Source organism: Pantoea phyllosphaerae (genome assembly GCF_051025595.1).
Taxonomy (GTDB): Bacteria; Pseudomonadota; Gammaproteobacteria; order Enterobacterales; family Enterobacteriaceae; genus Pantoea.
On sequence record NZ_JBPFDE010000003.1, the window covers coordinates 56721 to 168240 of the forward strand.

Sequence of the window (111520 nt, forward strand, 5' to 3'; positions counted from 1 at the left end):
CAACATCACACATCTGCGCAGTTTATATTCTGCGCGACATCTCTTGAAGGAGTTGGACCATGCAGATTCGCAAAGTGGCACTATCGCTTTTGCTGGCAGGCGTTGCGGCAGCGGGCGCAGCTCAGGCGGAAGACCTCAGCGGCACCCTGAAGAAAATCAGCGATAATGGCGTTATCGTCGTGGGGCATCGCGAGTCATCTGTTCCTTTTTCTTATTACGACAATCAGCAAAAAGTCGTGGGCTATTCGCAGGCTTACTCCAACGCCATCGTCGAGGCGATTAAAGCGAAGCTGAACAAGCCGGATCTGCAGGTCAAAATGATCCCGATCACCTCGCAGAACCGTATTCCGCTGCTGCAGAACGGCACCTACGACTTTGAGTGCGGCTCGACCACCAATAACCTCGAGCGCCAGAAGCAGGCGGCGTTCTCCGATACCATTTTCGTTATCGGCACGCGTCTGCTGGTGAAAAAAGGCGGCGACATTAAAGATTTCGCCGATCTGAAAGGCAAAACCGTGGTCGTGACCTCCGGTACCACCTCGGAAGTGCTGCTGCATAAGCTGAACGACGAGAAGAAAATGGATATGCGCATCATCAGCGCGAAAGACCATGGCGACTCGTTCCGCACGCTGGAAACCGGTCGCGCCGTCGCCTTTATGATGGATGACGCCCTGCTGGCCGGCGAACGCGCCAAGGCGAAGAAGCCGGATAACTGGGAGATTGTCGGCACGCCGCAGTCGAAAGAGGCCTATGGCTGTATGCTGCGTAAAGATGACGCCCCGTTCAAAACGCTGGTGGACGATACCATCGCCAAAGCGCAGACCTCGGGCGAAGCCGCGAAGTGGTTCGACACCTGGTTCAAGCAGCCGATTCCGCCGAAGAACCTGAACCTGAACTTCGATCTCTCGGCAGATATGCAGGCGCTGTTCAAAACGCCGAACGACAAAGCACTGAACTAACAACGACAACAAGGGCGGCCTCGCTGCCCTCTCGATTGCTGAAAACCCGGCGCGGACAGACAAGCTGCTCAGGTCGTTCCCCTGAAGCAGGCAATACAGACGCCGTTCATCAATCTTCAGGGTAGCTTAGCTACCCTTTTTTACCGGAGCTCGTTATGGGTATCGACTGGAACTGGGGCATCTTTCTCGAACAGGCCCCGTTCGGCAACACGACCTACCTTGGCTGGCTGTGGTCCGGATTTCAGGTGACCATTGCGGTCTCCTGCTGCGCCTGGATTATCGCCTTTCTTGTAGGATCCTTATTCGGCATTCTGCGCACCGTGCCTAACCGCCTGCTTTCGGCGATCGGCACCTGCTACGTAGAGCTGTTCCGCAACATTCCGCTGATCGTGCAGTTCTTCTTCTGGTATCTGGTGGCGCCGGAGCTGGTGGGCGAGAAGCTCGGCATGTGGTTTAAATCGGAGCTGGACCCCAATATCCAGTTTTTCACCGCGTCGGTCATCTGCCTCGGCCTGTTTACCGCCGCACGCGTCTGCGAGCAGGTGCGTGCCGCCATTCAGTCGCTGCCGCGCGGGCAAAAGAACGCCGGTCTGGCGATGGGCCTCACCCTGCCGCAGACCTATCGCTATGTGCTGCTGCCCAACGCCTACCGTGTGATTGTGCCACCGATGACGTCGGAAATGCTCAACCTGGTAAAGAACTCCGCTATCGCCTCGACCATTGGGCTGGTGGACATGGCGGCGCAGGCGGGCAAACTGCTCGACTACTCGGCGCACGCCTACGAATCCTTTACTGCGATTACGCTGGCCTATATCGCCATAAACCTGGTGATTATGCTGATCATGAGTCTGGTGGAGCGCAAGGTGCGCCTGCCGGGTAATCTGGGAGGAAAATAATGTACGAGTTTGACTGGAGTTCCATTCCTCCCAGCCTGCCCTACCTGCTTAACGGTATGGTGATTACGCTGAAGATTACCGTGACTGCGGTGGTGTTCGGCATTATCTGGGGCACGCTGCTGGCGGTAATGCGGCTGTCGAGCTTTAAGCCCATCAGCTGGTTCGCCAAAATTTATGTCAACCTGTTCCGCTCGGTGCCGCTGGTGATGGTGCTGCTGTGGTTTTATCTGGTGGTGCCGAGCTTTCTGCAGCAGGTGCTGGGGCTGTCGCCCAAAACCGATATCCGCCTGATTTCCGCCATGGTCGCGTTTTCGCTGTTCGAAGCGGCCTATTACTCAGAAATTATTCGTGCCGGCATTATCAGTATCTCACGTGGGCAGGGTAACGCCGCGCTGGCGCTGGGCATGACGCAATGGCAGGCGATGCAGCTGATTATTCTGCCGCAGGCGTTTCGCGCTATGGTGCCGCTGCTGCTGACGCAGGGCATCGTGCTGTTCCAGGATACCTCGCTGGTCTATGTCTTGAGCCTGGCGGACTTTTTCCGCACCGCATCGACGATTGGCGAGCGTGACGGCACCCAGGTGGAAATGGTTCTCTTCGCCGGTCTGGTCTACTTCGTTATCAGCCTGAGCGCATCGATGCTGGTCAGCTATCTAAAAAGAAAAAGGACGGTTTAAATGATTAACCTGAAAAATGTTTCTAAGTGGTATGGTCACTTTCAGGTGCTGACCGACTGCACGACCGAAGTCCAGAAAGGGGAAGTGGTGGTCGTATGCGGGCCGTCAGGCTCGGGCAAATCGACCCTGATCAAAACCGTTAACGGCCTGGAGCCGATTCAGCAGGGCACCATTCTGGTGAATGGCACCGAAGTGAACAACAAGAAAACCAATCTGGCGCAGCTGCGCAGCAAGGTTGGCATGGTGTTCCAGCACTTCGAGCTGTTTCCCCATCTCAGCATCATCGATAACCTGGTGCTGGCGCAGGTGAAGGTGCTGAAGCGCGACAAGAGTGCCGCGCGGGACAAAGGCCTGAAGCTGCTGGATCGCGTCGGGCTGACCGCGCATGCACAGAAGTTTCCCGGCCAGCTGTCGGGCGGCCAGCAGCAGCGCGTGGCGATTGCGCGCGCGCTCTGCATGGATCCTATCGCCATGCTGTTCGACGAGCCGACCTCGGCGCTCGATCCGGAAATGATCAACGAAGTGCTCGATGTGATGGTAGAGCTGGCGCAGGAAGGCATGACGATGATGGTGGTGACGCACGAAATGGGCTTCGCCCGCAAAGTGGCGAACCGCGTCATTTTTATGGATGAAGGCAAGATTATCGAAGACACGCGTAAAGACGACTTCTTTAATAATCCACAGTCAGATCGCGCGAAAGATTTCCTGGCGAAAATTCTGCACTGATTATCCTGACGCACGTCATCAACCACTGAACGACGACGCATTTGCCAGGCAAGCGGATGGGATGGCGCGAAGTACAAAGCGTGCCGCGCGTTTTAAACACCCCAACACCTTGGCCCGTGCCGGGCGCACCTCATGGATGAGGGGCATATCCACACGGGCCACACGAGCAGGGAGGCGCAAAACGCCTTTACGATCGGGCTATCTCCTCCGCATTAGCCCAATCGCCCCGCTCGCCTCTTTTTACGGCTCAAACGGCTGGCGCTGGAACTGATCGTGCCCGCACTCCGGGCAGCGCGTTAATGTCTCTGGGGTATAAATCGCGCGCGTGAAGTGACATTTCTCGCACACCAGATTGCCCAGCCCCACCACCTCGCCGCTCTGATACACGCCGTGATGATGGAGATCCTGAAACACCTCGCGCCACTCCAGCTGGCTTTTATCGGTAATATCCGCCAGCTCCTTCCACAGGCTCTCACGTATAATGCGCATAAACAGCGAATCATTCGCCTTCTCTGGCTGATGGATCTCCTGATAGCTGCGTGCAAACTCCTCTAAATCGCGTCGAACCGCCGCCAGCGCCTGGTCGATCTCGCCCGGCGTCGCGGAGTCGCTGGCCATGAGCTGCTGACGTCGCGACGTCACCAGCGCGTCGATATCCCGATCGCCCTGGCGCAGTCGCTCCGTCAGCGCGGCCAGGGATTCACGGTAAATGTGCGCCACTTTGTTCATTTTATTCTCCTTTCTGCGCGGGTAAGCCAGCTTTAAGTTTAGCCGCTTTGCGCCGTTTGCCGCGTTGTTTAGCAAAGCGAATCGCAATATGAGAGCAGGATGCGGCCTTCCGCGAGAAATCGCCGCAACAGGGCGGTGAAGTGTTGTTGACCGGCAGCCATATGGGTATGCTATGCGGATCTTAAAGTAAGCTAAGCGTTATTCATTAAGGACCACAGGCTGCCATGCAAGAGCAATACCGCCCGGAAGAGATAGAATCCCGCGTCCAGCAACACTGGGACGAAAACCAAACGTTCAAAGTGACCGAAGATGAGAGCAAAGAGAAATATTACTGCCTCTCCATGCTGCCCTATCCTTCCGGCCGCCTACATATGGGCCACGTGCGTAACTACACCATTGGCGACGTGATCGCCCGTTACCAGCGTATGCTCGGCAAAAACGTGCTGCAGCCGATCGGCTGGGACGCGTTCGGCCTGCCAGCGGAAGGCGCGGCGGTAAAAAACAACACCGCGCCCGCGCCATGGACCTATGACAACATTGACTATATGAAGAACCAGCTGAAACTGCTGGGCTTCGGCTATGACTGGAGCCGCGAGCTGGCCACCTGCAAGCCGGAATATTATCGCTGGGAGCAGTGGTTCTTCACCAAACTCTATGAAAAAGGCCTGGTTTATAAAAAAACGTCTGCGGTGAACTGGTGCCCGAACGATCAGACGGTGCTGGCTAACGAACAGGTTATCGACGGCTGCTGCTGGCGCTGCGACACCAAAGTCGAGCGCAAAGAGATCCCACAGTGGTTCGTTAAAATCACCGACTATGCCGACGAGCTGCTTAACGACCTCGATACGCTGGAAGAGTGGCCGGAGCAGGTCAAAACCATGCAGCGCAACTGGATTGGCCGTTCCGAAGGGGTCGAGATCACCTTTGACGTCGCCGACAGCGAAGAGAAAGTGACCGTTTACACCACGCGTCCGGACACTTTCCTTGGCGCCACCTACGTCGCGGTCGCCGCTGGCCATCCGCTGGCAGTGCAGGCGTCGATGGGCAACCCGGTGCTGGCTGACTTTATCGCCGAATGCCGCAATACCAAAGTTGCTGAAGCAGACATGGCGACGATGGAGAAAAAAGGCATGGCGACCGGCCTGTTCGCCATCCATCCGCTGACCGGCGACAAAGTGCCGGTCTGGGTCGCCAACTTCGTGCTGATGGAGTACGGCACCGGCGCCGTCATGGCGGTTCCGGCGCACGACCAGCGCGACTGGGAGTTCGCCACCAAATACGATCTGCCGATTAAACCGGTGGTGCTGAGCCAGGACGGCGGCGAGCCGGACGTCAGCGCCGCCGCAATGACGGAAAAAGGCACCCTGTTCAACTCCGGCGAATTCAGCGGCCTGAGCCATGAAGCGGGCTTCAACGCTATCGCCGACGCGCTGGCCGCAAAAGGCGTCGGCGTGCGCAAGGTCAACTACCGTCTGCGCGACTGGGGCGTCTCCCGTCAGCGCTACTGGGGCGCGCCGATTCCGATGGTGACGCTGGAAGATGGCACCGTGATGCCGACGCCGGAAGATCAGCTGCCGGTGATCCTGCCGGAAGATGTGGTGATGGACGGCATTACCAGCCCGATAAAAGCGGACCCGGAGTGGGCGAAAACCACCGTCAACGGCCAGCCAGCGCTGCGTGAAACCGACACCTTCGATACCTTTATGGAGTCCTCCTGGTACTACGCGCGCTACACCTGCACCAACTATGATGAAGGCATGCTGGATCCAGCTGCGGCAAACTACTGGCTGCCGGTCGATCAGTATGTCGGCGGAATCGAACACGCCATCATGCACCTGCTCTACTTCCGCTTCTATCACAAGCTGCTGCGCGATGCGGGCCTGGTCACCTCAAACGAGCCAGCGAAGCGTCTGCTGTGTCAGGGTATGGTGCTGGCGGACGCCTTCTACTACCTCGGCGTCAACGGCGAGCGCAACTGGGTCTCTCCGGTCGACGTCACCGTCGAGCGCGATGAGAAAGGCCGCATCGTGAAAGCGACCGACAGCCAGGGCCGCGAGGTGATCTACGCTGGCATGAGCAAAATGTCGAAGTCGAAAAACAACGGCATTGACCCGCAGCTGATGGTCGAGCGCTACGGCGCAGATACGGTTCGCCTGTTTATGATGTTCGCTTCGCCAGCGGAAATGACGCTGGAGTGGCAGGAGTCAGGCGTCGAAGGCGCAAACCGCTTCCTCAAGCGCGTGTGGAAGCTGGCCTACGAGCATACGGCGAAAGGCGCAACGGTTGCGCTGGATATCAGCAGCCTTAACGACGATCAGAAAGCGCTGCGTCGCGATCTGCACAAAACCATCGCCAAAGTTTCCGACGACATCGGCCGTCGTCAGACCTTCAACACCGCCATCGCGGCGATCATGGAGCTGATGAACAAGCTGGCGCGCGCGCCGCAGGAGAGCGAGCAGGATCGCGCGCTGATGCAGGAAGCGCTGCTGGCCGTCGTTCGCATGCTCTACCCGTTTACTCCGCACGCCAGCTATGTGCTGTGGCAGGAGCTGGGCGGCGAAGGCAGCGTAGATAACGCCGACTGGCCGGTAGCGGACGAGGCGGCGATGGTGGAAGAGTCGCTGCTGGTGGTTGTGCAGGTAAATGGTAAAGTGCGTGGTAAAATTACCGTGGCCGCCGACGCGACGCAGGAGCAGGTTCAGGCTCGCGCCGCCCAGGAACACCTGGTAGCGAAGTACCTTGAGGGCGTCACCATCCGCAAAGTGATTTATGTACCCGGCAAACTGCTTAACCTGGTCGTAGGTTAAGTTCAGGAGGAACTGTGCGACATCTGATTATCAGGCTGTTTGTCCTGTTGGCGGTGATGATCACCGCCGGCTGTGGTTTTCATCCGCGCGGCACCACCCAGGTGCCGAGCGAGCTGAAAACGCTGATCTTGAACAGCGGCGATCCGTACGGCCCGCTGGCGCGCACGGTGCGCCAGCAGCTGCGTATCAACAACGTCACTATCGTTGAAGATACCAGGCAGAATCGTACCGATATCCCGACGCTGCGCCTGGGCGCTGAAACGCAGGGCCGCGACACCGCCTCGGTGTTTATCAGCGGTACGACGGCGGAATACTCGCTGATGATGAACGTGACGGCGCAGGTTCTGCTGCCTGGCAAAGGCATCTATCCGATCAGCACCACGGTGTATCGTTCGTTCTTCGATAACCCGAACGCGGCGCTGGCGAAAGATGCCGAGCAGGATATGATCGTGCAGGAGATGCGTCAGCGCGCCGCAGAGCAGCTGGTGCGTAAGCTGCTGACCGTGCATGCCGCGCAGGTGAACCAGAAAGAGACGCTGCCGGCGTCGGCCAGCGAACCTGCGGTGCCCGCGCCAGCCTCCTCCTCTTCCGCTACCCGTACGCAATGATCAGGATCTATCCTGAGCAACTCGGCGCGCAGCTCCGTGAGGGGCTGCGCGCTTGCTATTTGTTAGCCGGAAACGAGCCGCTGCTGCTGCAGGAGAGCGCTGACGCGGTTCGCGCCGCTGCCGTCGCGCAGGGGTTCGAGGAGCATCTCAGCTTTACGCTTGATGCCCAGACCGACTGGGAAAGCCTCTTTGCCAGCTGTCAGGCGCTCAGCCTGTTCGCTCAGCGCCAGACGATGACGCTGCTCTTCCCGGAAAACGGCCCCAACGCCGCGATGGCCGAACAGCTGAATAAGCTGGCGGGCCTGCTGCATGCCGATATTTTGCTGATTTGCCGCCTGGCGAAGCTGACTAAAGCCCAGGAGAACAGCGCCTGGTTTAAAGCGCTCTCCGCCCATGGCGTGCTGGTGCCGTGCCAGACGCCGGAGCAGGCGCAGCTGCCGCGCTGGGTGGCGACGCGCGCCAAAAGCATGAAGCTCTCGGTAGACGACGCGGCGATCCAGCTGCTCTGCTACTGCTATGAGGGCAATCTTCTGGCGCTGGCGCAGGCGCTGGAGCGCCTGTCGCTGCTCTGGCCCGACGGCAAGCTGACGCTGCCGCGCGTGGAAGAGGCGGTCAGCGATGCGGCGCACTTTACCCCATTTCACTGGGTGGACGCGCTGCTGGCGGGCAAAAGCAAACGCGCGCTGCACATTCTGCATCAGCTGGAAAAAGAGGAGAGCGAGCCGGTTATTCTGCTGCGCACCCTGCAGCGCGATTTGATGACGCTGCTCCACCTGCAGCGCCATCAGGCGCAGCAGCCGCTGCGCGCATTGATGGATCAGCAGCGCATCTGGCAGAATCGCCGCGCGCTGTTTACTGAGGCGCTGCAGCGCGTAGATGGCGTGCGCCTGCAGCGCGCAATTCGCCTGCTGACGCAAATTGAACTTACCCTGAAGCAGGATTACGGGCAGCGTATCTGGCCGCAGCTGGAGACGCTCTCTCTGCTGCTCTGTCATCGACATTTTCCTGCGAGCTTCGCCAGTGTCTGAACTTCACGCCCTGTTCGGCGGCACCTTCGATCCCATCCACTTTGGTCATCTACGGCCGGTAGAGGCGCTGGCGCAGCAAACCGGCCTGGCGCGCGTGCTGCTGCTGCCCAACAACGTACCGCCGCACCGCCCGCAGCCGGAAGCGAGCGCGGCGCAGCGCGTTGAGATGCTGCGCTGCGCCATTCAGGACCGGCCGCTGTTCGATATCGATACCCGCGAGCTGCTGCGCGAAACGCCGTCGTGGACGGTGGCGACGCTGGAGGCGCTGCGCGCCGAACGCGGGCCAGAGCAGCCGCTGGGATTTATCATTGGCCAGGACTCGCTGCTCAACCTGTCGGGCTGGCACCGCTGGCACGATTTGCTGTCGCTTTGTCATCTGCTGGTGTGCAAACGTCCCGGCTATCCGACCGAGATGGCCTCGCCGGAGATGCAGCGCTGGCTGGAGGAGCATCTGGCCGTTAATACCGCGCAGCTGCATCAGCAGCCCGCCGGTTTTATCTGGCTAGCCGATACCCCGCTGGTGAACATTTCTGCCACGGAAATCCGGCAGCGCCGTCACGCCGGCCTGTCGTGCGAAAAGCTGTTGCCGCCAGCCGTTATTGACTATATCGACCGCGCCGGCCTCTATCTCAAATAAGCGCGCGCCGGGCGTATATCGCACGGGCAAAGGCGTGCTATACTGCGCGGCTTAATTTTTTGGCTGCCTTATCGGGGCCAGCAGCCGGCCCGCTACTATCCGTATTAAAGGGGAACCTTTTGCAAGGTAAAGCACTCCAAGAGTTCGTTATTGATAAGATTGATGATCTTAAAGGTCAGGATATCGTCGCGATCGACGTTCAGGGTAAATCCAGCATCACCGACTGCATGATCATCTGCACCGGCACCTCGACGCGCCACGTCTCCTCTATCGCCGATCACGTCGTGCAGGAGTCGCGCGCCGCCGGTTTGATCCCACTCGGCGTGGAAGGCAAAACTGCTGCTGACTGGGTGGTGGTCGATCTGGGCGACGTCATCGTGCACGTCATGCAGGAAGAGAGCCGCCAGCTTTATGAGCTGGAAAAACTCTGGAGCTGACGCGTGAAACTGCAGCTTGTGGCCGTGGGCACGAAGATGCCCGACTGGGTGCAAACCGGTTTCACTGAGTATCTGCGTCGTTTTCCCAAAGATATGCCGCTGGAGCTGGTGGAAGTGAGCGCCGGAAAACGCGGCAAAAACGCCGATATCAAGCGTATCCTGGAAAAAGAAGGCGAGGCGATGCTGGCCGCAACCGGCAAGGGCAACCGTATCGTAACGCTCGATATTCCCGGCCAGCCGTGGGAAACGCCCCAGCTTGCACAGCAGCTGGAGCGCTGGAAACAGGACGGCCGCGACGTCAGCCTGTTGATTGGCGGCCCGGAGGGGTTATCGCCCGCCTGCAAAGCCGCCGCCGAGCAGAGCTGGTCGCTTTCCGCGTTGACGCTGCCTCATCCGCTGGTGCGCGTGCTGGTCGCTGAAAGCCTCTATCGCGCCTGGAGCATCACCGCCAATCATCCTTATCATCGTGAATAACCGGTAAGGCTAACCCCGACATTTTAAGTAGCGGATGAAATTACAAAGCAACGCCTTTCGCGATTACAGTGCCGAGCAAAAACTCTTTGTCCGTCGGGCGTTAATTGCGTTCTTCGGAATTCTGGTGCTCTCCAGTGTGCTGGTGGTCAATCTTTACCACCTGCAAATCCTGCGCTTTGAAGATTACAGTACCCGCTCTAACGAAAACCGCATCAAGCTGGTGCCGGTGGCGCCAAGCCGCGGCATTATCTACGACCGCAACGGCACCGCGCTGGCGCTTAACCGTACCATCTATCAGGCGGAGCTGGTGCCGGAAAAAGTCGACAACCTCAGGCAGACGCTGGAAGATTTGCGCCCGGTACTGGATATCACCGACGAGGACATCGAGGCTTTCGACAAAGAGCGTAAGCGCTCGCGTCGCTTTACCTCGATTCCCGTTAAGGTCGGCCTTAACGACGTGCAGGTGGCGCGTTTCGCCGTCAATCAGTACCGTTTTCCCGGCGTTGAGGTGAAAGGCTATCAGCGTCGCTACTACCCCTACGGCCCGACGCTGACGCACGTCGTCGGCTACGTCTCCAAAATCAACGATCGCGACGTGGCGCGCCTCGATAAAGAGGGCAAGTGGCCGAACTACGCCGCGACGCACGATATCGGCAAGCTGGGCATCGAAAGCTACTACGAAGATGTGCTGCACGGCATTACCGGCTATGAAGAGGTCGAGGTGAATAACCGCGGCCGCGTGATCCGCCAGCTGCACGAGCAGTCGCCACAGGCGGGGCGCGACATCTGGCTGACCATCGATCTCAAGCTACAGCAATACATCGAAACGCTGCTGGCCGGCAGCCGTGCAGCGGTGGTGGTCAGCGATCCGCGCACCGGCGAAATTCTGGCGATGGTCTCCACGCCCAGTTACGATCCCAATCTTTTCGTTGACGGTATTTCGAGTAAAGATTACCGCGGCCTGCTCAATGACGAAAACCGCCCGCTCTATAACCGCGCCATTCAGGCTTCCTATCCGCCCGCCTCGACGGTGAAGCCCTATGTGGCGGTCTCCGCGCTGAGCGCTGGCGTCATCAACCGCAATACCAGCCTGTTCGATCCGGGCTGGTGGCAGTTGCCTGGCTCGGAAAAGCGTTACCGCGACTGGAAAAAGTGGGGCCACGGCCGCCTTAACGTGACCAAATCGCTGGAGGAGTCGGCGGATACCTTCTTCTACCAGGTGGCGTATGACATGGGTATCGATCGCCTGTCGGAGTGGATGAACAAATTCGGCTACGGCCACCGCACCGGCATCGATCTGCCGCAGGAGAGCGCAGGCAACATGCCCACACGCGACTGGAAGATGAAGCGCTTTAAAAAGCCATGGTATCAGGGCGACACCATTCCGGTCGGCATCGGCCAGGGTTACTGGACCGCCACGCCGCTGCAGATGAACAAGGCGCTGATGATCCTGATTAACGACGGCGTGGTCAAAGTGCCGCACCTGCTGCGCGCCACCCGCGAGGGACGCACCATGGTGCCCTGGCGTCAGCCACCAGGCGAACCCATTGGTGACATTCACTCCGGCTACTGGGAGATCGCCAAAGACGGCATGTACGGCGTAGCGAACCGCGCAAACGGCACGGCGCATAAGAGCTTCGCCGATGCGCCCTATAAGATCGCCGCCAAATCGGGTACCGCGCAGGTCTTTGGCCTGAAAGAGAACGAAACCTACAACGCGCACAAGATCGCCGAGCGTCTACGTGACCATAAACTGATGACCGCGTTTGCCCCCTATGACAAACCGCGCGTCGCCGTCACCATGATTCTGGAGAACGGCGGCGCAGGCCCGGCCGTCGGCACGGTGATGAGACAGATTCTCGACCACATTATGCTGGGCGACAACAATACGGCTCTGCCGGACGCAGCCCCTACCCCGCCCGGCTACGAAGGTGAATAACGATGTCGATGAATGACAGCCCGCAGAAAAGATCGATCTGGATGCGAATCCATATTGACCCGCTATTTATGCTGGTCATCCTGGCGCTGCTCGCCTATAGCGCCATCGTAATCTGGAGCGCCAGCGGCCAGGATCCAGGCATGATGGAGCGTAAAATCGGCCAGATTGCGATGGGCCTGGTGATGATGCTGGTGCTGGCACAGGTGCCGCCGCGCGTCTATGAGGGCTGGGCGCCCTATCTCTATATCGTCTGCGTCATCTTGCTGATCGCGGTGGACGCTTTCGGCCATATCAGTAAAGGGGCGCAGCGCTGGCTCGACCTCGGCGTGGTGCGCTTCCAGCCCTCAGAAATCGCCAAAATCGCCGTACCGCTGATGGTGGCGCGCTTTATCAACCGCGATGTCTGCCCGCCGACCTTGAAGAATACCGGCATCGCGCTGATCCTGATCTTTATGCCGACGCTGCTGGTCGCGGCGCAGCCCGACCTCGGCACCTCTATCCTGATTGCCGCCTCCGGACTGTTCGTGCTGTTTCTTTCCGGCATGAGCTGGAAGCTGATTGGTGTGGCGGTGCTGCTGGTGGCGGCCTTTGTTCCGGTGCTCTGGTTCTTCCTGATGCACGACTACCAGCGCGACCGCGTGATGATGCTGCTCGATCCGGAAAGCGATCCGCTCGGCGCGGGCTACCATATTATTCAGTCTAAAATCGCGATTGGCTCCGGCGGATTGCGCGGCAAGGGCTGGCTGCACGGCACCCAGTCGCAGCTGGAGTTTTTGCCGGAGCGTCACACCGACTTTATCTTTGCCGTGCTGGCGGAAGAGCTGGGTCTGGTGGGCGTGCTCATCCTGCTGGTGCTCTACCTGCTGCTGATCCTGCGCGGGCTGGTAATCGCCGCGCGCGCCCAGACCACCTTCGGCCGCGTGATGGCGGGCGGATTAATGCTGATTTTGTTCGTCTATGTTTTCGTTAATATTGGCATGGTAAGTGGTATCTTACCGGTGGTGGGCGTCCCTCTGCCGCTGGTCAGCTATGGCGGCTCGGCGCTTATCGTCCTTATGGCGGGATTCGGCATCGTTATGTCGATCCATACTCACAGAAAAATGTTATCTAAAAGCGTTTAAGAGGCTGCACATGCGTAAGGAATGGCCTGCTGTTGCTCTGGCACTACTGGTTTTGACTGCCTGTACCACCACTCAGGAACCGCAAAACACCGCGCCGCCGCAACCGGCCTATAGTGGCCCGGTGGTGGAAATCCCGGGCGTCGAGCCAAAATATGAGCCCGTTAATCCCGGCACCAGCCAGGATTACAGCGCGAACGGCAAGTCTTACCGTATCGTGAAGGATCCCTCTAACTTCAGCGAAGTGGGTTTAGCCGGCTGGTACGGCGAGGAAGCGCAGGGCAAGCGCACCGCTATCGGCGAAAGCTACGATCCCGATGCGCTGAGCGCGGCGCACCCTACGCTGCCGCTGCCCAGCTACGTGCGCGTGACCAACCTCGCCAACGGTCGCCAGATCGTGGTGCGCGTCAACGATCGCGGTCCTTATACGCCGGGACGCATTATCGATCTGTCGCGTGCGGCGGGCGATCGCCTCAATATCTCTAACAATAGCCGCGTGCGCGTCGACTACATCAAGGTTGCGCCGGATGGAACCCTCTCTGGCCCCGGCACTATTGGCACCGTAGTGGCGAAGCAGAGCTACGCCCTGCCCGCCCGCCCCGATCTCGGCGGCAACGGCGTGATGAACGGCAGCAGCGCACCTGCCGCCGCGCCGGTGCCGGCGCAGGATATTCGCGCCGTTGATAACCGTACCCTGCAGAGCAACGGCGAGATGGGCGCACCTGTCAGCAGCAGTGGCTTCCTCGGCGCCCCGCAGCCGCTGGCAAATGGCGTGCTGGAGGGCAGCGAGCCTGCGCCACAGCCAGTCGCCGCGCCTGTGGCCGTACCCGCGCCGGTCGCCAGCAGCGCGACCGCGCAGCCGTCCGGCAGTTTCGTGGTGCAGGTGGGCGCTATTAACGACGCCGCGCGCGCGCAGCAGATGGCGCAGAGCCTCGGCGCAAAATATGGCGTGCCCGGCTCGGTGGAGAATGCGGGCAACAACGTCTATCGCATTCAGCTCGGCGGTTTTAAAAACCGCGCCGACGCCGCTGCCCTGCAGCAGCGCCTGAACGCCAACGGCCAGGCTTCATTTATCACCAGCGCGCGTCGTTAAACACACGGCTTGCCGCGCCGGACATCTCTGCTAACAACAGAATGCCAAAGCCAGATGCCTGTAAAACAGGCATTTGCTATGATGAGCCACTTTTTTTAACCTTAACTCACGGATGTTGTAGTCCATAACATGAACACGCTGAAACCCTCTCGTTTTCTGAAACGCCTGACAGTGGGATCACTGGTCGCCTTTTCACTCAGCCACGTAGCATTTGCTGATGACGTTAACCTTAAAACAATGATCCCGGGCGTGCCGGATATCGATGCCGAAGCCTATGTGCTGATCGACTACAACTCGGGCAAAGTGCTGGCCGAGAAGAACGCCGATGCCCGTCGCGATCCCGCCAGCCTGACCAAAATGATGACCAGCTATGTAATTGGTCAGGCGGTCAAAGCAGGCAAGATTCACCAGGATGATATCGTGACCGTCGGCAAAGACGCCTGGGCGACCGGCAATCCGGTGTTCAAAGGCTCGTCGCTGATGTTCCTGAAGCCGGGCGATCGCGTGCCGGTTTCCCAGCTGACGCGCGGTATCGTGCTGCAGTCGGGCAACGACGCCTGCGTGGCGATGGCGGACTACGTCGCCGGCAGCCAGGATGCCTTCGTCGGCCTGATGAACAACTACGTGAAGGCGCTGGGCCTGCAGAATACCCACTTCCAGACGGTGCACGGCCTGGACGCGGACGGCCAGTACAGCTCGGCGCGCGATATGGCGCTGATCGGCCAGGCGCTGATTCGCGACGTGCCGGATGAGTATTCGGTTTATAAAGAGAAAGAGTTCACCTTTAACAATATCCGCCAGACCAACCGCAATGGCCTGCTGTGGGATACCAGCCTCAATGTTGACGGCATTAAAACCGGCCACACCGAAGCGGCAGGCTACAACATCGTCTCTTCCGCTACCGAAGGCCAGATGCGTCTGATCTCGGCAGTGCTGGGTGGCCGCACCTTCAAAGGACGCGAAGTCGAGAGCAAAAAGCTGCTCACCTGGGGCTTCCGCTTCTTTGAAACCGTGGCGCCGCTGAAGGCGGGCAAAGAGTTCGCCTCTGAGCCGGTCTGGTTCGGCAACAGCGATCGCGTACAGCTGGGCGTGGAAAAAGACGCTTACCTGACCATTCCGCGCGGCCGTATGAAAGATTTGAAAGCCAGCTATGTGCTGACCAACAGTGAACTGCACGCCCCGCTGCAGAAAAACCAGGTGGTAGGCAGCATCAACTTCCAGCTTGACGGCAAGACCGTAGAACAGCGCCCGCTGGTGGTGCTGAACGAAGTGCAGGAAGGCGGATTCTTCAGCCGCATCATCGATTACATCAAGCTGATGTTCCATCACTGGTTCGGCTAAATGGCCTGGCGGTTGAAAAGTCGCCACGTCGTCGCCATAACTACGCTATGATAATGCTCCCGCTTCGGCGGGAGCCTGTTTTTTATGCACCGGAGTCAATATGAAAACCAAACTGAATGAACTGCTCGAATTCCCTACCCCTTTTACCTATAAAGTGATGGGACTGGCGCAGCCGGAGCTGGTTGATCAAGTGGTTGAAGTGGTGCAACGCCATGCGCCAGGCGACTACTCGCCCGACGTCAAGCCAAGCAGCAAAGGCAACTACCACTCGGTATCGATCACCATCAACGCCACGCATATCGAACAGGTGGAAACCCTGTATGAAGAGCTGGGCAATATCGATATCGTGCGCATGGTGCTGTAAGTGCCGGCGTCGGCGAAGGGTCTTGGTCTTGCCCTTTGCCGACGTTATACTCAGCCTTTCCTCCTTAACCGGACCGCCGTTTTGTCAGCAGATACGCTTCTTATTCGTCAGCTCGGCCAGCGCGACTGGCAACCCGTCTCCGATGCCATGCATCAGTTCACCGATCGCCGTAACGGCGACAGCCGCGACGAAGTCTGGCTGGTGGAGCATCACGCCGTTTTCACCCAGGGACAGGCCGGCAAGGCCGAACATCTGCTGATGCCGGGCGATATTCCGGTGGTCCAGAGCGATCGCGGCGGTCAGGTCACCTATCACGGCCCGGGCCAGCAGGTGATGTACGTGCTGATTGACGTTAAGCGCCGCAAAATCGGCGTGCGCCAGCTGGTGACCGCGCTGGAAGAGACGGTGATCGGCACGCTGGCACACTTCGGCGTCGCGGCGCGCGCGCGTCCCGACGCGCCGGGCGTCTATGTCGGCGAGGAGAAAATCTGCTCGCTCGGCCTGCGCATCCGTAAAGGCTGCTCGTTTCACGGTCTGGCGCTTAACGTCGCGATGGATTTAACCCCCTTTCTGCGCATCAACCCCTGCGGCTACGCCGGGATGCGCATGACGCAGCTCAGCGCTTTTCAGCCCGGCGTCAGCCTGGCAGACGTGCAGCCGCTGCTGGTGGCCGCCTTCGCACGCCAGCTGGGCTTTACCCAGGTTGAGTGGCTGGCGGCTGAAACTGCGCCGCTGCCTTAACCGTGCATGCGACTTTACAAAATTGTAACTTTTCCCGCCGCCGGACGGCTGCTTCTGCCAGGCGGAACTGATATAATTTTTGAAATTTTATCAAATAAAGTTGAAAGCTTTACCACTGACCTGAAGGCGAAAGCTCTCACTACGCAATCCGACCGGAACCTGCAGACTTATGAGTAAACCAATTCAGATGGAACGCGGCGTCAAATATCGTGACGCAGATAAAATGGCGCTGATCCCGGTGAAAACCGTGGTGACAGAACGTCAGGAGCTGTTACGCAAGCCCGAATGGATGAAAATCAAGCTGCCTGCGGATTCCAGTCGAATCCAGGGCATCAAGGCGGCGATGCGCAAAAACGGCCTGCACTCGGTGTGCGAAGAGGCCTCCTGCCCTAACCTGGCCGAATGCTTTAACCACGGCACCGCGACCTTTATGATCCTCGGCGCCATCTGCACCCGCCGCTGCCCCTTCTGCGACGTGGCGCACGGCCGCCCTAACGCGCCAGACGCCGGCGAGCCGCTGAAGCTGGCGCAGACTATCGCCGATATGGCGCTGCGCTATGTGGTCATTACCTCGGTGGACCGCGACGATCTGCGAGACGGCGGCGCGCAGCACTTCGCCGACTGCATCAGCGCGATTCGCGAAAAGAGCCCGACCATCAAAATAGAAACCCTGGTACCTGACTTCCGTGGGCGTATGGATCGCGCGCTGGAGATCCTCACTGCCACTCCGCCGGACGTCTTCAACCACAATCTTGAGAACGTGCCGCGCGTCTACCGCCAGGTGCGTCCGGGAGCCAATTACGAGTGGTCGCTGAAGCTGCTGGAACGCTTTAAAGAAGCGCACCCGTCGATCCCGACGAAATCGGGTCTGATGGTGGGCCTGGGTGAAACCAATGCGGAAATCATCGAAGTGATGCGCGATCTGCGCCGTCACGGCGTCACCATGCTGACGCTGGGCCAGTACCTGCAGCCGAGCCGTCACCATCTGCCGGTTCAACGCTACGTCAGCCCGGCCGAGTTCGACGAGATGAAAGAGGAAGCGCTGGCGATGGGCTTTACCCATGCCGCATGTGGTCCTTTTGTACGCTCCTCCTATCATGCGGATATGCAGGCGAAAGGTCTGGAAGTGAAATAAGCTCCGCCCTGTCGCAGGCAATAAAAAACCAGACGCTGTAAGGTCTGGTTTTTTTATGTCCGTGAGAAATAAATATTTACATCTATTCTCTGGCGGTCATGCATCACTCTTTATGGGTGACGCGCTCTGCCGGAACATCTTCAGCCGTTGTCTTGGTTGCGGTGGGTTCTTCATCTTTCATGGCTTTTTTAAAGCCTTTGATCGCGGAGCCCAGATCGCCACCCAGTGAACGTAACTTGTTGGTGCCAAAAAGCAGTACGATGAGCGCACCGATGATCAGCAGTTTGGCAATACTGATACCTTCCATACTTTACCTTTCAACCTAAGCGAAAATGAACAGTGCTATTTACGCGCAGATCGCCGCCAACCTCAACTAGATTCTGTAACAGAGTAAGATTGTTGATGCAGCGTTAAATAAAACGGCTCAGAAACGCCTGGGTGCGCGGATGCTGCGGCTGGGCGATCACCTGCTCGGGCGGCCCCTGCTCCACTACCACGCCGCCATCCATAAACACCACCCGATCGGCCGCTTCGCGGGCGAAACCAATTTCGTGGGTCACGACGATCATGGTCAGTCCCTGATCCGCCAGCGTGCGCATGGTGGCCAGCACTTCCCCGACCAGCTCCGGATCAAGCGCCGAGGTCGGCTCGTCAAACAGCATCAGCGTCGGCTTAATCGCCAGCGCGCGAGCGATCGCCACACGCTGCTGCTGACCGCCGGAAAGATGCCGCGGCCAGGCGTCCGCCTTGTCGCTCAATCCTACCGTCGCCAGCAGCGATCGCGCATAGGCGATGGCTTCGTGACGCGGAAATTTATGCACGCCGATCGGCGCTTCGATAATGTTCTGCAGCACCGTCAGGTGGGGATAGAGATTGAACTGCTGAAACACCATACCGATCTTCTGCCGCTGGTGGGCAATCTTACGTGGCGAGAGACGATGCAGAATGCCCTTTTTCAGCTCGTAGCCAATCTGCTCATCTCCCACCATGATCGAACCGCCGTTCATATCTTCCAGATGGTTGATGCAGCGCAGAAAGGTCGATTTTCCCGAGCCGGACGGCCCGAGTATCACCACCACCTCGCCGGGAAAAACGTCGAGATCGATCCCTTTCAGTACCTGGTTATGGCCGTAACTTTTATGAACGTTACGCGCGCTGACCAGGGGTGCAAGCGTACTCATATATCCTCCTTTTGCATCAGGCGCGCGCCGGAGAGCGGCGTGGATGCCTGCGGTTTCGCCGCCTCGACCGTGCGGCGGGTGCCGCGCGCATAGTAGCGCTCTATCGCCGACTGGCCGACGTTCAGGATCGAGGTAATCAGCAGATACCAGATTACCGCTACCATCAGCATCGGGATAATTTCAAAGGTGCGGTTATAAATAGCCTGCACCGAATAGAGCAGGTCGCCCATTGCGATGACGCTGACCAGCGAGGTCGCCTTAATCATGCTGATCAGCTGGTTGCCGCTGGGCGGAATAATGGCGCGCATCGCCTGCGGAATAATGATGCGTCGCAGCGCGCGGCTGCGGCTCATGCCGAAGGCCTGGGTGGTTTCAACCTGGCCGTTGTCCACCGACAGCAGGCCGGCGCGGATAATCTCCGCCATATAGGCCGCCTCGTTCAGCGCCAGCCCGGCGATGGCCGCCGTCAGCGGCGTGATCAGGTCGTTGGTGTTCCAGCTCGCCCAGGTCACGGATGTCCAGGGCAGCGTCAACGAAAGCGTGGGAAACAGCGTCGACAGGTTGTACCAGAATATCAGCTGCACCAGCAGCGGCGTGCCGCGAAAGAACCAGATATAGAGGCTAGCGATGCCGCTCAGCAGCCGGTTCTCCGACAGACGCCACACCGCCAGCAGCAGTCCCAGCCCGGTGCCGAGGATCATTGAGACGACGGTCAGGCCGAGCGTGATTTCCAGCCCCTTCAGCACCGATTCCTCGGTAAACCACTGCAGCACCACCTGCCATTCGAAGTTAGGATTGGTCGCCACCAGCCAGAGAAAGTTGGAGCCGAGGATCAGCGCCACAATCCAGGAGACCCAGCGTCCCCAGGCGGGCGCGCTGCGGGCGAAAGCCACGTCGCGCTGCTGCACGTCGGGCCTGTCCGTGGCTCGTGTATTGTGGATGTCTGAACTCATTTTACCGCCCCTTTCGCCAGGTTGAGACCCGGCGCGCTAATCATATTGCCGTCCAGCTTCCACTTTTTCATGATGGCGGCGTAGGTGCCGTTTTGGTAAAGCACCTTATAGCCATCCAGCACCACCTGGCCTAACGGCGATCCTTTCGGCACCACCGTGCCCTGGAAAATATCGCCGAAGCCGTTTTTCTGCCCTTTGCCCGCCAGCTCAAGCTGACCGCTCGCCTGCTCAATAAAATATGTCAGCGGCGCCTGCGAGGAGAAGAAGGCGTCAGATCGCTTCGAGCGTACCGCCAGAATCGACGAAGGCTGATCGGTAAAGGATTGCACCACCACGGCCGGTTTACCTGCCGCCACGCACGCTTCCGACTGTTTGCGGATCACCTGCTCTGCCGATCCGGCCGCCATCACCGCGATGCGTTTGCCGCAGGTATCCTCCAGCCCGTTAATCTTTTGCGGATTGCCTTTTTGTACCCCGAACACCACGAACTCCTGCACGAAGTCGATAAAGTCCACTTTCTGCTGACGATCCGGGTAGTCCCCAATCGGGCCGATCGCCAGCTGATAGCGCCCCGAGTTAATGCCGGAGAGCACGCCAGAAAGACCGCTGACCGTGGCGTGTTCGATTTTCACCCCCAGCAGCTGGCTCAGCGCGCTGCTGAGGTCGGCGGAAGCGCCGTCCATAGCATGCGGGCCGTTGACGATTTCATAGGGCGGAAAGGATCCGTTGTTAACCGAGATCATCTTGCCCGCCTGCTTAATGGCGTCGGGCAGGCGGTCATGCAGTCCCTGGTCAACCTGCTGCGTTGGAATAGCCTCGGCGGCGTGGGCCAGCGAGGCGCTCAGGCCAAGCGCCAGCAAAATGGCGGTTGCACTCTTTTTCACGGTGATTTCTCCCAGACGTGCTTATTCTGTTTTAAGTTCTGGACGGACGAAGCGACGATTTTCCAGTACCGGCAGCACGCTGCGCGCATAGGCGATACGCTGCGGATCGAGCTCTGCAAACACCAGCGCGGTCGACTCCGGCGCTTTGGCGATGGCGACGCCCAACGGATCGACGACCAGGCTGTTGCCGATATTGCGCGGGCCGCACTCGCCCACCGCTACCATATAACAGGTGTTTTCCAGCGCGCGCGCCGTGGTGAGCAGTTCCCAGTGCATCTCTTTCAGCGGACCTTTCACCCAGGCGGCGGGCAGCACCAGCACCTCGGCGCCGTCCAGCGCCAGACGCCGCGCCAGCTCAGGAAAACGCACGTCGTAGCAGGTCATCAACCCCACCTTCATGCCGGCGACCTCAACCAGCGGCGGGATAGCGGCACCGGGATTAACGCGCTGTGATTCCTGCATGGCGAAGGCGTCGTAAAGGTGCAGTTTTTCATAGGCGGCGATGATTTCGCCGTTGCGCAGCGCAACCAGCACGTTCAGCGCTTTGTCGCCCTCAGTCGGCACATGAATGCTCATCATGGTGGTCAGCGCGCTGTCACGGCTTTTTGCCAGCAGCTGCGTCAGAAACGGGCCGTCCAGCGGCTGGGCCGCTTTCAGCACCAGATCGGGATCGGCGATATCACGCGCCAGCACCCCTTCCGGCAGCACCAGCAGATCGGCGCCGCCTGCTTCGGCGCGCGCCATCAGATCGAGGCAGATAGCCGCGTTTTCCTGCCACTCGCGGCTGACCGCGAACTGCCCCATCGCTACTTTCATCATATGTCCCCCTTGCTGGCCGCCGGGAAGAGCGCTTCCGGCGTCAGGCGCGTTTTCGTTAAACCCTGCAGATAAAGCTCATCGGCGAAGTCGGCAATCATCTTCTTGTTAACCTCAAACCCGTTCTGATTCCAGCTGGCGGGCAATTCCTGCGCGGTGCGTCGCAAATCGTCCAGCAGCCAGGGCGTGGTGTCGGCGTACTTCTCCCGCTTTTGCATCCACAGCCGCCATGAGCGATCGATAATCTCGCTGAGCGCCTGCGGCAGCCAGGGGTGCGCCTCGGCCAGCGCCGGCTTGAGCGCCAGGATATGAATACCCGGCACATAGCCGACGCGGCGGAAATAGTCGCGCTCCGCCTGCTGGAAATCGACCTGTAGCTGACGCAATCCGGAGTCTGGCAGGAAAAAGCCTTCCGGCATAAAAGGCGTAAACAGCGCGTCCAGCTCCCCTGCCCGCAGCAGATCGAGCAGCGGACGCTCGCCCGGCGCCGCCTCGATGCGGCCTGGACGGCCAAAGCCTGCCAGGCGATCGACAACAGGATGCGCCTCCGTCAGGCGACCGGCATACCAGTAAGCATCGTCGATCTCTATGCCCGCCTCGCGCAGCACGGCACGCGTCCAGGTGTTGCCGGAGTCCTGCCAGCCGGTGACGCCGATACGCTTGCCTTTCAGCTGCGCTGGCGTCGTGAGCGGGCTGTCGACGGTGGTGATAATGCAGCGCTGACGAAAGCCGCGCATCAGAAAGTGCGGCAGCCCGAGCAGGCCGGTTTCGCCGCGCGCGCGTCCCTGGGCATAGCGGCTGAAAGAGACTTCACCGCCCTCATAGTCGGAACTCACTGCCAGGTTATCGACCAGCGTGCCGACGCGGTCAATCACCAGCTCAAAGCCCTCCGGCCGCAGGTCGCCCAGCGCCAGCGGCGTAAAGTAATCCCAGTCGCGCACGGCCAGTCTGACGGTTAATCTGCTCATGTTTGCCCCGTTAGCAGGCAGCGCCCTGCGGCGCCGCTTTTTTATTCATCAAATAGTGCTTGAAATTGATACTAGTTCGGGAATACTAATCTGAACAATCATTAATTTGTTACTGAACAAAGTATTTTCTTATGACGCAAACGGTGGATATCGACTGGCTGAGCGAGCAGATAAGCGACGCTTCAGTAAAAGGCATTGCGCTGGCCGCTTCCACGCTGATCCGCGAGGGCAAGATTACGGTAGGTATGCAGATGCCTGCAGTGCGCGAGCTGGCGGAGAAGCTGGGGGTCAGTCCGGCAACGGTGTCGGCGGCCTGGGGGCAGCTTAAAAAACATAAGGTGCTGGCGGGTAAAGGACGCAGCGGCGTCTGGGTGTCGGGCAATACCGTGATGCCGCGCCCAATTCGCTTTGAAAAGATCGGCAACTACGGCGACAGCATCCGCGCCGATCTGGCGATGGCCTCGCCCGATCCCGCGCTGCTGCCCGATCTGCAGCCGGCCCTACAGGCCGCGCTGCAGTCGCCGCATCTGAACAGCTATGTACGCGAAGCCATTTCGCCGGTGCTGTTGTCCGCTATTAAGCCGCGCTGGCCTTATGCGGCCGAAGCTTTTCTGGCGACGGACGGCGGCTTTGACGCGATGAATCTGGTGGTGCAGACGCTGGTATCGCCGGGCGATCGCGTGGTGATTGAGGATCCCACCGCCACGCGACTGCTGGATATGCTCGATAACGTCGGTGCGGAAATCCTGCCGTTAGCCTGCGACGATGAGGGACCGCTGCCGGAGATGCTTGCCGCGCTGCTGCAGAAGTCGCCGGTAATGGTGATTTACCAGCCGCGTACCCATTCCGCGACCGGCAACAGCGTCAGCGAAGCGCGCCAGGCCGCGCTGGCGCAGACGCTGGCGCACAGCACGACGCTGATTGTCGAAGATGACGGGCTGGGCGATCTCTCCGCGACCCCCGCCTGGAGCCTCGGCAATATTTTCCCTGACCGCACGCTGCACGTCCGCTCCTTTTCCAAAGCGTACGGCCCCGATCTGCGGCTGGCGGTGCTCTCCGCGACGGCGGAGATGGTGAGGCGCATTCAGGCGTGGCGTAACTTCGGCGTCAGCTGGACCAGCCGAATTTTGCAGGATAGCGTCGCCTGGCTGCTGCAGGACGCCGCCACGCAGGCGACCATCGCTGACGCGCGCGCGATCTATCGCCAGCGTCGCGAGCACATGCTGGCGGCGCTGGCGGCGCAGGGGCTGCGGCTGCCGATGCGCGACGGCCTGAGCATCTGCATACCGGTGGCGTCGGAGCAATATGCGATGATCACTCTGGCGGCGCGCGGCATCGCCGTGCTGCCCGGCGAACGCTGTCGGCTGGGGCCGACGCAGTTTATCCGCGTCAGCATCGCCTGTTTGCAGGAGAGGCAGCTGGAGATGCTGGCCAGTGCGCTGGCGATTGCCGCCGGACGCGAGACGCGGCTTAGCTCAGACCTTTGATATGGTAGCGCGGCGACTCTTCATAGCCTTCGCGCAGGTAAAACTGGTTCGCTTTGAGCCGCGAGGCGTGGCAGTGTACTTCCATACGGTCGCAGCCGCGCTGCATCGCTATCGCTTCGGCGTGCTGGAGCAGCTGCTGACCAACCCCCTTGCTGCGCTCCCCTTCTGCGATGCAAAAATAGCTGATGCGCGCAAAGTCGCCCGCCAGCGCCAGCTGAGGAATAAAATGCATCGACAGGAATCCCAGCACCTGGGTGCCGTGCTCCGCCACCAGCAGCATCTCATCGGGATCGCTGCGCAGCTGGGCAAGACGTTTGTCGATAAAGCTCTCGGTGCCGCCATAGCCTAATTCGGCCAGCAGTGCACCGAGCGCAAAGCTGTCTTTCGCCTGTGCCTGACGTATATTCATCCTGCCTCCTGAAGAAGATAATGCTGCCGCTCTGTTATATAGCGTCGGCAACAAAAAAGCTGTAAATAAGGATTGTTATAATAATGTTATGAGGATTTTATGTGACTGGCGCCGCAGTTCGTGCGGCGTCAGGCATGCATCGTGCACGAATCAGGTGAGGCGAATGCTGGTCAGCAGGTGGGGCAGGTTTTGCGCCTTTTTAAGGCATAAAAAAACCCGCCATAGGGCGGGTTTTTGAAATTCTGACTGTTAACTTACAGGCTGATAACGTTAGCAGCAGATGGGCCTTTGGCGCCTTCGGTGATTTCAAACTCTACGCGCTGACCTTCAGCCAGAGTTTTGAAGCCGTTGCTCTGGATAGCAGAGAAGTGTACGAACACGTCTTTGCTGCCATCTTCCGGAGTAATGAAACCGAATCCTTTGGATTCATTAAACCACTTAACGTTACCTTTAATCTTGGACATCTATATTACCTTTACATGAAAAATGGACACTAAACTGTGTCGCCATCTAGTACAGCAATTGCCGTGACATTTGTCCAGTGAGAATTGATGAAAAAGTGATAAATATCGCCTTTTTTTCACTTCTCCCCCGCCTGGCCGATGCCCCGAAAAGTTAAAACTGAAACCGCAGCCAGGCGAAGTAAACGTTGCCGTTATTGTAAGTGCCCGGAATATAGGTCATCTGAAAATTCAGCGGTCCATAACCTACCGACGCCAGCGGCAGCAGCGCGGGCACCGGAATATAGTGCCAGTTATCGCGCGCCGTGACGCCAGCGGTATAGCCCGCGCCGATATGGAAACGGCTCCCGTCGATGGGATGCCACGTCGCCTCCCAGCCGTAGCCGGTGAACGGCTCCCACTTGTTATAGGAGTCCTTGAAGGCCATCAGGTAGAGGCCGTGCCAGTTGCCCTTGTCGTCATAGCGCGAGATGCCGCCGCCCGCGCCCCAGGGGCGCTCATTGTAGCGCCGGATATGCTCGTCGTCGTAGGTCCAGCGATTATGCCAGGTGATGGCAGGCAGATAAAAATCGCTGTTCTGCGGCTGATGCCAAGTCTGCTGCACGTTGCTGGTAAAGGTATTCCAGCCGTTCTGTGCAGGCGAAAGCGCCGCAGCCTGAAGGGAAGATGAAAAAATAAGCGCGGAGCAGGTGCCGACTATGGCGCCTGAAGAAAACCGGTTCACAACTCTTTTCCTGTATAAATCGGCGGCGCATCGATCGGCTTGCTCCTGTCCGATCGCTTACGTCCTGGTTGAATACAATCCTGCGTCAGGGGCGCGATTATATCTGACTGAAACCAAACCGAAACCAAACTGAAACCAAACCGAAAAAAGTGACGTTTTTAGACGCCTGTACAGGGCGGCTTGCGCCCTTTCAATGCTTTGTCAGGTCGCTTCTGGTATGCCACTCCGCGTCAACGTCACCCAAAGCAACAGTAACAACATGCAATTATCAAATAATTAAACATAAATTCAAAAAGATAACGCGCATTAATTGTTTAGGATTTTTGATAAATAAACTGGAGGGATTTGTTAGAATGTCGCCTGTTCGATTGAGGCAAGGAGAGCAGTAGTATGGTAATGAAGATTCGCTGCACCGCCTGTGGCAGTGCGAAGTTTACTTTTACCCACAATCTTTCAGCCGATCCGGCCTTTCATGGTGCACGCTGCGCCAGCTGCAATAAGCGCCTGACGGCACGTGATCTGCTGCCGAACACGTTCGGCGATCCTATCGCGCGCTGTCTGGTTGCGCAGGCATCAAAGAAAAGCAGAAGCAAGGGCACCTGAGCGGTGCCCGCGTTGATTCAGAAAATTAACTTAAATACGCCGGTCAGCGTCAGTAATCCAACAATGAAAATGATGGCGATAATCCACAAAATTATTTTCATATCCATGTTCCTTTGCCAGTAAAAAACCTTTCCAGATAAGAGTATAGACTGTCACTGCGTTTTTGCTGGGCTCCTTTCCACGCAGGCCTGCGCGCCTGCTCTCCAGATAAGCCTGAACTATTTTTGCGACGCCGGTCGCAGCAGCTCTTTTTTTAACCGCCTTACGCTTCGTTTCCCTCTTTTGCATCCGCTAAACTTTTAGCGGCAAAGGCAGGCCTCTGCGACGATCACCGTTAGATGAGCAAGAAGGAGACACCATGAGCATGATAAACACCAGTATGGGTCGCTACAGCCTCAAGGCGAAAAATGCTGGCGACCATATTAAAGGGTCTTTCGCTATCAATGATGAAGGCGGCACGCAGCTCAGCATGCAAGAGTTCAATGAGCACTATATTGATGATGTTATCAACAATGTCATCTACCCCGTGACCGGCGGTAATCGCGAAATTTCGCGCGCACTACGCGAGCAAATGGTCAAAGCCGGCTTTGAACAGCCGCATTAACCGCCTCTTTGGGCCACGCATTGTGGCCCATCTCCTCTCCTGAATTCTCAATGCTGAATGAAGCAGAAGCCTTTCTCGACTGGGTGAGACGATCGCCGCAGAGCGGCAGCGAGCCGATTCAGGTGCCGGGAGAGTGGGAAGAGGCGAGTCGCGCGCAGCGCGAGGGAAACCTGCTGGGCGCCAGCAGCTGGAGGCAAATTTGCCTGGCGGCGACCCAGATGGGAATATCTGACGAGAAGCTGGCCGCGTTTCGCGCGCTGGCCAGCTAACACGCATCGCCGGGCGACGCCCGGCGGTGAAGCTTAAATCACCATCGACAGCAGCATACAGCCCACCAGACCGCACACCGAAATAATGGTTTCCAGCGCCGACCAGGAGCGGATGGTCTCGCCAATCGTCAGGTTGAAATACTCCTTAAACAGCCAGAAGCCGGGATCGTTGACGTGGGAGAAGATGACGCTGCCTGAACCTACCGCAATCACCATGAGCTCCGGGCTGGCACCGCTGCTGGCGATCAGCGGCGCGACGATGCCGCCCGCGGTAATCGCCGCCACGGTGGCGGAGCCGAGCGCAATACGCAGCACTGCGGCAATCGACCAGGCCATAAAGATCGGCGAAACGTTGCTCTCCTGCATCATCGCGGCGATATATTTATCGACGCCGCTGTCTACCAGGACCTGTTTGAACGCCCCGCCGCCACCGATGATCAGCAGCATCATGGCGATAATTTTAATCGAATCGGTAATGGTGCCCATCACCTCATCCATGCTGCGTCCGCGATTGAGGCCAAAAGTAAAGATGGCGATCAGCACCGCGATCAGCGTCGCCATTACCGGGTCGCCGAAAAACTCCGCATAGGGCAGCAGCACATGCCCTTTCGGCAGCACCATTTCCGCCAGCGCGCGCAGCGCCATCAGCACCACCGGCACCAGCGCGGTCCAGACGCTGACGCCAAAGCCCGGCATCTCTTCTTCGCTAAAAGTTTTCGGGTTATAGAGCCCTTCCGGGATCGGTTTATCGATGCTTTTCAGGAAGCGGGCGTAAACCGGACCGGCGAGGATCACCGTCGGGATGCCGAGCAGCGTGCCCCACAGCAGGGTTTTGCCCATATCGGCGTTAAACAGCGTCGCGATCGCCGTCGGACCGGGATGCGGCGGCAAAAAGCCGTGCGTCACCGACAGCGCAGCCGCCATCGGCACGCCGACGTAGAGCAGCGGCACGCGCGCCGACGCGGCGATGCTGAACACCAGCGGCAGCATCAGCACGAAGCCAACCTCATAAAAGAGCGCGAAGCCGACGGTAAAACCGGTCAGCACCAGCGCCCACTGAATATGCTGCTTGCCAAACTTCTCAATCAGCGTGGTGGCGATGCGCTGCGCGCCGCCGCAGTCGGCCAGCAGTTTGCCGAGCATGGCGCCGAAGCCCATAATCAGCGCCAGACTGCCGAGCGTGCCGCCGACGCCGTTTTTAATCGAAAGGATCACTTTGTTGACCGGCATGCCCTGCATCATGCCGACCACCAGCGCCACCAGAATGAGCGCGATAAATCCATTAAGTTTGAAGCGGATCATCAGCAGCAGCAGTAACGCCACGCCGAGCGCCACAATAAGTAAGGGCATAGGTTTTCTCCACCTTACTGACCGGCCAGCGCCAGCAGCATATTGTTATCATGAGTCCAAAACGGACATTGGGTACGGCATCGAAAAAAGGGCGTAACAGCCAGATACAACCTGTTACCAGTAACATGTTAAGGGTAACATCCTGATGAAAGCACCTCCCCGCACGGGCTGAATTTCTGTTTTGCGAAGGTGATCAACTTTTCATCGCCGTGTTATCAGAAAGTTTGCCGCTGCCGCCGTTCGGCTTTTGGTTACACTCTCTCTTTTCCTGATGACATAAGGATGTAGCGGTGAGTGAGAACCTGATCGAGCTGTACAGTAATCAACGAACCCTCTCTGGACGCGGCAGCATCAGTAAGCTGGTGCCGCTGCTGAGCGCCGATCCTCAGCCTACACTGCTGTTCTGCGGGCGCTCTTTTCTTAACGGCCCCGTCTATGCGCGGCTGAAAAGCGAACTGAACGATCTCATTATTGGTTATGAAATCGTGGCGCATGAAGCGTCACCGGCTGAGATTGACGCCTGGGTCACACGCTGGCGCGGCCACGTGGATCGCGTAGTGGCGATTGGCGGCGGCAGCGTGCTCGACGGCGCCAAGGCGTTCAGCGCCATGGTGCAGCATCCGCTTCCCACCGCGCGCTATCTGGAAAAGGTCGGCGATACGCCGGTGCAGGCGGTCACGCTGCCGCTGATCGCGGTGCCGACCACGGCTGGCACCGGCAGCGAGGCGACGCAGAACGCCGTGGTGACCGATCAGCATGACATCAAGATTAAGGCGTCGCTGCGCCATCCGGTATTTGTGCCGCAGGTGGCGATTCTGGATGCGGATCTGCTTAAAGGCGCGCCCGATCAGGTGCTGGCGACCTGCGGTATCGACGCCTTTACCCATCTGTTCGAGGCCTATCTCTCCAGCAAGGGGAACCTGTTCACCCGCCAGCTGGCGCTGACCGGGCTGCGCCAGTTTATTCAGGCCTGGCCCGCGCTGAACCGCGATGATGCGCAGGGCGACGCGGCGCGCGAAGCGATGATGATGGCCTCCTGGCTGGGCGGCGTCTGCCTCAGCAGCGCCGGACTGGGCGTAATCCACGGCATCGCTGGCGAGCTGGGTGCCATCAAGCCTTATCATCACGGCGAAGTCTGCGGTCGGCTGCTCTTTCCGTTTCTCGATCTGCTGGCGGAAAGCGACGATACGCAGCAGCAGCAGCTGATGCAGGATCTGCAGCAGCAGCTTTTCGCCACGCCGGAGGCGCAGCCCGCGCGCTTTTTGAAAAACTGGCTGCAGCAGCAGGCGATTGCGCCCTTCTGGCAGGCAGAACAGACGCTGAGCAGCGAAGAGGTGGAGTGGATTCTGGCGCGCGCCAACAGTAAAAATTCGCTGGTGAACTACAGCCAGCAGGCGATGCGCGCAATGCTAACGCAGGCGTGGCGCGCGATGCCCGCGCAGGCATAACGGGCAGCGCCGCCGCCGCCCGCGCAGCCTTCAGGCGAACGGCGGCGCGCCCGCCAGCATCGTCTCAATCACCTGCAGTACGCCCGCCTCGTTATTGCCGGGCGCAGCGTAGCGCGCCGCCTCTTTCACCCGCTGCGGCGCGTTGGCCATGGCGAAGCTGTATCCGGACTGCCTGAGCATCTCCAGATCGTTGCCGCCGTCGCCAAACGCCAGCACCTGCTGATGATCGATGCCCCAGCGCTGCGCCAGAATATTCAGGCCGTTGGCCTTGTGGTGGCCCGGCACGATAAGATCCACCGAGCCGTGACCGCTTGAGGTCGCCGCCGCCGCGCCCGCGTGCAGCCGCTGAATATCCGCCATCAGCGGCTCCACATAGTCGTCGGAGAGGTTAAGCGCGAACTTGAACAGCCGATCGTCGCCGGTCTCTTCCAGCGAGTCGATCGCCTTCAGCCGATGGCAGTAGTGGCGCATTTTCGCCAGCCACTGCTCTTCCACCACGCCACTGAAGTAGTAGGCGCTTTCGCGCCCGCACAGGATATAACGCAGCCCGGGATAGTTGCCGTTTTGCAGCGTATCCAGCACCGCGTGCACGTCCGGGCGAGAAAATGCGCCACAGAACAGCTCTTCTTCGCCATCCAGAATCCAGGCGCCGTTTTCCGCCACAAAGGCGATCTCGCTGGCGATAGCAGGAAAGAAAGATTTCAGCTGGTAGTACTGATTGCCGCTGGCGACGACAAACTTAATGCCGCGCGCTTTCATCTCTTCATAGCAGCGCATAAAGCGCGGGCGATCGTACTGCTTCTGGTTATCAAGGAAGGTGCCGTCCATATCGACCGCCACCATTTTTACCGCTGTCATCTCGACTCCTTATCCGGCGAAAGGGAACAGTGTGGAAGCAAAGCATAGCCTGGGGAGCGTGAAAAAAAGAGGAAAAGGCGTGGGCGCAGGCAGCCGGTTTTCAGACGAGCGAGGCGGGAACCAGGGAGAACGGGCGGCCCGGGGCCGCCCGAATGGCAGGCTTAGTTAAAGGCGTTGCCGAGGATCAGCGAGGTGATAATGCCGGTCGCGGCGGCAATCAGCACATAGTTGCCGTCGATATAGGACCAGTACTCGCCGCGCGGCGGCTCCGGCAGGCGGCGTGCGCGCCAGTCATCTACCCGATAGTGCGGGCCGCGATATTCGTGCGGCATTGGGTGGCCGCGGCGAAAATCGTGTCCGTTCCAGGCGAAATGATCGCGATCGCGGTCGCGATAGTCCTGTCGGTCACCATGCGGGTTGCCGGCAAAACGGTCGCGATCCGGGCCATGCCCCTGCGGACCACGGCCGCGATCGTCGTGGCGGTCGCCATCGCGACGATCGCCGTCATGCTGCCAGGGCTGGCCATGATGGTCGCCTGGACCATCAGCCCAGGAAACGGTAGAAATCAGTGAGCTGCATGCAATAAAAGTCGCGATAACGCGTAACGTTGTTTTTTTCATCGTAAACCTCCAGTGGCAACAGCGAATGTCGCGCCGTTGAGCGCTACTATCGGCGATCTGGATGGCGTTTTCATCTCCAAAACTCTTAAAAATCTGCAACTTACAGAATATTACGCCGTTTAGCGCTTCCTTAACACTCGGCAGAAATTATGGAGAGCGCGGGAGCGGCGGGCGGCGTGATAAACAGAATGGAGGCGTAACGCGTAAAATAGCGGTTGAAGAGTGAGGAAAAGAGACTCAGGCAGAAATGAAAACCCGACCGAAATCGACCGGGGGAATCGAAATTCCTGAATACCGAAAACCGGCTAATCCTTGCCAAATCAAGGAAAAAACTAGAGGAGACAACACCACATCACTAGTGTTGAGCAAAGAGATTAACACTGTCGCTATTATTTTGGCAGCGTTAACTCTCCTGATTAGGATATTTCCTGATATATGCCCCACCGCACCCACTTATATTTCGGCGTGAATCAGAAGCGACGTTAAATATCCGCCTCGCAACATTTTAATCAGGCAAAACAGGTATGGGGTCTGACCAGAGAGCGGAATTAATTATTTGCCCTATTAATTTGGCTGCTAAATATTGCCCTGTGGAATTTTTTGCACGCGGCCTGGCGGTTTGCCCGGCTACCGCGTCAACACGGCGCGTAACGAAGTCCAGCGCGAACGTAAAAACAACCTTATTTTCGTTTTATTTACGTTTTACCCGCCCTGCTTAGCCAGGCTCATTCATTGCGCGCTTTTAACGAAAGCGATAGCGCGCGCAATAAAAAGCGTCAACCGAAAAGCTGTGGTAAATCCTCTATCTCCAGCGCGCTAAAATAGTGTCCCTGCAGACCGTAAAGCGGAATATCTTCCAGCGTCGCCAGATCCTCTTTATTCTCGACGCCCTCTACGATGATCTGCGGACAATAACGCTGAATATTGGCCATCAATACCGAAAAGATCGATTTATCCTTCTGCTCCCAGAAAAAGCGCTTGTCGATTTTTACCGCCTCAAACAGGCCGGTATAAAGTGCTGCCAGATTGGCGAAGCCGGTGCCGAGATCGTCGAGAAAGAAACGAATGCCGCGCGCCTTTAGTCGATGCAGCGTGTCGCGCGCCTCGCGATCCTGATGAAAGTCGATCGCTTCAGAAACCTCTAACCGTACGACGCTGGCGGTGCTGAGCAGCCAGCCCAGCCGCACATCCTCCTCCAGCATGGTCACCATGTCGCGGTCTACATTGATACTGACGAACAGGTTGCGCGCCTCAAGCAGCGCCACGACCGGCGACAAATCGCTCAACTGCTCATAGAGCAGATCGCGCTTTTCGCTGCGCGGCATATTTTCAATCACCATAAAGGGATTGCGCGATTTCCCCGCCAGCGAGGTATAGCGCGTCAGCAGTTCAAACCCGACAAAGCGGCCGCACTGCGACATAACCGGCTCAAGAATAAATTTTTTACTCAGCGTTGAGGCCAGGGAGTGTGAATTCATAAATACCTCGGGCAGAGCCTGAACGGCAGCGTTCTGTGCAGAAAGCCCGCTGGCTAACCTGACGGCGACGCTACCTCATTGATCGTCAGTTTTGCACTCCCTGCTGCAGGGTTTATTGCGTCCGCGCGAAATAAACGCGCGCATTTCACCACGTTTTTTTTGGCAATCTTTTTCAACTGGCGGCACAAAAGGTGCATGAAAATAGCGGAAACAAAAGTAAACGGCGGTATGTTTAAGCGTAGCGAAAGTTCGCGCGGCAGGAAGGTAAATTAACCGCGCGTTTTGTCAACGCGCGGTGGGCGGCTCAGGGCGCGCTTAAGGTGATCGGCGCGTCCGGCAGGTGGGTAAAGTGGGTCACGATATAGTGGAAGTCGGCCGTGGGATCGAGCTGTGCAAACGTCTGTGGATAGAGATCTTTCGCCAGAATCTCCATGCCGATGATGTTGTAAGGATGGTTATAGAAGTGGTGATAAACCCCATAAACACGGCCATTCTTGACCGGGGCGATCTGCTTCAGGCCGGTGCGGTTCAGCAGGCCGCTAAAGGTGGCGGAAACCTCCTGCGGCGGCGTGTTATAGCCAAACGGCAGCACGCCAGAATTAGGACGCTTTGAGCCGGTCATAATATAAACGTCCGGCTTCATGGCGATAATCTTTTCCAGTGAAACGAAGCCAGCGTTGCCCGGCAGCAGCGCGGAGCCGATATTCTTACCGCCTACCGCCTCTACCAGTCCGCCCCAGCCGTTATGGCCGTGCGTGAAACAGCAGTTGTCGCTGTTGCCAGCGATCGGCTCGATAAACACCGTCGGCTTCTGCGGCACTGTTGCGATAGCCGCGTCGAGCTGCTGTAAACGCTGCTGATAAAAGGCGGTATAGTCGGCCGCCTCTTTCTCCCGGTTAAGCACCTTACCGAGCAGCGTCACGCTGCGCGCAGTGTTCTCTTTCGGGTGCAGCTCATAGTCGATAAACAGCACCGGAATGTTGAGCCCTTTTAGCGTATTCAGCACGCCTGACTGCTGCAGCGCCGATTTCGCGCGCAGCTGGGCGATCATCAGGTCCGGCTTCTGCGCCAGCACGCTTTCGAGATTAACCTGCCCCTGATCGTTGAAGCCCATATCAACAATGCTGCTCGCCTGCGGCCAGCGCTGCTTCAGCAGATCCCAGGTCTGGGTATCCTGCTTTTTCGGCAGGTTATTCCAGGCCACCACGCGCCTGAAAGGATTGTCGCGGTCGAGCAGCGCCAGCGCCAGCACGTCGCGGCCATCCTGCAGGATCACATGCTGCGGCTCATGGTCGAGCCGAATGGCGTTGCCGTCGAGATCGGTGATCTGCAGCGGGTATGTGGTGGCGCCGCACGCCGCCGACGTCAGCAGCCCAGCCAGCAGAAGTCCCTTTTTCATCGTTCACTACCTCAGTAACTAATAACTATTCTCAACAAAGTTAGCATGGCGCGCGACGGGAAAGCTATACCGCCGCTAAAACGGCCCGCGGGTAGCGGGCGCTTTCTCGTTAGCTGAGCAGCGAGTAGAAGATGGCGGAGATCGCCACCAGCCCAACCAGCACCACGAACAGATTGCTGAGATGCCCGCTGTATTTGCGCATCGCGGGAACGTGGCGGATGGCATACATCGGCATCAGGAACAGGATTATCGCGATCACCGGCCCGCCGAGGGTTTCGATCATGTTGAGAATGCTCGGGTTCCAGCTCGCCACCAGCCAGGTGCTGAGCAGCATAAACAGCGCCGTTACCCGGTTCAGCTTCGCAGGCGCCAGGCTTTTGCCACGGCTGTGCAGCATTTTATTGACCAGACCGTTAAAGCCTTCGCGCGCGCCGAGATAGTGGCCGAGAAAAGATTTGGTAATGGCGACGATGGCGATCAGCGGGCCGAGCCAGGCGATCACCGGGACGTTAAAGTGATTAGCGAGATAGGAGAGAATCGAAATATTTTGCGCCTTTGCCGCGGCGAGATCCTGCGGCGACAGGCTGAGCACGCAGCTAAACACGAAAAACATCACCGTCGCCACCATCAGCAGATGGGAACAGGCGAGAATACGCGAGCATTTGCGCTCCGCGTCTTCGCCATACTCCGCGCGCTTCGCCACGGCAAACGAAGAGATGATCGGCGAATGGTTAAAAGAGAAGACCATCACCGGGATCGCCAGCCACAGCGTCATCGCGATGTTTTTGCCGCCGCCGCTGTGGTGCAGCGACAGGGTCTGCAGCGCCGCGCCGTGCCAGTGCGGGATCAGATAAACCGCCAGCAGCATCAGCACCGCGACAAAGGGGAAAACCAGAATGCTCATCGCTTTGACGATCATCTGCTCGCCGAAGCGCACCACCGTCATCAGGCCGATAATCAGGATCAGCGACAGCAGCACGCGCGGCGGCGACACCAGCCCTAACTGATGTTCGATAAAGCTCTCTACCGTATTGGTGATCGCCACGCTGTACATCAGCAGAATGGGGAAGATGGCGAAGAAGTAGAGCAGCGTAATGATTTTGCCCGCGCCGGCGCCAAAGTGCTCCTCCACCACGTCGGTAATATCTTCACCCGCGTGTTTGCCGGAGAGCACAAAGCGGGTCAGCGCGCGGTGAGCGTAAAAGGTCAGAGGAAAGGCGAGGATCGCCATAATGATCAGCGGCAGCAGCCCGCCGACGCCCGCGTTGATCGGCAAAAAGAGTACCCCTGCGCCGATTGCGGTGCCGTAGAGCCCCAGCATCCAGGTGGTGTCGGTTTTGCGCCAGCCGCGTTCAGCGGGCGCCTCTGCGGCTGCGGTCAGCGCGCCGGTTTGCGTGGTTTTCATCTGCCTGTCCTGTCTTTATGACGTTAACGCCGTCGACGGTGAGTGGACATCGACGGCTACATTGCCGCCTCGCCCTGCTTTGCCGCTTTGCGGCGGCACGACGATGCGCGCAAAAAATCTCTCTCCACGGCGGGAGTAAACGATTGCGCAGGATTCTTACACACCTTGACGACCGGCTTCAACCACGATGCGCTAATCGTGCATGGCCAGGCTGATTATCCGTTAACGCGGCGATGCGGACGCGTCGCCGCGCCCGATTTAAATTTTTAAACGAAACCACAGATTGGCATTACAAAGCGCGCCAGGCGTTCTATAGTTCACCCGCAACACTTAACCCTGAGGTTTATGCATGCGTGTTAAAGGACTCAATATCGGTTTCTTTATCGTCATTCTGGCGATAGTGACCGCCGCGTTTTTTGATGTACTGGCGCCCTACTTTTCCCCGATTCTCTGGGCCGCCATTCTGGCGGTGATCTTCGCCCCGCTAAAGACCTGGCTGCGGCATAAGATGGGCGATCGCAACGGCCTGGCGTCGCTGGTGACGCTGCTGATTATCTGTCTGATCGTCTTTACGCCGCTGGCGATTATCGCCTCTTCGCTGGTGGTGGAGGTCAACGCCGTCTATCTCAAGCTGCAGAGCAACTCGGCGCAGTTTCCGACGGTATTCGCCGATCTTCTGCATCACCTGCCCGACTGGCTGCGTAACTTTCTCTCTGAGCATCAGATGAATAACGCGGCGCAGATCCAGCAGAAGCTGTCGTCCTTCGCGCTGAAAGGCGGCCAGTATATGGCGGGCAGCGTGTTCCTGATCGGCAAAGGCACCTTCACCTTTACCGTCGGCTTCGGCGTGATGCTCTATCTGCTCTTCTTCCTGCTGAAGGACGGCTCCTATCTGGTGCATCTGATTCTGGAGGCGCTGCCGCTCTCAACCTACGTGAAGCATCACCTGTTTATGAAGTTCGCCGCCGTTTCGCGCGCCACGGTCAAAGGCACGGTCGTGGTCGGCATCGTGCAGGGGATTCTGGGCGGGCTGGCGTTCTGGTTTGTAGATATCGATGGCAGCCTGCTGTGGGGCGCGCTGATGGCGTTCCTGTCGCTGATCCCCGCCGTGGGCTCGGCGATTATCTGGGTGCCCGCGGCGATATTCTTCTTCGCGACCGGCGCGCTGTGGAAGGGATTGTTCCTGGTCGGTTTCTTTGTGGTGGTCGTCGGACTGGTGGACAATATTCTGCGTCCGCTGCTGGTGGGCAAAGATACCAAAATGCCTGATTACCTGATCCTGATCGCCACCTTAGGCGGCATGGAGATTTACGGCATTAACGGTTTTGTGATTGGCCCGCTGATCGCCGCGCTGTTTATCGCCTGCTGGAACCTGCTGTCGGGCAAGGATAACCGCGATAACGTCGAAGAGATTGACGAAGAGTTTATTGAGGAGGGGAAAAAGCTGTCGGACGAGGCCGCTCTCGGGGGTGACGCGGGGAGTGGCGTGTAAACGGCATCCCTGCCGGCGCGGCCTGAGCAAAAAGGCACCGCATCCCTGAGGCGCAGCCGTTGCCGGGCCAGCGCCCCTTTTACAGGCTTCAGCAGCCGTCTGGGTGGGAGGCACGCAGACGGCGCTGGCGCTTAGTGAATGGCGTCGGTTTTGCCACGCCAGTGGTTATAGAGCCGCAGCGCCGCTGGCTGAATAGCGTCGGTGCTCTGCAGATATGCGATCTCATCCATACCGTCGAGTTTCTCGACCTCATTGATGTCGCCATGCAGCGCAATCGCCTGCAGCGACGGCTGCAGCTCGGCAGGCAGCGCTGGCCACTCCGCCAGCGCCACGCCGGTCATATAGCCAAAACACCACTCTTCCACCACCAGCAGTTCGCGGCCGTCCATTTCACGGTAGCCGAACAGCGGCTCAAACTGCTCCGGGTAGAGGCTGAGGCGCTCGGCAATATCATTCATCATCCGCGCCGCCAGGGTATTGAAGCGCTGCTCATCGGCAGGATCGTCCCAGTCAGGCGCGCTTTCGCCCCAGATAACCGGCTTCATCGCATCGAGCGCCAGCGGCGACGGGCTGGAGAGCGCCGCGGTGAAAAGACCGTCCAGCTCGCTGATATCAATCAAGCCATCTTCGCTGTCGTGCTCCATCAACACATCTTCCATCCACTCGATTTCGTCTGCGTTCAGTGGGCCTGTAGCCATGGTAATTCCTCTTGAGGGGTGTCGAAGGTGTGGGCGGCGCGCGCTGGCAGGCAGCCCGGTGGAAAGTCGGGTGAGAGAACTGCCTCTCAGCAGGAAATCTGTTTCGCTGCGGGTAGTGTGCCTGAGAGCAGGCACGAAGCCAACCAGAGAGACCGGCGGCGAGCGGATGTCGTACCGCGCCGATATGAAGCTGGTCACGAAATTGATAAGGCAAAAAAGAGCGGTCAGAGGCGGCGAGCGGCGGCTTATGCGCGCTATCGCCAGTCGCTGCCGGAGGTCGTCTTCAGCGCGCCCCAAATTAATGCGCCTTACGCATTAATCGATACGCAAAATGCACTTATTAACGCCGCCTTCCTGTTCCAGTCTTGAGTCACAACAAAGTAATGAATCATTAACATTACGTAAACGCTGGAGCATTTAATGGAAACATCCTCTGCATCAATCAACACGGTTCGCGCCCGGGCAGGCGCAATCTTGCGCGTCACCTCGGGAAACTTTCTCGAGCAGTTCGACTTTTTCCTGTTCGGCTTTTACGCCACCTATATCGCCCACACCTTCTTTCCGGCGAGCAGCGAATTCGCCTCGCTGATGATGACCTTCGCCGTCTTCGGCGCTGGCTTCCTGATGCGTCCCATCGGCGCGGTGGTGCTGGGCGCCTGGATCGATAAAGTGGGCAGACGCAAGGGGCTTATCGTCACGCTCTCGATTATGGCGACGGGCACCTTCCTGATCGTGTTGATTCCTTCCTATGCGGCGATCGGCTACTGGGCGCCGCTGATTGTGCTGACGGGACGGCTGCTGCAGGGCTTTTCCGCCGGGGCAGAGCTGGGCGGCGTCTCGGTTTATCTCTCTGAAATCGCCACCCCGGGCAAAAAAGGCTTCTATACCAGCTGGCAATCCGGCAGCCAGCAGGTCGCGATTATGGTGGCGGCGGCGATGGGGTTCGCCCTCAATGCCCTGATGGAGGAGAGCGCGATTCGCGACTGGGGATGGCGCATTCCTTTTCTGTTCGGCTGCCTGATCGTGCCGTTTATCTTCTTTCTGCGTCGCAATCTTGAAGAGACGGCGGAATTCAGCGCGCGCCGTCAGCATCCTGAAATGCGCCAGGTCTTTAGCACGCTCCTCGGCAACTGGAAAACCGTGATGGCGGGCATGCTGATGGTGGCGATGACCACCACCGCCTTCTATCTGATCACCGTTTATGCGCCCACCTTCGGCAAAAAAGTGTTGATGCTCAGCGCATCGGACAGCCTGCTGGTGACCCTGCTGGTGGCGGTCTCAAACTTCATCTGGCTGCCGATTGGCGGGACGATCTCGGATCGCTACGGACGTAAGCCGGTGCTGATCGCCATGGCGCTGATCGCCATCGCCACCGCCTACCCTGCCCTTAAATATCTTGCGGCCGATCCGAGCTTCTATTCGATGCTGGGCGTGCTGCTGTGGCTCTCGTTTATTTACGGGCTCTATAACGGCGCCATGATCCCGGCGTTAACGGAGATCATGCCGGCCTCGGTCCGGGTCGCGGGCTTCTCGCTGGCCTATAGTCTCGCCACCGCGCTGTTCGGCGGCTTTACGCCCGCCATCTCCACCGCGCTAATTGAAGTGACCGGCGACAAAGCCGCGCCAGGCCTATGGATGAGCTTCGCCGCCGCGTGCGCGCTGCTGGCAACCCTGTTCCTCTATAAACAAGAAGCGGTCCATCATCACGCTGCTAAAAAAACGTTCGGTTAAGGAAAAACAGATGAAATCATGGTTACCCCGCCTGCTGCTTCTCGCGCCCCTCTGCCTCGTGAGCTGGGAGGCGTCGGCAAAAGAGATCACGGTAATGATTTCCGGCGGCTTCAAGGCCGCCTGGGAAAAGCTCAGCCCCGCCTTCGCCGCTGAAAAAGGCTATACCATCAAGACGGTGCCTGGGCCGTCGATGGGGCAGTCGCCGGAGGCGATCCCCAACCGGTTAGCCGCGGGCGAAAAAGCGGACGTTATTATTATGGTCGGCTATGCGCTGGATAAGCTCGATAAAGAGGGACGCCTGCTGCCCGGCACGCGCACCGAGCTCGCCGACTCAAAAATTGGCGCGGTAGTGAAACAAGGTAGCGCCGTGCCCGATATCACGACGGCGACGGCGCTCAGAGCGACCTTGCTAAAGGCGCACTCGGTCGCCTATTCAGACAGCGCCAGCGGAAAATATGTCGAGACGACGCTGTTCAACAAACTGGGCATCGCTGATCAGCTAAAACCTAAGGCGAAGATGGTTGAGAAAACCCCTGTGGCGCAAAGCGTCGCCAGCGGCCGCTACGAGATCGGCTTCCAGCAGGTCAGCGAACTGCTGCCGGTGGCCGGGGTGACCTTCATCGGCAAGCTACCGGAGGATATGCAGTATGTCACCCGCTTCGCCGGCGCGGTCTCCAGCCATTCAGCCCAGCCGGAAGAGGCGAAGGCTCTGCTGGCGTACCTCTCCTCTCCCGGGGTGCAGCAGCAAATTCAGGCAACCGGTCTCGATTCCGTTAGCGGACGTTAACCTGCTCCTCAGACGCGTTTATCGCAATAATCATCGCCTCCAGCTCACCGGCAAGATGCGGCAGCTCTTGACCGGTGCGCTTCACGATGCCGACCGTGCGGCGCACCGTCGGCTCATGCAAAGGAATGGTGGCTAAAAACGGGTGGCCCGCTTTCGGCATCGCCATCCCCGGCACCGCGGCGATCCCCAGTCCGGCCTCCACCATGCCCAGCAGCGTCGTAACGTGACGCGTTTCGCAGACGCTCGGTTTTTCCGGCACGATGCCCGTCAGCGCCTGATCGAGCAGGTTGCGGTTGCCCGAGGTTTTATCCAGCCAGACATAGGGCCAGCTATAAAACTCCCGCCAGCCCAGACTCTTGCGGCCGGCGAGCGGATGGTCGCGTGGGCAGACGGCGACGTAGGCCTCATCCACCAGCGGCAGGAATCTGACATCCGGCTGCGGCGCGCCGGTAAAGCTCAGGCCGAAATCAGCCTGCCCGGCGATCACCGCGTCGTAGACGTCGCCAGCGCTGGAATCGATCAGCTTAATACGTACGCGCGGGTAGTGAAGCTGAAACTGCGCGATGACTTTAGGCATAAAATAGTAGGCGGCCGACGGCACGCAGGCGACGGTCACCAGGCCCGTTCGGTGCGGATTGACATCCCCGACGTCGGCGATGGCGCACTCTAAATCCTTCAGGATCTGCTGCGCGCGCGGCGCGAAACTGCGGCCCGCCATAGTCAGGCTAACGCGCCGCGTGGTTCTTTCGAACAGCCTGACGCCAAGCGACGTCTCCAGCTTATCGATGCGTCGGCTCAGCGCCGGTTGAGAAAGATGAATCGCCTCCGCGGCGGCTTTAAAGCTTCTGAATGTCACCAGAGCCTGAAAAGCGTAGAGATCGTTAAGGTCGACGTTTAACGTCATCGGCTTCATATCGCAGTGGGTTCCAGGTTGACGGCGGTAAGCGCCCTATTCTACAGGGATGCGCCGCCGTTGCGGGCATCTTTGCTACAGCGCCGGTTCTACCCCGTCACTTTCATTCCCTCAGCAGGCTCCCAGGCGTTCCACATCCGCCAGAAAACGTCGGCCACCACCTCTTTAAGGTTTTCCGGCTGAAACTGGACGCTGCTGCAGGCAGGTCCGAGCGCGGCCTCGATGCGCGCCTCGCACTCGCTGCGGCCGAGATGCAGCGCGAAGCGATCGCAGTGCTGGCTTAGCCAGATGATTCTGCCGCAGGTGCAGGATGAAGGGTTATGCAGGGTCACTGCCGTTGAGGTTTCTGTCATGTTCATATAAAGCCCATTAAGCGAATAGAGGCCGCGTTGCAGGCCGGTTATCTGCTGGCCTGGCGGCAATGGCTGCCTTGTCGGCAGCCGGTAACAGCGCGTGGCGCGCTCCTTCAGCGGCTAAGCGGCGTCCGCCCGTTTAATTTCCTTCAGCAGGCTGAACGCCATTTTCAGGCGATCTTCACTGGCGACAAACGCCCTGAAGAGGCCGTGCTGGTCATAGCCTTTGGCGACGAGGCCGGTCTGAAGCCGGGGCTGATAGCGAGGATATCGGCCGCCACAGGTTTAGCCCTCATAAGGAGTGAACACGGATTTACCCAGCGCGCAGCCGGGGCATAAGAAACCGTCCGGCACCGCCTCCCACGGCGTGCCGGGCGCGACTGACTGACCGGGTTCGCCTTCCGCCGGGTCGTAAACCCACTGACACAGGGTACACATCATTTTGCGACCGGCAGCGATCGCTACGGCGCCGCTGTCGACGGCAGGCGCGGCCGTGGGGATCGGCGAGAGCGCCCAGGCGCGCGCGAGGCTGCGGCCATGTTCGCGACACGCTTCCAGCGCAGAGAGGTCGGGACGCCATTTGATTTTCAGGGCGATGCTCATATCGAAACCGGCATCCTGCAGACGGGTCGCCACGCGGTCGACGGCGCCGCCCGTCCAGCCATAAGAGCCGAACGCGGAGGCGCGTTTATTGCGAAACTTCAGCCCTGCAATCTCTTCCAGCATGCCCGCCACCTTCGGCATCATCACGTTGTTCATGGTGGAGGAGCCAACCAGAATGCCTTTGGAGCGGAAGCAGGAGGTGATGATCTCGTTTTTGTCGTGGGTCGAGACGTTGTAGACCTTCACCGCGACGCGCGGATCGGTTTCGCGAATGCCCTGGGCGATGGCGTCCGCCATCATGCGGGTATTATTCGACATGGCGTCATAAAAGATCGTGATGCGATCTTCCTGGTAATCGGCGGCCCACTTCTGGTAGCGCTCGACAATCTGCGCCGGGTTGTCGCGCCACACCACGCCGTGAGAGGTGGCGATCATGCTGAGCGGCAGATTGAAGCTGAGGATCTCAGCGATCTTCGCCGTTACCAGACGCGCAAAGGGAGTCAGGATATTGGAGAAGTAGCGCAGGCACTGATCAAACAGCTCCTGCTGCTCAACCTCATCGTTGAACAGGTGCTCATCGCAGTAGTGCTGGCCGAAGGCGTCGTTGCTGAACAGCACCCCCTCTTCCGTCATATAGGTCATCATGCTGTCCGGCCAGTGCAGCATCGGCGTTTCCACAAAGATCAGCTTTTTGCCGTTGCCGATGTCGAGCGAGTCGCCGGTTTTCACCACCCTGAAGTTCCACTCGGGATGGTGGTGGTGACCGTTAATCGACTCCACGCCGTTGGCGGTGCAGTAGATCGGCGTGCCGGGGATCAGCGCCATCAGCTCCCCCAGGGCGCCGGCGTGATCGTCCTCCGCATGGTTGATCACGATGGCGTCGATCTGTTGCAGATCGATCTCTTCGCTGAGATTTTTAACGAAATCGCTGCGAAATCTGAAATCCACGGTATCGATTAATACACTCTTTTCTTCGCGGATCAGGTAGCTGTTGTAGCTGGTGCCGCGCTGCATCTTGTACTCTTTGCCGTGAAAATGCTCAACTTCCCAGTCCCGTTTACCGACCCAAAAAATCGTGTTTTTTACGTGAATATTCATCAGATGCCCAGTTAGCTTAAGGTGGATTTCCTTGCTCTTGTGCATCTGGCGTGCCAGCTTTTAACGTATTGATGTGTATACTTATTACCTGGATGCATTGTTTAAAAGACATTAAATAAGCCTGTCTTATTCACATACCCTTGTCTTAAACACAATGTGGCAGAGACACCAGGCCCGCCGAAGCGGACTACCGACGTAACTTTGCTTCGCATCCAGCAACCTGCACCGCGTGCGTAAAGCTTAAGCTGTTGATTCAGATCAAAAGTGCACAGCAGCATGGTATTTATAACAAGTCTTCTTGTTGTTCTCAGGACACTCCCTGTACAGGTCATCCTATGGCTCTTTCTGTCGATACCCTGGCGGCGCTGGCCGTGACTATTCAGAACGGCGTGGGCGAGCGCGACCGTTTTATGCAGATGGTGCAAGGCATCCACCAGGCGTTGAACTGCGATGCAACCGCCCTGCTACGCTATGAAAACCAGCAGTTCAGACCACTGGCTACCGCCGGGCTGGCGCCTGACGTGATGGGCCGCCGCTTCACTCTTGATGCGCATCCGCGGCTGGAGGCGATCGCGCGCGCGGGGGACGTGGTGCGCTTTCCTGCCGATAACGACCTGCCCGATCCCTACGACGGCTTGATCCCTGAACAGGGCGAACTGCATGTGCACGCCTGCGTCGGCATGCCGCTGTTTGCGGGCCAGACGCTGATCGGCGCCCTTACCCTGGACGGTATGAACGCGCGGCAGTTCGATAATTACAGCGACGAGGAGCTGCGCGTGCTGGCCAGCCTGACCGCCGGCGCGCTGAACAACGCCCTGCTGGTGGAGCAGCTCGAGCAGCCCGCCTTTTCGTTTATCCCGCCGCACAGACGCCCGGAAGCGCGCGAGGAGATGCCGATCGTCGGCGAGTCTGCCCCGCTCACCCTTCTGAAAAAAGAGATCGCCGCGGTCGCCCCTTCTGACCTGAGCGTCCTGATTATGGGCGAGACCGGCACCGGCAAGGAGCTGGTCGCCCAGGCGGTGCATCGCCTCTCCCATCGCGCCACCCAGCCTCTGATCTACCTCAACTGCGCCGCGCTGCCGGAAACCGTGGCGGAAAGCGAGCTGTTCGGCCACGTCAAAGGCGCATTTACCGGGGCGATTCACGACAGGCCAGGCAAGTTCGAGCTGGCAGATAAGGGCACGCTGTTTCTGGATGAGATTGGCGAACTGCCGCTCTCGCTGCAGGCCAAACTGCTACGCGTGCTGCAGTACGGCGATCTGCAGCGCGTGGGCGAAGATAGCGCCCTGACCGTCGATGTACGCATTATCGCGGCAACCAACAGGGATATGCGCAAAGCGGTCACGGAGGGGACATTCCGCGCGGATCTGTATCACCGGCTCAGCGTCTTCCCGCTGTTCGTGCCGTCGCTGCAGGCGCGTCGCGACGATATCGTGCTGCTGGCCGGCTATTTCTGTGAAAAGTGCCGAATAAAGTTCGGCCTGAGCACGCTTGCCCTTAGCCCGGCCGCCCGCGCCCGGCTTGAAACGGCAAGCTGGCCGGGGAACGTGCGCGAGCTGGAGCATGCCATCTACCGCGCAGTGATTATTGCGCAGGCGGAGTCACGCAGCGGCGAAATCGTGTTGCTGCCGCAGCACTTCAGCCTTAAAGGCGAAACCCCGGCGGACGCCGCGCCGACTGCGTCGCTGACCTCGCAGCCGATGAGCAGTCTGGCGGAGGCGACGCGGCAGTTTCAATATGACTACATAAGCTATGTTTACGAAAGCTGCGGCAAAGTCTGGGCCAAAACCGCGCGACAGCTGGCGATCGATCCCGGCAACCTGCACCGCCTGGCCCGCAAGCTCGGCCTGAAATAAACCGGCGCGGCAGCCTCTGGCAACAGCGCCGCTTACGGCAGCGTGCGGGCCACATCGAGCCCCCTGGCTGCTGCTGGCGTAGCCCGACAGCCGGTGCGTTGCCCACGCTCCTGCTGTATAAAAGAGTAAGGCGCATTCCTGCATACTGAGGCGGTGACGTAATGACAGATGAAAAGAGAGGCATTACCAGCGAAGCGGAACTGGAACAGATCTACGGCGCGGTCGCCAGACCCTCGCTGACCAAGGAGATCGACTATATCCATTCCGCCTATCGCCCTTTTATCGAGGCGGCCCCCTTTGTGGCGCTGGCAACCTCAGGGCCGGGCGGGCTGGACGTCTCGCCGCGCGGCGATCCGGCTGGCTTTGTCGTTATTGAAGATGCGAAGACGCTCTTGCTGCCTGACCGACGCGGCAATAACCGTATCGATAGCCTGCGCAATATTCTGCACGATAACCGCGTGGCGCTGCTTTTTCTCATCCCCGGCATCGGCGAAACGCTGCGGGTGAACGGCACCGCAGAAATCTGCAGCGATCCCGATCTCCTTACCCGCTTCGCCGTCAACAACCAGCCGCCGAAAACGGTGCTGCGCATCAGGGTGGAGAGCCTCTTTTTTCAGTGCAGCCGGGCGATTATCCGCTCAAAGCTCTGGGATCCCGCCGCGCAGATCGCGCGTGACAGGCTGCCCAGTCCGGGAGCGATCCTGCATCAGCTTTCGCAGGCGGAAATAGACGGCGAGGCCTATGACCAGGCGCTGCCGGAGCGCTTAAAGAACACCCTTTACTGAGCCTGGCTGCAGCACAGGGCGCGCCAGGATTACTCTTTACGCCCGCTTAAGGAGATCCGCGAAGGAAAAAGCATGAATAACGACATCAATCACGAGATTACCTTCCGCAAGCTCAGCGTTTTTATGATGTTTATGACCAAAGGCAATATCGCGCGCACGGCGGAGGCGCTCGATCTGAGCAGCGTCAGCGTGCACCGCGCGCTGCACACGCTGGAAGAGGGGATCAACTGCCCGCTGTTTATCCATAAAGGGCGCAATCTGGTGCCGCTGCCCGCCGCCTGGACGCTGCTGGAGTATTGCCAGGACGTTACCGCGCTGATGAGCAAAGGCATCGAAGAGGCAAGGCAGGTGGCAGGCGTAGGCTGCGGTCGGTTAAGGCTCGGCACGCTCTACTCGCTCACCCTGGAGACCATTCCCCGCCTGATTATGGGCATGAAGCTGCGACGCCCCGCGCTTGAGCTCGATCTGACCATGGGCTCTAACCAGATGCTGCTCAATATGCTTGAGGATGACGCGCTCGACGCGATTTTAATCGCCACCGACAGCGGCGAACTCAGCAACCCCAATTTTGATGTGATCCCGCTGTTTCACGACCATATTTTTCTCGCCGCCCCAGCGGGCGAAAAGCTCGATACCTCGCGCGACGCGGATCTGCGCGACTACGCCGATCGCGATTTTGTCTCGCTGGCGGAGGGCTTCGCCACCTATGCCGGCTTTCAGGAGGCGTTTCAGGTGGCCGGATTCGAGCCGCGCATCGTTACCAAAGTCAACGACATCTTCTCGCTGGTCAGTCTGGTGCAGGCGGGGATGGGCTTCTCGCTGATCCCTGGCCGCATGAAAAAGGTTTATGAAAACAGCGTGCAGCTGGTCAGGCTGGCAGAGCCTTACCAGATGCGCCAGCGGGTTTCTATCGTCTACTCGCACCATCGCGAGCGCGATCAGGATCTGCTGGCGCTCGCCGCGGAAGGCCGCATGTACGCGCGCAGCCTTACTGACTCAGCCGTTTAGCCAGGTGGCGCGCGACCTCGACGCTGTTACGCTCCATGCAGATCGCCTCTCCCTGCCAGCCCGCCTGGTGGGTCAGCCCGGTCAGCACATTGCCCGGCGGCATCTCAATCGCCAGCCGGGCGTCGCGCTGATTGGCCGCGATCACCGCGTCGCTCCACTGTACGGTGCGCGCCATATTAAAGGCCAGATCGTCGGCGATTTTGGCGGGCTCCCAGATCACGCGGCCGGTCGAGCCGCTCAGATAAGCGCATGAGGGCCGCGACAGCGAGACCGAGGCGAAGGCGCTGGCCAGCTCCGCCGCTGGCTTATCCAGCAGCGCGCAGTGGGACGGCACGCTGACTGCCAGCCGCGTCGCCTTGCTGGCCCCGGCGTCGAGCGCTTTTTGCGCTACCCCCGCCATATCCTCGTCGCGTCCGGCGATCACCGTCTGGGTGTCCGCGTTGATATTGGCGATATAGGTATTGCTGCCCGCCATCAGCTTTTCCAGCCGACTGAGCGTCAGCCCGACGATAGCAGTCAGGCCGTAGCCGTGGGGATAAGCGCTCTCCATCAAATCGCCGCGCAGCGCGACCAGCCGCAGCGCGTCGCCTAAATCGAGCGCGCCCGCCACCACGGCGGCAGGAAAGGCGCCGATAGATAAGCCGCTGACGATGTCCGGCTTCACGCCGTTTCTGATCAGCTCCCGCGCCCAGGCAACGCCAGCAATCAGCAAAGAGAGCTGCACGGCGCGCGTGTGGCGCAGCGCCTCCGGCGTGTCGAGCGCGTCGGTCTCATCGCCCAGCACGGCGCGCACGCTGCTCAGCAGCGCCTCTCCGTCTGGCAGATTGCGCAGCATGCCGGGACGCTGCGTGCCCTGGCCAGGAAAGGTAAAGAGGATTTTCATAAAGTCTCCCTGCTCCAGGGCGACGCGGTCAGCACCGGGCCAGCGGCGGTCTTCACCAGCGCCCGCCCGTCGCGCAGCCACTCGCTGAGCGCGAATGCGCCTGACGGCGTTTCAACCTGGGTGTCGACGCGGCACGGCAGACTCTCTGTCTGCGCCTGCCACTGCTGTAAAAGGTCACGCGCCAGCGGCTGCGGCGCGCGGATGGTTAAATCGAGATCGCTGCCGGGGTGCAGCACCGGTATCGCCGTTGCCAGCGCATAGCCGAGGCTGCCGGTAATCCCCCAGCGCCAGGGCCAGCGCTGCTCGCTGAGCGCAAGCGCCGCCTGAACCGGACGGGCAGCGACAAAGGGCGACGCCAGCAGGCAGGCACGATCGGCGAGCATTTCCGGCGTAGCGACGCGCAGGATATCCGCCGCCTGCACCCACGCTGCGGCGCGCTGCTCCCGTCGCGCGCCGCGCACGCCGACCGGGATGCGATCCGCCGTAGCGACGTCGCGCCGCACCACCACCGGCAAGCCGAGGTGCCAGTGCTGGCTGACCCACGCCTCTTTCACCGACATCAGCGCGCTGTCGGCGCGAAGCCAGAGCAGGTCGTGAGGGCGCGGGATCGTCGTCATATCAAATTCCTGAAGTCAGCGTAATAAACAGCGGCAGCGACAGAATACAGAGCACCGAGCTAAGCAGCAGCACCGCTTCCGCATCGGGCGACTGCACGCCGAAGCGGTTGCCGAACACCACGCCGAAGAAACCGGCGGAGAGCGCAATCATCAGAATCGCGGTAATCGCCACCGGGCCGCTCAGGCCGAGCGCGGCGACGATGCCCCAGGCGATAAAGGGCTGGATCAGCAGCTTCGCGACGGTGCCGACGCCGACCACGGCGTTAAGTTTCAGCTTACGCGCAGAGAGGATGACCCCGGTCAGGAACAGCGCCGCCGCCGTCGCCGCCAGGCCGAGCGGTTTAATCGCCGCCAGCACCAGATCCGGCATTTTAATGCCGATGGCCGACAGTATCACCCCCACCAGCGGGCCAAGCACGATCGGTTTTTTCACCGAACGCCACATCAGCACCGGCAGCATCGCGAAGGTGGAGCCGTGATCTTCACCCGCGGCGCGCGCTTTTTCGCGCTCCAGAATCAGCAGGCAGAGCGGCGTCAGCAGCACCGAGCCGCAGGCGATCGACACCGCCACGGAGAGCGATGTCGTGGCGTTTTCCCCCAGTACGCTGCCAAGGATCGGCAGACCCAGCGCGGCGTAGTTTGGCAGCGCCACGGTGAGCGTCAGCACCGCCGCATCCTGCGGGGATTTTTTAAATATTTTGGTGGCGAGGAAATAGATAGCCGCATAGGTTATCCACATGGCGCCGGTGAGCACCACAATCAGCGGCCACTGCGCCACGATGCCAGGCCAGGCGGTTTGCACCGTGGCGCTAAACAGCGCGGCGGGCAGCGCAAAGTCCATAACAAAAATATTCAGCAGCGAGACGTTTTTATTGTCGACCATACCGGCTTTACCGGCCCAGAAACCCAGCAGCATAATCACAAAGATTGGCGCAAGGGCATGAACAATGATGTAAATCATAAATCACCTGTAGTTAAGAAATAAGATTCCAGTCACGCGATGTTTATAATTTCTAAAAGCGGCCCTCACTCCGGGGCGCGGCGGTGCGCCCCGAACAGGCCGGTTCCGGCAGGTCTGTTTTTATCTGTTTCTGTTTTTACCAGGCGGCGCGCATACGCTCGCGCACCAGGGAGGAGCTGCGGCGGTTTTCCGCGCCGAGCCGGGTTTTCAGCGATGGATCCTGGCGGGCGTCGGCGATCGCCTTTTGCAGCGCGATTTCTACCTGTGCCAGATCGGCGTCGGAAGGCGCGTCCGGGTTGCTGATGGTGAGCAGATCGGCCAGCAGACCAAGGGTAGCGAAGTTGCTGACGTCATAGGCCATCGGCGGAATGGTCGCCGCCAGTTTTTCCAGCGCCTCGACCGTGCGCAGCGTAATGCGCGCGGCGGACGCTTTGCCCATCGCATGCACCAGCACGCCCTGATCGTTGATGGCGATCAGACGGTTCGCCTGATAGCCGTGCGCCAGAAACGCGCCCGACATCGCCTTGCCGACGATCAGGCCAATCACCGGATGTCCCGCCAGACGCGCGTTGGCATAGGCGCCAGCGGCGCCGGCAAGCGCCTGATGGATGCCGAACGCCTCTTCGCGTCGGCCGTAGGCCTGGCTCGGCACGTCGATGACCGCGATAATCGGGCGCTTCACCTCGCTGTTTTTATCTGCGTCGATGGTTTCGTGAACCACCTTCGCCAGCGTCCAGCCCTCCAGCAGCCCGACTTCGCCGCGCGCGGCGCGCGGGTAGTGGTTGTTTGCATCGGGCACGACGGCGATCAGACGTACGCGCTCGCCGTTGAGTTCGCCGTCAGCCACCTGAACCGAGTCGCACAGGCCGCTCAGGCGCTGCGCATTGGGTGCCAGTTTTTCCAGCCAGGTCGCACCGCGGCTGATAGTCTGGGTCATTATTTATCCTCCCGGGCAAAAAGCTGTTTAATCTGCGCCGTGTCCGCCTGCTGACGCGTATCAAAATTCGTCAGGCGCGGCAGGAAGTGGGCATAGTTGTCGCTGCGGTGCTGCGCCGGCACCCCTTTTTCAATAAAGGTATTCATCGCGGTTTTCACGGCGCTGATGCCGTCGTCGACCAGCGCGTCGGCCAGCCCGCTCGCGTAGCGAATTTCGCCGCCGGTCATGCTCCAGATAAAGGGGCGGTCGCGCGAGTCATACTCTTCGATGCCCGCTTCCTGCTCGATAACCTGCGGGCCGTTAAGCCCCAGCCGCGCCTCGCGCGTGACGATCAGATAGCTGCAGAGCGCGGCGGCGATCGACATGCCGCCGAAGCAGCCGACGGTACCGGCGATAATGCCGATCACCGGCGTATAGCGGCGCAGATCGACGATGGCGGCGTGGATATCGGCAATTGCCGCCAGCCCCAGATTCGCCTCCTGTAGCCGCACGCCGCCGGTTTCCAGGCAGAGCACCGCCTGGGTCGGAATACCGTTGCGGTTGTCTTCCGCCGCCAGCTCTAACGCCGCCGCCATTTTCGCGCCGGAGACTTCGCCCATGCTGCCACCCTGGAAGGTCCCCTCGATGGCGATGACCACCGCGGACTGGCCGTTGATGGTGCCGCGCGCGACCACCATGCCGTCATCGGACTGCGGCACGACGCCCTGCGGCGCCAGCCAGGGCGACATAATGCCCTCAAAGGGATCGAGCAGTTCGCGATAGCTGCCCTCGTCCAGCAGCGCATGGGCGCGCTCGCGGGCGCGCAGCTCGATAAAACTCGGATCGTTACGCATGGCTCACCTCTTCAAAAACCTGTTCGATACGGATACGCGCAACGCCCGGCGTCGCGCCGAAATCGTGGATCACCAGCTGCCCGGCAGGCAGGCCATTGATCAGGCTGAGACGATCGAACAGCGCCTTCCAGCGGGCGTCGCTGTTGTCGAGAGAGGTGGTGATATCAATACTCAGCGTTTGCCCTTCGGCTGCGGTGAACAGCACTTCCATATCACCGGAGCCAACGACCCCTGCAAGGGCTCTGCCGCTGAAGGTGCGGTTAGCAGGGAAAGATAGTGTGATGTGTTCCATAACGTCCTCTAAAGAAAAGCGTGATGGGCAGTAACGGCTACCCTGTCAATAAACAGCGTGGCGGCCAGCAGATCGGCGGCGCCGCCCGGCGAGGCGTTCAGGGCCAGCATATCGGCATCCAGCTGCGCCAGCGCGCGCTGGCCCTGCGGCGTCATGCAGCCGCCAGCCAGCAGCACCGCGCGGGCGCCCGCCTGCATGGTCTGCAGGCCCTCGAGACCGGCGCGCGAGAGCACGCAGGTGTCGCTGAGGGAGGTCATGATCGCCATCAGGGCGTCAAGCCGCGCTTCGCTTTCACTCGCGCCCGCCGCCCGGCTGCGCAGCAGCTGCGGCAGCGCCAGCCTGACAACGTGCGGAAAGGCCTGCTGCGCCTCTTCCCGCGCGCCAGGCACGCGATAGCGATGCGTCGCCTTCAGCCCTTTGCTGAACAGCTTCGGCGCGGCGCGATCGGGCAGGCTGGCCAGCGACGCCGCACTACAAGCAAGCCGCTCCGCGTCGGCGCAGCCGCCGTTCATCGCCGCGGCGCTGACCAGCAGGCCCAGCGCCCAAATCGCGCCCCGATGGGTGTTGACGCCGCCGGTGGCCGCCATCATCTGCCGCTCCCCTTCCCGCCCGAGACGGCCGACCGCTTCCCGCAGGGCGACGTCGGCCGGACGCTGCCAGCACTGACACGCCAGCTGCAGAAAAGTCGGCTGCAGGCTGCAGGCCGAGCGCTCCATCAGCGCCAGCGTCAGATCCTGATGCGCCCCGCTGCCGCGGCTGTCCACCAGACCCGGCTTCGGACTGAGGCGCGCCTCATCGATCAGGCAGTCGCGCGCGATGGCCGCCAGCTGACTCACCTGCATCTCGGCTTGCGTCTGTGACAGGCGTTTCATTACCAGCTCCGGAATTTTGCCGGCGGGTTGTAGAGGCCGCCTGACCATTCGACCAGATCCGCGACGCTGCCTGCGGCGAGCAGAGAGCGCGTGGCGTCTGAGCGGCGAATGCCCATATCTTCCGGATAGACAACCTTGCCGCTTTTACGCAGCGCGGCCACGCGCGCGGCGTCGACACCCAGACCGATATCGGTGATGCCCGCGACAGCGGCCACCATGGCGCGGCGCTCCTCAAGGCTGTCGGCGCGATAGAGATAGGCGATGCCCTCTTCGGTCAGCACGTGGGTCACGTCATCGCCGTAAATCATCACCGGCGCCAGCGGCATACCGGACGATTTCGCCACTTCCACGGCGTCGAGCTGCTCGACGAAGGTCGGCTTCGCGCCCGCCTGGAAGGTTTCCACCATCTGCACCACCAGCTTTTTACCGCGCTGCATCGGGTCGGGCTCGGTCATCATATTGAGCCAGGCGGGCGTCGCATGGCGGCGACCGTGGGGATCGTGGCCCATGTTTGGCGCGCCGCCGAAGCCGGACAGGCGACCGCGCGTCACGGTAGAGGAGTTCGCCAGCCCGTCGACCTGCAGGGTCGCGCCGATAAACATATCGACCGCGTACTGACCGGCCAGCTGGCAGAACGCACGGTTAGAGCGCATCGAGCCGTCGCTGCCGGTGAAGAAAATGTCTGGACGGGCGCGGATATACTCTTCCATTCCCAGCTCGCCGCCGAAACAGTGCACGCTCTCTACCCAGCCGCTCTCAATCGCCGGAATCAGCGTCGGATGCGGGTTCAGCGTCCAGTGCTTACAGATTTTGCCTTTCAGCCCGAGCTGCTCGCCGTAGGTCGGCAGCAGCAGTTCGATGGCGGCGGTGTTGAAGCCGATGCCGTGGTTGAGCGACTGCACCTGGTGTTCGGCGTAGATGCCCTTGATCGCCATCATCGCCATCAGGATATGCTCCTGCTTGATCAGACGAGGATCGCGCGTGAACAGCGGTTCAATGAAAAAAGGTTTGTCGGCGACGACGATGTAATCAATCCAGGAGGCGGGAATATCGACGCGCGGCAGGTCGCTTTCATCATCCACCAGCTCGTTGACCTGGGCGATAACGATGCCGTCGCGGAACGCGGCGGCTTCTACCAGCGCTGGCGTATCTTCGGTGCTGGGGCCGGTGTAGAGATTGCCTTTGCGGTCAGCTTTATAACCGGCAATCAGCGCCACGTTCGGGCTGAGATCGACGTAGAGTCGGGAATAGAGTTCGATGTAGGTGTGGATGGCGCCAATTTCCAGCTGGCCATCCTGCAGAAGCTGGGAAATACGTAAACTCTGCGGGCCGGAAAATGAAAAATCGAGTTTGCGGGCGATGCCCTTTTCAAAAATATCGAGATGTTCACTACGGCCTACGCTGGGCATAATCATATGCAGGTCATGGACTTTTGCCGGATCCACTTCAGCCAGCGTACGCGATAAAAAATCGGCCTGCTTCTGGTTATTTCCCTCAAGGACAACGCGGTCGCCAGGGGCAATTAACTTCTCCAGCGCGTCTACCGCTCTTTCAGTCGGGATGACTTTACCGTCTACGGGAAAGGATGCCAGACGACGCGCTTTTTCGCTGCGGCGCGTATTCCATTCCCGTACCGGCGCTTGGCCAGTGTGCATTATAACCTCCTGATTGAGATAATCATTTTATCGTTCATGCCAGCGAAGTCTGCGCGTTCTGCATAGGTGATTCAATTAAGCCCAGGATAAGATCCTTAGCTTTAGAGTAATGATTCAGGGTGAGCTGGGAATAAACGAAGCATGAAGGAAAAGTGTAGACCTCATCCCAATAAGAAAAAGGCCATCACGAAATATTATTATTTTTGAAATAATTTACCGATGAAAATTCTTTCTTTTTAGTAAGATAAAAAACTGGCTGGAACAGGGAGCGGGCAGCGTTATTTTCATCACTGGCGGGCGCTAAATAGCGACTGCGTATTTTTAATAAACCGCAGCACGTCCTGACTGCGCGTGCCCTCTTTCCAGCAAAGATACAAAGAGGTGGTCACGGCGGTGTCGATAATATCTAACGCCATCACATCCTGGCGCAGAAAATGACGCTGCGAAGCGGGAATACAGGTTATTCCCACTCCCATCGCCGTCAGGTTAATGGCGGTATTAACGTCCCGCGCCCGCACTATTTTCGCTGGCACCAGGCCCGCTTCCGTATACATACGCAACACGGCGCCGCCCAGCCCGACGCCGTCGGGATCCTGCTGAACGATCAGGGTTTCGCCCGCCAGATCGCGCAGGCTGACCGGCTTATCTCCGGTACGAGGATGGTCGTCGGGTATCACCGCGCAGAGCGCCGTCTGATGGATTTCCCGGCAGGCGAGAAAGCGAAAATCGGGCAGCGGCCCGCGCAGAATGCCTGCATCCAGCTCGCCGCTCTGCAGCAGGCCGATCTGCTGATTGACGTTATATTCCATCGGCTCAAGGCGGATCGCCGGGAACTGGCTTCTGAAACTTCGCAGCGCCCTGACCAGCAGCGGCTCCAGCACCGCCGTGCCGACATAGCCGAGCCGCAACAACCCCCGGCTGCCGGCGGCGACCTCTTTGACGGTTGCGCGCAGGTTGTCGATCCTCTGCACCGTGCGCTCCGCCTCCTCAAGCAGCAGTTGCCCTTCGACCGTCAGGCTGACCTGACGTTTGTTACGCTCGAACAGCCTGACGCCCCAGCTCTGCTCCAGCGACTGAATATGCTGGCTCAGCGCAGGTTGCGTCAGGCCAACCTCCGCCGCCGCGCGGGCAAAATGCAGGGTGCGCGCCAGGGTAATGAAGGAGCGCAGCTTAGGGTATTCCATGACTCACCTGATAAAGGCTACTTATTAATAAAAGCATAATACCAATTAGACCCTTATCAGTCTCAGCGTTATCTTCCTCCCATACCGCTATCCGGCCCGTTCGGGCTCGGTACCTTTCCACCTGACTCAGGAGGCTGCATGAGAATTATTGTCGGCATGACCGGCGCGACGGGCGCGCCGCTCGCGGTGACCCTGCTGCGCAAGCTGGCGGCGATGCCGCATGTAGAGACGCATCTGATCGTCTCCCGCTGGGGTAAAACCACCCTTGAGCACGAGACAGGTTTGCCGCTAAAGGATCTTAAAGCGCTGGCGGACGTTTACCACAGCGCCGGCGATCAGGCCGCGACTATCTCCTCCGGATCCTTTGTCACTGACGGGATGATCATCATTCCCTGCAGCATGAAAACGCTGGCGGGCATTCGCAGTGGTTATGCTGAAGGGTTGATTGGCCGCGCGGCAGATGTGGTGCTGAAAGAGCAGCGCAAACTGGTGCTGGTCGCGCGGGAAACGCCGCTGAACACCATCCATCTGGAAAATATGCTCGCCCTTTCGCGCATGGGCGTCAGCATCATTCCCCCTGTTCCCGCCTGGTATAACCACCCTGAGACCATCGCGGATGTTGAAAACCATATCGCCGGTCGCGTGCTCGATCAGTTTGGGCTGGAGAGCGCGCAATCGACCCGCTGGCAGGGCCTGGCCCGCTAAGCGCCCGGCTAACTCTTACTTTGCTTCAGGAGAAAAAGATGACAGACATTACACAGCGCCCCGCAGAGGAAAAAAGCGTCGATCTACGTGCCGCCATCGACATACTGAAACAGTATGACGGCGAATATATTGAGACCAGCGAGCCGGTGGATCCGGCCGCCGAGCTGTCGGGGGTTTACCGCTATGTCGGCGCAGGCGGCACGGTGATGCGCCCGACGCGCACCGGGCCGGCGATGGTCTTCAACAACGTGAAAGGCTATGAGGATTTTCGCGTGCTGATCGGCCTGCTCGCTTCGCGTCAGCGGGTGGCGCGACTGCTGGGGGTGCCGAAAGAGAATCTGGCTAACCTGCTGCGCGAATCGGTGCATCGCGCCATCGCGCCGGTGGTGATCCCCAACGAGCGGGCGGTCTGTCAGGAGGTGGTGCATCTGGCGTCCGACGAAGGATTCGATATCCGTACGCTGCTGCCAGCGCCGACTAATACGCCTGAAGACGCAGGCCCTTACTTCACGCTCGGCATGTGCTACGCCGCCGACCCGGAAACGGGAGAGCATGATGTAACTATTCACCGCCTCTGCGTGCAGGGCAAAGATGAGATCTCAATCTATTTCGTGCCGGGCCGTCATCTCGATCAGTTCCGCATCAAAGCGGAACAGGCTGGCAACGCTCTGCCGATTACCATCAGCATCGGCGTGGATCCGGCCATCGAAATCGGCGCCTGCTTCGAGCCGCCAACGACGCCGCTGGGCTTTGACGAGCTGGCGATCGCTGGCGGGCTGCGCGGACGCGCGGTAGAGCTGGTTGAAGGGGTCGCGGTCAAGGCGCGCGCCATCGCCAACGCGGAGATTGTGATCGAAGGCGAGCTGATCCCCAACTATCGCGTTCAGGAAGATCAGCACACCCACACCGGCAAAGCGATGCCGGAGTTCCCGGGCTACACCGGCGAAGCGCAGGCGGCCGTGCCGGTTATCAAAGTGAAAGCGGTCACGCACCGCAAGCACCCTATTCTGCAGACCTGCATCGGGCCAAGTGACGAGCACACCAGTCTCGCCGGCATTCCGACCGAGGCAAGCATTCTTGATATGGTGGAGCGCGCGCTGCCGGGACTGGTGAAAAATGTCCACTGCCCGTCGCCGGGCACCGGCAAATATATGGCGGTGCTGCAGATCAACAAGCGCGGGCCGCAGGATGAAGGACGCCAGCGTCAGGCGGCGCTACTCGCCTTCTCCGCCTTTTCAGAGCTTAAACATGTTTTTCTGGTGGATGACGATGTCGATATCTTCGATTTGAACGATGTGATCTGGGCGATGACGACGCGCTATCAGGCTGACGTGGATACGGTGTTTATTCCCGGCGTGCGCTGCCATCCGCTCGATCCGTCGCAGGATCCTGCGTTCAGCCCCTCTATCCGGGCGCACGGTATCACCTGCAAAACGATTTACGACTGCACGGTGCCCTATGACCTTAAGTCCAGCTTCCAGCGTTCGCAGTTTATGGAGGTTGACGTCAACCGCTTTGTGCCGGGTTTCATGGAGGGTGCAAAATAACGGTCAGACATTGTCGCTGCGCCAGCGGGCCAGCGACACCCTCCCGCTCTGCCCTGCCGGAAAGCGCCCTGCGCGCGCCGGCAACGGCGCTTAATCGAGCGGTACCGTGCTAATCACCACGCGCCGGTTGAGGTGGCTCTGCGGCTCTGCGCCCCAGCAAAAACCGGCCCAGTGCGCGCAAAATTCATCCCATCCGCGCACGCGCGCCAGCTTTCTCTCCTGCCAGGCTGCATTGTAGATATAGACGTAGTGTCCCGGATCGCGCAGCGCCCAGGCGATCATTCCTTCCCACATGACGCGAGCGGCATTGGTCTGGGCGCTGTCGGTAACGATGACCGAGTAGGTTTGCAGAAAATAGCGGAAAAAGCGGCGGGCGATGCCGTGTACCGCATGTTCATGCTCGGGTTGCCGGGTGCGCCATACCATGACCTGAATGCAGGCGCGCTCCGGTGAGGTAAAATCCTGCGTCTCCTCCAGCCTGACCGCATAAACCGTTTCCGGCTCAGCTTCGCAGGTCACCATGCGGTACTGCTTTTCATCTGGACAGCTCACCAGACGGTAGCCAAACGGCAGCGTATAGCCCGGCAGGGCAAAATCCGCGCAGCTGCGCGAAAGAAAATCCTGGGTATTTATTCTGTTGGTGGTTTCGGGGCTCAGCACCTGATTGAAGCTTGTGTCGGGAATAATGATGGGCATCTCATCGTCTGCTATAGATTTTTTCACGGGCTCTCCTCTGGTGCCGGAGGGATTTAGGAACAGACAAAAGTGTAGACGAGATCTCAGCTTTTCTTTTTTAGCGCCCGTCAGGGCCAGCGGAAATAACGGTTTATTGCGGTACAAGGCAGAGGATTTCTCTGTCGTCACGCCCATAATAAATATTTCATTTTGTTACTGACTTGACCGAACCGACAGGTAGCGACCAGGCTTAATGAGTCCTGAAGCGCATCGGACGATGTGTTTCAACCTACTCACCAGGATGGAGGCATTATGGTAAGCAAATCAGAAATTTTAGATCACGCTCAGGTTGTAGACGTTAACGGTGAACACGTTGGCATCGTTGACCATTTCGAAGGCGAAGACAAAATCAAGCTGGCTAAAAGCGATCCTGAAGCGGGCGGCAAACACCACATCATTCCTTTTAGCTGGGTAAAAGAAGTGGACGATAACAAAGTTATTCTGTCCAAATCGAAAGCCGACGTGGAAAGCGAGTGGCAGTCTGCCTGAGTTCCGGGCCGCGGCGCAGGTCGCGGCCAGGGTTTTTTGATGTCGCTCTCCGCGCGTATTGCGCCTTTTCGCCAGCGGCATTATTCCCCCCTCTAACGAGCAAAACCTCTTATTGCGCTTTCCGGCAGTCGCGCGGGCTGCAGCCAAACCAGCGCCGGAACGCGCGGGAGAAGGCGCTGACTTCGGAATAGCCCAGCAACAGCGCCATTTCTGACACCGGCAGATGGTGTTGCTTCAGATAGTGGGTCGCCATCTCCTTACGCACGCTGTCCACCAGGGCGGAAAAAGAGGTCTGCTCCTCGCGCAGCCGTCGCTGGAGCGACCAGGCGGACAGCCCCTGTTTCTCAGCGATCGTTTCCAGCGAAGGTTCGCCGCTCAATAACTGGAGGTGGATGTCGGTGCGGGTTTGATTAACGGTGCCCTGATTGACCGCTGGCGGGCTGAGCCGCCGGATCGCATCCTGCATTACCAGCAGCAGCATGGGATCGTGATCCGGCATTTTGCGGCTCAGATCCGTTTTAGCCACCAGCATGGAGTTAAAGGGCTGATCGAAATAGACCGGCGCATCGAAGACTTTACAGTGTTCATGCCAGTGCTCGGGGCGCGGATGCTCGAAGTGGACTTCCCGCGGCGCCCAGTGCCGTCCTGCCGCGTGGCGAATCAGGTTAAGAAACATGCCCAACGTTAACTCCGCATCCTGCCGGCGCAGCAGAATCGCGCCGTGACGCACCTGATAATCGAGCTGCCAGTAATCGCCATGCTCCGTCAGACGGATACAGGTATTGTGCTGATGCCAGGGAAACGCATTCACGACGTTGCGCAGCGCCTGCTCCAGCGTCGCCGAGCACAGGCCGATATAGCCGATCAGTCCCAAAGCCTGCGGGCGGAACTGATGGCCATACTGCAAACCGAAGTTATCTACGCCCGCCTGGCTGGCGGCTTCCTCCAGCACCCGGCAGTAATTCACCAGATCCAGACTCAGCGTCGGGCAGGCAAGCGTATCAGGATCGATGCCGCTGATGCCAAAAATGCGATCCACATCGCCGCCCTGGGCGTTAATGAAATCACCCAGCCCTGTCGCGGCAGCCGACAGGACGCCACGGTGCTGGCTTCCTGCGCTGGACAAGGCTGTAAGTGCCACCTCTGGCAATATGCTGCTCATAATGCTTTCCGCCTGAAACTGAACATCTGTTGTTTCTGCAAAAAACATACCAGCCCTCGGGCGCGTGATAACAGCGACTTAGCGCCGCCGCAAAACAGATTGCACTGCAATTATCCATTCTGGCACCGTCAGAGTGCGCTAAACGCCAATCGGCAAACGAGCGCCTTCGAGGTAGCGATGGCACAGGCGCACCGTGTCGTCGGCCCAGCCGCTGCCCAGGCCGCGCGCCATCTCCGTTTCGCTATGGGAGGCCACCCAGGCCGTCAGCTGAATGCGGCGTTGAATCAGCAGCGAGGGGATCATTGCCAGCTCCTCATCGCTGACGTGCGCCACCTGCTCATAGCCGTTTAACCAGTTCTCCACCCACTGCGGGGCGCTGGGATGGTGCTCGACAAAGCTGATGGCCGCGGCAAGATCGTGCAGGTACCAGCCCATCCCGCAGTCGTCAAAATCGATGACCCGCGTTTCCCCTTTGTGAACCAGCAGATTCGTCAGCCGCAGGTCGGCGTGGATCAGGCCATAGCGATCGGGCGACTGGCCAAATGCCGCCATCTCGCGGCCCACATGAGCCAGCGTCTCTTCAACGACCGCGTGCTGCGAGCGCGCCAGGCCAGCGACATCCCGCCAGTCGCCCCAGTGGCCAGCCGGGGAAACCATGGTGTGATGATCCCAGACGATGCGGCGAAAGCCCTGCGGTTTTTGCCAGCGCCGGCTGTGGTGGTGCAGCTGCGCGGTGATGCGGCCTAGCTGGCGAAATGCCGCCGGCTCGACCGCATCGGTGAGCATATCGCCCTCTATCCAGTGAAACAGCACGGCATAACGTTCGCCGCCGTCAGACAGGGGAAGCGTCTGAATGCGGTTGCCCTGCCCATCCCTGAGGGCAACCGGCACACAGATCTCTGCGGCCTGGAGGGCGTCCAGCCAGTGAAGCTCGCTTTCGATATCCTGCCTGGCGTGGTAGTCGCCCCGATGAATACGCAACGCATAGCGGCCCTGTGGCGTATTGACAGCCAGGGTCGCGTTCTCGGAACGGCACAGCAGCCTGACCTCAGCGTGCAGACAGCCGGGATAGGCCTGCAATGCCTGATGGGCAAGCTGAAGAATGGCGTCGTTACTCAAGGTGTCATATTGCTTGATGCTCATGTCTGGCTCCCTCTCTCTGCGTGTGGCTTCAGCATGGCGCTGAACCTTCCCAGCACGCTTGACAGGAGAGCAGGCAAAAATTGACTTTGGCAGAGTCACGACGGCCTGAGCTGGGGCGACTTGACCCCAGCCGACGCGTTTCTGTTTTCTGCGGTCAAGTTTTTCTGTTGGGGCTGTGTCCATCATCTACCCGTCAGCTTTTGAGGCATCGCTTTTCACTTTACGCAGACGGGGAACGCCGTGATGAAAGAGAAACTGAAACCCACCCTGGGCACCCTGCAACTCTGGGGTATCGCCGTGGGACTGGTGATATCGGGCGAGTATTTTGGCTGGAGCTATGGCTGGGGCGCCGCGGGTACCCTGGGCTTTCTGGTCACGACGCTGTTTGTCGCCGCCATGTACACCTGCTTTATCTTCAGCTTTACCGAACTGACGACCGCCATTCCGCAGGCAGGCGGGCCGTTTGCTTACAGCCGTCGCGCCTTCGGCGATACCGGTGGGTTAATTGCGGGCATTGCCACCCTAATCGAGTTTGTCTTCGCGCCCCCGGCCATCGCCATGGCGATAGGCGCTTACCTCAATGTGCAGTTTCCGGCAGTGAACCCCAAACTTATCGCGGTCTGCGCCTACCTGATCTTTATGGGCCTCAACATCATCGGGGTCAGCATTGCGGCAACCTTTGAGCTGCTGGTCACGCTGCTGGCGGTGATTGAGCTGCTGGTGTTTATGGGCGTGGTGGCGCCGGGCTTCAGCCTGACGAACTTTGTGGCGCACGGCTGGGCGGGAGAAGAGACGTTCTCGCTGGCCTCGGTATCCGGCATATTTGCCGCGATTCCTTTTGCCATCTGGTTTTTCCTGGCCATTGAAGGCGTCGCGATGGCGGCCGAAGAGGCGAAAGATCCGCGTCGCACCATTCCCCGCGCCTATATCAGCGGCATTTTAACGCTGGTGGTGCTGGCGGTGGGCGTCATGGTATTTGCGGGCGGTGCGGGCGACTGGCGCACGCTTTCCGGCATCAACGATCCGCTGCCGCAGGCGATGAAAATGCTGGTCGGTAACGATTCGCGCTGGATGCACATGCTGGTATGGATTGGGCTGTTCGGTCTGATCGCCAGTTTTCACGGCATTATTATGGGCTACTCTCGCCAGTTCTTTGCGCTGGCGCGGGAGGGCTACCTGCCGCCGTCGCTGGCGAAGCTGTCGCGCTTCAACACGCCGCACCGCGCGATTCTGGCGGGCGGCGCGGTCGGCATCCTGGCGATTTTCTCTGACGGCATCAGCTTTCAGGGAATGAGTCTGACCGCCGCGATGATCACCATGTCGGTGTTTGGCGCCATCGTCATGTACATCATGAGCATGCTGAGCCTGTTTAAACTGCGCCGCACCGATCCGACCCTGGCGCGCAGCTACCGCGCGCCGGGTTACCCGGTGATCCCGGGTATTGCCCTGTGTGGCTCGGCGATCTGCCTGATCGCGATGCTGTGGTTTAACCCGCAGATCGGCGCGCTGTTTGTGGGCTTTATGGTGACAGGCTATCTCTATTTCCTGACCACCCACTCCCGCCGCGGCGCCATCGCGCAGACCTCGGTTGCCGCAGAAACCGACTAACGCCTGTTTAAGCCCTGCTGCGCATAGCCTGCGGCAGGGCAGTACAAAGACCAAGGAGTCACGATGACGGTACGTTCAACCATAATGGATACCAACAGCTTTCGCGCTGAACATGCGGACAGGCTGACGCCAGACATTCGACAGCTGACCGATAAGCGCAGCCGGGTACTGGGCGAATCATACCGGCTCTTTTACCGCAACCCGGTGCATCTGGTGCGCGGACAGGGCCAGTATCTGTGGGATAAGGCGGGCAATCAGTATCTGGATATGTACAACAACGTGGCCAGCATTGGTCACTGTCATCCCGCGGTGGTGGAGGCGGTGCATCAACAGATGATGCAGCTGAATACGCATACCCGTTATCTGCACGAATCGATCCTGGCGTACAGCGATCGCATTCTGGCCACCCTGCCCGCAGAAATCGATCGGGCTATGTATATGTGTACCGGCTCCGAAGCGAACGATCTGGCTATCCGCATTGCCCAGTGCTGGAGCGGCGGCACCGGGATCATCGTCTCCAGAGAAGCCTATCACGGCACCAGCGCGCTCACCTCCGGCGTCTCGCCCGCGCTGGGCAGCGGCCAGCCGCTTTCACCGCATACCCGGCTGGTGGCGCCGCCCGACTTTTATCGCGTCCAGACGGCGGATCAGGGAGCATGGTTCGCGCAGGAAATTCAGAGGCAGATCGACGATATGGCCGCGCACGGCATCAGGTTTGCCGGTTTCCTGGCCGATTCGATCTTCTCCTCAGACGGCGTGTTACCCGGCCAGCCAGGCTTTTTAAAGCAGGCGATTGATGTCGTGCATCAGAACGGCGGAATTTTTATCGCCGACGAAGTGCAGCCAGGTTTTGCCCGCACCGGTGAGGCCTTTTGGGGCTTTGCCCGACACGGCGTGGTGCCCGATGTGGTCACCACCGGTAAACCCATGGGGAACGGCATTCCGGTGTCCGGCCTGATGGCGAAAGCGCCGGTGATGGCGGCGTTTAGCGATGCGCTGCCTTACTTTAATACCTTTGGCGGCAATCCGGTTTCCATGGCGGCGGCCCATGCGGTGATGGATGTGATTGAGCAGGAAGCGCTTCAGGCGCACAGCCTGAAAACCGGCGCCGCGCTGCTGGCGGCGCTGCAATCCCTGCAGGCCGCTTACCCTTGCATCGGCGACGTGCGTGGCGCGGGGCTGTTTATCGGGTTTGAACTGGTGAAGGACAGGGAGAGTAAGCAGCCGGATAAACGGCTGGCGCTCGACCTGGTGGAGGCGCTACGCGAAGAGTTTGTGCTAACCTCCGTCGCCGGGCCCTACGGCAACGTGCTGAAAATCCGTCCGCCGCTCTGTTTCCAGATGCACGATATCGACTGGGTGGTGAGTGCGATGGATCGCTGTCTGAGGAAGCTACAGGGGTGAACTTGTCCCCATTTTGCCGTCCGCTATGCGCGTCTAGCGGACTCACTGGTTGATAAAGCAGACCCGGATAGCCGTGGGCAGGCATTTCCTCCTGTTTCGGCCATGGCTATCGCCTCCATAGCGTGCTCATCCATGCCTTCTGCAGAGGCCGGAGCCGCATCCTGCGCCTGCATTGCCCTGTCTGGCATCGCTTTTGCCGCCGGGAGGAGCGGCGTGCCCTGCGTCATGTTCATGCAGATAAGAACTATCTCGATCGCCGCGCTGACGATCGCGTTATGCCTCATGACAGCTAAGCTTAGTCGACACTCACTCGGCCGGGCAGCCATTCCTTTCCGGTCGCCATCAGGAGAAGCGCATGAAAGCAGTAATTTACAACGGTCCCTACGATGTCAAAGTAAAAGAGGTACCGGATGCGAAAATTGTCCGCCCCACCGATGTCCTTGTCCGCATTACCACCACCAATATTTGTGGCTCTGACCTGCATATGTATGAGGGCCGGACCAGCTTTGAGCAGGGCCGTATTTTAGGGCACGAAAATCTGGGTGAGGTGGTTGAAATTGGCTCTGGCGTTGAGCGTATTAAGGTCGGGGACTATGTCTGCCTGCCGTTCAACATCGGATGCGGTTTTTGCGAGAGTTGTGAAAAAGGTCTGACAGGCTTTTGCCTCACCGCCAATCCCGGCACCGCAGGCGCAGCCTATGGGTTTGCGGAAATGGGCCCATGGGAAGGCGGTCAGGCGGAGCTGCTTCGGGTCCCCTTCGCGGACTTTAACTGCCTCGTGCTCCCGCCTGATGCAGTGGAAAAAGAAGATGATTATGTGATGCTCTCTGACATCTTCCCGACCGGCTGGCATGCAACTGAACTCGCCGGATTAAAGCCGGGTGAAAGCGTCGCTATTTACGGCGCGGGGCCGGTAGGTTTGATGGCGGCCCACTCAGCCATTATCAAAGGGGCTTCACAGGTGTTTGTGGTGGATACACACCAGGACCGTTTGGCCCTGGCAGAGAAGCTGGGGGCGACAGCCATCAATGCGGTCGGCGATGAAGCTGTGCAAAAAATTCTCGACCTGACGGATGGCCGCGGCACCGATTGCGGCTGTGAGTGCGTGGGCTATCAGTGCTGTAACAAACATGGCCATGAAGATAATTCGGTCACCATGAACAGCCTGGTGGCGTCAACCAAAGCAACCGGAGGAATTGGGGTGGTTGGCGTCTTTATTCCCCAGGATCCGGGCGCGGCGTCCGACCTCGCCAGACAAGGTAAAATGCCGTTTGATTTCGGCAGCTTTTGGTTCAAAGGACAGGCAATACGTACCGGACAGGCAAACGTGAAAGCCTATAACCGTCAGCTGGCCCGTCTGATCCATCAGGGGAAAGCCAGCCCGGGCGACATCATCTCACATCGCCTTTCGCTCGAAGAGGCGCCTGTGGGATATAAGCACTTTGACGATCGCGACGAGGGATGGACAAAGGTTATCCTTAAGCCTTAACTGACCCTGGCCAGTAAAAACATCTGAAATGTGGATGTCGACAGGATACCCTTGCGTATCCTGTCATCGCGCTACTCTTCCTCTGTCAGGCAATGACCGATGCAATACTGCTGCAGCCGCTATTGTCGGTTGCAGTACACATGGCTGAGCCAGGATGGTTTGAAATGAACGGATCGTGTTTGTGTGGAGCAGTCGTATTTAAACTGGCTGAAAAGCCTGCCCTGTTTTATCGTTGCCATTGCTCGCTTTGCAGAAAGCAGAGTGGCGTCGGCTACAATCTTGCCACGCTGGTGAAAAGCGCCGGATTCAGGTGGATTAACGGCGAAAATGGCATTGTTTCATGGTCAAAACCGACTGGCTATCGGACAGATTTTTGCAGCCTGTGCGGCTCGACGGTGCCTAACCCCTTGCGCGGCGAGCCTTATGTCTGGATCCCCGTTGGCTTACTGGATGAGCGGCTTGAAATGCAATGCGCAGGAGACTTCTGTACTGATGATGCCATGCCCTGGGATAAGACGCGCTCATCTCAATGCCATGCCGGACCTGTCGACTCGCTGGCGTCACTTTTAACGTGCCTGAAACTCACTTCCTGAAGACTGGCGACGGCAATCAAGCAGATGTCTCAGCAAAGAGTAACCCCAGGGCAGCCATAACTGCCCTGAGCCGATCGATCAGGCTTTATTAACTCTTTTTAGCGCGCCACTCAGCCTTTGCACCCCAGAAGTAACGATGACAAAGAACGCCGGCACGAAGAAGATGGCCAGCAGCGTGCCGCTGATCATGCCGCCAAAAACGCCTGTGCCAATCGCATTCTGGGTGCTTTTACTGGCCCCGCTCGCCAGCATCAGCGGCACTACGCCAAGGGTAAAAGCCAGCGACGTCATGATAATGGGTCGCAGGCGTAATCGCGCGGCCTCTCTGGCGGCCTCAGCTAACGGTTTACCCTGCGCATAAAGCTGCCGCGCAAATTCGACAATGAGGATGGCGTTTTTGGCTGACAGTCCGATAAGCGTAATCATGCCGACTTTGAAAAAAACGTCGTTCGACATCCCTGCGATAAACACCGCCAGCAGCGCGCCCGCCATACCCAGTGGAACGACCAGTATGACTGAAAGCGGCACGGACCAGCTCTCATAGAGCGCGGCAAGCACCAGAAAGACAACCAGCACGGATAAGGCTATCAACAACGGCATCTGCGCCGCGGTGCTGCGCTCCTGCAGCGAGGCACCGGTCCACTCAACGAAATAGCCTGTCGGCAATGAGGCCGCGAGCTTATCCATCTCAGCCATCGCCGCGCCGCTGGCGTAACCGTCGCCGGGGCTGCCGGCAATTTGAATGGCGGGGTAGCCCTGATAACGATTGAGCTGCTGCGGCGACTGCGACCAGTTTGCCGTGACAAAAGCCGACAGCGGCACCATCTCGCCCGACGCATTCCTGACGTAAAGCTTCAGCAGATCCGCCAGCTGCATGCGGTAGGCGGAATCCGCCTGCACAATGACCTGCTGCACCCGCCCATTATTTACGTAATCATTCACGTAATTTGAGCCGATGGCGGCTGACAGCACCTGATTAATGTCGTCAAAGCTGACGCCCATTGCCTGCGCTTTCTCCCTGTCCACCTCGAGTGCGGCGCTGACGCCTTCGGGCAACCCCTCGATGTAGACATCTTTCATCACGCCGCTCTGGTTGGCCTTTTCCGTCAGCGCCGTAGCCGACTCCAGCAGGGCGGCGTAGCCGCGCCCGGCGCGATCCTCAAGGTAAAGCGTAAAACCTGATGAGGTTCCCATATCGGAGATGGCGGGCGGCATCAGGCTCATAACCGTGGCGGCGGCGTCGTTGCTCATTGTGGTCTGAACAAATTCCGCTTCGCCATCCGCGGTTGCGCCCTGGCGTTCGCCCCACTCCTTCAGCGTGGTAAAGGCCATCGCGGTGTTCGGGCCGGAGCCGGAAAAACCAAAGCCGAAAACAGAGATATTGCTGGCAATGCCGGGCCTTTCCATAATCGCTTTTTCAAGCCGATCGACCACGTGACGGGTTCTTTCCTGCGTAGCGTCTGACGGCAGCTGGATCGACGTCATAAAGTAGCCCTGATCCTCATCGGGGATAAAAGATGAAGGCAGCGCCGACCAGGCAACAAAAATTACCGCGCACAGCGCCGCGTAAATCAGCATGAGGCGGCCGCTGCGGCGCAGCGTGGCGTGCAATCCTCGATCATAGCGGACCGTCAGGGCGCTGAAGCGGCGGTTAAACCAGCCTGCAAAGCCCCTTTTCTTTTCGCCGTGCTGCGCAATCGGCTTCAGCAGCGACGCGCACAGCGCGGGAGTCATGGTCAGCGCAAGGAAAGCCGAGAAGAGAATAGAAACGGCCATCGAGAGGGTGAACTGGCGATAGATAACACCGACCGAGCCGGTCGCGAATCCCATCGGGATAAACACGGCGGTCAGCACCAGCGTAATGCCGATAATCGCCGGCGTGATCTCGCGCATCGCCTCACGCGTCGCCTCTTTCGGCGACAGGCCTTTTTCCGCCATCAGGCGCTCAACGCTCTCTACCACCACAATCGCATCGTCCACGATGATGCCGATGGCCAGCACCATGCCGAACATGGTCAGCACATTAATGGAAAATCCGCTCGCCAGCATCACGGTAAAGGTGCCGAGCAGCGCCACCGGCGCGACAATTGCCGGAATTAAGGTGTAGCGCAGGTTTTGCAGAAACAGCAGCATCACCAGGAAAACCAGCACCATGGCTTCAATAAAGGTGTGTATCACTTTCTCAATCGAGAGCTTCACAAAGGGCGCGGTATCAAACGGCACCGAGAACGCCATGCCCTGCGGCAGCACCGTTGAGAGTTCATTCAGTCGTGAACGCACGCCTTCTGCGGTGCTGACGGCATTGGCGCCGGGCATCAGCTGAATCGCGGCGGCCGTGGCCGCGTCTCCATTTTCGCGAATAGCGAACGCATAGCTTTGCAGCCCCTGCTCCACGCGCGCCACGTCAGCCAGCCGGACGCGCGAGCCGTTGCTCAGCGCCCTAAGCGTAATGTTGCGGAAATCCTCCACCGAACTGAGCTGTCCGCGCACCGTAAGCGGGTAAGTGACGGATTGTCCGGGCTGTGCCGGTTCATCGCCGATTCTGCCGGGCGAGACCTGCGCGTTCTGCTGGCTCAGGGCGGTAGTGACGTCGCTGACCGAAAGCTTGTAGTTGAACAGTTTGACCGGATCCAGCCATATGCGCATCGCTTTCTCCGCGCCGAACAGCTGAACTTTGCCGACGCCAGGCACGCGCCGCAGCTCCTCAGAAAGGTTACGCGCAAAATAGTCGCTCAGGTCCTGTTCGCTGTATTGCCCCGTGGGCGAGCGCAGCCCGACGATCATCAGAAAGCCAGCGTTGGCCGCCTCCACGTTTAGCCCGTTCTGGCGGACGGTTTGCGGCAGACGGGGTTCCACCACCTTGATTTTGTTCTGCACATCAACCTGAGCGAGCTTGATGTCCGTGCCGGGTTTAAAGGTCACCGTGATGCTGGCCGTGCCTGAGGTATCGCTTGAAGATTCGAAGTAGAGTATGTCGTCGACGCTGGAGATCTCTCTTTCGATCAGCGAGATGACCGACTCATTCATGGTTTCTGGCGTGGCGCCCGGATAGGTCACCGTTATGCTGACGCCCGGCGGCGCCACCGACGGATACTGCGCCACCGGCAGCTGCGGTATGGCAATGACGCCTGCCAGTACGATAAACAGGGCGATCACCCAGGCAAAAACAGGCCTTTCAATAAAAAATTGCGGCATCGAAGTATCCGGTGGTTAAGCAGGAGGAGGTCACTGTTGCGTTACGCTCAGAGTTGCCCGGTGTTGACGCGGCGGCCGATATCTTTGAGCTGGGAGTACTTCTCCAGCAGCTGCGGAGCGTCATCCAGACTCATGGCGAACATCCACATATAGGTCATCACCGAATAGATGTGACCAGAATCGTGAACGCCGTTTAGCGTCATGCAGAGAATGGTCATGGCAAACAGCAGCGCGGTCACGCATCCAATGGCCAGATATCCCATGGCTTCACGATCGGAGAGTCGGATACGCAAACCGGCCAGCACGCCGTAATGCCTCGTCAACGCAGGCGCTCTGGCGGTGCTGACAAAGCCCACCTCTTTTTCCAGTCGGTTATTGAGACGTACAAACAGCGCTTCGTTTTTACGCGTGAAGCCGGGCAGAAAGCCGCCAAAGAAAACCAGGATGGCGATGCAGGCGATGCCGGTCCAGAACTCTATAGCCAGCAGCATCGCAGCGGCTCCCGTAATCGACGCGGCGGAGGTGATTAGCACTGGCAGATGCTTCTCGAAAAAATCGACGAATTCGCGCGACAGCGTCACGCGAGCGACAATGGTCGATGCGCCCTGATTTTCGCTGCGCTGCGTCAGGATCACCGGCACCGCCAGCTCGGTGTAAATACGGGCAAACGTGCGGGTATCTACGCTGCGGCGCGCGGCGCCAATCGCCCACATGACAAAGACCATGCCCGCGTAAAGCATTGCGTGCAGTGCCCGCCCTGAAAGCATGGCGTTGATGGCAAATCCCGCCAGTAGCGGATAGAGCAGATACATCACGTTCTCGGCAACCACCAGCAAAAATGTCAGCAGTAGCTTTTTACGATGCCGACGCCCTAACTTTTTCAGGGTCTGGAGGGCGCTGCGGGCAGGCGCAGGCGGCGCTGGCGTTTTGAATATTTGCATGTTTAACTTCTGATTATGATGTACTTGAGCGGCTGCTCAAAACTGAAGCGAGTCTATTTGAGCGCTTGCTCAAAGTCAATGCAGGGAAATAACGAACCTATGCCAGCAGAAAACCTTCGGACTAAAATCCTCGACGGCGCGATAGCGCTTTTTATCGATAAAGGCATCGATAAGGTGACGACCCGAGAGCTTACCGAGCATGTCGGTATCTCACGTAGCCATATCTATCACTATTTCCGCGACTGGCGATCGCTCAGGCTGGAGGCGGTTGAGCGTTTCATGCAGGCCGATCTTGATGCTTTTAAAGAGGCTATTGCCGGTTTCGCGCCTGATGTCGCGCTTGATGTTTTTATTACCAGTTTGCCTGCAACCCAGGATGCGGACTGGCTGCTGTACAATTCGGTCTGGACGCAGGCCCAGCACGATCCCGCCTATGCTGATTTGGCCATGAACAACATGAACAGATGGTTTAGCCTTTTAGAAAGGCTCATCGAGACGGGCGTGGGCCAGGGGCTTTACCGGCAGGTCGATGTAGCGCGCACCGCCCGTATGATAGGCGGCGCGGTGAATGGCTATGCCGATATTCTGAGCGTCAGTCCGACAGCAGAAGGCTTTCAGCAGGCGAAAGAGGATTTGCGCTATTTGGTTAAACAGCTTTTAAGCGTTGCTGAGTAGATAACGGGCATTCGCTGGGCACTGCTGCCGTTCAGCGCCCCTCCTCACGAGGGGCGCTAATCAATCAAAAGGTTACCCACTCTTTATCAGCAGACGTAGCGGACACCGGCATCTTAGGAGTGGCTCGGTTATCCGGCACGCTCTGATGCACTGCCGGTAGGGACGACGGCAGTCGGAAGATGGAGACGGTTCTTTCCAGCCCAAGCGCCTGTTCTTCAAGACTGCTGGCCGCAGCAGAAGACTCCTCCACCAGCGCCGCGTTCTGCTGTGTAGTGGTATCCATTTCCGTCATCGCCTGAGCGATCTGGGTAATTCCGCGATTCTGCTCATCCGACGCTGCGGCAATTTCGCCCATGATATCCCTGACCTGCGAAACGGACTGGACGATATCCTGCATCGTATCTCCGGCGCGATTGACCAGCTCCGTCCCGCCGTTGACCCGATCCAGCGATTCCCGGATTAACGTTTCAATCTCTTTTGCAGCCAGCGAACTCCGCTGTGCCAGATTTCTTACCTCGCCGGCAACGACGGCAAATCCACGCCCCTGCTCACCCGCCCGCGCCGCTTCAACAGCCGCATTCAGTGCCAGAATATTGGTCTGAAAGGCGATGCCGTTTATCACCGAAATGATCTCGCCGATTTTTCCTGAGCTCTGGCTGATGCCGCCCATCGTGGTAATAACATCCCTGATGATCTCCCCGCCACGACCGGCATTATGCGAGGCCTCAGTAGCCAGGCGGCTGGCGTGGTGCGCGTTTTCGGCGTTCTGTTTGACCGTCGAAGTCAGCTCTTCCATACTGGCTGCGGTTTCAACGACGGCTGCGGATTGCTGCTCTGTTCGCGATGACAAATCGATATTGCCTGCGGCAATTTCGGAGGATGCACGCGCCACGCCGTTTACGCCGTCACGAACGCGTGAAATGATTGTGCGCAGGCTCAGGTTCATGGCGTTAACCGCTGTCATGAGCTGCCCCAGCTCATCAGCGCGCGTGCTGGTGATTTCCGAGGTCAAATCGCCCTCCGCAATACGCTGCGCGGAAGAGAGCGTTTCTTTAAGGGGACGGGTAATGCTGCGGGTCATCTGCCATGCAACCAGAAGGCTAAGCACAATACAGGCGATGGTGGTAAAAGCAATCTGCCAGAGCGCCGTCTGAATATACTTGCCTGCCATTTCTGACTGATAAAGCGCTAACGCTGTCATCGCTTTATTCAGCGACACGGCGGCTCCGGTCATCTCGTCTGAAGCCCCTTTTTCTGTATGTACCTGCTGTAGATAGTTCTGCAACCGAGCGGGCATAGCTGCGCTTTTCTGCTGCATGGCCGTTAATATCTCGTTGAGCAAAGCATCATCAGAGGTCCCAGCCGCTGCCATCAGCGGCTGACTCTCATTGAGTTGCCCGATGAGGGTATTCAACAAGGCTTCATCTGGCTTTGCCAGATAATCCCGCAATGTCAAAGAAAGAGAATCAATTTTCGATTTCAGTGAAAAAATCGCTGCCGCCGTTTCAGAAGGGACAAAAGAGGCACGCGAACTGAGCTTCTCAGCGAATGAAGGAAAGGCCATCGCGGCGAGTTCCGTTAACGCGCTGTCGGCGTTGTTTGTCGCGGCAAGAAAGCACGCTCGTTTATCCTGATACTGTTTCAAATTTTGCTCGAGCTGAACGACTTTTGCCTCGCCTTCGGCAGACCATACGTGCTCTTCCAGATCATCCTTCAATACGGTGAGCTTATTCATCGCCGCCCCGTTAAGCTCAAAATATTTTTTATCCCTGGTATATTGAAACAGCGTCCGATTGAGCCTGGCCTCACTGAGCGTATTGGCCATATTAACAATAATGTCACGTTTAGCTGAGTTTTCCTGAATGCTAAAAAAACAGCGGAACGCAAGCAGCGCAATGATGGTAGAGGCAAAGATAACTAACGCGAAACCCAGCGTCAATTTGCCACCTATCTTCAGGCCTGTAAAAATATTCATAACTTTCATCGATAAAGCCCCTTTGGCAGTTTTCAGCGGCAAAAAGCCCTGCTGGATATCTGGTTTATCGGAAAAGTCGCCATAAAATTTATATTAATTTTGCGACATAGCTCATCCATCTACATTAAAATTGACAAGGATCATTTTTTTGCCGCTAAAAATAAGCAGCGCAACATTAAGAGATCTAACTATTTCCTGTGCAAGGATAAATATAAAAAGAGAAATAACGTGCGCCCGCACTTAGCTACTTCAGACGCTGTAAGCAGGAAATTAATAGGGTAACGTTGAATCTGCCTATGGCATTTATGCGCTTCGCTTAAAGCGATAATGACAGGCTACTTCAGCGCTGACATCTCTTTTTTTACTGTTCAGATAGCAGAACAGACGCCCTGTTCTATTTGCAAAAATATGCGACGAAATATCGAACCCAGGAAGATTAAATGCAAGAAATTCCTCTTTCGCCCTAAAGTAAACCATAAAATTGACGTTAACTGTAATAGCCTCACCAGGGTAAGTTTAAAATTAAAAAAGTACTTCGCCCCCTTACGTGGGGGCTTTTTCTCGTTGCATTCAAGCCGTGGACATTGCCGACCGGGCTTCGCCTTCTGATTGAGTTCATACAAGGGGCAAGGGCGCTGAGGTTATGAAATAGCGTCTCCATATTGAACGATGAGTTATCGTCTTTATCACCCTGTCGCAGATATCAAAAAATCAATCAGGGCCCTCACTCTTTTCGTTTTTCCCGCGTTTTTGGGGTAATAGAGATACACTGGCGGGTAGGTTTTCCAGTAGCGATCCATCACAGGTATAAAGTCCTCCTTGTCAGGCTGTAACTGCCAGATGGGTTCGAACAAACGCCCAATACCAAGACCGTTTCGGATCCCGTCAGCCATAACGTCGATATCGTTGCTGATTAGCTGCCCGGGCATTTCAACGGTCAACTGCTCTCCGCGGTCGTCCAGGATCAACGGAAGGATGCGGTTGTTGGTGATAAAACGGTAGCCAATCAGCTTGTGTTGCCTGAGGTCTGCCGGCACCTCAGGCATTCCGTGCTCGCTTATATAATCCGAGGAGGCATATAATCCTTCACGAAAGGGGTTCATTAACGGCCGCGCCACCACCCCGCCTTCGAGAATATCGCCAAAACGGATCCCAAGATCAAAACGCTCTTCGATAATATTCACGGTTCCGTCATAGACGGAAATCTCCAGCTGTATACCCGGATAGTGCTGACAAAATTCTGCCATTGCAGGCTTAAGAATTAACAAATAGGCAAAACGCGAGAGCGTTATTCGCACGATACCAGAGGGCTCCTGATTCTGGTCGCGAATGCTTTCAAGCGAATTTTCCAGCGACTCCACCGCCGCAGCGGTCTGTTCCAGCAACAGCTGCCCGGTTTCCGTCAGCTCAATACGGCGGGTCGTACGCACAAAAAGCGGATGGCCAATATGCTCTTCCAGCAGCTTAAGCGCGTTGCTTACGGAGGGAGGCGTAATTTCCAGCTTTCTTGCGGCTGCCGAAATATTACCCTCACGCGCAATGCTCTGAAAAATGCGTATCTGATTATAAAGGGCATTATTCATATGGTTTTCTTCAAGCAATTTTCGTCTGATTATTAAGTACAGCCTAAAGATGCTTAAGTCAATGCCCCTCTAATCTTCTTGAAATGCGCTTCTTATACTTCAGCCTGTTTCTACAACGACCTGAGTTCAGGAGACTATGATGCGAATTTTATGTCTGGATATTCCCGCTCCTGGGGCATCGCTGGAAAAATATGCTCCGCACCTTAACGCCGAAGCGCTGCACGCCTGGGGATTGTATAAATCCGGCTTCATCCGTGACATCTACTTCCGTCAGGACCGGCCTGGCGTCGCCATTTTTCTGGAATGTGACTCAGTCGATGACGCGATGAACGTCATGGCCGAATTTCCACTGGCAAAAGCAGGCTTATTAAGCTTCGAGTGCATTCCGCTTGGCTCCTTTATTAACTGGGAAAATCTCTTCGCCGCTGAATTTAAAAATAAAGAGTGAGGTTCAATATGAAACCTGCAGATAAACCCGTGCTGTGTGTCGTCTCCAGCCATCCGATTAAAGGCGCATCCGGCGTACCGACCGGTTTTTTTCTGGCCGAGCTGACGCATCCGCTGAAAGTGCTGGAAGATGCCGGACTAAAAACGACGATAGCCAGCATTCGCGGGGGACAGCCGCCGGTGGATGGGTTTGACCTCAGTGACCCTGTCAACGCCTGGTTCTGGAACGAAACCGATTTTCAGCAGCGCCTGGCAACAACGCCTGCGTTATCCGAGCTGAACGGTGCCGATTACAGCGCCGTTTTCTTTGCGGGCGGGCATGGCACCATGTGGGATTTCCGCGACAGCCAGGATGCCCAGCGTATTATCCGCGAAGTGTATGAAAGTGAAGGGATTGTCTCAGCCGTCTGTCACGGTCCTGCGGCACTGGTTGACGCAAAGCTCAGCAGCGGCGAATACCTGGTGAAAGGCAAAAACGTGGCGGCCTTTACCAACAAGGAAGAAGAAGAAGTACAAACGACTAACGTTGTACCTTACCTTCTGGAAACAGCACTCCGCGAGCATGGCGCGCTTCATCATGAAGCACCAAACTGGTCTGAAAACGTGGTTACTGACGGACGCCTTATCACGGGGCAAAATCCCGCTTCAGCGCACGGTGTCGGCGTGGCGCTGTTAAATACTCTTCGCCAGACAGCTTAAGCCATTCATCTGTCTTTCACTTTTAATCACCTTCTCTGGCCGGTTTGAGACAGCAACATGCCGGCCATTTTTCAGGAGCTGTATATGAATAATCTTCCTCCCGTCGCGCTGGGCACCTGGTCCTGGGGGACAGGCTTTGCCGGTGGCGACACGGTCTTCGGTAATCATCTTTCTGAAACTCAGATGGCAGAGGTGTTCACCACGGCCATGAGTAAAGGGCTTAATCTCTGGGATACCGCAGCAGTCTATGGCATGGGGAGTTCCGAAACTGCCCTTGGAGCATTAGTCCGTCAGTTCTCTCGCGAGGACATGATTTTATCCACAAAATTCACGCCGCAGATTGCGGACGAACAGTCAGCGCAGCCGGTCAGCGATATGCTTGAGGCCAGCCTCGGACGCCTGGGCGTGGAAGCGATTGATATCTACTGGATCCATAATCCCCTCGACGTCGAGAAATGGACGCCTGAACTGATCCCACTCTTACAAAGCGGTAAGGTAAAACGCGTCGGTGTGTCCAACCACAATCTGGCACAAATCAGACGCGCCAACGAGATCCTTAACGCCTCCGGTTATTCCATCAGGGCAGTACAGAATCATTACAGCCTGCTTTATCGCGCTTCTGAAGAGGCCGGAATCCTTGATTATTGCCGACAAAATGACATCACGTTCTTTGCTTACATGGTCCTTGAGCAAGGCGCGCTCAGTGGTCGTTATGATTCAGATCATCCCATGCCTGCCGGGAGTGGCCGGGCCGAAAGTTACAACGCCGTGCTGCCGCAGATAGAGAGATTAACTGCCGCCATGAATAAAATGGGAGCTGAGAGAAATGCCAGCGTTGCACAGATAGCCATCGCATGGGCTATTGCCAAAGGGACCCTTCCACTCATCGGTGCGACTAAAGTCCATCACGTTCTGGATGCCGCCAGTGCTTCAGACATTCGGTTAAGCAACGAAGAAATTATTCTGTTAGAACAACTCGCCACAGAGACCAGGGTAGATACACGAGGCGCCTGGGAAAAACCGATGGTGTAAACCTTATCCGGGACAGGCTGTTATGAATAACAGCCTGTCCCGGATGAAACCTTTTTACCGCTTTATATCAATGGTGGGAATATGAACATCATTTGCCTTGAAGAACATTATCTCGACAGCGAGTTAGGGCAAGCGTGTATGCCTGTTGTGCTTGAGCAGGCGCCTTTCCTTGACGACTGGGGGAAAACCGTTGCTGATGGTCATAATCCGGACCGAAGCCGACCGCAGATAGAAAAGAATGCCCTGATAAACCAGAAAGGCGTTGATTTGGGAAGTCGTCGTATCAGAGATATGGATGAGGCTGGAATTACCATGCAGATCCTCTCTGTGGGCGGATTCCCCCAGTTGGCACCCGAGAATGAAGCGGCAACATTGAATACGGCAGCAAACGATCGCCTTGCCGTGGCGATAAAAAACCGCCCGGATCGCTTCGCGGCATTTGCCACACTTCCATGGGCACAGCCGAAAGAGGCTGAAAAAGAGCTTGTCCGCACAGTTGAAGCACTGGGGTTTAAAGGAGCACTGCTGAATGGCAGACCCTCTTCGTGCTTTCTCGATCATCCTGACTATGACTCCCTGCTTTCCCGCTTTAATAAACTGAATGTGCCACTCTATCTTCATCCCGGATTACCGTTTAAAAGCGTGACTCAGGCCTACTTCACGGGCTTCAGCGCAGAGGTCAACGCCAGGCTCTCTATGTTTGGCTGGGGCTGGCATCACGAAGCCGGGATCCATTTGTTACGGCTGATGTTATCGGGCGCATTTGATAAATATCCCCACCTGCAGGTAATCAGTGGCCACTGGGGAGAGATGTTACCCTTCTGGCTCCAGCGTCTTGATGACAGCCTTTCACTGGCTGCAACGGGCCTGTCACGCACGCTAACCAGAACCTTCCAGGAACACGTTTACGTTACCCCGTCAGGTATGCTGACGCTGCCGCACTTCAAGTTTATCTACGCATTGATGGGTGCTGAAAGGATCCTGTTCTCCGTTGATTATCCCTATCAGACCCTGGACGGTGTAAAAACCTTTATCGACAGTCTGCCCGTCAACAAGGCTGAAAAAGAGGCCATCGCATTTCGCAATGCCGCGCGTTTACTTGGCATTACGGTTTAGTTCACCGGTTCATGATGACTGAGCACAGCGAGTTCGTCCGACAATTATTAGTTTTTGTCTAAAAGTGAATGAGCCTTTAATACTCTAAAAAACACAATAGCGTCATTCTATACTGGGTTAAATATTCAATCATCTATTTAACTCATTGAAATGAAGAGAATCCTTATTGTTTCGGGTCATCCAGAGCTTGCTCATTCCGTCGCCAACGCCACTATTCTTGATGAGGTGGCGACCGCCCTTCCCGATGTTGAAATTCGTCGTCTGGACTGGCTCTATCCGGACGGTAAATTCAACATCGCCGCAGAGCAGGAAAGCCTCCTCAGGGCCGATGTGATTGTCTGGCAGTTCCCTTTTTCCTGGTATGGACTGCCAGGATTGATGAAACAGTGGCTGGACGAGGTCTTTGTTCACGGCTTTGCGCATGGCTCAATGGCGAAACTGAGCGGTAAAAAGCTGATCCTCTCCTTCACAACGGGAGCGCCACATGAGCTCTATACCGCTGACGGTTTCTTTGGCCACGCCATTGAGGAGTACCTCATTCCGTTCAAGACCACGGCAAAGCTGTGCAATCTTGAGCTGCTGTCACCGGTTTATACCTGTGGTATTAGCTACGCCAATCGGGATGCCGAGAAAATCACCGAGCAAAAAAGGCTTGCCCGGGCGCACGCTTTAAGGCTTGTCGATCTGCTCAATACCTTTCGTAAATAATTCTGATGGAGAATAACGATGCAGTATACCCGGCTCGGTAAAAGCGACTTACTGGTCTCTCGCATCTGCATGGGATGCATGGGGTTTGGCGATCCGTTAACAGGCCAGCATCGCTGGACGCTGGATGAAACAGCAAGCCGCGACATCATTCGCTACGGCCTTGAAAAGGGTATCAACTTTTACGATACCGCCATCGCCTATCAGAACGGCTCCAGCGAGCGGTACGTTGGTCGGGCGTTACGGGAGATGGCAAAACGCGATGACATCGTGCTGGCCACCAAGTTTCTGCCGCGAACCGCCGCGCAAATTGCCGAAGGTATCAGCGGAAAAGAGGCGATAGCCCGCTCGCTTGACCAGAGCCTGCAGAATCTGGGGATGGACTATATCGACCTCTACATCTACCACATCTGGGACTACAACACGCCTGTTATCGACGTGCTTGAAGCGCTGCACGCCGCCGTGACCGCTGGCAAGGTGCGCGCTATTGGTATTTCAAACTGCTATGCCTGGCAGCTGGCGAAGGCGAACGCCCTTGCCGAACGCGAAGGGCTGACGTCCTTTGTTTCCGTACAGAGCCACTACAACCTGATTATGCGTGAAGATGAACGAGAGCTCTTCGGTCTCTGCGCTGAAGATAATATCGCAATGACACCCTATAGCGCGCTGGCCAGCGGCCGTCTCTCGCGAAAAGAAGGCCACACACGGCGGGCCTCCGAGGATGATTACGCCCGAGGCAAATATGACAGCACGGCAGAACAGGATCGTATCATTATCGAGCGCGTCGCCGAGCTTGCTGAACAGCATCAGGTATCCATGACGGAAATTTCACTTGCCTGGCTGCTGACAAAAGTGACGTCTCCTGTCGTAGGGGCCACAAAAAAAGACCATGTCGATGGCGCGGTAAACGCAGTGAATCTTCAGCTGAGCCCGGAAGAAATCCGGTTTCTGGAAGAAACCTATCAGCCGCACATTCTGACGGGGATCATGGCGCAAAACACGCCGCAAACGAAAGACGTCAAGCAGGTCTGGACGCGGTAGCCCTTACTCACTTTCATAAAATGCAGTCAGGAGGAAGGATGTTTTTTAAATCAGCGGTAGTCTTTCTGTTCGCGCTATTCGGGCTCGCTTCAGCCCTGGCGGCAACACCTGCTTATTACATCGCAGAGTTTCAGGCGACCGATCGTGAAGCTATAAAACCGTACAGCGCTCAGGTTGAGTCTACCTTCAGGCCCTTTGGGGGACGCTTCATCGTCAGAGGAGGTGAACCCGATGTTAAAGAAGGATTTGGAGCACAGGGTCGCCTGGTTATTATTCAGTTTGACAGTCTCAAAAATGCCCAGGACTGGTATAACTCGGCAGCATACCAGAAGATCATCCCCATCCGACACCGTGCCGGTAATTCACGGACCTATATTGTCGAAGGCTTGCCAGAGCTGTCTCCTTCACCACAATAACGCTTTATATCATTAACAGAAAAAGGATGTTTGGTAATGTGGTTACGACAGCGCAAGCAAAGAGCAGCGGATTTTTTGTTTACATTCCCCTCCTTTAAACATCAACTGTTCGAATGTATTAAACAGTAATTTCATCAAAAGGATTATCGTGAAAAAGAGTCTTATGCTTTTAATTTGCATGCTGATAAGTACCCCTGTCTTAGCAAAAAGAAACGACACATATGACAGGCCAGTAATGAATATTGTTCAGATTGGCGTAAAGCCCGCTCGGGACAGGGATTTCGATGACGTGGCCAGACAAACTATTTCCGCTTCGGTTGATCATGAAGAAGGAGCGCTGGCGATGTATGCTCTGAAACGCCGCGACAATCCACGTCAGGCATTTATGGTCGAACTCTATGAAAGCGAGAGAGCTTACCGCAAACATCTGAATGCTGACCCGTACAAGGCATTCGCTGCTCGTGCACCTGACATTATTGATCGGAAAAAGAAAATCGCTCTGGAACCACAATTTCTGGGAGATAAAAAAATCATACCGAATGAAGGGACTATCAATAATCTTGTGGTCGTTGATGTAAAATCTGAATTTCAGACCGAATTTAAAAACATCGTCCTTCCTGAAATGGCGGAGTCGCTCAAGGTAGAGAAAGGCGTATTAGCCATGTACGCCGCAACAGATATAAATATTCCAAACCGCTGGTACTTCTACGAGGTTTACGCCAGTGAAGAAAGTTATCAACTGCACCGACAAACGCCGCACTTCAGAAAGTATCTCAGTCAAACGGCGCATATGAGCGCCAGTAAGGAAGCTATCCCTGTCAAACCGGTATTTCTCCGTAACAGAGGTGGAATCAAACAGGGTGCGTACCATTGACCAGTTAGAAATATCATGAAAAGCGTAATTACAGCAGCAGCCATATCGCTTGTTATTTATTATTTCTGATTTTGCTGATGCTGAGGAAACAAGAGAGTTGTGCCCTCAAAATGATGTCGATTCAGCAGATAAGGCTGTATCTCAGCAGACACTGTTTAGCTAACCTTCTAGTTTTTAAACTGTTTTGCAGACTTCAGGAGAGGCTAATAGAAGAGAAAATGGCACGCCCTACAGGATTCGAACCTGTGACCTACGGCTTAGAAGGCCGGTGCTCTATCCAGCTGAGCTAAGGGCGCACGGGGATGGCGAGGATTATACGGCGAGACCTCAACGAGTCAACGGTTTTGGCCGCTGCCGCAATGCATATGACGAAGAATCAGACAACCGGCGGCGATTCAGAACCTGACAGCGCGTCGCGCTTCTGACAGAATAGGCGCCTTTCCCCGATTCAACACAACACAGTGGATTTCCTCTCTGATGGCAGCAAAAATTATTGACGGTAAAACGATTGCGCAGCAGGTGCGCCTTGAGGTTGCGGAAAAAGTAAAGCAGCGCCTGGCGGCCGGTAAACGCGCGCCGGGTCTTGCAGTCGTGCTGGTGGGCGAAAACCCCGCTTCGCAAATCTATGTCGGCAGCAAACGCCGCGCCTGCGAAGAGGTCGGCTTTGTGTCGCGCTCTTATGATCTGCCGGCGACCACCAGCGAAGCCGATCTGCTGCAGCTGATTGACGATCTCAATGACGATCGGGAGATTGACGGCATTCTGGTGCAGCTGCCGCTGCCGGCCGGCATCGACAACGTCAAAGTGCTGGAACGCATTACCCCCGATAAAGACGTCGACGGCTTTCATCCCTACAACGTCGGCCGTCTCTGCCAGCGCGCGCCGACGCTGCGTCCCTGCACGCCGCGCGGCATTGTGACGCTGCTGGAGCGCTACAATATCGACACCTACGGCCTGAACGCCGTAGTGGTCGGCGCTTCCAATATCGTGGGCCGTCCGATGAGCATGGAGCTGCTGCTGGCGGGCTGCACCACCACCGTCACCCACCGCTTCACCAAAGATTTGCGTCACCACGTCGAGCATGCCGATCTGCTGGTAGTCGCCGTTGGTAAACCAGGTTTTATTCCGGGCGACTGGATTAAGCCGGGCGCGGTGGTGATCGATGTCGGCATCAACCGGCTGGAGAGCGGCAAAGTGGTCGGCGACGTCGATTTCGACGCGGCCTCGGCGCGCGCCTCATACATCACGCCGGTGCCGGGCGGCGTAGGGCCAATGACCGTCGCCACGCTGATCGAAAACACGCTGCACGCGTGCGAAACTTATCACGATAAAGAGGAGGCATAATGGCGACTTTTAGCCTGGGTAAACACCCACACGTCGACCTGTGCGACCTGCTGAAGCTGGAAGGCTGGGTAGAGAGCGGCGCGCAGGCCAAAATCGTGATCGCCGACGGCGAAGTGACCGTTGACGGCGCGGTGGAAACCCGCAAACGCTGCAAAATCGTGGCCGGGCAGACCGTCGCGTTCGCCGGGCAGCGCATCACCGTTACCGCCTGACGGCGGCGACAGACGGACGTCTGGCATAAAGGCCAGGCGTCCTGCCTCGCCCTACTCCTCTGCAATACGCCTCTCGCCCTGTTACTTTCTGAACCTCGCGCTGCCGCAAAAGCCGTTCCTGGCCGCAGGCACAGGCTATCCGCTAAAGCATAAAAAAGGGCGCCTGAGCGCCCTTTCCGGTATTACTTACGACGCCAGGTCGAACCCTGCGGCCCATCCTCCACAATCACGCCCAGCTCGTTCAGCTTGTCGCGCGCGATATCGGCCTGCGCCCAGTTTTTCTCTCTGCGCGCGTCGGCGCGGGCCTGCACCCAGTGCTCGATCTCGGCGACGTCGTCGGCATTGGCCTGCGCGCCGCTCTGCAGAAAGAGTTCGGGATCCTGTTGCAGAATACCCAGCACGTTGGCGATCTCGCGCAGCTTCGCCGCCAGCGCACTGGCCGCGTCGTTGTTTTCCCCTTTCAGACGATTGACTTCGCGCGCCATATCGAACAGCACCGAGTAGGCTTCCGGCGTGTTGAAGTCGTCGTCCATCGCCGCGCGGAAGCGCGCGTCAAACGCTTCGCCGCCCGCCGGCGCGGCGTTGCGATCGGTGTGGCGCAGCGCGGTATAGAGGCGCTCCAGCGCCGCGCGCGCCTGGTTGAGGTTCTCTTCGCCGTAGTTAAGCTGGCTGCGGTAGTGGCCCGACATCAGGAAGTAGCGCACCGTTTCGGCGTCGTAGTGCTGCAGCACGTCGCGCACGGTGAAAAAGTTGCCGAGCGATTTCGACATCTTCTCGCGATCCACCATCACCATGCCGGAGTGCATCCAGTAGTTAACGTAGGGACCGTCATGGGCGCAGGTCGACTGGGCGATCTCGTTTTCATGGTGCGGAAACATCAGGTCCGAGCCGCCGCCGTGAATGTCGAAGTGCGCGCCGAGCTGCTTGCAGTTCATCGCCGAGCACTCGATATGCCAGCCGGGACGGCCGTTGCCCCAGGGCGAAGGCCAGGCGGGCTCATCCGCTTTCGACATTTTCCACAGTACGAAATCCATCGGGTTGCGCTTCACGTCGGCCACTTCCACGCGTGCGCCCGCCTGCAGTTGCTCCAGGTCCTGACGCGACAGCGCGCCGTAATCGGCATCGCTCGGCACGTCGAACATCACGTCGCCGTTGTCGGCGACATAGGCGTGGCCTCGTTCAATCAGACGCTCCACCAGCTCAATAATCTCGGCGATGTGGCGCGTGGCGCGCGGCTCCTGATCCGGCGGCAGAATGCCGAGCGCGGCGAAATCCTTGTGCATCTCGCCAATCATGCGGTTGGTGAGGGTTTCAATGCTTTCGCCGTTTTCATTGGCGCGGCGAATAATCTTATCGTCGATATCGGTAATGTTGCGCACGTAGTTCAGACGATAGCCGCTGTAGCGCAGGTAGCGAGCCACCACGTCGAACGCCACGAAGGTGCGCCCATGGCCGATATGACAGAGGTCGTACACCGTGATACCGCACACGTACATGCCGATTTCGCCAGCATGGATAGGTTTGAATTCCTCTTTCTGTCGACTCAGGGTGTTATAAATCTTTAGCATTGAACAGTTCCGTTTAGACGAGTGCGGTAAACACTTTTATCAGGTTATTCAGTTATTGTGCCGTATTTTTCGCGCTTGCGCGACGGCAGCGTGCTGAGAGCGCCCCGGGCGTGCTGACGCGTCATTGGAATTTATGATATAAGAGGCGTCGACAAAAATGGCCAGCGCGCTTTGCGGCGGCCAGACCGCTGACGACAATCTTTACAGGACGAGAATGATGGTTACTTTCCAGACCAACCACGGCGACATCGTAATTAAAACCTTCGACGATAAAGCCCCCGCTACCGTGCAAAACTTCCTCGAATACTGCCGTGAAGGTTTTTACGACAACACCATTTTCCACCGTGTTATCAACGGCTTTATGATCCAGGGCGGCGGTTTTGAGCCGGGCATGAAGCAGAAAGAGACCAAAGCTGAAATTCGCAACGAAGCGAACAACGGCCTGAAAAACACCCGCGGCACTCTGGCGATGGCGCGTACTTCCGCTCCGCACTCCGCTACCGCGCAGTTCTTTATCAACGTCGCCGACAACGACTTCCTGAACTTCCGTGACGAGAGCCTGCAGGGCTGGGGTTATTGCGTGTTCGCAGAAGTGGTGGAAGGCATGGACGTGGTCGACAAAATCAAAGCGGTTTCGACCGGCCGCAGCGGCATGCACCAGGACGTACCGAAAGATGACGTCGTCATCCAGAAAGTGACCGTCAGCGAGTAATGTCGCGCACCCTGTTTATTGCAGATTTGCATCTGTGTCAGGAAGAACCGGCGATCACCGCCGGTTTTCTGCGTTTTCTGGCGCGTGAAGCGCCGCGCTGCGACGCGCTCTATATCCTGGGCGATCTGTTTGAAGCCTGGATCGGCGATGACGATCCCAACCCGCTGCACCAGCAGGTCGCCGACGCGCTGCGCGCGCTGCCGGTACCCGTCTACTTTATTCACGGCAACCGCGATTTCCTGCTGGGCCAGGCCTACGCCCGCGCCAGCGACATGACGCTGCTGCCGGAAGAGCAGGTGCTGACCTGCTACGGCCATCGCGTGCTGATCCTGCACGGCGATACGCTCTGCACCGACGACGCGGGCTATCAGCGTTTTCGCGCCAAAGTGCATCAGCGCTGGCTGCAACGCCTTTTTCTTGCCCTGCCGCTGTTTATTCGCCAGCGCATCGCCGCCCGCATGCGCGACGGCAGCAAACAGGCGAACCAGCATAAGTCGCTCGCCATTATGGACGTCAACGCCAACGCGGTGGAGGCAGCGATGGTGCGCCAGCAGACGCGCCTGATGATCCACGGCCACACCCATCGTCCCGCGATCCACCGCTTCAGCTTGCAGGGAGAGCCTGCCGAGCGCGCCGTGTTAGGCGCGTGGCACGAACGCGGCTCGATGATCCAGCTGGATGCCAGCGGCATCAGCCTTATCGAATTCGACTGGTAAAACGGCGCTCAACGTGCCGGTAAAGCAGCGACGCAACCGTTTTCCTTGCGCCCTTCTCATGCTATTCTCTGTGCCCTTCTTTACCTGACCGACCGGCCAGGTTCGTTTGTTTATTCACAGGAGTTGACCGCATGTCATCCAACGCCGCCCCGGCCCGCATTGCTATTGTAATGGGCTCCAGAAGTGACTGGTCCACTATGCAGTTCGCTGCGGAAATCCTCACCAGCCTGGATGTGCCCTTCCACGTTGAAGTGGTCTCCGCGCACCGCACGCCGGACAAGCTGTTCAGTTTCGCCGAAACCGCCGCCGACAGCGGCTATCAGGTGATTATTGCGGGCGCGGGCGGCGCGGCGCATCTGCCGGGCATGCTGGCGGCGAAAACCCTGGTGCCGGTGCTGGGCGTGCCGGTGCAGAGCGCGGCGCTGAGCGGCGTCGACAGCCTCTACTCTATCGTGCAGATGCCGCGCGGCATTCCGGTCGGCACCCTGGCGATCGGCAAAGCGGGCGCGGCCAACGCCGCCCTGCTGGCGGCACAAATTCTGGCGATCCACGACGCGGCGCTGGCCGCGCGCCTTGGCGACTGGCGCCAGGCGCAGACCGACGAGGTGCTGAGCAATCCGGATCCGCGGGAGGACGCATGAAGCCGGTTTGCGTACTGGGCAACGGCCAGCTGGGCCGTATGCTGCGCCAGGCGGGCGAGCCGCTGGGCATCGCCGTCTACCCGGTCGGCCTCGATGCCGAACCGGACGCGCTGCCGATTGCGCAGAGCGTGATCACCGCCGAAATCGAGCGCTGGCCGGAGACCGCGCTGACGCGCGAGCTGGCGGTGCATCCCGCCTTTGTGAACCGCGATATTTTTCCGCTTCTGGCGGATCGCCTGACGCAGAAGCAGCTGCTCGATCGGCTGCATCTCGCCACTGCGCCCTGGCAGCTGCTGGCCGACAAAAGCGAATGGCCGCAGGTGTTCGCCTCGCTGGGCGAGCTGGCGATCGTCAAGCGCCGCACCGGCGGCTATGACGGCCGCGGCCAGTGGCGGCTGCGTGCGGATGAAACCGACGCGCTGCCGGACGAGTGCTACGGCGAGTGCATCGTCGAACAGGGCATCAATTTTTCCGGCGAGGTGTCGCTGGTGGGCGCGCGCGGACAGGATGGCCGCACCGTATTCTACCCGCTGACCCACAACCTGCATCAGGAGGGCATTTTGCGCACCAGCGTCGCCTTCCCACAGGCGGACGCCGCGCAGCAGGCGCAGGCGGAAACGATGCTCGGCGCCATTATGCAGGAGCTGAACTACGTCGGCGTGATGGCGATGGAGTGCTTCGTGACGCCGGAGGGGCTGCTGATTAACGAACTGGCGCCGCGCGTGCACAACAGCGGGCACTGGACGCAGAACGGCGCCTCTGTCAGCCAGTTCGAACTGCATCTGCGCGCCGTGCTGGGCCTGCCGCTGCCGCAGCCGGTGGTGTTCGCGCCGTCGGTGATGGTCAATCTGATCGGCACCGCGCTGAACAGCGACTGGCTGCAGCAGCCGCTGGTACATCTGCACTGGTATGACAAAGAGGTGCGCCCAGGGCGCAAGGTCGGGCATCTCAACCTGACCGACAGCGACAGCGCGCGGCTGACCGCGGCGCTGGCAGCGCTGGTGCCGATGCTGCCGCCGGAGTACGCCAGCGGCATCGCCTGGGCCGCAGCGAAGTTCTGATTAGCCAGCGCTAAAGCCGACAAGCGGGCCCCAGGCCCGCTTTTTTATGCTGACTCCGCGCGCCGGAACAGCGCCTTGCCGCGCAGCAGCCGCGCCCCCAGCCAGCCGCCGCACAGCGAGAGCAGCAGCGCGCCGCCCAGCGGCAGCGCCAGCCACAGCGTCCAGTCGGGCTGCCACGGGAAGTCGAAGATTTTGCGCTGCAGCGCCCAGAGCGCCGCTTCCGCCCCCAGCGCCGCCGCCACGCCGGAGACCACGCCGAGCAGCGCGAACTCGCACCACAGCGTTCCACGCAGCAACCGCTTGCTGGCGCCCAGCGTGCGGCAGACCACCAGCTCCTGACGCCGCTGATGCATCCCGACCTGAATCTGCGCCAGCAGCAGCAGCACGCCGCAGAAGGTCACCAGCACCACCATAATCTCCAGCGCCTGACTCACCTGCGTCAGCACCAGGCCGATCTGCCGCATAATGCTGCCGATATCGAGCAGGCTCAGCGTCGGAAAGGCGCGGTTCAGCTGCGCCAGCAGCGCCTGATCGTTATTCAGCCTGAAGCTGGTCAGCCAGGTTTGCGGCTGCGCATCCAGCGCGCCCGGCGGAAAGATAAAAAAGAAGTTAGGCCGCAGGCTCTCCCAGTCCACCTTGCGCAGGCTGCTAATTTTTGCGCTAAAGGTCTGGGTATCGCCGGTAAAGGTCAGCGTATCGCCCAGCTTCACCCCCAGACGGCCGGCAAGCTCCGCCTCCATCGACACTTCGCCCGGCTGCGGCGGCCAGCTGCCCGCCGTCAGCGGATTGTGATCGGGCCGCTCGCCCGTCCACGTCAGGTTCAGCTCGCGGTTAAGGGCGTTATCCCGCTTCGGATCGGCCTCTTTGCCGTTCAGATCGGTCAGGCGCGCCCGCGCCACGGGGTAGAAGGTTTCCGGCTTCACCTGATGCGAGGCGAGAAAAGCGCGCACCTGCGGCACCTGATCCTGAGTGATATTAAGCAGGAAATAGTTTGGGCTATCTGGCGGGAGCTGCTGCTGCCAGCGATCCAGCAGATCGCCGCGCATCACCAGCAGCAGCGCCAGCAGCATAAAAGAGAGCGAAAACGCCGCCAGCTGACTCAGCGTCATGCCCGGCTGGCGCAGCAGACGGTTGATCGCCAGCCGCAGCGCCAGGCTGCGCACCACCAGCCGCCGCAGCAGCAGCAGCGTGCCCCAGCCCAGCAGCGCCAGCAGGCCCGCCAGCGCCGCCACGCCCGCCAGCAACGCCCACAGCATCTTGCTGCCGCCCACCAGCAGCGCCAGCAGCGCAATTACTACCCCGCCCATCGCCGGGATATAGCGCTTCAGCGGCCAGATATCGGCCACGGCGTCGCGACGCAGCACGCGCAGCGGCTGGGTCGCCAGCAGCAGTCGGTAGGGGCGCAGCCCCACCAGCAGCGAGATGACGAACAGCGAGCCGATCGCCCAGAGCCACGGCCAGCCGCTGGCGGGCGGCAGGGTCGCGGGCAACACCGGTTTCAGCATCTGCATCAGCAGCGCTTCGACGCCCAGCCCGAGCGCCCCGCCGCACAGCGCCGCCAGCAGCAGTACCGCCAGCCACTGGCCGACGATCAGCCGACGCAGCGCCCCCCGCGTCGCCCCCAGCGTTTTCAGCACCGCCACCAGATCGTAACGGCTGCGGCAGTAGTGGCTCATCGCCACCGCGACGGCGGCGATGGCCAGCATCAGGGTCAGCAAGGCGGAGAGCAGCAGAAACTGCTGGGCGCGCTGCATCGAGCGCCCCAGCGCGTCTTCGGAATTCTCTACGCTGATCCAGCGCTGATCCGCCTTCAGCTGCGGCTGGATCCAGCGATCGTAGCGCGCCAGCTGCGACGGCTCGCCGGCGAACTTATAACGCCAGGTCAGGCGGCTGCCCGGCTGAATCGCGCCGGTCTTCTGCGCGTCGTCCAGGTTGATTAGCAGGCGCGGCGCCATCTGAAAGGGATTAAAGCCGCCGTCCGGCTCCTGAATCACCTCGCCCGCGATGCGCAGGCTGGCGTCGCCGACATCCAGCCTGTCGCCCACCTTGAGGTTAAGCAGCGCCATCAGCCGCGGTGCAGCCAGCGCCGTGCCGGGCACCGGCTTCAGGCCTGGTGGGTTGGTCTGCAGATCGCCGAACATCGGATAGCGGTTATCAACCGCCTTGACCGCCGCCAGCTGCGGCGTCTCACCGGCGAAGGTCATGGTCATAAAGCTGAGCTGCCCACTGACGCTCAACCCCTCTTCCCGCGCTTTCGTCAGCCAGGCGTCCGGCACGGCCGCGCTGCTGCGCAGCGTGCGGTCGCCCGCCATAAAGTCGCGGCTCTGCTGGCTGAGCCCTTTCTCCATGCGGTCGCCGATGGCGCCCAGCGCCAGCACGCAGGCCACCGACAGCGTCAGCGCCACCCAGACAATCAGCAGCGAGGGCGAGCGCCACTCGCGCCAGAACCAGCGCCAGATCATCACGCCTCCCACACTTTGCCGTCGCGCAGCCGCAGGCGGCGATCGCAGCGCGCCGCCAGCTGTTCGTCATGCGTCACCAGAATCAGCGTGGTGGCGTAGTCGCGGTTGAGCGAGAAAAGCAGATCGGCAATGCGGTCGCCGGTTTTCCGGTCCAGATTGCCGGTGGGCTCATCGGCGAACAGCAGGCCGGGCTGCCCGCTGAAGGCGCGCGCCAGCGCCACGCGCTGCTGCTCGCCGCCGGAGAGCTGCGCGGGCAGATGCGCCAGGCGCTTTCCCAGCCCCAGCTGGGTTAACAGCGCGCGCGCCTGCTCGCGGCTCCGGCGGTCGCTCTCGCCGCGCAGCAGCGCAGGCAGCTGCACGTTCTCCAGCGCGTTCAGCGTCGGCACCAGCATAAAAGACTGAAAAACAAAGCCAACCTGCGTCGCCCGCAGCGCGGCGCGCTGCTCTTCGTCGAGCAGGTGCAGCGGCTCTCCCAGCAGCCTGACCTCGCCGCTGCTGCCGTCGTCGAGGCCCGCCAGAATGCCCAGCAGCGTCGATTTGCCGGATCCCGACTCGCCGATCAGCGCGATGGTTTCGGCCCGTTTGACAATGAAGTCAACTCCGGTGAGGATGGACAGCTGCTGTTCCCCCTGACCGACGGACTTTGTAAGATGATGAACTTCAAGAATGTTTTCCGCTGGCATTACGCTTTCCTGTTTTTCGTTCTTCTACTGGTATCGCATCTGGCCGCTGCGAACACCCTGTTAGTGTTAGGCGACAGCCTGAGCGCTGGCTATCGCATGTCGGCCAGCGCCGCCTGGCCGAGCCTGCTGAATACAAACTGGCAGCAACAGCCTAAGGTGGTCAATGCCAGCATCAGCGGCGACACCGCCGCGCAGGGGCTGGCGCGCTTGCCGGCGCTATTAAAACAGCATCAGCCGCAGTGGGTGTTAATCGAACTGGGCGGTAACGACGGTCTGCGCGGCTTTCCGCCGCAGGCTATCGAGCAGGATCTGCGTAAAATCATCGACGACATAAAGGCGGCGAACGCAAAGCCGCTGCTGATGCAGGTGCGTCTGCCCGCCAATTACGGGCGGCGTTATACGGAAGCATTCAGCGGGATCTATCCCAGACTGGCACAGCAGTACAACATCCCTCTGGTGCCCTTTTTTATGGAGCAGGTCTACCTGAAACCTGAATGGATGCAGCAGGACGGTATCCATCCGAACCCCGATGCGCAGCCCTTTATCGCCGAACTGATGGCGAAAGAACTGGCCCCTTTAGTTAAGCATGAGTAATCTGCGGCGACGCGCTTTTTATGGGTAAAGATATGCAAAAAACCGTTGTAATTACCGGCTGTTCCAGCGGTATTGGTCTGGTGGCGGCGCAGGATCTGCAGGCGCGCGGCTACCGCGTGATCGCCGCCTGCCGCAAGCCCGAGGATGTCGAGCGGATGCGCGCGCAGGGCTTTGTCGCCGTCGCGCTCGATCTTGACGACGCGGCGAGCATCGATCGCGCCGCCGATGAGATCCTGGCGCTGACGGCGCACCGTCTGTTCGCGCTGTTCAACAACGGCGGCTTTGGCCTCTACGGCCCGCTGCGCACGCTGTCGCGCCAGCAGCTGGAGCAGCAGTTCTCTACCAACTTCTTCGGCGCCCATCAGCTGACGATGCGGCTGCTGCCCGCGCTGGAAGCGCACGGCGACGCGCGCATCGTCAACACCAGCTCCGTGCTCGGGCTGATCTCCACGCCGGGCCGCGGCGCCTATGCCGCCAGCAAATATGCGCTGGAGGCCTGGAGCGACGCGCTGCGCCTTGAACTGCGCCGCAGCGGCGTGCGCGTCAGCCTGATCGAGCCGGGGCCTGTTCACACCCGCTTTACCGATAACGTAACCCAGGGTGAGCCGGACCAGCCGGTGCGTAACCCCGGCATCGCCGCGCGCTTCAGCCTGCCGCCGGAAGCGATCCTGCCGAAGCTGCGCCATGCGCTGGAGAGCCCCCATCCGCGCCTGCGCTATCCGGTGACCCTGGTGGCGCATGCAATGAGCATCCTGAAAAGAGTGCTGCCGGGCTGGATGCTGGATCGCATTTTAAGCAGCCGCTGAGAATTCATCTTGAAGCGGGCCTGTCCGGCCCCATATTCTTTAAACACTTTCTGCCAAGAGACTTCGCTATGTCACCACAAGCTTCGATTATCGACGTTAACGAATCCAACCTGCATCAGACGCTGGAACAGTCCATGCAGATCCCGGTGCTGTTCTATTTCTGGTCGGATCGCAGCCAACATTGCCAGCAGCTGACGCCGCTGCTGGAGCGTCTGGCGCAGGAGTACGCCGGCCAGTTTATTCTGGCGAAGCTCGACTGCGACAAAGAGCAAATGGTGGCGTCACAGTTCGGCCTGCGCTCCATCCCGACGGTCTATCTGTTCCAGAACGGCCAGCCGGTCGACGGTTTCCAGGGGCCACAGCCGGAAGAGGCGGTGCGCGCGCTGCTGGAAAAAGTGCTGCCGCGCGAAGAGGAGCTGAAGGCGCAGCAGGCGCTGGCGCTGATGGAAGAAGGCAAACCGCTGGAGGCGCTGCCGCTGCTGAAGGAGGCCTGGCAGATCAGCCGCCAGGCGAGCGAAATCGGCTTTTTGCTGGCGGAAGTCTTGATCGGCCTGAACCGCAGCGACGAAGCGGAAGAGGTGCTGGCGAAGGTGCCGCTGCAGGATCAGGACACGCGCTATCAGAGCCTGATGGCACAGATCGATCTGCTGAAGCAGGCGGCCGATACGCCGGAAATCCAGCAGCTGCAGGCGCAGCTGGAGAGCGATCCCACCAATGCCGAGCTGGCTGCTAAGCTCTCGTTACAGCTGCATCAGGTTGGGCGCAACGAAGAGGCGCTGGAGCTGCTGCTTGGCTTCCTGAAGCGCGATATGAACGCGGCGGACGGCCAGGTGCGCAAAATGCTGCAGGAGATCCTCGCGGCGCTCGGCACCGGCGACGCGCTCGCAGCCCGCTACCGCCGCCAGCTCTACTCGCTGCTCTACTAAGCGGCGGCGTCCTGTCCGGGCCGAAGCGACTCGGCCCGTAAATTAACAATCGGGAGGTTATATGTTAACAGTCATTCCTGCGCTGATCGTGCTGGCGCTGGTCACGGTGTGGGCGGGCGTCAAGATCGTGCCGCAGGGCTATCAGTGGACCGTGGAGCGCTTTGGCCGCTACACCCGCACGCTGCAGCCCGGACTGAGTCTGGTCGTGCCCTTTATGGATCGTATCGGTCACAAGATCAATATGATGGAGCGCGTGCTGGATATTCCCTCGCAGGAAGTTATCTCCAAAGACAACGCCAACGTCACCATCGACGCCGTCTGTTTTATTCAGGCGGTGGATCCGGCGCGCGCCGCCTATGAGGTCAGTAATCTCGAACTGGCGATCATCAACCTCACCATGACCAACATCCGCACCGTGCTCGGCGGCATGGAGCTGGATGAGATGCTGTCGCAGCGCGATAACATCAACACCCGATTGCTGCACATCGTCGACGAGGCAACCAATCCCTGGGGCGTGAAAATCACCCGCATCGAAATCCGCGATGTGCGTCCGCCGCAAGAGCTGATCGCCGCCATGAATGCGCAGATGAAGGCGGAGCGCACCAAGCGCGCCGACATCCTTGCGGCGGAAGGCGTGCGCCAGGCGGCCATTCTGCGCGCCGAGGGCGATAAGCAGTCGCGCATCCTGAAGGCTGAAGGCGAACGCACCTCGGCGTTCCTGCAGGCGGAGGCGCGTGAACGTCAGGCGGAAGCCGAAGCGCGCGCCACCAAAATGGTCTCAGAAGCGATCGCGGCGGGCGACATCCAGGCGGTGAACTACTTCGTGGCGCAGAAATATACCGACGCGCTGCAGAAAATCGGCGAAGCCAGCAACAGCAAGGTGGTGATGATGCCGCTGGACGCCAGCAGCCTGCTCGGCTCGGTGGCGGGCATCAGCGAGCTGCTTAAAGGCAGCGCTGCAGAGTCGAAACGCTGATGGTGATGGAGATCGTTGCCCATCCGCACTGGTTCTGGCTGACCCTCGGTGGCCTCTTGCTGGCGGCGGAGATGCTCGGCACCAGCGGCTATCTCCTGTGGAGCGGCATCGCGGCGGTGCTGGTAGGCATCGTGGAGTGGCTGACGCCCTTCAGCTGGACGGCGCAGGGCTCACTGTTCGCCCTGCTGACGCTGGTCTGCGTCTATCTCTGGTATCGCTGGATGCGCCATCGCGAGCGCCACCAGCAGCCCAACTCCCTTAACCAGCGCGGCAATCAGCTGATCGGCACGCTTCTGACGCTGGATGCGCCGCTGGTCAACGGCATCGGCCACGTGCGGCTGGGTGACAGCAGCTGGCGCGTGCAGGCCGATCGGGATCTGCCCGCGGGCGCGCAGGTCGTCGTGACGGGCATCGAGGGCATTACGCTACACATCAGGCCGCGTTAATCAGGCTGGCGATGGCCGCAGCAGCCCGCCAGATTATTGATAATCGGGCACTCCGCGCCTTCGTCCCCCGGACAGGCGTCGGCCAGCGCCAGCAGCCGCATGCGCGTCGCCTGTAGCTCTTCGATATGGACGGCGATCTCCGCTGCCTTCTGCAGGGTGCGCGCTTTGACGTCAGCGCTGTGGCGCCCCGGATTGTTGAACAGCGTCACCAGCTCGCGGCACTCGTCGAGCGTAAAGCCCACCTGACGCGCCTGGCGCAGCAGATTAAGCTCATCGAGATGATGCGCGCTGTAGCGACGATATCCGTTGTCGCTGCGCAACGGCGGCGTTACTACGCCCTTCTCTTCATAGAAACGAATCGCCTTGCTGGTCAACCCGGTTTTTTTCGCAACATCGCTGATGTTCACCCTGCTCTCTCCTCAAAAAATCGATCGCGGCCAGTCTCCGTAAAAAGAGTTTGACCTTCCCCTTGATGGAAGGTTTAGCCTGTATTACGAGTGATAACAAGCTCGCATTGTTAACGGCGACACAACAGGAGAACGCTATGTCACACACTATCTCGCTGGCGCTGGAAGGCCTGTCCTGCGGCCACTGCGTCAAACGCGTTAAAGAAGCGCTCGAGCAGCGCGACGATGTCGAACAGGCCAGCGTCACGCAGCAGGAAGCGCAGGTCGTTGGCAGCGCCGACGCCGCCGCGCTGATTGCCACGGTGGAAGCAGCGGGCTATCACGCTACGCTCCACGGCGACAGCCACCCAAAGCCTGAGCCGTTGACAGCTTCAGAGCCGCCGCCGGAGGCGCTGACAACGGTGGCGGAAACCGAACCGGCACAGCAGCATGAAAGCGCGCAGTTTCTGCTTATTGAAGGCATGAGCTGCGCCAGCTGCGTCAGCCGGGTCGAGAAGGCGCTGGAAAACGTGCCCGGCGTGACCCAGGCGCGCGTCAACCTTGGCGAGCGCAGCGCGCTGGTGATGGGCGACGCCTCTGCACAGCAGCTGGTCGAGGCGGTCGACGCGGCGGGCTACCACGCCCAGCCGGTGCAGGATGAACAGGAGCGGCGCGACAGGCAGCAGAGCAGCGCGCGTAAGGTGATGCGCCGCTTTAGCTGGCAGGCGGCGCTGGCGCTGGCGTTTGGCGCACCTCTGATGATCTGGGGCATGCTCGGCGACAATATGATGCTCAGCGACGCCAACCGCCCCCTCTGGCTCGCTATCGGCGCCGTCACGCTGCTGATTATGGCGGTTGCTGGCGGCCACTTCTACCGCAGCGCATGGCGCAGCCTGCGCAACGGCAGCGCCACGATGGATACGCTGGTGGCGCTCGGCACCGCCGCCGCCTGGATCTACTCCATCAGCGTCGCCCTCTGGCCCGACTTTTTTCCCGCCCAGGCGCGGCATCTCTATTTCGAAGCCAGCGTGATGATTATCGGCCTGATCAATCTCGGCCACGCGCTGGAGCAGCGCGCGCGCCAGCGCTCCTCTAAAGCGCTTGAGCGGCTGCTCGATTTGACGCCCGCGCAGGCGCGCCTCGTCAGCGAGCAGGGCGAAATGCTGGTGCCGCTCAGCGCGGTGCAGCCGGGCATGACGCTGCGCCTGACGACGGGCGATCGCGTGCCGGTAGACGGCGACATTACCGAGGGCGAAGCCTGGCTGGACGAGGCGATGCTGACCGGCGAAGCGGTGCCGCAGGGCAAACGCGTCGGCGATAAGCTCTATGCCGGGACGCTGGTGCAGGATGGTGCGGTGCGCTTCGTGGCGCGCGCCACCGGCCAGCACACTGCGCTGTCGCGCATTATTCATCTGGTGCGCCAGGCGCAGAGCAGCAAGCCGGACGTGGGTCGCCTCGCCGACCGCATCTCGGCGATCTTCGTGCCGGTGGTGGTCGCCATCGCCCTGATTAGCGCCGCCATCTGGTATCTGTTCGGCCCGCAGCCGCAGATCGCCTATACGCTGGTTATCGCTACCACAGTGCTGATTATCGCCTGCCCCTGCGCGCTGGGGCTCGCGACGCCGATGTCGATTATCGCCGGGGTCGGGCGCGCCGCCGAGCTCGGCGTGCTGGTGCGCGACGCCGACGCGCTGCAGCGCGCCAGCCGCATCGATACGCTGGTCTTTGATAAAACCGGTACGCTGACGGCCGGCACGCCGCAGCTTGACGAGGTGCTGACGTGGCACGGCTGGTCACGCGAGGCGGTGGTACAGGCTGCCGCCGCGCTGGAGCAAAACGCCAGCCACCCGCTGGCGCAGGCGATCACCGCGGCGGCAGGGACTACGGCCACGGGCGAGCTTGCGCAATTTCGTACAATACGCGGCAAAGGCGTCAGCGGCATACTCGACGGCAAGCCGCTGCTGCTGGGCAACGCGGCGCTGATGCAGGATAACGCTGTCGCCCTGCAGCAGGCGCAGCCCGATATCGAGCGGCTGTCGCGCCAGGGCGCAACGCCGGTGCTGCTGGCGCAGGACGGCGAACTTGTCGGCCTGATTGCGCTGCGCGATCGGCTGCGGCCCGAGAGCAAAGCGGCGCTGGCGCGGCTGCGTCAGGCGGGCTACCGCCTGATGATGCTGACCGGCGATCGCGAAGAGACCGCGCGCGCCATTGCACAGGAGGCGGGCATCGACGAGGTGATCGCTGGCGTGCTGCCGGAAGCGAAGGCGCAGACGATCGCCGCGCTGCAGCAGCAGGGGCGCCGCGTCGCTATGGTCGGCGACGGCATCAACGACGCACCGGCGCTGGCGCAGGCGGATGTCGGCATCGCCATGGGCGGCGGCAGCGACGTGGCGGTGGAAACCGCGCCCATTACCCTGATGCGCGCCGACCTTAACAGCGTTGCCGATGCGCTGGCGCTCTCCAGCGCGACGCTGCGAAATATTCGTCAGAATTTGCTGGGCGCCTTTATCTATAACAGCCTGGGCATTCCGCTGGCGGCCGGCGTGCTCTATCCGCTCACCGGCGCGCTGCTCAGCCCGGTCGTGGCGGGCGCGGCGATGGCGCTGTCGTCGATTACCGTGGTCGGCAACGCCAACCGGCTGCTGCGCTTTCGCCCGACGACGCGACAATAGCCGCTAATGCCCTGTTTTTCAGCGCCCGGAATCGCTAGCATGGCGTTTTGACTCAAGAAGGACGGGGCATGACAGGCAGCATATGGCGCAGTGTGCAGGGGCTGGTAAGCCGACTCTTTCCCGCCAGCTATCGCTGGCCCGCCCAGGATATTCGACTGGACGATCGGCTGCTGCATCTGGTCGGCAGCATTCATATGGGCACGCGCGATATGCAGCCGCTGCCTGCGCGGCTGCTGCGGCAGCTGGAGAAGGCGGATGCCCTGGTTGTCGAGGCGGATATTACGCAGGGCGGCTCGCCGTTCGACGATATTGACCCGTGCGATCTGCTGGAGACGCGCCTGGCGCCCGACGACCTGGCTCGACTGGCGACGCTGTGCGGCGAGCTGCACCTGTCGCTGACAATGTTCGACACCCTGCCCGCCTGGCAAATTGCGCTGATGCTGCAGGCGCAGCAGGCGCAGCGGCTGGGTCTGCGTCCCGATTATGGCATCGACTTCCAGCTGCTGCAGGCGGCGAAAACGCGAGGTAAGCCAGTCATTGAGCTGGAAGGCGCGGAGACGCAAATCGCGCTGCTGAAGTCCCTGCCGGATGACGGCATGGCGCTGCTGAAAGATACGCTGACGCACTGGCATACCAACGCGCGGCTGCTGCAGATGATGGTGAGCTGGTGGCTGGATACGCCGCCGCGCGAGCCGCGCATCGCTTTGCCCTCGACCTTCAGCACGGCGCTCAACGATACGCTGATTGCGCAGCGCAACGCGCAGTGGTGCGATCGACTGCGCGCCCTGCCGGTGGGGCATTACGTGGTGGCGGTAGGCGCGCTGCATCTCTACGGCGACGAGAATCTGCCTGAGCTGTTGCGGCGCTAGAAAAAAAAGCAGGCCGGTATTGCTATCGGCCCGTCAAAGAGGAATTTGTTTATGATTTTGGTTATCGCTCAGCCTTTCGGCTGGCGCGGGAACCATTCTTACGCAAAGCACAAACTTTCGCCACTATTAATTTATTTAATTTAGGAATGGGATTTTTCCTATAAGGAGAAGTTTATGACGCCTGCCGTAAAACTGCTGGAAAAACAAAAGGTCGCCTTTACCCTTCATCCCTATGAGCATGACAGCCAGGAAACCAGCTTTGGCGACGAGGCGGTGCGTAAACTTAACCTGGACGCGCGGCAGGTCTATAAAACGCTGCTGGTGGCGCTTAACGGCGATGCGAAACATCTGGCGGTGGCGGTGACGCCGGTCGCCAGCCAGCTCGATTTGAAAAAGGTGGCGAAAGCGTTAGGCGCGAAAAAAGCGGATATGGCCGATCCGCAGCTGGCGCAGCGCGTGACCGGCTATCTGGTTGGCGGCATCAGCCCGCTGGGCCAGAAAAAGCGGCTGCCGACGGTGATCGACCGCTCCGCCGCCGATTTCGCCACCATTTTCGTTTCCGGCGGCAAGCGCGGCCTGGATCTGGAGCTGGCGGCGCAGGATCTGGCGCGCCTGCTCGACGCGCCGCTGGCGGATATCGCGCGACGCGACTAGCTGCGCGGCTGGGCACAAAGCTGGTCGATCATCCAGCGTCCCGCCGGTCCAGGCGGATTGCGGCGCGACCAGATCGCCTCTACCGCGATTTGCTGCGGCCAGCCCGGCAGCGCAAGCTCCTGCAGTAGCCCGTGACCAAACTGCGTGACCAGCCAGCGCGGCAGAATGCTCCAGCCAAATCCCTGCTCCGCCATTTCCAGCAGCAGCAAATAGGTCGGCGCTGACCAGACGCGTCCCGGCGGCGCAATCGCGTGCGGCTCGACCCAGGTGTTGAGCCGCAGCTGGCGCACCTGCTCCAGCGCGCTTTCCGTGAGGCCGTCGTGCTGCGCCAGCGGATGATCGCGATGGATATAGATGGCCATTTCCGCGCTGACCTGCAGCCGTGCGACGGCAATATCGGGCGGCAGCGCGGGCTGGGCGCGCACCACGCCCAGATGCACCCGCCCCGCCTGTAGCAGATCCAGCACGTCTTCATCTTCAGCAATCATGCACTCCAGTTCGATCTCCGGAAAACGCGCGTCGAACTGTTTCAGCAGCTGCTCATGGTGCTGGGTCTGCCAGAAGTCCGATACGGCGAAGCTGAGGCGCGGCTCAATCCCCTGCGCCAGACGGATAGCCAGCGCGTCGAGCCGCTCGCTGGCGGCCAGGATCTGCTGCACCTGCGCCAGCGCGCCCCTGCCCTGATCGGTCAGGATCGGTTGACGTCCGCTGCGATCGAACAGCTTAAAGCCGAGATCGTCCTCCAGCCCGGCAACCGCCGAGCTGATCGTTGACTGGCTTTTGCCCAGCGCGCGCGCCGCGGCGGAAAAGGAGCCGCTGCTGACGGTCTGCACAAACGCCTCTAAAGATTCCGGTGAGTAACGCATTTCATCCATCGCTTTTATCGATAGGTCATCATTTTATCTTATCATCCTGAGATGCCAGAATGCGCGCCTGACTGCTGGAGGTTAATGATGCGTACCCGTTCGCTAAAAGAACGCTTTATACATGCGCTGGGGTTTGAAACTCTGGCGATCCTCACCGTTTCGCCGCTGGCTGCCTGGGCGATGGATAAGCCGCTGTTTGAGATGGGCGCGCTGGCGCTGATGCTCTCAACCGTCGCGATGCTGTGGAATATGATTTATAACGCCATTTTCGATCGCCTCTGCCCGCCAGGCAAAGTCCATCGCGGCGTGCTGATCCGCGCCCTGCACGCGCTGCTTTTTGAAGGCGGCTTTATTTTGATCGGTTTGCCGATTGCCGCGTGGATGCTTAACATTTCGCTGTGGCAGGCGTTTCTGCTGGAAGTGGCCTTTTTCCTGTTTTTCCTGCCCTACACCATGGCGTACAACTGGGTGTGGGACAAGCTGCGTCCGCGCTGGTTCGAGCGTAAGGCCTGCGAGGCCTGATCTCTCAAATGGCGACTCTGCTTGCCAGCGCACAGGAAGGTGTGGGAGGCAAAGCCTCCCGTGAAGGGATATCGCCAGGGTTTACGGCGCGTTATGCGCCGTTTCCCGTCCCCATGGCCAGAGCCACGCCAGAATCATCTGCGGATAGCTGCGCTTGTGCGGCTTTTCACGCGCCTTTTTCTCTGCTTCCGTGAGCCTGTGGATCGTCTCTGTCGGCACATAGTCGGCGGCTTTTAGCGGCGAATGGGCTTTGACATAGTCGCGCAGCACCTCAGCATCAATAGTTCCTGTGTTCTGATAGCCTGAATGGGTATCAAGGCGCGGATAGCCGTCGCCGCCTGCGGCGTTAAAGCTGTTGGTCGCCATGCGGTAAGTTTTATTCTCCTGCAGCGGCTGGCCGTTTATCCGCACGTCGCTTACCGTGCTGCCGTCCGCCGCCAGGCTGACATGTGCAAACTGCGCGAAGCCGCCTGTATCAGGTTTGATATTCGCCACCACGTCGAGGTATTTTTTCACTTCAGCGCCGGTCAGCGTTACCGACACCACCTGATTGCCGAACGGCTGCACCTGCAGCAGATCGCGCCAGCTCAGCTTGCCCGCCGGCAGCGAGGCGCGGATGCCGCCGCCGCTCATCACCGCGAAGTCCGCCTGCGTTTTCGCCATCTGCGCGCGCAGAATGAGCTGGCCGAGACGGGTCTGGGTAAAACGCACCTGCTCGCGCTCGCCGTCAAACGGTCCCGCCGCGCTGCCGACGGCGACGTTCAGCCGCGCCTCGGCCCGCTTCTGATAGGGCATCAGCAGCTTCATCATGGCGGTATTTTTCGGGATCTCCTGCTGATACGTCAGCCAGGTCTCGCTGCCGTCGGCGTTTTTGATCTGATGCTTCAGGTTGACCGGCACCAGCGCGTAAGACTCCAGCGCCACCTCACCGTTGCGCCAGGTAAAATCGCCGCGCCCTACATATTCACCCCACTGCCCCGCCTGCATAATCCAGACGCCGTTCTGCTTGTCCGGCTGGCAGGCCGCGCCTGGCTGCCAGGCTTTTACCCGCTCGTTCTCTTTCGCCATGCAAAGCGTATCGTGCGAATGGCCGCCGACGATCATCGCGACGGTGCCCGGCGGCAGGCTGCGCGCCAGCGTCACGTCGCCGGGGGCGTTGCTGGCGTGTTCGCCATTGTCGTCATAGCCGAGATGGCTCAGCACCACGATCACGTCAGGCTTCTCGCCTGCGCGCAGCTCCGCCACCGCTTTTTCCGTTTCGCTGACCGGGTCGCGAAATTCGATATCGCGCAGATAGGTGGGGTTCGCCAGCCTGGCGGTATCGGGCGTCGCCAGGCCCAGCACGGCGATCTTCAACCCCATACGATTGAAAATCGCCCAGGGCTTGAAGAGCCGCTGGCCGGTGCTTTTCTGGTAGAGATTGGCGGCGAGAAAGGGAAAACGCGCCCAGCTCTCCTGCTTGCGCAGCACCTCGAGCGGATGGTCGAACTCGTGATTGCCAAGCGCCATGGCGTCATAGCCGATCAGGTTCATACCGCGAATATCTGGCTCCGCCGCCAGCGCGTCGGACTCCGGCACGCCGGTGTTGACGTCGCCCGCCGAGAGGATCAGCGCGCCGCCGCCTTTGGCCTGCACATCGTAGCGCAGCGTATCCATTAAGGTCTTTTGCGCCGCCAGGCCATATTCGCCCTGCGCGCTATACCAGAAATGGCCGTGCTGGTCGTTGGTATGAAGAATGCTAAAACGGTAAGTGCGATCCGGCTCGGCGGCCTGAGAAAGCAGGGGGGTCAGCGCCAGTAGCGCAAGACCGGTGGCGGCCCATCGTGATAACAGCAAAGCCTGTCTCCTTATTTTACGCAGTCCCGTTCCGGGTGGTGTCAGCATGCTGACCCACTGTGTCGCATATTCCACTGTTTAACTCAAGATGAAACACCGCTATCGCTGGCACTGAATTACTTTTAACACTCATTGGCAAAAACGAACCGAAGCGCTAAAGCTGGCGCAAAGCTGCGCCTGAGACCGCTTACCGTGATTCGTCGTGCATTCCAGCGGGATAGTGGGCAGCAGCATGGCATTTTGCAGGAAGATATTGTAATGCCCCCCCTCGCAAGCTCGCCTTGCTGCGACGCAGATTGACGAAAACAGAGAAAAACAGCAGTTCGACTCCACTTTTCTCTTATTTTCAAACTTTTTTCTTATTATCCCGCAAATAGCACAGCGAAAATTAACACATTGCCTTAAACTTAATTGTTACAGGCAGATACATTTGCACACAAGGAGACAGGCATGCATCACACCACACCGCTGATCACCACCATCGTCGGGGGGCTGGTCCTGGCGTTTCTCCTTGGCATGCTCGCACAGCGGCTGCGCATTTCGCCGCTGGTCGGCTATTTGCTGGCGGGCGTGCTGGCCGGCCCCTTTACGCCGGGCTTTGTCGCCGACACCAATCTTGCGCCTGAGCTGGCAGAGCTGGGCGTTATTCTGCTGATGTTCGGCGTCGGACTGCACTTTTCACTGAAGGACTTAATGGCGGTAAAGAGCATCGCCATTCCCGGCGCGGTGGCGCAGATTGCCGTCGCCACGCTGCTGGGAATGGGCCTCTCCGCCTGGCTGGGCTGGTCGCTGATGACCGGCCTGGTGTTCGGTCTCTGTCTCTCCACCGCCAGCACCGTGGTGCTGCTGCGCGCGCTGGAAGAGCGTCAGCTGATTGACAGCCAGCGCGGCCAGATCGCTATCGGCTGGCTGATTGTCGAAGATCTGGTGATGGTGCTGACGCTGGTGCTGCTGCCCGCCATTGCAGGCATGCTGGAACAGGGCAACGCCAGCCCGCAGCTGCTGGCGTGGGATCTGCTGCTCACCATCGGCAAGGTCGCCGCCTTTATGGTGCTGATGATGGTGGTGGGCCGTCGCGCCGTGCCCTGGATCCTGGCGAAAAGCGCCGCCACCGGCTCGCGCGAGCTGTTCACCCTGGCGGTGCTGGCGCTGGCGCTCGGCATCGCCTTTGGCGCGGTAGAGTTTTTCGACGTCTCTTTTGCTCTCGGCGCTTTTTTCGCCGGTATGGTGCTGAACGAGTCGGAGCTGAGCCATCGCGCCGCCCACGATACGCTGCCGCTGCGCGACGCCTTCGCGGTGCTCTTTTTCGTCTCGGTCGGCATGCTGTTCGATCCGATGATCCTGGTGGAACAGCCGCTGGCGGTGCTGGGCGCGCTGGTGATTGTGGTGCTGGGCAAATCTGTCGCCGCCTGGCTGCTGGTGACGCTGTTGGGCCATTCCCGCCGCACCGCGCTGACCATCTCCGTCAGCCTGGCGCAGATTGGCGAATTCGCCTTTATTCTGGCCGGTCTCGGCATCTCCCTCAATCTGCTCAGCAGCGAGGGGCGTAACCTGGTGCTGGCGGCGGCAATCCTCTCTATTATGCTCAACCCTGTTCTGTTCAGCCTGCTGGAGCGTTTCCTGGCGAGGAGCGAAAGTCGTCAGCCACAGGCGCAGGAAGAGGCGGTTGAGGAAGAGAAGCAGATTCCGGTGGATATCTGCCACCACGCCGTCATCGTCGGCTATGGCCGGGTCGGCAGCCTGCTGGGCCAGAAGCTGCTGGAGGCGGATGTGCCTTTCGTGGTCGTGGAGAACTCACGCGCGCGCGTCGAGGCGCTGCGCGAACAGGGCATTCCGGCGGTGCTCGGCAATGCGGTGCGCGCCGAAACCATGGAGCTGGCGCGACTCGACTGCGCGCGCTGGCTGCTGCTGACCATTCCCAACGGCTTCGAGTCAGGCGAGATCGTGACTACCGCGCGCGAGAAGTTTGCCGACATCGAGATTATCGCGCGCGCGCACTACGACGACGAAGTGGAATACATTATGGCGCGCGGCGCCACGCGCGTCGTGATGGGCGAGCGCGAGATCGCCAGCAGCATGCTGCATATGCTGGAGGCGGAGATCGCCGAGCGCCCTGTGGTGCGCGAGTGCCCGATTTAAGCTTTATATCGCCGCTTAACCACGGCGCCCGCGCGGAGAGCAAGCAGGCGCCGGCAGGCGCCTGCCCTCTTTCCTCAAGACTTAACGATCCCAGTAGGACTCTTCAAGGCTGTCTTCACGCTCCGGCAGGCCGCGCGTCAGGCGCGGCGAATGCTGGTTAAGCACCTGGTAGCTGACGCGGTTAGCGTATTTACACACCTGCGCCAGCGACGAATAGGTCAGGTATTCGCGCGCGTGCTTGCTGGAATTCGGCACTTTCTGCCGATGGTAGTTGTTCGCCGTAATGTCGTGCAGCAGCGCCGCCAGCGCGCCGTCGCCCGCGCCGTTGGTGTTCATGATCTTCTCAGGTCCGCCCATATAGGGGGCGATATGAGAGAAGATGCGCAGCGGCTGCTCGCACGCCTGCCGACGCATAGCGCGGCTGAACTCATACTGGTTAAATTCCGCGATCGCGCCGGGCAGCAGCGGATGATTGGTTTTGCGCTTGAACGCTTCTTCGGTGTAGCCCGCCATATAAAGGCCGGTCGGACCGGCGGTGCAGAGCACCAGGTCGACCCACTCCAGCGCCATATCGGCCGCGCGCAGCGGATCCGATTCCCCGGTCAGCGCCAGCGCTTCCTCTTCGTTCATCGCCACGATAGTGACGTGGTCGCGCATGAAATCCCGCCAGAACTGCGGGTTGTCGCCGATAACATACTTCGTGCCCAGCGTCAGCACCACCGGCACGTTGTGGCGCTTCGCGTACTCAATCGCCTGCAGGGTGGCCTGCGGCATCGGTTCGCCCTCGCCGCAGCGCACCAGGTAAGAGGTGAGCACCAGCGCCGACGCGCCAGCGATGACCGCTTCGGGGATGCTTTCGGCGCGCAGCTGGTTCATCTGCCCGGGACTGATGGCGAAGGTACGTTCGCCCTGCTCGCCGATCAGGGTAAAGCAGCGGCCAATGGCGCCGTCGACGCCCTGCAGATAGTTGAGATCGACCCGGCTGGAGGTGTTGCAGAGGTAGCGATAGGCGTAACCGCCGATCTGAATATTGCTGCACATCACGCCGAGCAGCACTGACCGGTCATCGGCCAGCACCGAGTAGTTGTGCAGCGTATTGCCGATGGTGCCGCCGGCGAACTGGTGGCTAATCAGGTTATCGCGCTGCAGCTCGTGATAGAGCGTTTCAGCAACGTCGTCGGCGATGACCAGAGAGTGCCCGGCGCTCAGGCCGTAGCGAACCAGAAAGGCGTCATCGACTTTGGCCTCGATATCCACCAGCGTCTGATCGATTCCCACGACCCAGCTGCCCTCTTCCACCTCCTGTGAGGCGACGTGCAGCAAGGGATCGCGAGCGCTAACGGGAAAATAGTGTTTGGATTTGCGTTTGCCGGGAAATTTCATGATGGGCGCCGTCAGAAAAACAGGCGGAGGATGATAGCACATTCTCCGCCGCGGCTTTAACGACGCGCGTTGACCAGCTGCACCATCATCTCGATGTGGGCCGCGTCGGCGTTCAGCGCCGGGATATATTCGAACTTTTCGCCGCCGCCGTGCAGGAAGAACTCGCGGTTTTGCTCGTTGATCTCCTCCAGCGTCTCCAGACAGTCAGAGGCGAAGCCCGGGCTCATCACCTGCACATGTTTAATGCCCTTCTTCGCCAGACCCTGCATGGTTTCGTCAGTGTAGGGCTGCAGCCAGGGTTCGCGGCCAAAGCGCGACTGAAAGGTCATCATAATCTGATCGTCGCGCAGGCCCAGCGCCTGCTGCAGCAGCGCCGTGGTATCAGCGCAGCGCAGCGGGTAGTCGTCGCCCTCTCTGGCGAAGCGCTGCGGGATGCCGTGATAGGAGAGCACCAGCAGATCTGGCTGCCCGTGGGCCGCAAAAGAGCGCTCTACCGACGCTTTCAGCGCGGCGATATAGGCCGGATGTTCGGCATAGTCGCGAATAAAGTGGATATCCGGCAGGGTGCGCGCGGTTTTGAAGGCGCTGTAGAGGCCATCCCAGACCGCCGCCACCGTAGAGCAGGAGAACTGCGGGTAGAGCGGCAGCACGATCAGGCGCGTGACGCCCTGCGCCATCAGGCTGTCTACCGCGCTCTGCAGGCTGGGGTTGCCATAGCTCATGCCCAGCTCGACCGGCATATCGACGCGCGCCGCCAGCGCCTCGCGCTGCTGCTTGCTATAGACCATCAGCGGCGAGCCGCCCTCCATCCAGACGGAGGCGTAGAGCTTCGACACGCGCGGCGAGCGAAACGGCAGAATGACGCCATTGAGGATTGGCCACCAGAGCCAGCGCGGCGTATCGACGACGCGGGGATCGCTGAGAAACTGTTTCAGATAACGCTTTACAGCGGCAGTTGTGGGGGCGTCTGGCGTACCGAGATTAACCAGTAACACGCCGGGCTTGTCTTGCCTCATTGTTATTCCTTGATAGCGGAGATGCGTGAAAACAGGAGGAATTGTAGCGGAAAGCGGGAGAGGGAAAAGCAATTACTGCAAAAGGGGCTGGCACGGCCAGCCCCAACGGCGTTAGTCGAGAATGCGCGCCAGCTGCTTGCTGACCTCAGCGACCGGCTGGGTGCCGTCAATTTTGTGGTAAGCGGTGTTGCCCGCCTCCGCTTCTTTGCTGTAGTAGGCGATCAGCGGCGCGGTCAGCTGATGGTATTCCACCAGGCGCTTGCGCACGGTCTCTTCCTGATCGTCTTTACGCGTGGTCAGCTCTTCGCCGGTAACGTCGTCCTGACCCTCTACCTTCGGCGGATTGTATTTGACGTGATAAACACGGCCCGACGGCGCATGCACGCGGCGGCCGACGATGCGATCGACAATCAGCTCGTCCGGCACGGCGAACTCCAGCACGCAGTCAATTTTGATGCCCGCTTCTTTCATCGCGTCCGCCTGCGGGATGGTGCGTGGGAAACCGTCCAGCAGAAAACCGTTTTTGCAGTCTTCCTGCGCGATACGCTCTTTTACCAGCGCGATAACCAGCTCGTCAGTGACCAGTTTACCGGCGTCCATGATGGCTTTCGCCTGGTTGCCGAGCTCGGTGCCGGCCTTAACCGCCGCACGCAACATGTCGCCCGTGGAGATTTGCGGAATGCCATATTTCTCCATGATGAACTGAGCCTGAGTGCCCTTACCTGCGCCCGGAGCACCGAGCAGAATAATACGCATTGCGTAAATCCCCTTGCGAATCGCATTGATCAATCTAGAAGGCGAAGACCATACCATTATGACCCGCTCACCACAAGAAAGGCGCGGCTTCCTTGCGGGCGACAGCAGCCCGTTTCTCCATAAACGGCGGCGGGCAGGCGCGGCTACTCGCTTTTTTCAGATTCGCCGCCGGGATTGAGCAGCGCCTGAACGCGTCTGAGGATATGCGGCGTCAGGTTGGTTTGCTTATGCGCGCCGCCGCGCTGGCTGGCGCGCACCAGCAGATAGCCCTGCTGTGGCCACAGCTCCAGATCGCTGGCATGGCTTAGCGCAGCCAGCAGCCTCGGCGGCAGCGCAAAGCTGGCGAACGGCATGCCTGGCGTATGGCTGGAGGCGAGAGGCTGCGGCGCAGTCAGCCCGATCGCCTCGACGCAGGCCTGATTGTAAGGCCGCCAGCCCTGCTCGCGCAGACGGCCCAGCGCGGCCAGCACCGGCGCGGCCAGCGGCAGCCCCTGCTCGAACAGGCGCAGCTCGCTGCGCACCAGGGTGCTGAAGTCGGCGGTGCGCAGCGCCACCAGCACCGGGCCGCCCGGCAGATCCGCATGGCGGTCGAGGCGCGACACGAAGAGGCTGGCGTGCGCGAGCAGCTCTTCATGCAGCACGCTGGCAAAGCTTTCGCTGGCGTCGACCACGCCCTGCTGCATGGCCGCTTGCAGCGGCCGCACGCGGCCCTGCGGCAGCGCGACGTGGGCGACGAAATGGATATTTCCGGCCATCAGCGGCACGGCGGGCAAGACGTTCAGCTCCGTCACGGGATAGTGGGTAGCGTAGCGCGTCTGATTGCGCGCCTGCTCCTGGCGCAGAAACAGCTGGGAAAGCAGGATGCGCGCCACATGCAGCGAAGGGGCGAAAAACAGATCGTACTGCTCCAGCCGGTAATGCCGTGACAGCAGCGTGCGTAACCGGTCTCGCGCTTCGGAAGGTCGATCGGCCCAGGAATGAAATGCCATCGCGTCGTGGTTCTCTTTTATCGGTGGGTGATGGCGGCAACAGCAGACCACGCATAGCTTTGCCTGGCAGTCAACCCGCTATAATCAGCGGGCCAGGTTAGCGGAATGCGGCTGGACTTTAAAATGATATAAACTGACAATCCCTGTTAGGTTTTTACACAAGGGATGAGTATGACCCGGCTACCTCCGCTAAGGGCGCTGCACCATTTTCATCAGGCGGCGCTGCACAGTAGCTTTAGCGTAGCGGCCGAGCACCTGCACGTCACGCACAGCGCCGTAAGCCATCAGATTCGCCAGCTGGAGAGCTGGATGGGCAAGCCGCTTTTCGTGCGCACCCATGGACGCGTGACGTTAACCTCGCACGGCGAGCGTCTGCTGCTCAGCTGTCAAAAAGCCTTTAGCGAACTCTCCACCACCTGCGCCAGTATTCGCACCGGTATGCGCCATCATCTCAGCCTCTCCTGCGCGCCGAGCTTTTTGTCGCAGTGGCTGATCCCGCGCATTAGCACCTTTTATCAGCGCTATCCCGACATCGAGATCCACTTTCAGGGGCAGATGGCGCTAAGCCAGCTGCGCAGCGAGCATATCGACGTGCTGATCCTCAGCGATGAGCAGCCGCCCGACGGGGATATCGACGCGACGCTGATCGGCGACGACTATCTTGGGCCGCTCTGCGCGCCGCTGTTCGCCCCACGCTTTCGCTGCGCGCAGGATCTCGCTGCACTTCCCCTGCTGCACATCGATACGCGCCTGCACGCCTGGGCGGAGTGGTCAAAAAACGCCGAGGTACGGGGCAATTTCTGGTCGGGCAAGCATTTTGACAATTTGACGCTCGGCATTCAGGCGGCGAAAAATGGACTGGGCGTGATGGTGGCGCCGCGACTGCTGGTGCGCAACGAGCTCGAAGAGGGCTCGCTTATCGCTCCGCTCGGCTTTGTGCGCGTCGATCGCGCGACCTGGATGATGACCAAGGCGTCGCGGCGCAACGACGGAGAGATCACGCTGTTTCGCGACTGGTTGCGCGAGGCGGCGCAGCAGTAAGATCATACAGGCACCCGCGACCGCACCGCTGTAAAAAAGGCCGATGCATACGCACCGGCCTTCATGTCTGTAGCTGCGAGCTTAGGCAGATAGCGCTGACCGATCGCAAAGTCGCTATTCGCATCCCTGCCGCTCGGCCTGCGACATCCTTGTCGCGGGACGCTTTGCTCTTCGGTCAGCGCTACCTGCGTTTTAGCAAACGCGCCGTCTGGAATAATCAGACGCGGGCGATTGCTTAAGCCGTCAGCAGCTGATTCATACGACGGATAAACTGGTTAGGATCGTCCAGCGTGCCGCGTTCAGCCAGCAGCGCCTGATCCAGCAGCAGCTCGACCCATTCGCCGAAGCGCGCGTCGTCCTGGGTATCCGCCACGCGTTTCACCAGCTGGTGGTCCGGGTTGATCTCGAAGATATACTTCACTTCCGGCACTGCCTGACCCGCCGCGGCGAACAGCTTCGCCATCTGAGTGCTCATTTCGTTGGCATCGGTGGTCACGATAGCGGGCGTATCGGTCAGGCGATGCGTCAGACGCACCTCTTTGACGCGGTCGCCCAGCAGCGTTTTCACGCGATCCACAAACGGCTCCAGCGCCTTCTCCGCCTCTTTCTGCTCTTCGCTCTCTTCATCCGCCAGCTTGCTCAGCGACTCGTCCGCCTTGCTGACCGACTGGAACGCCTTGCCGTCGAACTCGGTAAGGTAGCTCATCATCCACTCGTCGATGCGATCGGAGAGCAGCAGCACCTCAATGCCTTTTTTGCGGAACAGCTCCAGATGCGGGCTGCTCTTCGCGGCGGCGTAGCTGTCGGCGGTGATGTAGTAGATCTTATCCTGGCCTTCCACCATGCGGCCGACGTACGCTTCCAGCGACACATTCTGCTCGGCGCTGTCGTTGTGCGTTGAGGCGAAGCGCAGCAGCTTCGCGATCGCTTCCTGATTGGCGCTGTCTTCCGCCGGGCCCTCTTTCAGCACCAGACCGAACTCTTTCCAGAATGTCTGGTACTTCTCGGCGTCATCTTTGGCCAGCTTCTCCAGCATCTGCAGCGTGCGCTTGGTCAGCGCGCCGCGCAGGGTCTGGGTGACGCGGCTGTCCTGCAGGATCTCGCGCGACACGTTCAGCGGCAGATCGCTGGAGTCAATCAGGCCACGCACGAAGCGCAGGTAGTTCGGCATAAACTGCTCGGCGTCATCCATAATAAAGACGCGCTGCACATAGAGCTTCAGCCCGTGCTTGTGATCGCGGTTCCACATATCGAACGGCGCGCGGGACGGGATGTAGAGCAGGCTGGTGTACTCCTGCTTGCCCTCAACGCGGTTGTGGCTCCAGATGGCGGGATCGCTGAAGTCGTGTGCGATATGCTTATAGAACTCGTTGTACTCTTCGTCGCTGATGTCCGACTTGTTACGCGTCCACAGCGCCTGGGCTTTGTTGATCTTCTCCCAGGTGGTGGTGCCGCTCTCTTCGTCTTTGCTTTCAATCTCGACCGGCAGCGCGATGTGATCGGAATATTTGCCGATAATGCTGCGCACGCGCCAGGCGTCGAGGAACTCATCTTCGCCTTCGCGCAGATGCAGCGTAATCTCGGTGCCGCGATCGGCTTTGGTGATATCGGCAAGGGTATATTCGCCTTCGCCCGCCGATTCCCAGAACACGCCCTCATCAGCCGCCGCGCCGGCCGCGCGGGTGCGCACCGACACTTTGTCCGCCACGATGAACGCCGAGTAGAAGCCGACGCCGAACTGGCCGATTAGCTGGCTGTCTTTCGCCTGGTCTGAGCCCAGCGATTCAAGGAAAGATTTGGTGCCGGATTTGGCGATGGTGCCCAGGTTCTCAATCACCTCGTCGCGACGCATGCCGATACCGTTGTCCGACAGCGTCAGGGTGCGTTTGTCCTTATCCACAGAGAGACGCACGCGCAGCTCGCCGTCGCCTTCATAGAGGCTGGCGTCCGACAGCGCGCGGAAGCGCAGCTTGTCGGCGGCGTCCGAGGCGTTGGAAATCAGCTCGCGCAGGAAAATCTCTTTGTTTGAATAGAGGGAATGGATCATCAGGTGCAGAAGCTGTTTTACCTCTGACTGAAAGCCACGCGTCTCTTGTCCTTTCATGGTCATTGTTACCTCAACGGAATCAGGTTGAACGAACGTTGAGGTTGATGTGGGGATGGTGCGAAAGATTTCAAGCCGACGTCGTTAACGACGTCGGCAAGCGTTCAAAAAGTAATCTTATGGCGTCCCGCCAGCGAGTGGGAGAGCGTGGTGCCGTCGACCATTTCCAGCTCGCCGCCCACCGGCACGCCGTGAGCGATGCGGCTCGCGTCGACGCCGTACTGGCCGCAGAGCTCGGCGATATAGTTGGCGGTGGCTTCGCCCTCAACCGTCGGGTTGGTGGCGAGGATCACCTCTTTCAGGGGCTCTTTCTCCAGCCGCTGCTCAAGCCGATCCAGCCCGATATCCTGCGGGCCGATGCCGTCCAGCGGGGAGAGATGCC

General features: G+C 59.3%; 111 protein-coding genes, 1 tRNA gene and 1 pseudogene (1 of these 113 running past the window's edge). 62 read left to right on the forward strand and 51 right to left on the reverse strand.

Going from position 1 to position 111520, the window contains the following annotated elements:
• Positions 1-59: 59 nt before the first annotated feature.
• The 4 genes from ACR6A7_RS05655 to ACR6A7_RS05670 all read left to right on the forward strand — a co-directional run bounded on the left by ACR6A7_RS05655 (position 60) and on the right by ACR6A7_RS05670 (position 3258).
• The gene (locus tag ACR6A7_RS05655) at positions 60-959 is read left to right on the forward strand and encodes a glutamate/aspartate ABC transporter substrate-binding protein (RefSeq protein ID WP_434123867.1); all 900 of its coding nucleotides are present in this window, start codon (positions 60-62) and stop codon (positions 957-959) included.
• A 155-nt stretch (positions 960-1114) separates the two neighbouring features.
• A complete protein-coding gene (locus ACR6A7_RS05660; RefSeq protein ID WP_033788922.1) occupies positions 1115-1855 on the forward strand; it encodes an amino acid ABC transporter permease in 741 nt (246 codons plus the stop codon).
• The gene (gene gltK, locus ACR6A7_RS05665; RefSeq protein WP_434123868.1) at positions 1855-2532 is read left to right on the forward strand and encodes a glutamate/aspartate ABC transporter permease GltK; all 678 of its coding nucleotides are present in this window, start codon (positions 1855-1857) and stop codon (positions 2530-2532) included. Before ACR6A7_RS05660 ends, gltK begins: the two co-directional genes overlap by 1 nt.
• Positions 2533-3258 carry an amino acid ABC transporter ATP-binding protein gene (locus ACR6A7_RS05670; protein WP_434123869.1) on the forward strand — a complete coding sequence of 242 codons (726 nt, stop codon included), beginning with the start codon at positions 2533-2535 and terminating at the stop codon, positions 3256-3258. It begins immediately after the preceding gene.
• 240 nt (positions 3259-3498) lie between these two features.
• On the opposite strand, the gene ACR6A7_RS05675 is transcribed toward ACR6A7_RS05670, so the two are convergent.
• Entirely contained in the window at positions 3499-3987 is a 489-nt protein-coding gene (locus ACR6A7_RS05675) for a zinc ribbon-containing protein (RefSeq protein ID WP_434123871.1), read from the reverse strand.
• Between the two features lie 224 nt (positions 3988-4211).
• Here ACR6A7_RS05675 and leuS point away from each other — a divergent pair, with 224 nt between their 5' ends.
• From leuS to lipA, 13 genes are all read left to right on the forward strand, one after another.
• Complete coding sequence (gene leuS / locus ACR6A7_RS05680; RefSeq protein ID WP_434123873.1) at positions 4212-6794, forward strand: leucine--tRNA ligase; 2583 nt, start codon at positions 4212-4214, stop codon at positions 6792-6794.
• 14 nt (positions 6795-6808) lie between these two features.
• On the forward strand, positions 6809-7402 hold the full coding sequence (gene lptE, locus ACR6A7_RS05685) for an LPS assembly lipoprotein LptE (protein WP_434123874.1): 594 nt from the start codon (positions 6809-6811) through the stop codon (positions 7400-7402).
• Positions 7399-8430: a DNA polymerase III subunit delta gene (gene holA, locus ACR6A7_RS05690; RefSeq protein WP_434123875.1), complete on the forward strand. Its 1032-nt coding sequence runs from the start codon at positions 7399-7401 to the stop codon at positions 8428-8430. Before lptE ends, holA begins: the two co-directional genes overlap by 4 nt.
• Positions 8423-9067 carry a nicotinate-nucleotide adenylyltransferase gene (gene nadD, locus ACR6A7_RS05695; protein ID WP_434123876.1) on the forward strand — a complete coding sequence of 215 codons (645 nt, stop codon included), beginning with the start codon at positions 8423-8425 and terminating at the stop codon, positions 9065-9067. The genes holA and nadD overlap by 8 nt, the downstream gene beginning before the upstream one ends.
• Before the next feature lie 119 nt (positions 9068-9186).
• Positions 9187-9504, forward strand: coding sequence for a ribosome silencing factor (gene rsfS / locus ACR6A7_RS05700; protein ID WP_434123877.1), 318 nt, complete (start codon positions 9187-9189; stop codon positions 9502-9504).
• 3 nt (positions 9505-9507) lie between these two features.
• Positions 9508-9978, forward strand: a complete 471-nt coding sequence (gene rlmH, locus ACR6A7_RS05705; RefSeq protein ID WP_033751828.1) for a 23S rRNA (pseudouridine(1915)-N(3))-methyltransferase RlmH — start codon at positions 9508-9510, stop codon at positions 9976-9978.
• 34 nt (positions 9979-10012) lie between these two features.
• On the forward strand, positions 10013-11917 hold the full coding sequence (gene mrdA, locus ACR6A7_RS05710) for a peptidoglycan DD-transpeptidase MrdA (RefSeq protein WP_434123878.1): 1905 nt from the start codon (positions 10013-10015) through the stop codon (positions 11915-11917).
• A gap of 8 nt (positions 11918-11925) precedes the next feature.
• The gene (gene mrdB, locus ACR6A7_RS05715) at positions 11926-13038 is read left to right on the forward strand and encodes a peptidoglycan glycosyltransferase MrdB (protein ID WP_434124125.1); all 1113 of its coding nucleotides are present in this window, start codon (positions 11926-11928) and stop codon (positions 13036-13038) included.
• A 10-nt stretch (positions 13039-13048) separates the two neighbouring features.
• Positions 13049-14128 (forward strand): endolytic peptidoglycan transglycosylase RlpA, encoded by a 1080-nt coding sequence (rlpA, locus tag ACR6A7_RS05720; protein ID WP_434123880.1) that lies wholly within the window; start codon positions 13049-13051, stop codon positions 14126-14128.
• A gap of 129 nt (positions 14129-14257) precedes the next feature.
• Positions 14258-15469, forward strand: a complete 1212-nt coding sequence (gene dacA, locus ACR6A7_RS05725; RefSeq protein WP_434123881.1) for a D-alanyl-D-alanine carboxypeptidase DacA — start codon at positions 14258-14260, stop codon at positions 15467-15469.
• 100 nt (positions 15470-15569) lie between these two features.
• A complete protein-coding gene (gene ybeD / locus ACR6A7_RS05730) occupies positions 15570-15833 on the forward strand; it encodes a DUF493 family protein YbeD (protein WP_033751835.1) in 264 nt (87 codons plus the stop codon).
• Between the two features lie 81 nt (positions 15834-15914).
• Complete coding sequence (gene lipB, locus ACR6A7_RS05735; RefSeq protein WP_434123882.1) at positions 15915-16574, forward strand: lipoyl(octanoyl) transferase LipB; 660 nt, start codon at positions 15915-15917, stop codon at positions 16572-16574.
• Positions 16575-16743: 169 nt separating this feature from the next.
• Positions 16744-17709, forward strand: coding sequence for a lipoyl synthase (gene lipA, locus ACR6A7_RS05740; RefSeq protein ID WP_434123883.1), 966 nt, complete (start codon positions 16744-16746; stop codon positions 17707-17709).
• Positions 17710-17812: 103 nt separating this feature from the next.
• Here the strand turns inward: lipA and tatE are convergent, their stop codons facing one another.
• From tatE to ACR6A7_RS05770, 6 genes are all read right to left on the reverse strand, one after another.
• Positions 17813-18016 carry a twin-arginine translocase subunit TatE gene (gene tatE / locus ACR6A7_RS05745; protein ID WP_033751842.1) on the reverse strand — a complete coding sequence of 68 codons (204 nt, stop codon included), beginning with the start codon at positions 18014-18016 and terminating at the stop codon, positions 17813-17815.
• Positions 18017-18119: 103 nt separating this feature from the next.
• Complete coding sequence (locus ACR6A7_RS05750) at positions 18120-18890, reverse strand: amino acid ABC transporter ATP-binding protein (RefSeq protein ID WP_434123884.1); 771 nt, start codon at positions 18888-18890, stop codon at positions 18120-18122.
• Complete coding sequence (locus ACR6A7_RS05755; protein WP_434123885.1) at positions 18887-19843, reverse strand: amino acid ABC transporter permease; 957 nt, start codon at positions 19841-19843, stop codon at positions 18887-18889. Before ACR6A7_RS05755 ends, ACR6A7_RS05750 begins: the two co-directional genes overlap by 4 nt.
• Positions 19840-20727 (reverse strand): ABC transporter substrate-binding protein, encoded by an 888-nt coding sequence (locus tag ACR6A7_RS05760; protein ID WP_434123886.1) that lies wholly within the window; start codon positions 20725-20727, stop codon positions 19840-19842. Before ACR6A7_RS05760 ends, ACR6A7_RS05755 begins: the two co-directional genes overlap by 4 nt.
• 21 nt (positions 20728-20748) lie before the next feature.
• Positions 20749-21543 carry a deaminated glutathione amidase gene (locus tag ACR6A7_RS05765; RefSeq protein WP_434124126.1) on the reverse strand — a complete coding sequence of 265 codons (795 nt, stop codon included), beginning with the start codon at positions 21541-21543 and terminating at the stop codon, positions 20749-20751.
• Positions 21543-22511: a substrate-binding domain-containing protein gene (locus ACR6A7_RS05770; protein WP_434123887.1), complete on the reverse strand. Its 969-nt coding sequence runs from the start codon at positions 22509-22511 to the stop codon at positions 21543-21545. Before ACR6A7_RS05770 ends, ACR6A7_RS05765 begins: the two co-directional genes overlap by 1 nt.
• 131 nt (positions 22512-22642) lie before the next feature.
• Between ACR6A7_RS05770 and ACR6A7_RS05775 the strand changes: the two genes are divergently transcribed.
• On the forward strand, positions 22643-23998 hold the full coding sequence (locus tag ACR6A7_RS05775; protein WP_434123888.1) for an aminotransferase class I/II-fold pyridoxal phosphate-dependent enzyme: 1356 nt from the start codon (positions 22643-22645) through the stop codon (positions 23996-23998).
• Here the strand turns inward: ACR6A7_RS05775 and ACR6A7_RS05780 are convergent.
• The 3 genes from ACR6A7_RS05780 to pagP all read right to left on the reverse strand — a co-directional run bounded on the left by ACR6A7_RS05780 (position 23982) and on the right by pagP (position 25592).
• A complete protein-coding gene (locus tag ACR6A7_RS05780) occupies positions 23982-24407 on the reverse strand; it encodes a GNAT family N-acetyltransferase (protein ID WP_434123889.1) in 426 nt (141 codons plus the stop codon). The two genes, ACR6A7_RS05775 and ACR6A7_RS05780, sit on opposite strands and share 17 nt — an antisense overlap.
• A 254-nt stretch (positions 24408-24661) precedes the next feature.
• Positions 24662-24871 carry a transcription antiterminator/RNA stability regulator CspE gene (gene cspE / locus ACR6A7_RS05785; protein WP_033751857.1) on the reverse strand — a complete coding sequence of 70 codons (210 nt, stop codon included), beginning with the start codon at positions 24869-24871 and terminating at the stop codon, positions 24662-24664.
• A gap of 151 nt (positions 24872-25022) precedes the next feature.
• Positions 25023-25592 (reverse strand): lipid IV(A) palmitoyltransferase PagP, encoded by a 570-nt coding sequence (gene pagP, locus ACR6A7_RS05790; protein WP_434123890.1) that lies wholly within the window; start codon positions 25590-25592, stop codon positions 25023-25025.
• A gap of 390 nt (positions 25593-25982) precedes the next feature.
• Here pagP and ACR6A7_RS05795 point away from each other — a divergent pair, with 390 nt between their 5' ends.
• Positions 25983-26195 (forward strand): ECs_2282 family putative zinc-binding protein, encoded by a 213-nt coding sequence (locus ACR6A7_RS05795; RefSeq protein WP_434123891.1) that lies wholly within the window; start codon positions 25983-25985, stop codon positions 26193-26195.
• 17 nt (positions 26196-26212) lie between these two features.
• Here the strand turns inward: ACR6A7_RS05795 and ACR6A7_RS21130 are convergent, their stop codons facing one another.
• A complete protein-coding gene (locus ACR6A7_RS21130; RefSeq protein ID WP_445260702.1) occupies positions 26213-26302 on the reverse strand; it encodes a small membrane protein YohP in 90 nt (29 codons plus the stop codon).
• Between the two features lie 251 nt (positions 26303-26553).
• Here ACR6A7_RS21130 and ACR6A7_RS05805 point away from each other — a divergent pair, with 251 nt between their 5' ends.
• Both ACR6A7_RS05805 and ACR6A7_RS05810 read left to right on the forward strand, forming a co-directional pair.
• Positions 26554-26799, forward strand: coding sequence for a hypothetical protein (locus ACR6A7_RS05805; protein WP_434123893.1), 246 nt, complete (start codon positions 26554-26556; stop codon positions 26797-26799).
• A 50-nt stretch (positions 26800-26849) separates the two neighbouring features.
• Positions 26850-27068, forward strand: coding sequence for a hypothetical protein (locus ACR6A7_RS05810; protein WP_434123894.1), 219 nt, complete (start codon positions 26850-26852; stop codon positions 27066-27068).
• 33 nt (positions 27069-27101) lie between these two features.
• Here ACR6A7_RS05810 and gntT read toward each other — a convergent pair whose 3' ends face one another.
• Complete coding sequence (gntT, locus tag ACR6A7_RS05815) at positions 27102-28418, reverse strand: gluconate transporter (RefSeq protein WP_434123895.1); 1317 nt, start codon at positions 28416-28418, stop codon at positions 27102-27104.
• 290 nt (positions 28419-28708) lie between these two features.
• Here gntT and ACR6A7_RS05820 point away from each other — a divergent pair, with 290 nt between their 5' ends.
• On the forward strand, positions 28709-29866 hold the full coding sequence (locus tag ACR6A7_RS05820; protein ID WP_434123896.1) for an iron-containing alcohol dehydrogenase: 1158 nt from the start codon (positions 28709-28711) through the stop codon (positions 29864-29866).
• 30 nt (positions 29867-29896) lie between these two features.
• On the opposite strand, the gene ACR6A7_RS05825 is transcribed toward ACR6A7_RS05820, so the two are convergent.
• From ACR6A7_RS05825 to ACR6A7_RS05845, 5 genes are all read right to left on the reverse strand, one after another.
• The gene (locus ACR6A7_RS05825; RefSeq protein WP_434123897.1) at positions 29897-30724 is read right to left on the reverse strand and encodes a Cof-type HAD-IIB family hydrolase; all 828 of its coding nucleotides are present in this window, start codon (positions 30722-30724) and stop codon (positions 29897-29899) included.
• Positions 30725-30885: 161 nt separating this feature from the next.
• Complete coding sequence (locus ACR6A7_RS05830) at positions 30886-31344, reverse strand: RcnB family protein (RefSeq protein ID WP_434123898.1); 459 nt, start codon at positions 31342-31344, stop codon at positions 30886-30888.
• A gap of 776 nt (positions 31345-32120) precedes the next feature.
• Complete coding sequence (locus ACR6A7_RS05835) at positions 32121-32822, reverse strand: EAL domain-containing protein (RefSeq protein ID WP_434123900.1); 702 nt, start codon at positions 32820-32822, stop codon at positions 32121-32123.
• Positions 32823-33126: 304 nt separating this feature from the next.
• Complete coding sequence (locus tag ACR6A7_RS05840; protein ID WP_434123901.1) at positions 33127-34221, reverse strand: ABC transporter substrate-binding protein; 1095 nt, start codon at positions 34219-34221, stop codon at positions 33127-33129.
• 109 nt (positions 34222-34330) lie between these two features.
• The gene (locus ACR6A7_RS05845) at positions 34331-35626 is read right to left on the reverse strand and encodes an HAAAP family serine/threonine permease (protein ID WP_434123902.1); all 1296 of its coding nucleotides are present in this window, start codon (positions 35624-35626) and stop codon (positions 34331-34333) included.
• Positions 35627-35668: 42 nt separating this feature from the next.
• Here ACR6A7_RS05845 and ACR6A7_RS05850 point away from each other — a divergent pair, with 42 nt between their 5' ends.
• Positions 35669-35896, forward strand: coding sequence for a hypothetical protein (locus tag ACR6A7_RS05850; protein ID WP_434123903.1), 228 nt, complete (start codon positions 35669-35671; stop codon positions 35894-35896).
• A 79-nt stretch (positions 35897-35975) separates the two neighbouring features.
• Entirely contained in the window at positions 35976-37118 is a 1143-nt protein-coding gene (locus ACR6A7_RS05855; RefSeq protein WP_434123904.1) for an AI-2E family transporter, read from the forward strand.
• A gap of 131 nt (positions 37119-37249) precedes the next feature.
• Here ACR6A7_RS05855 and ACR6A7_RS05860 read toward each other — a convergent pair whose 3' ends face one another.
• Entirely contained in the window at positions 37250-37816 is a 567-nt protein-coding gene (locus tag ACR6A7_RS05860; protein WP_434123905.1) for a UPF0149 family protein, read from the reverse strand.
• A 420-nt stretch (positions 37817-38236) separates the two neighbouring features.
• Between ACR6A7_RS05860 and ACR6A7_RS05865 the strand changes: the two genes are divergently transcribed.
• Both ACR6A7_RS05865 and ACR6A7_RS05870 read left to right on the forward strand, forming a co-directional pair.
• A complete protein-coding gene (locus ACR6A7_RS05865) occupies positions 38237-39547 on the forward strand; it encodes an MFS transporter (protein WP_434123906.1) in 1311 nt (436 codons plus the stop codon).
• Positions 39548-39557: 10 nt separating this feature from the next.
• Complete coding sequence (locus ACR6A7_RS05870) at positions 39558-40334, forward strand: substrate-binding domain-containing protein (protein ID WP_434123907.1); 777 nt, start codon at positions 39558-39560, stop codon at positions 40332-40334.
• Here ACR6A7_RS05870 and ACR6A7_RS05875 read toward each other — a convergent pair.
• From ACR6A7_RS05875 to norV, 4 genes and pseudogenes are all read right to left on the reverse strand, one after another.
• A complete protein-coding gene (locus ACR6A7_RS05875) occupies positions 40321-41238 on the reverse strand; it encodes a LysR family transcriptional regulator (RefSeq protein WP_434124127.1) in 918 nt (305 codons plus the stop codon). The genes ACR6A7_RS05870 and ACR6A7_RS05875 overlap by 14 nt on opposite strands.
• 98 nt (positions 41239-41336) lie before the next feature.
• Positions 41337-41606 (reverse strand): hypothetical protein, encoded by a 270-nt coding sequence (locus ACR6A7_RS05880; protein WP_434123908.1) that lies wholly within the window; start codon positions 41604-41606, stop codon positions 41337-41339.
• A gap of 114 nt (positions 41607-41720) precedes the next feature.
• Positions 41721-41840: pseudogene (locus tag ACR6A7_RS05885) on the reverse strand (NADH:flavorubredoxin reductase NorW); the annotation flags it as partial.
• Between the two features lie 45 nt (positions 41841-41885).
• Positions 41886-43301: an anaerobic nitric oxide reductase flavorubredoxin gene (norV, locus tag ACR6A7_RS05890; RefSeq protein WP_434123909.1), complete on the reverse strand. Its 1416-nt coding sequence runs from the start codon at positions 43299-43301 to the stop codon at positions 41886-41888.
• A gap of 335 nt (positions 43302-43636) precedes the next feature.
• Here norV and norR point away from each other — a divergent pair, with 335 nt between their 5' ends.
• The 3 genes from norR (at position 43637) to ACR6A7_RS05905 (ending at position 46950) form a co-directional block, all read left to right on the forward strand.
• Positions 43637-45157, forward strand: coding sequence for a nitric oxide reductase transcriptional regulator NorR (norR, locus tag ACR6A7_RS05895; protein WP_434123910.1), 1521 nt, complete (start codon positions 43637-43639; stop codon positions 45155-45157).
• Positions 45158-45318: 161 nt separating this feature from the next.
• Positions 45319-45942: a pyridoxamine 5'-phosphate oxidase family protein gene (locus tag ACR6A7_RS05900; RefSeq protein ID WP_434123911.1), complete on the forward strand. Its 624-nt coding sequence runs from the start codon at positions 45319-45321 to the stop codon at positions 45940-45942.
• Between the two features lie 72 nt (positions 45943-46014).
• The gene (locus tag ACR6A7_RS05905; protein WP_434123912.1) at positions 46015-46950 is read left to right on the forward strand and encodes a LysR family transcriptional regulator; all 936 of its coding nucleotides are present in this window, start codon (positions 46015-46017) and stop codon (positions 46948-46950) included.
• Here the strand turns inward: ACR6A7_RS05905 and mdcH are convergent.
• The 9 genes from mdcH to ACR6A7_RS05950 form a co-directional block, all read right to left on the reverse strand.
• Positions 46931-47833 (reverse strand): malonate decarboxylase subunit epsilon, encoded by a 903-nt coding sequence (gene mdcH / locus ACR6A7_RS05910; protein ID WP_434123913.1) that lies wholly within the window; start codon positions 47831-47833, stop codon positions 46931-46933. The genes ACR6A7_RS05905 and mdcH overlap by 20 nt on opposite strands.
• Positions 47830-48450, reverse strand: a complete 621-nt coding sequence (locus tag ACR6A7_RS05915; RefSeq protein WP_434123914.1) for a malonate decarboxylase holo-ACP synthase — start codon at positions 48448-48450, stop codon at positions 47830-47832. The genes mdcH and ACR6A7_RS05915 overlap by 4 nt, the downstream gene beginning before the upstream one ends.
• 1 nt (position 48451) lies before the next feature.
• Positions 48452-49411 (reverse strand): AEC family transporter, encoded by a 960-nt coding sequence (locus ACR6A7_RS05920; protein ID WP_434123915.1) that lies wholly within the window; start codon positions 49409-49411, stop codon positions 48452-48454.
• Between the two features lie 136 nt (positions 49412-49547).
• On the reverse strand, positions 49548-50348 hold the full coding sequence (mdcE, locus tag ACR6A7_RS05925) for a biotin-independent malonate decarboxylase subunit gamma (RefSeq protein ID WP_434123916.1): 801 nt from the start codon (positions 50346-50348) through the stop codon (positions 49548-49550).
• Positions 50348-51181: a biotin-independent malonate decarboxylase subunit beta gene (locus ACR6A7_RS05930; RefSeq protein ID WP_434123917.1), complete on the reverse strand. Its 834-nt coding sequence runs from the start codon at positions 51179-51181 to the stop codon at positions 50348-50350. The genes mdcE and ACR6A7_RS05930 overlap by 1 nt, the downstream gene beginning before the upstream one ends.
• Complete coding sequence (mdcC, locus tag ACR6A7_RS05935) at positions 51174-51473, reverse strand: malonate decarboxylase acyl carrier protein (RefSeq protein WP_103795029.1); 300 nt, start codon at positions 51471-51473, stop codon at positions 51174-51176. Before mdcC ends, ACR6A7_RS05930 begins: the two co-directional genes overlap by 8 nt.
• Positions 51474-51481: 8 nt before the next feature.
• Entirely contained in the window at positions 51482-52345 is an 864-nt protein-coding gene (locus ACR6A7_RS05940; protein ID WP_434123918.1) for a triphosphoribosyl-dephospho-CoA synthase, read from the reverse strand.
• Positions 52345-54000 (reverse strand): malonate decarboxylase subunit alpha, encoded by a 1656-nt coding sequence (mdcA, locus tag ACR6A7_RS05945; protein WP_434123919.1) that lies wholly within the window; start codon positions 53998-54000, stop codon positions 52345-52347. Before mdcA ends, ACR6A7_RS05940 begins: the two co-directional genes overlap by 1 nt.
• 287 nt (positions 54001-54287) lie before the next feature.
• Positions 54288-55184: a LysR family transcriptional regulator gene (locus ACR6A7_RS05950; protein WP_434123921.1), complete on the reverse strand. Its 897-nt coding sequence runs from the start codon at positions 55182-55184 to the stop codon at positions 54288-54290.
• Between the two features lie 138 nt (positions 55185-55322).
• On the opposite strand from ACR6A7_RS05950, the gene ACR6A7_RS05955 reads away from it, so the two are divergent.
• Positions 55323-55889, forward strand: coding sequence for a non-oxidative hydroxyarylic acid decarboxylases subunit B (locus tag ACR6A7_RS05955; protein WP_434123922.1), 567 nt, complete (start codon positions 55323-55325; stop codon positions 55887-55889).
• 38 nt (positions 55890-55927) lie between these two features.
• Entirely contained in the window at positions 55928-57436 is a 1509-nt protein-coding gene (locus ACR6A7_RS05960; protein WP_434123923.1) for a UbiD family decarboxylase, read from the forward strand.
• Between the two features lie 90 nt (positions 57437-57526).
• Here ACR6A7_RS05960 and ACR6A7_RS05965 read toward each other — a convergent pair whose 3' ends face one another.
• Positions 57527-58159 carry a hypothetical protein gene (locus tag ACR6A7_RS05965; RefSeq protein ID WP_434123924.1) on the reverse strand — a complete coding sequence of 211 codons (633 nt, stop codon included), beginning with the start codon at positions 58157-58159 and terminating at the stop codon, positions 57527-57529.
• A gap of 264 nt (positions 58160-58423) precedes the next feature.
• Here ACR6A7_RS05965 and ACR6A7_RS05970 point away from each other — a divergent pair, with 264 nt between their 5' ends.
• Positions 58424-58660, forward strand: a complete 237-nt coding sequence (locus ACR6A7_RS05970; RefSeq protein WP_276740926.1) for a DUF2171 domain-containing protein — start codon at positions 58424-58426, stop codon at positions 58658-58660.
• A 109-nt stretch (positions 58661-58769) separates the two neighbouring features.
• Here the strand turns inward: ACR6A7_RS05970 and qhpR are convergent, their stop codons facing one another.
• Positions 58770-59822, reverse strand: coding sequence for an AraC-like transcriptional regulator QhpR (gene qhpR, locus ACR6A7_RS05975; protein WP_434123925.1), 1053 nt, complete (start codon positions 59820-59822; stop codon positions 58770-58772).
• 138 nt (positions 59823-59960) lie between these two features.
• Positions 59961-60965 (reverse strand): phosphotransferase enzyme family protein, encoded by a 1005-nt coding sequence (locus ACR6A7_RS05980; RefSeq protein WP_434123926.1) that lies wholly within the window; start codon positions 60963-60965, stop codon positions 59961-59963.
• 243 nt (positions 60966-61208) lie between these two features.
• On the opposite strand from ACR6A7_RS05980, the gene eat reads away from it, so the two are divergent.
• The 4 genes from eat (at position 61209) to ACR6A7_RS06000 (ending at position 66059) form a co-directional block, all read left to right on the forward strand.
• Complete coding sequence (gene eat, locus ACR6A7_RS05985) at positions 61209-62573, forward strand: ethanolamine permease (protein WP_434123928.1); 1365 nt, start codon at positions 61209-61211, stop codon at positions 62571-62573.
• Between the two features lie 63 nt (positions 62574-62636).
• Positions 62637-63977 carry an aspartate aminotransferase family protein gene (locus tag ACR6A7_RS05990; RefSeq protein ID WP_434123929.1) on the forward strand — a complete coding sequence of 447 codons (1341 nt, stop codon included), beginning with the start codon at positions 62637-62639 and terminating at the stop codon, positions 63975-63977.
• 355 nt (positions 63978-64332) lie between these two features.
• Positions 64333-65466 carry a glutathione-independent formaldehyde dehydrogenase gene (locus ACR6A7_RS05995; RefSeq protein ID WP_434123930.1) on the forward strand — a complete coding sequence of 378 codons (1134 nt, stop codon included), beginning with the start codon at positions 64333-64335 and terminating at the stop codon, positions 65464-65466.
• Between the two features lie 164 nt (positions 65467-65630).
• Complete coding sequence (locus tag ACR6A7_RS06000; protein ID WP_434124128.1) at positions 65631-66059, forward strand: GFA family protein; 429 nt, start codon at positions 65631-65633, stop codon at positions 66057-66059.
• A gap of 78 nt (positions 66060-66137) precedes the next feature.
• Here ACR6A7_RS06000 and ACR6A7_RS06005 read toward each other — a convergent pair whose 3' ends face one another.
• Both ACR6A7_RS06005 and ACR6A7_RS06010 read right to left on the reverse strand, forming a co-directional pair.
• Positions 66138-69254 (reverse strand): multidrug efflux RND transporter permease subunit, encoded by a 3117-nt coding sequence (locus ACR6A7_RS06005; protein WP_434123931.1) that lies wholly within the window; start codon positions 69252-69254, stop codon positions 66138-66140.
• Between the two features lie 47 nt (positions 69255-69301).
• Positions 69302-70195, reverse strand: a complete 894-nt coding sequence (locus tag ACR6A7_RS06010) for an ABC transporter six-transmembrane domain-containing protein (protein WP_434123932.1) — start codon at positions 70193-70195, stop codon at positions 69302-69304.
• A 99-nt stretch (positions 70196-70294) separates the two neighbouring features.
• Between ACR6A7_RS06010 and ACR6A7_RS06015 the strand changes: the two genes are divergently transcribed.
• Positions 70295-70870, forward strand: a complete 576-nt coding sequence (locus ACR6A7_RS06015) for a TetR/AcrR family transcriptional regulator (RefSeq protein ID WP_434123933.1) — start codon at positions 70295-70297, stop codon at positions 70868-70870.
• Positions 70871-70934: 64 nt separating this feature from the next.
• Here the strand turns inward: ACR6A7_RS06015 and ACR6A7_RS06020 are convergent, their stop codons facing one another.
• Entirely contained in the window at positions 70935-72854 is a 1920-nt protein-coding gene (locus ACR6A7_RS06020) for a methyl-accepting chemotaxis protein (protein ID WP_434123934.1), read from the reverse strand.
• A 677-nt stretch (positions 72855-73531) separates the two neighbouring features.
• On the reverse strand, positions 73532-74428 hold the full coding sequence (locus tag ACR6A7_RS06025) for a LysR family transcriptional regulator (RefSeq protein ID WP_434123935.1): 897 nt from the start codon (positions 74426-74428) through the stop codon (positions 73532-73534).
• A 139-nt stretch (positions 74429-74567) separates the two neighbouring features.
• Between ACR6A7_RS06025 and ACR6A7_RS06030 the strand changes: the two genes are divergently transcribed.
• From ACR6A7_RS06030 to ACR6A7_RS06065, 8 genes are all read left to right on the forward strand, one after another.
• A complete protein-coding gene (locus tag ACR6A7_RS06030; RefSeq protein WP_020078802.1) occupies positions 74568-74876 on the forward strand; it encodes a hypothetical protein in 309 nt (102 codons plus the stop codon).
• 8 nt (positions 74877-74884) lie between these two features.
• Positions 74885-75574, forward strand: coding sequence for a type 1 glutamine amidotransferase domain-containing protein (locus ACR6A7_RS06035; RefSeq protein ID WP_434123936.1), 690 nt, complete (start codon positions 74885-74887; stop codon positions 75572-75574).
• Between the two features lie 84 nt (positions 75575-75658).
• Positions 75659-76606, forward strand: coding sequence for an aldo/keto reductase (locus tag ACR6A7_RS06040; protein ID WP_434123938.1), 948 nt, complete (start codon positions 75659-75661; stop codon positions 76604-76606).
• Between the two features lie 81 nt (positions 76607-76687).
• Positions 76688-77722, forward strand: a complete 1035-nt coding sequence (locus ACR6A7_RS06045) for an amidohydrolase family protein (protein WP_434123939.1) — start codon at positions 76688-76690, stop codon at positions 77720-77722.
• A gap of 150 nt (positions 77723-77872) precedes the next feature.
• Positions 77873-78430, forward strand: coding sequence for an NAD(P)H-dependent oxidoreductase (locus tag ACR6A7_RS06050; RefSeq protein ID WP_434123940.1), 558 nt, complete (start codon positions 77873-77875; stop codon positions 78428-78430).
• Between the two features lie 18 nt (positions 78431-78448).
• Positions 78449-79468 (forward strand): aldo/keto reductase, encoded by a 1020-nt coding sequence (locus ACR6A7_RS06055; RefSeq protein ID WP_434123941.1) that lies wholly within the window; start codon positions 78449-78451, stop codon positions 79466-79468.
• 38 nt (positions 79469-79506) lie between these two features.
• The gene (locus tag ACR6A7_RS06060) at positions 79507-79884 is read left to right on the forward strand and encodes a DUF1330 domain-containing protein (protein WP_434123942.1); all 378 of its coding nucleotides are present in this window, start codon (positions 79507-79509) and stop codon (positions 79882-79884) included.
• A gap of 163 nt (positions 79885-80047) precedes the next feature.
• Positions 80048-80758: a putative quinol monooxygenase gene (locus ACR6A7_RS06065; RefSeq protein WP_434124129.1), complete on the forward strand. Its 711-nt coding sequence runs from the start codon at positions 80048-80050 to the stop codon at positions 80756-80758.
• A gap of 219 nt (positions 80759-80977) precedes the next feature.
• Here ACR6A7_RS06065 and ACR6A7_RS06070 read toward each other — a convergent pair.
• Positions 80978-81054 (reverse strand) — tRNA-Arg (locus tag ACR6A7_RS06070).
• Between the two features lie 181 nt (positions 81055-81235).
• Here ACR6A7_RS06070 and folD point away from each other — a divergent pair.
• Complete coding sequence (folD, locus tag ACR6A7_RS06075; protein ID WP_048781500.1) at positions 81236-82102, forward strand: bifunctional methylenetetrahydrofolate dehydrogenase/methenyltetrahydrofolate cyclohydrolase FolD; 867 nt, start codon at positions 81236-81238, stop codon at positions 82100-82102.
• Positions 82102-82314 carry a ribosome-associated protein YbcJ gene (gene ybcJ / locus ACR6A7_RS06080; protein WP_048781499.1) on the forward strand — a complete coding sequence of 71 codons (213 nt, stop codon included), beginning with the start codon at positions 82102-82104 and terminating at the stop codon, positions 82312-82314. The genes folD and ybcJ overlap by 1 nt, the downstream gene beginning before the upstream one ends.
• Before the next feature lie 182 nt (positions 82315-82496).
• Here the strand turns inward: ybcJ and cysS are convergent, their stop codons facing one another.
• Positions 82497-83882 (reverse strand): cysteine--tRNA ligase, encoded by a 1386-nt coding sequence (gene cysS / locus ACR6A7_RS06085; RefSeq protein WP_434123944.1) that lies wholly within the window; start codon positions 83880-83882, stop codon positions 82497-82499.
• 217 nt (positions 83883-84099) lie between these two features.
• Between cysS and ppiB the strand changes: the two genes are divergently transcribed.
• The 4 genes from ppiB (at position 84100) to purK (ending at position 87012) form a co-directional block, all read left to right on the forward strand.
• Positions 84100-84594: a peptidylprolyl isomerase B gene (gene ppiB / locus ACR6A7_RS06090; protein ID WP_033752889.1), complete on the forward strand. Its 495-nt coding sequence runs from the start codon at positions 84100-84102 to the stop codon at positions 84592-84594.
• Positions 84594-85310, forward strand: a complete 717-nt coding sequence (locus tag ACR6A7_RS06095) for a UDP-2,3-diacylglucosamine diphosphatase (protein ID WP_434123945.1) — start codon at positions 84594-84596, stop codon at positions 85308-85310. The genes ppiB and ACR6A7_RS06095 overlap by 1 nt, the downstream gene beginning before the upstream one ends.
• A gap of 131 nt (positions 85311-85441) precedes the next feature.
• Positions 85442-85951: a 5-(carboxyamino)imidazole ribonucleotide mutase gene (gene purE, locus ACR6A7_RS06100; RefSeq protein ID WP_434123946.1), complete on the forward strand. Its 510-nt coding sequence runs from the start codon at positions 85442-85444 to the stop codon at positions 85949-85951.
• Positions 85948-87012 carry a 5-(carboxyamino)imidazole ribonucleotide synthase gene (purK, locus tag ACR6A7_RS06105; RefSeq protein WP_434123947.1) on the forward strand — a complete coding sequence of 355 codons (1065 nt, stop codon included), beginning with the start codon at positions 85948-85950 and terminating at the stop codon, positions 87010-87012. Before purE ends, purK begins: the two co-directional genes overlap by 4 nt.
• A 44-nt stretch (positions 87013-87056) precedes the next feature.
• Here purK and ybbP read toward each other — a convergent pair whose 3' ends face one another.
• Together ybbP and ybbA are read right to left on the reverse strand one after the other, a co-directional pair.
• Positions 87057-89474 carry a putative ABC transporter permease subunit YbbP gene (gene ybbP, locus ACR6A7_RS06110; RefSeq protein WP_434123948.1) on the reverse strand — a complete coding sequence of 806 codons (2418 nt, stop codon included), beginning with the start codon at positions 89472-89474 and terminating at the stop codon, positions 87057-87059.
• Complete coding sequence (ybbA, locus tag ACR6A7_RS06115) at positions 89474-90157, reverse strand: putative ABC transporter ATP-binding protein YbbA (protein WP_434123949.1); 684 nt, start codon at positions 90155-90157, stop codon at positions 89474-89476. The genes ybbP and ybbA overlap by 1 nt, the downstream gene beginning before the upstream one ends.
• Here ybbA and tesA point away from each other — a divergent pair.
• The 5 genes from tesA to ACR6A7_RS06140 all read left to right on the forward strand — a co-directional run bounded on the left by tesA (position 90125) and on the right by ACR6A7_RS06140 (position 93905).
• On the forward strand, positions 90125-90751 hold the full coding sequence (gene tesA / locus ACR6A7_RS06120) for a multifunctional acyl-CoA thioesterase I/protease I/lysophospholipase L1 (protein WP_434123950.1): 627 nt from the start codon (positions 90125-90127) through the stop codon (positions 90749-90751). The two genes, ybbA and tesA, sit on opposite strands and share 33 nt — an antisense overlap.
• 32 nt (positions 90752-90783) lie before the next feature.
• The gene (locus ACR6A7_RS06125) at positions 90784-91557 is read left to right on the forward strand and encodes an SDR family oxidoreductase (RefSeq protein ID WP_434123951.1); all 774 of its coding nucleotides are present in this window, start codon (positions 90784-90786) and stop codon (positions 91555-91557) included.
• A gap of 68 nt (positions 91558-91625) precedes the next feature.
• Positions 91626-92483 (forward strand): co-chaperone YbbN, encoded by an 858-nt coding sequence (locus ACR6A7_RS06130; RefSeq protein ID WP_434123952.1) that lies wholly within the window; start codon positions 91626-91628, stop codon positions 92481-92483.
• Positions 92484-92544: 61 nt separating this feature from the next.
• Positions 92545-93459, forward strand: coding sequence for an SPFH domain-containing protein (locus tag ACR6A7_RS06135; protein ID WP_434123953.1), 915 nt, complete (start codon positions 92545-92547; stop codon positions 93457-93459).
• Positions 93459-93905 (forward strand): NfeD family protein, encoded by a 447-nt coding sequence (locus ACR6A7_RS06140; protein ID WP_434123955.1) that lies wholly within the window; start codon positions 93459-93461, stop codon positions 93903-93905. Before ACR6A7_RS06135 ends, ACR6A7_RS06140 begins: the two co-directional genes overlap by 1 nt.
• On the opposite strand, the gene cueR is transcribed toward ACR6A7_RS06140, so the two are convergent.
• Positions 93902-94312: a Cu(I)-responsive transcriptional regulator gene (cueR, locus tag ACR6A7_RS06145; RefSeq protein WP_434123956.1), complete on the reverse strand. Its 411-nt coding sequence runs from the start codon at positions 94310-94312 to the stop codon at positions 93902-93904. The genes ACR6A7_RS06140 and cueR overlap by 4 nt on opposite strands.
• Positions 94313-94449: 137 nt before the next feature.
• On the opposite strand from cueR, the gene copA reads away from it, so the two are divergent.
• The 3 genes from copA (at position 94450) to ybaK (ending at position 98486) form a co-directional block, all read left to right on the forward strand.
• Positions 94450-96963: a copper-exporting P-type ATPase CopA gene (copA, locus tag ACR6A7_RS06150; RefSeq protein ID WP_434123957.1), complete on the forward strand. Its 2514-nt coding sequence runs from the start codon at positions 94450-94452 to the stop codon at positions 96961-96963.
• 68 nt (positions 96964-97031) lie between these two features.
• Positions 97032-97832, forward strand: a complete 801-nt coding sequence (locus tag ACR6A7_RS06155) for a TraB/GumN family protein (protein WP_434123958.1) — start codon at positions 97032-97034, stop codon at positions 97830-97832.
• 174 nt (positions 97833-98006) lie between these two features.
• A complete protein-coding gene (ybaK, locus tag ACR6A7_RS06160) occupies positions 98007-98486 on the forward strand; it encodes a Cys-tRNA(Pro)/Cys-tRNA(Cys) deacylase YbaK (RefSeq protein ID WP_048784540.1) in 480 nt (159 codons plus the stop codon).
• Here ybaK and ACR6A7_RS06165 read toward each other — a convergent pair.
• Positions 98483-99352: a LysR family transcriptional regulator gene (locus ACR6A7_RS06165; protein ID WP_434123960.1), complete on the reverse strand. Its 870-nt coding sequence runs from the start codon at positions 99350-99352 to the stop codon at positions 98483-98485. The genes ybaK and ACR6A7_RS06165 overlap by 4 nt on opposite strands.
• Positions 99353-99439: 87 nt before the next feature.
• Between ACR6A7_RS06165 and ACR6A7_RS06170 the strand changes: the two genes are divergently transcribed.
• Positions 99440-99874, forward strand: a complete 435-nt coding sequence (locus ACR6A7_RS06170; RefSeq protein WP_434124130.1) for a multidrug/biocide efflux PACE transporter — start codon at positions 99440-99442, stop codon at positions 99872-99874.
• A gap of 81 nt (positions 99875-99955) precedes the next feature.
• Here the strand turns inward: ACR6A7_RS06170 and ushA are convergent, their stop codons facing one another.
• Complete coding sequence (ushA, locus tag ACR6A7_RS06175) at positions 99956-101710, reverse strand: bifunctional UDP-sugar hydrolase/5'-nucleotidase UshA (RefSeq protein WP_434123961.1); 1755 nt, start codon at positions 101708-101710, stop codon at positions 99956-99958.
• A gap of 450 nt (positions 101711-102160) precedes the next feature.
• Here ushA and ybaL point away from each other — a divergent pair, with 450 nt between their 5' ends.
• Positions 102161-103849, forward strand: a complete 1689-nt coding sequence (ybaL, locus tag ACR6A7_RS06180; protein WP_434123962.1) for a YbaL family putative K(+) efflux transporter — start codon at positions 102161-102163, stop codon at positions 103847-103849.
• An 81-nt stretch (positions 103850-103930) separates the two neighbouring features.
• On the opposite strand, the gene ACR6A7_RS06185 is transcribed toward ybaL, so the two are convergent.
• The 4 genes from ACR6A7_RS06185 to ACR6A7_RS06200 form a co-directional block, all read right to left on the reverse strand.
• The gene (locus ACR6A7_RS06185) at positions 103931-105232 is read right to left on the reverse strand and encodes an inosine/guanosine kinase (protein WP_434123963.1); all 1302 of its coding nucleotides are present in this window, start codon (positions 105230-105232) and stop codon (positions 103931-103933) included.
• A gap of 56 nt (positions 105233-105288) precedes the next feature.
• Positions 105289-106248, reverse strand: coding sequence for a ferrochelatase (gene hemH / locus ACR6A7_RS06190; RefSeq protein WP_434123964.1), 960 nt, complete (start codon positions 106246-106248; stop codon positions 105289-105291).
• Positions 106249-106359: 111 nt separating this feature from the next.
• Positions 106360-107004: an adenylate kinase gene (gene adk / locus ACR6A7_RS06195; RefSeq protein ID WP_434123965.1), complete on the reverse strand. Its 645-nt coding sequence runs from the start codon at positions 107002-107004 to the stop codon at positions 106360-106362.
• A 143-nt stretch (positions 107005-107147) separates the two neighbouring features.
• Positions 107148-107993, reverse strand: coding sequence for a DUF6024 family protein (locus tag ACR6A7_RS06200; protein WP_434123967.1), 846 nt, complete (start codon positions 107991-107993; stop codon positions 107148-107150).
• Positions 107994-108164: 171 nt separating this feature from the next.
• Here ACR6A7_RS06200 and ACR6A7_RS06205 point away from each other — a divergent pair, with 171 nt between their 5' ends.
• Complete coding sequence (locus tag ACR6A7_RS06205) at positions 108165-109034, forward strand: LysR substrate-binding domain-containing protein (RefSeq protein ID WP_434123968.1); 870 nt, start codon at positions 108165-108167, stop codon at positions 109032-109034.
• A 235-nt stretch (positions 109035-109269) separates the two neighbouring features.
• Here ACR6A7_RS06205 and htpG read toward each other — a convergent pair whose 3' ends face one another.
• The gene (gene htpG / locus ACR6A7_RS06210; RefSeq protein ID WP_434123969.1) at positions 109270-111138 is read right to left on the reverse strand and encodes a molecular chaperone HtpG; all 1869 of its coding nucleotides are present in this window, start codon (positions 111136-111138) and stop codon (positions 109270-109272) included.
• Between the two features lie 104 nt (positions 111139-111242).
• Positions 111243-111520, reverse strand: partial view of a recombination mediator RecR gene (recR, locus tag ACR6A7_RS06215; RefSeq protein WP_434123970.1) — the 3' portion only. The gene runs 328 nt beyond the window's last position; the window shows 278 of its 606 coding nt (coding positions 329-606); its start codon lies off the right edge, out of view; the stop codon is at positions 111243-111245.

What these genes read in the sequence shown, in the direction of transcription:
- ACR6A7_RS05655 (WP_434123867.1), top strand. Translation starts at nt 60, where the DNA reads ATGCAGATTCGCAAAGTGGCACTATCGCTTTTGCTGGCAGGCGTTGCG.
- ACR6A7_RS05660 (WP_033788922.1), top strand. Translation starts at nt 1,115, where the DNA reads ATGGGTATCGACTGGAACTGGGGCATCTTTCTCGAACAGGCCCCGTTC.
- gltK (WP_434123868.1), top strand. Translation starts at nt 1,855, where the DNA reads ATGTACGAGTTTGACTGGAGTTCCATTCCTCCCAGCCTGCCCTACCTG.
- ACR6A7_RS05670 (WP_434123869.1), top strand. Translation starts at nt 2,533, where the DNA reads ATGATTAACCTGAAAAATGTTTCTAAGTGGTATGGTCACTTTCAGGTG.
- ACR6A7_RS05675 (WP_434123871.1), bottom strand. Translation starts at nt 3,987, where the DNA reads ATGAACAAAGTGGCGCACATTTACCGTGAATCCCTGGCCGCGCTGACG.
- leuS (WP_434123873.1), top strand. Translation starts at nt 4,212, where the DNA reads ATGCAAGAGCAATACCGCCCGGAAGAGATAGAATCCCGCGTCCAGCAA.
- holA (WP_434123875.1), top strand. Translation starts at nt 7,399, where the DNA reads ATGATCAGGATCTATCCTGAGCAACTCGGCGCGCAGCTCCGTGAGGGG.
- mrdA (WP_434123878.1), top strand. Translation starts at nt 10,013, where the DNA reads ATGAAATTACAAAGCAACGCCTTTCGCGATTACAGTGCCGAGCAAAAA.
- mrdB (WP_434124125.1), top strand. Translation starts at nt 11,926, where the DNA reads ATGAATGACAGCCCGCAGAAAAGATCGATCTGGATGCGAATCCATATT.
- rlpA (WP_434123880.1), top strand. Translation starts at nt 13,049, where the DNA reads ATGCGTAAGGAATGGCCTGCTGTTGCTCTGGCACTACTGGTTTTGACT.
- dacA (WP_434123881.1), top strand. Translation starts at nt 14,258, where the DNA reads ATGAACACGCTGAAACCCTCTCGTTTTCTGAAACGCCTGACAGTGGGA.
- ybeD (WP_033751835.1), top strand. Translation starts at nt 15,570, where the DNA reads ATGAAAACCAAACTGAATGAACTGCTCGAATTCCCTACCCCTTTTACC.
- lipA (WP_434123883.1), top strand. Translation starts at nt 16,744, where the DNA reads ATGAGTAAACCAATTCAGATGGAACGCGGCGTCAAATATCGTGACGCA.
- tatE (WP_033751842.1), bottom strand. Translation starts at nt 18,016, where the DNA reads ATGGAAGGTATCAGTATTGCCAAACTGCTGATCATCGGTGCGCTCATC.
- ACR6A7_RS05750 (WP_434123884.1), bottom strand. Translation starts at nt 18,890, where the DNA reads ATGAGTACGCTTGCACCCCTGGTCAGCGCGCGTAACGTTCATAAAAGT.
- ACR6A7_RS05755 (WP_434123885.1), bottom strand. Translation starts at nt 19,843, where the DNA reads ATGAGTTCAGACATCCACAATACACGAGCCACGGACAGGCCCGACGTG.
- ACR6A7_RS05765 (WP_434124126.1), bottom strand. Translation starts at nt 21,543, where the DNA reads ATGAAAGTAGCGATGGGGCAGTTCGCGGTCAGCCGCGAGTGGCAGGAA.
- ACR6A7_RS05770 (WP_434123887.1), bottom strand. Translation starts at nt 22,511, where the DNA reads ATGAGCAGATTAACCGTCAGACTGGCCGTGCGCGACTGGGATTACTTT.
- ACR6A7_RS05775 (WP_434123888.1), top strand. Translation starts at nt 22,643, where the DNA reads ATGACGCAAACGGTGGATATCGACTGGCTGAGCGAGCAGATAAGCGAC.
- ACR6A7_RS05780 (WP_434123889.1), bottom strand. Translation starts at nt 24,407, where the DNA reads ATGAATATACGTCAGGCACAGGCGAAAGACAGCTTTGCGCTCGGTGCA.
- cspE (WP_033751857.1), bottom strand. Translation starts at nt 24,871, where the DNA reads ATGTCCAAGATTAAAGGTAACGTTAAGTGGTTTAATGAATCCAAAGGA.
- ACR6A7_RS05795 (WP_434123891.1), top strand. Translation starts at nt 25,983, where the DNA reads ATGGTAATGAAGATTCGCTGCACCGCCTGTGGCAGTGCGAAGTTTACT.
- ACR6A7_RS21130 (WP_445260702.1), bottom strand. Translation starts at nt 26,302, where the DNA reads ATGGATATGAAAATAATTTTGTGGATTATCGCCATCATTTTCATTGTT.
- ACR6A7_RS05805 (WP_434123893.1), top strand. Translation starts at nt 26,554, where the DNA reads ATGAGCATGATAAACACCAGTATGGGTCGCTACAGCCTCAAGGCGAAA.
- ACR6A7_RS05810 (WP_434123894.1), top strand. Translation starts at nt 26,850, where the DNA reads ATGCTGAATGAAGCAGAAGCCTTTCTCGACTGGGTGAGACGATCGCCG.
- gntT (WP_434123895.1), bottom strand. Translation starts at nt 28,418, where the DNA reads ATGCCCTTACTTATTGTGGCGCTCGGCGTGGCGTTACTGCTGCTGCTG.
- ACR6A7_RS05825 (WP_434123897.1), bottom strand. Translation starts at nt 30,724, where the DNA reads ATGACAGCGGTAAAAATGGTGGCGGTCGATATGGACGGCACCTTCCTT.
- ACR6A7_RS05830 (WP_434123898.1), bottom strand. Translation starts at nt 31,344, where the DNA reads ATGAAAAAAACAACGTTACGCGTTATCGCGACTTTTATTGCATGCAGC.
- ACR6A7_RS05835 (WP_434123900.1), bottom strand. Translation starts at nt 32,822, where the DNA reads ATGAATTCACACTCCCTGGCCTCAACGCTGAGTAAAAAATTTATTCTT.
- ACR6A7_RS05840 (WP_434123901.1), bottom strand. Translation starts at nt 34,221, where the DNA reads ATGAAAAAGGGACTTCTGCTGGCTGGGCTGCTGACGTCGGCGGCGTGC.
- ACR6A7_RS05845 (WP_434123902.1), bottom strand. Translation starts at nt 35,626, where the DNA reads ATGAAAACCACGCAAACCGGCGCGCTGACCGCAGCCGCAGAGGCGCCC.
- ACR6A7_RS05855 (WP_434123904.1), top strand. Translation starts at nt 35,976, where the DNA reads ATGCGTGTTAAAGGACTCAATATCGGTTTCTTTATCGTCATTCTGGCG.
- ACR6A7_RS05860 (WP_434123905.1), bottom strand. Translation starts at nt 37,816, where the DNA reads ATGGCTACAGGCCCACTGAACGCAGACGAAATCGAGTGGATGGAAGAT.
- ACR6A7_RS05865 (WP_434123906.1), top strand. Translation starts at nt 38,237, where the DNA reads ATGGAAACATCCTCTGCATCAATCAACACGGTTCGCGCCCGGGCAGGC.
- ACR6A7_RS05870 (WP_434123907.1), top strand. Translation starts at nt 39,558, where the DNA reads ATGAAATCATGGTTACCCCGCCTGCTGCTTCTCGCGCCCCTCTGCCTC.
- ACR6A7_RS05875 (WP_434124127.1), bottom strand. Translation starts at nt 41,238, where the DNA reads ATGACGTTAAACGTCGACCTTAACGATCTCTACGCTTTTCAGGCTCTG.
- ACR6A7_RS05880 (WP_434123908.1), bottom strand. Translation starts at nt 41,606, where the DNA reads ATGAACATGACAGAAACCTCAACGGCAGTGACCCTGCATAACCCTTCA.
- norV (WP_434123909.1), bottom strand. Translation starts at nt 43,301, where the DNA reads ATGAATATTCACGTAAAAAACACGATTTTTTGGGTCGGTAAACGGGAC.
- norR (WP_434123910.1), top strand. Translation starts at nt 43,637, where the DNA reads ATGGCTCTTTCTGTCGATACCCTGGCGGCGCTGGCCGTGACTATTCAG.
- ACR6A7_RS05900 (WP_434123911.1), top strand. Translation starts at nt 45,319, where the DNA reads ATGACAGATGAAAAGAGAGGCATTACCAGCGAAGCGGAACTGGAACAG.
- ACR6A7_RS05905 (WP_434123912.1), top strand. Translation starts at nt 46,015, where the DNA reads ATGAATAACGACATCAATCACGAGATTACCTTCCGCAAGCTCAGCGTT.
- mdcH (WP_434123913.1), bottom strand. Translation starts at nt 47,833, where the DNA reads ATGAAAATCCTCTTTACCTTTCCTGGCCAGGGCACGCAGCGTCCCGGC.
- ACR6A7_RS05915 (WP_434123914.1), bottom strand. Translation starts at nt 48,450, where the DNA reads ATGACGACGATCCCGCGCCCTCACGACCTGCTCTGGCTTCGCGCCGAC.
- ACR6A7_RS05920 (WP_434123915.1), bottom strand. Translation starts at nt 49,411, where the DNA reads ATGATTTACATCATTGTTCATGCCCTTGCGCCAATCTTTGTGATTATG.
- mdcE (WP_434123916.1), bottom strand. Translation starts at nt 50,348, where the DNA reads ATGACCCAGACTATCAGCCGCGGTGCGACCTGGCTGGAAAAACTGGCA.
- ACR6A7_RS05930 (WP_434123917.1), bottom strand. Translation starts at nt 51,181, where the DNA reads ATGCGTAACGATCCGAGTTTTATCGAGCTGCGCGCCCGCGAGCGCGCC.
- mdcC (WP_103795029.1), bottom strand. Translation starts at nt 51,473, where the DNA reads ATGGAACACATCACACTATCTTTCCCTGCTAACCGCACCTTCAGCGGC.
- ACR6A7_RS05940 (WP_434123918.1), bottom strand. Translation starts at nt 52,345, where the DNA reads ATGAAACGCCTGTCACAGACGCAAGCCGAGATGCAGGTGAGTCAGCTG.
- mdcA (WP_434123919.1), bottom strand. Translation starts at nt 54,000, where the DNA reads ATGCACACTGGCCAAGCGCCGGTACGGGAATGGAATACGCGCCGCAGC.
- ACR6A7_RS05950 (WP_434123921.1), bottom strand. Translation starts at nt 55,184, where the DNA reads ATGGAATACCCTAAGCTGCGCTCCTTCATTACCCTGGCGCGCACCCTG.
- ACR6A7_RS05955 (WP_434123922.1), top strand. Translation starts at nt 55,323, where the DNA reads ATGAGAATTATTGTCGGCATGACCGGCGCGACGGGCGCGCCGCTCGCG.
- ACR6A7_RS05960 (WP_434123923.1), top strand. Translation starts at nt 55,928, where the DNA reads ATGACAGACATTACACAGCGCCCCGCAGAGGAAAAAAGCGTCGATCTA.
- ACR6A7_RS05970 (WP_276740926.1), top strand. Translation starts at nt 58,424, where the DNA reads ATGGTAAGCAAATCAGAAATTTTAGATCACGCTCAGGTTGTAGACGTT.
- qhpR (WP_434123925.1), bottom strand. Translation starts at nt 59,822, where the DNA reads ATGAGCAGCATATTGCCAGAGGTGGCACTTACAGCCTTGTCCAGCGCA.
- ACR6A7_RS05980 (WP_434123926.1), bottom strand. Translation starts at nt 60,965, where the DNA reads ATGAGCATCAAGCAATATGACACCTTGAGTAACGACGCCATTCTTCAG.
- eat (WP_434123928.1), top strand. Translation starts at nt 61,209, where the DNA reads ATGAAAGAGAAACTGAAACCCACCCTGGGCACCCTGCAACTCTGGGGT.
- ACR6A7_RS05990 (WP_434123929.1), top strand. Translation starts at nt 62,637, where the DNA reads ATGACGGTACGTTCAACCATAATGGATACCAACAGCTTTCGCGCTGAA.
- ACR6A7_RS05995 (WP_434123930.1), top strand. Translation starts at nt 64,333, where the DNA reads ATGAAAGCAGTAATTTACAACGGTCCCTACGATGTCAAAGTAAAAGAG.
- ACR6A7_RS06000 (WP_434124128.1), top strand. Translation starts at nt 65,631, where the DNA reads ATGAACGGATCGTGTTTGTGTGGAGCAGTCGTATTTAAACTGGCTGAA.
- ACR6A7_RS06005 (WP_434123931.1), bottom strand. Translation starts at nt 69,254, where the DNA reads ATGCCGCAATTTTTTATTGAAAGGCCTGTTTTTGCCTGGGTGATCGCC.
- ACR6A7_RS06010 (WP_434123932.1), bottom strand. Translation starts at nt 70,195, where the DNA reads ATGCAAATATTCAAAACGCCAGCGCCGCCTGCGCCTGCCCGCAGCGCC.
- ACR6A7_RS06015 (WP_434123933.1), top strand. Translation starts at nt 70,295, where the DNA reads ATGCCAGCAGAAAACCTTCGGACTAAAATCCTCGACGGCGCGATAGCG.
- ACR6A7_RS06020 (WP_434123934.1), bottom strand. Translation starts at nt 72,854, where the DNA reads ATGAAAGTTATGAATATTTTTACAGGCCTGAAGATAGGTGGCAAATTG.
- ACR6A7_RS06025 (WP_434123935.1), bottom strand. Translation starts at nt 74,428, where the DNA reads ATGAATAATGCCCTTTATAATCAGATACGCATTTTTCAGAGCATTGCG.
- ACR6A7_RS06030 (WP_020078802.1), top strand. Translation starts at nt 74,568, where the DNA reads ATGCGAATTTTATGTCTGGATATTCCCGCTCCTGGGGCATCGCTGGAA.
- ACR6A7_RS06035 (WP_434123936.1), top strand. Translation starts at nt 74,885, where the DNA reads ATGAAACCTGCAGATAAACCCGTGCTGTGTGTCGTCTCCAGCCATCCG.
- ACR6A7_RS06040 (WP_434123938.1), top strand. Translation starts at nt 75,659, where the DNA reads ATGAATAATCTTCCTCCCGTCGCGCTGGGCACCTGGTCCTGGGGGACA.
- ACR6A7_RS06045 (WP_434123939.1), top strand. Translation starts at nt 76,688, where the DNA reads ATGAACATCATTTGCCTTGAAGAACATTATCTCGACAGCGAGTTAGGG.
- ACR6A7_RS06050 (WP_434123940.1), top strand. Translation starts at nt 77,873, where the DNA reads ATGAAGAGAATCCTTATTGTTTCGGGTCATCCAGAGCTTGCTCATTCC.
- ACR6A7_RS06055 (WP_434123941.1), top strand. Translation starts at nt 78,449, where the DNA reads ATGCAGTATACCCGGCTCGGTAAAAGCGACTTACTGGTCTCTCGCATC.
- ACR6A7_RS06060 (WP_434123942.1), top strand. Translation starts at nt 79,507, where the DNA reads ATGTTTTTTAAATCAGCGGTAGTCTTTCTGTTCGCGCTATTCGGGCTC.
- ACR6A7_RS06065 (WP_434124129.1), top strand. Translation starts at nt 80,048, where the DNA reads ATGCTTTTAATTTGCATGCTGATAAGTACCCCTGTCTTAGCAAAAAGA.
- folD (WP_048781500.1), top strand. Translation starts at nt 81,236, where the DNA reads ATGGCAGCAAAAATTATTGACGGTAAAACGATTGCGCAGCAGGTGCGC.
- ybcJ (WP_048781499.1), top strand. Translation starts at nt 82,102, where the DNA reads ATGGCGACTTTTAGCCTGGGTAAACACCCACACGTCGACCTGTGCGAC.
- cysS (WP_434123944.1), bottom strand. Translation starts at nt 83,882, where the DNA reads ATGCTAAAGATTTATAACACCCTGAGTCGACAGAAAGAGGAATTCAAA.
- ppiB (WP_033752889.1), top strand. Translation starts at nt 84,100, where the DNA reads ATGGTTACTTTCCAGACCAACCACGGCGACATCGTAATTAAAACCTTC.
- ACR6A7_RS06095 (WP_434123945.1), top strand. Translation starts at nt 84,594, where the DNA reads ATGTCGCGCACCCTGTTTATTGCAGATTTGCATCTGTGTCAGGAAGAA.
- purE (WP_434123946.1), top strand. Translation starts at nt 85,442, where the DNA reads ATGTCATCCAACGCCGCCCCGGCCCGCATTGCTATTGTAATGGGCTCC.
- purK (WP_434123947.1), top strand. Translation starts at nt 85,948, where the DNA reads ATGAAGCCGGTTTGCGTACTGGGCAACGGCCAGCTGGGCCGTATGCTG.
- ybbP (WP_434123948.1), bottom strand. Translation starts at nt 89,474, where the DNA reads ATGATCTGGCGCTGGTTCTGGCGCGAGTGGCGCTCGCCCTCGCTGCTG.
- tesA (WP_434123950.1), top strand. Translation starts at nt 90,125, where the DNA reads ATGATGAACTTCAAGAATGTTTTCCGCTGGCATTACGCTTTCCTGTTT.
- ybbA (WP_434123949.1), bottom strand. Translation starts at nt 90,157, where the DNA reads ATGCCAGCGGAAAACATTCTTGAAGTTCATCATCTTACAAAGTCCGTC.
- ACR6A7_RS06125 (WP_434123951.1), top strand. Translation starts at nt 90,784, where the DNA reads ATGCAAAAAACCGTTGTAATTACCGGCTGTTCCAGCGGTATTGGTCTG.
- ACR6A7_RS06130 (WP_434123952.1), top strand. Translation starts at nt 91,626, where the DNA reads ATGTCACCACAAGCTTCGATTATCGACGTTAACGAATCCAACCTGCAT.
- ACR6A7_RS06135 (WP_434123953.1), top strand. Translation starts at nt 92,545, where the DNA reads ATGTTAACAGTCATTCCTGCGCTGATCGTGCTGGCGCTGGTCACGGTG.
- ACR6A7_RS06140 (WP_434123955.1), top strand. Translation starts at nt 93,459, where the DNA reads ATGGTGATGGAGATCGTTGCCCATCCGCACTGGTTCTGGCTGACCCTC.
- copA (WP_434123957.1), top strand. Translation starts at nt 94,450, where the DNA reads ATGTCACACACTATCTCGCTGGCGCTGGAAGGCCTGTCCTGCGGCCAC.
- ACR6A7_RS06155 (WP_434123958.1), top strand. Translation starts at nt 97,032, where the DNA reads ATGACAGGCAGCATATGGCGCAGTGTGCAGGGGCTGGTAAGCCGACTC.
- ybaK (WP_048784540.1), top strand. Translation starts at nt 98,007, where the DNA reads ATGACGCCTGCCGTAAAACTGCTGGAAAAACAAAAGGTCGCCTTTACC.
- ACR6A7_RS06165 (WP_434123960.1), bottom strand. Translation starts at nt 99,352, where the DNA reads ATGCGTTACTCACCGGAATCTTTAGAGGCGTTTGTGCAGACCGTCAGC.
- ACR6A7_RS06170 (WP_434124130.1), top strand. Translation starts at nt 99,440, where the DNA reads ATGCGTACCCGTTCGCTAAAAGAACGCTTTATACATGCGCTGGGGTTT.
- ybaL (WP_434123962.1), top strand. Translation starts at nt 102,161, where the DNA reads ATGCATCACACCACACCGCTGATCACCACCATCGTCGGGGGGCTGGTC.
- ACR6A7_RS06185 (WP_434123963.1), bottom strand. Translation starts at nt 105,232, where the DNA reads ATGAAATTTCCCGGCAAACGCAAATCCAAACACTATTTTCCCGTTAGC.
- hemH (WP_434123964.1), bottom strand. Translation starts at nt 106,248, where the DNA reads ATGAGGCAAGACAAGCCCGGCGTGTTACTGGTTAATCTCGGTACGCCA.
- adk (WP_434123965.1), bottom strand. Translation starts at nt 107,004, where the DNA reads ATGCGTATTATTCTGCTCGGTGCTCCGGGCGCAGGTAAGGGCACTCAG.
- ACR6A7_RS06200 (WP_434123967.1), bottom strand. Translation starts at nt 107,993, where the DNA reads ATGGCATTTCATTCCTGGGCCGATCGACCTTCCGAAGCGCGAGACCGG.
- ACR6A7_RS06205 (WP_434123968.1), top strand. Translation starts at nt 108,165, where the DNA reads ATGACCCGGCTACCTCCGCTAAGGGCGCTGCACCATTTTCATCAGGCG.
- htpG (WP_434123969.1), bottom strand. Translation starts at nt 111,138, where the DNA reads ATGAAAGGACAAGAGACGCGTGGCTTTCAGTCAGAGGTAAAACAGCTT.